This window comes from Caloranaerobacter ferrireducens, assembly GCF_001730685.1.
Lineage (GTDB): Bacteria > Bacillota > Clostridia > Tissierellales > Thermohalobacteraceae > Caloranaerobacter > Caloranaerobacter ferrireducens.
This window is the reverse complement of sequence record NZ_MDJR01000002.1, coordinates 115,343-230,685: the sequence shown is the minus strand read 5'-3', so window position 1 is coordinate 230,685 and position 115,343 is coordinate 115,343. Positions and strand designations below refer to the sequence as shown.

At 28.9% G+C, this 115,343-nt stretch carries 105 protein-coding genes and 1 pseudogene (1 of these 106 cut by a window edge); 24 read left to right on the top strand and 82 right to left on the bottom strand.

Going from position 1 to position 115,343, the window contains the following annotated elements; genetic code table 11:
* From BFN48_RS05700 to BFN48_RS05690, 3 genes are all read right to left on the bottom strand, one after another.
* A protein-coding gene (locus BFN48_RS05700; RefSeq protein ID WP_069649938.1) for an AAA family ATPase crosses the window boundary here: on the bottom strand, window positions 1-2,705 show its 5' portion. It extends 43 nt beyond the left edge of the window; the window shows 2,705 of its 2,748 coding nt (coding positions 1-2,705); it begins with the start codon at window positions 2,703-2,705; its stop codon lies beyond the left edge, outside the window.
* A complete protein-coding gene (locus BFN48_RS05695; RefSeq protein WP_069649937.1) occupies window positions 2,705-3,808 on the bottom strand; it encodes a metallophosphoesterase family protein in 1,104 nt (367 codons plus the stop codon). Before BFN48_RS05695 ends, BFN48_RS05700 begins: the two co-directional genes overlap by 1 nt.
* Window positions 3,809-3,883: 75 nt before the next feature.
* Complete coding sequence (locus BFN48_RS05690; protein WP_069649936.1) at window positions 3,884-4,282, bottom strand: (deoxy)nucleoside triphosphate pyrophosphohydrolase; 399 nt, start codon at window positions 4,280-4,282, stop codon at window positions 3,884-3,886.
* Between the two features lie 280 nt (window positions 4,283-4,562).
* On the opposite strand from BFN48_RS05690, the gene BFN48_RS05685 reads away from it, so the two are divergent.
* The 5 genes and pseudogenes from BFN48_RS05685 (at window position 4,563) to BFN48_RS05665 (ending at window position 6,755) form a co-directional block, all read left to right on the top strand.
* Window positions 4,563-4,886, top strand: a complete 324-nt coding sequence (locus BFN48_RS05685) for an ArsR/SmtB family transcription factor (RefSeq protein ID WP_069649935.1) — start codon at window positions 4,563-4,565, stop codon at window positions 4,884-4,886.
* Between the two features lie 36 nt (window positions 4,887-4,922).
* Window positions 4,923-5,870 (top strand): annotated as a pseudogene (locus BFN48_RS05680) (permease).
* A gap of 88 nt (window positions 5,871-5,958) precedes the next feature.
* Window positions 5,959-6,198, top strand: coding sequence for a thioredoxin family protein (locus tag BFN48_RS05675; RefSeq protein WP_069649934.1), 240 nt, complete (start codon window positions 5,959-5,961; stop codon window positions 6,196-6,198).
* 65 nt (window positions 6,199-6,263) lie between these two features.
* Complete coding sequence (locus tag BFN48_RS05670) at window positions 6,264-6,446, top strand: thioredoxin family protein (RefSeq protein ID WP_069649933.1); 183 nt, start codon at window positions 6,264-6,266, stop codon at window positions 6,444-6,446.
* Between the two features lie 105 nt (window positions 6,447-6,551).
* Entirely contained in the window at window positions 6,552-6,755 is a 204-nt protein-coding gene (locus BFN48_RS05665; RefSeq protein ID WP_069649932.1) for a thioredoxin family protein, read from the top strand.
* A gap of 39 nt (window positions 6,756-6,794) precedes the next feature.
* Here BFN48_RS05665 and BFN48_RS05660 read toward each other — a convergent pair whose 3' ends face one another.
* The 5 genes from BFN48_RS05660 to BFN48_RS05645 all read right to left on the bottom strand — a co-directional run bounded on the left by BFN48_RS05660 (window position 6,795) and on the right by BFN48_RS05645 (window position 11,863).
* Window positions 6,795-7,355, bottom strand: a complete 561-nt coding sequence (locus BFN48_RS05660) for a M28 family metallopeptidase (protein ID WP_176718828.1) — start codon at window positions 7,353-7,355, stop codon at window positions 6,795-6,797.
* A gap of 88 nt (window positions 7,356-7,443) precedes the next feature.
* The gene (locus BFN48_RS12220) at window positions 7,444-7,959 is read right to left on the bottom strand and encodes a hypothetical protein (protein WP_141706125.1); all 516 of its coding nucleotides are present in this window, start codon (window positions 7,957-7,959) and stop codon (window positions 7,444-7,446) included.
* Between the two features lie 162 nt (window positions 7,960-8,121).
* The gene (locus tag BFN48_RS05655) at window positions 8,122-8,964 is read right to left on the bottom strand and encodes an ABC transporter permease (RefSeq protein ID WP_069649931.1); all 843 of its coding nucleotides are present in this window, start codon (window positions 8,962-8,964) and stop codon (window positions 8,122-8,124) included.
* On the bottom strand, window positions 8,961-9,887 hold the full coding sequence (locus BFN48_RS05650; protein ID WP_069649930.1) for an ABC transporter ATP-binding protein: 927 nt from the start codon (window positions 9,885-9,887) through the stop codon (window positions 8,961-8,963). Before BFN48_RS05650 ends, BFN48_RS05655 begins: the two co-directional genes overlap by 4 nt.
* Window positions 9,887-11,863: a hypothetical protein gene (locus tag BFN48_RS05645; RefSeq protein WP_069649929.1), complete on the bottom strand. Its 1,977-nt coding sequence runs from the start codon at window positions 11,861-11,863 to the stop codon at window positions 9,887-9,889. Before BFN48_RS05645 ends, BFN48_RS05650 begins: the two co-directional genes overlap by 1 nt.
* A 175-nt stretch (window positions 11,864-12,038) precedes the next feature.
* Here BFN48_RS05645 and BFN48_RS12415 point away from each other — a divergent pair, with 175 nt between their 5' ends.
* Complete coding sequence (locus BFN48_RS12415; RefSeq protein ID WP_176718827.1) at window positions 12,039-12,179, top strand: hypothetical protein; 141 nt, start codon at window positions 12,039-12,041, stop codon at window positions 12,177-12,179.
* 48 nt (window positions 12,180-12,227) lie between these two features.
* Here the strand turns inward: BFN48_RS12415 and BFN48_RS05640 are convergent, their stop codons facing one another.
* From BFN48_RS05640 to BFN48_RS05600, 10 genes are all read right to left on the bottom strand, one after another.
* Entirely contained in the window at window positions 12,228-12,890 is a 663-nt protein-coding gene (locus BFN48_RS05640; RefSeq protein WP_069649928.1) for a TMEM165/GDT1 family protein, read from the bottom strand.
* Window positions 12,891-13,126: 236 nt separating this feature from the next.
* The gene (locus BFN48_RS05635) at window positions 13,127-13,669 is read right to left on the bottom strand and encodes a phosphatase PAP2 family protein (RefSeq protein ID WP_069649927.1); all 543 of its coding nucleotides are present in this window, start codon (window positions 13,667-13,669) and stop codon (window positions 13,127-13,129) included.
* A gap of 145 nt (window positions 13,670-13,814) precedes the next feature.
* Window positions 13,815-14,564, bottom strand: a complete 750-nt coding sequence (locus BFN48_RS05630; protein WP_069649926.1) for a peptidylprolyl isomerase — start codon at window positions 14,562-14,564, stop codon at window positions 13,815-13,817.
* A gap of 343 nt (window positions 14,565-14,907) precedes the next feature.
* A complete protein-coding gene (locus tag BFN48_RS05625; protein WP_069649925.1) occupies window positions 14,908-16,491 on the bottom strand; it encodes a DEAD/DEAH box helicase in 1,584 nt (527 codons plus the stop codon).
* 138 nt (window positions 16,492-16,629) lie between these two features.
* Window positions 16,630-18,354 carry a S8 family serine peptidase gene (locus BFN48_RS05620; RefSeq protein WP_069649924.1) on the bottom strand — a complete coding sequence of 575 codons (1,725 nt, stop codon included), beginning with the start codon at window positions 18,352-18,354 and terminating at the stop codon, window positions 16,630-16,632.
* 966 nt (window positions 18,355-19,320) lie between these two features.
* Complete coding sequence (locus tag BFN48_RS05615; RefSeq protein ID WP_069649923.1) at window positions 19,321-19,944, bottom strand: hypothetical protein; 624 nt, start codon at window positions 19,942-19,944, stop codon at window positions 19,321-19,323.
* 323 nt (window positions 19,945-20,267) lie between these two features.
* Complete coding sequence (locus BFN48_RS05610) at window positions 20,268-20,720, bottom strand: hypothetical protein (RefSeq protein ID WP_176718826.1); 453 nt, start codon at window positions 20,718-20,720, stop codon at window positions 20,268-20,270.
* A 337-nt stretch (window positions 20,721-21,057) separates the two neighbouring features.
* The gene (locus tag BFN48_RS05605) at window positions 21,058-21,384 is read right to left on the bottom strand and encodes a DUF1904 domain-containing protein (protein WP_069649921.1); all 327 of its coding nucleotides are present in this window, start codon (window positions 21,382-21,384) and stop codon (window positions 21,058-21,060) included.
* A gap of 123 nt (window positions 21,385-21,507) precedes the next feature.
* Complete coding sequence (locus tag BFN48_RS12410) at window positions 21,508-21,654, bottom strand: hypothetical protein (protein WP_176718825.1); 147 nt, start codon at window positions 21,652-21,654, stop codon at window positions 21,508-21,510.
* A gap of 482 nt (window positions 21,655-22,136) precedes the next feature.
* The gene (locus BFN48_RS05600; protein WP_069649920.1) at window positions 22,137-22,655 is read right to left on the bottom strand and encodes a hypothetical protein; all 519 of its coding nucleotides are present in this window, start codon (window positions 22,653-22,655) and stop codon (window positions 22,137-22,139) included.
* A 46-nt stretch (window positions 22,656-22,701) separates the two neighbouring features.
* On the opposite strand from BFN48_RS05600, the gene BFN48_RS05595 reads away from it, so the two are divergent.
* From BFN48_RS05595 to BFN48_RS05585, 3 genes are all read left to right on the top strand, one after another.
* On the top strand, window positions 22,702-23,262 hold the full coding sequence (locus BFN48_RS05595; protein ID WP_278287309.1) for an ABC transporter ATP-binding protein: 561 nt from the start codon (window positions 22,702-22,704) through the stop codon (window positions 23,260-23,262).
* Window positions 23,255-24,046, top strand: a complete 792-nt coding sequence (locus tag BFN48_RS05590; RefSeq protein ID WP_069649919.1) for an ABC transporter permease — start codon at window positions 23,255-23,257, stop codon at window positions 24,044-24,046. Before BFN48_RS05595 ends, BFN48_RS05590 begins: the two co-directional genes overlap by 8 nt.
* A gap of 288 nt (window positions 24,047-24,334) precedes the next feature.
* Window positions 24,335-24,595 (top strand): hypothetical protein, encoded by a 261-nt coding sequence (locus BFN48_RS05585; protein ID WP_069649918.1) that lies wholly within the window; start codon window positions 24,335-24,337, stop codon window positions 24,593-24,595.
* A gap of 62 nt (window positions 24,596-24,657) precedes the next feature.
* Here BFN48_RS05585 and BFN48_RS05580 read toward each other — a convergent pair whose 3' ends face one another.
* On the bottom strand, window positions 24,658-26,028 hold the full coding sequence (locus BFN48_RS05580) for an aldehyde dehydrogenase (protein WP_069649917.1): 1,371 nt from the start codon (window positions 26,026-26,028) through the stop codon (window positions 24,658-24,660).
* A 161-nt stretch (window positions 26,029-26,189) separates the two neighbouring features.
* On the opposite strand from BFN48_RS05580, the gene BFN48_RS05575 reads away from it, so the two are divergent.
* Window positions 26,190-28,160, top strand: coding sequence for a methyl-accepting chemotaxis protein (locus tag BFN48_RS05575; protein WP_069649916.1), 1,971 nt, complete (start codon window positions 26,190-26,192; stop codon window positions 28,158-28,160).
* A gap of 29 nt (window positions 28,161-28,189) precedes the next feature.
* Here BFN48_RS05575 and BFN48_RS05570 read toward each other — a convergent pair whose 3' ends face one another.
* From BFN48_RS05570 to BFN48_RS05535, 9 genes are all read right to left on the bottom strand, one after another.
* A complete protein-coding gene (locus BFN48_RS05570; RefSeq protein WP_069649915.1) occupies window positions 28,190-28,876 on the bottom strand; it encodes an anaerobic ribonucleoside-triphosphate reductase activating protein in 687 nt (228 codons plus the stop codon).
* Between the two features lie 96 nt (window positions 28,877-28,972).
* Window positions 28,973-31,108, bottom strand: a complete 2,136-nt coding sequence (locus BFN48_RS05565; RefSeq protein ID WP_069649914.1) for a ribonucleoside triphosphate reductase — start codon at window positions 31,106-31,108, stop codon at window positions 28,973-28,975.
* Between the two features lie 255 nt (window positions 31,109-31,363).
* Window positions 31,364-31,996: a TetR/AcrR family transcriptional regulator gene (locus tag BFN48_RS05560; RefSeq protein WP_069649913.1), complete on the bottom strand. Its 633-nt coding sequence runs from the start codon at window positions 31,994-31,996 to the stop codon at window positions 31,364-31,366.
* 4 nt (window positions 31,997-32,000) lie between these two features.
* The gene (locus BFN48_RS05555) at window positions 32,001-33,239 is read right to left on the bottom strand and encodes an efflux RND transporter periplasmic adaptor subunit (RefSeq protein ID WP_069649912.1); all 1,239 of its coding nucleotides are present in this window, start codon (window positions 33,237-33,239) and stop codon (window positions 32,001-32,003) included.
* Between the two features lie 13 nt (window positions 33,240-33,252).
* A complete protein-coding gene (locus BFN48_RS05550; RefSeq protein ID WP_069649911.1) occupies window positions 33,253-35,604 on the bottom strand; it encodes an ABC transporter permease in 2,352 nt (783 codons plus the stop codon).
* Window positions 35,604-36,314 carry an ABC transporter ATP-binding protein gene (locus tag BFN48_RS05545; protein ID WP_069649910.1) on the bottom strand — a complete coding sequence of 237 codons (711 nt, stop codon included), beginning with the start codon at window positions 36,312-36,314 and terminating at the stop codon, window positions 35,604-35,606. Before BFN48_RS05545 ends, BFN48_RS05550 begins: the two co-directional genes overlap by 1 nt.
* A gap of 157 nt (window positions 36,315-36,471) precedes the next feature.
* Window positions 36,472-37,497, bottom strand: coding sequence for a lysylphosphatidylglycerol synthase transmembrane domain-containing protein (locus tag BFN48_RS05540; protein ID WP_069649909.1), 1,026 nt, complete (start codon window positions 37,495-37,497; stop codon window positions 36,472-36,474).
* Between the two features lie 163 nt (window positions 37,498-37,660).
* A complete protein-coding gene (locus BFN48_RS12775; protein WP_278287308.1) occupies window positions 37,661-37,795 on the bottom strand; it encodes a hypothetical protein in 135 nt (44 codons plus the stop codon).
* 37 nt (window positions 37,796-37,832) lie between these two features.
* Entirely contained in the window at window positions 37,833-39,185 is a 1,353-nt protein-coding gene (locus tag BFN48_RS05535; RefSeq protein ID WP_083238817.1) for a tetratricopeptide repeat protein, read from the bottom strand.
* Window positions 39,186-39,461: 276 nt separating this feature from the next.
* Between BFN48_RS05535 and BFN48_RS05530 the strand changes: the two genes are divergently transcribed.
* Window positions 39,462-40,871 carry a peptidoglycan DD-metalloendopeptidase family protein gene (locus tag BFN48_RS05530; RefSeq protein WP_176718823.1) on the top strand — a complete coding sequence of 470 codons (1,410 nt, stop codon included), beginning with the start codon at window positions 39,462-39,464 and terminating at the stop codon, window positions 40,869-40,871.
* Between the two features lie 25 nt (window positions 40,872-40,896).
* Here the strand turns inward: BFN48_RS05530 and BFN48_RS05525 are convergent, their stop codons facing one another.
* Genes BFN48_RS05525 through BFN48_RS05515 form a run of 3 tightly spaced genes read right to left on the bottom strand, consistent with a single transcriptional unit; the run spans window position 40,897 to window position 43,837 of the window.
* Window positions 40,897-42,030, bottom strand: coding sequence for an ABC transporter permease (locus tag BFN48_RS05525; RefSeq protein WP_069649906.1), 1,134 nt, complete (start codon window positions 42,028-42,030; stop codon window positions 40,897-40,899).
* The gene (locus tag BFN48_RS05520) at window positions 42,027-42,830 is read right to left on the bottom strand and encodes an ABC transporter ATP-binding protein (protein ID WP_069649905.1); all 804 of its coding nucleotides are present in this window, start codon (window positions 42,828-42,830) and stop codon (window positions 42,027-42,029) included. The genes BFN48_RS05525 and BFN48_RS05520 overlap by 4 nt, the downstream gene beginning before the upstream one ends.
* Window positions 42,827-43,837 carry an HlyD family secretion protein gene (locus BFN48_RS05515; protein WP_069649904.1) on the bottom strand — a complete coding sequence of 337 codons (1,011 nt, stop codon included), beginning with the start codon at window positions 43,835-43,837 and terminating at the stop codon, window positions 42,827-42,829. The genes BFN48_RS05520 and BFN48_RS05515 overlap by 4 nt, the downstream gene beginning before the upstream one ends.
* A 231-nt stretch (window positions 43,838-44,068) precedes the next feature.
* On the opposite strand from BFN48_RS05515, the gene BFN48_RS05510 reads away from it, so the two are divergent.
* The 4 genes from BFN48_RS05510 to BFN48_RS05495 all read left to right on the top strand — a co-directional run bounded on the left by BFN48_RS05510 (window position 44,069) and on the right by BFN48_RS05495 (window position 49,811).
* Window positions 44,069-46,381 carry a glycoside hydrolase family 65 protein gene (locus tag BFN48_RS05510; protein WP_069649903.1) on the top strand — a complete coding sequence of 771 codons (2,313 nt, stop codon included), beginning with the start codon at window positions 44,069-44,071 and terminating at the stop codon, window positions 46,379-46,381.
* Window positions 46,382-46,383: 2 nt separating this feature from the next.
* Window positions 46,384-48,000, top strand: a complete 1,617-nt coding sequence (gene glgP, locus BFN48_RS05505; RefSeq protein WP_069649902.1) for an alpha-glucan family phosphorylase — start codon at window positions 46,384-46,386, stop codon at window positions 47,998-48,000.
* Window positions 48,001-48,304: 304 nt separating this feature from the next.
* The gene (locus BFN48_RS05500) at window positions 48,305-49,153 is read left to right on the top strand and encodes a diguanylate cyclase domain-containing protein (protein WP_069649901.1); all 849 of its coding nucleotides are present in this window, start codon (window positions 48,305-48,307) and stop codon (window positions 49,151-49,153) included.
* 49 nt (window positions 49,154-49,202) lie between these two features.
* Window positions 49,203-49,811 (top strand): histidine phosphatase family protein, encoded by a 609-nt coding sequence (locus BFN48_RS05495; RefSeq protein WP_069649900.1) that lies wholly within the window; start codon window positions 49,203-49,205, stop codon window positions 49,809-49,811.
* Window positions 49,812-49,890: 79 nt separating this feature from the next.
* On the opposite strand, the gene BFN48_RS05490 is transcribed toward BFN48_RS05495, so the two are convergent.
* The 3 genes from BFN48_RS05490 to BFN48_RS05480 all read right to left on the bottom strand — a co-directional run bounded on the left by BFN48_RS05490 (window position 49,891) and on the right by BFN48_RS05480 (window position 54,615).
* A complete protein-coding gene (locus BFN48_RS05490; protein WP_069649899.1) occupies window positions 49,891-50,271 on the bottom strand; it encodes a hypothetical protein in 381 nt (126 codons plus the stop codon).
* A 69-nt stretch (window positions 50,272-50,340) separates the two neighbouring features.
* Window positions 50,341-52,614: a glycoside hydrolase family 31 protein gene (locus BFN48_RS05485; RefSeq protein WP_069649898.1), complete on the bottom strand. Its 2,274-nt coding sequence runs from the start codon at window positions 52,612-52,614 to the stop codon at window positions 50,341-50,343.
* Window positions 52,615-52,653: 39 nt separating this feature from the next.
* The gene (locus BFN48_RS05480; protein WP_069649897.1) at window positions 52,654-54,615 is read right to left on the bottom strand and encodes an amylo-alpha-1,6-glucosidase; all 1,962 of its coding nucleotides are present in this window, start codon (window positions 54,613-54,615) and stop codon (window positions 52,654-52,656) included.
* A gap of 94 nt (window positions 54,616-54,709) precedes the next feature.
* Here BFN48_RS05480 and BFN48_RS05475 point away from each other — a divergent pair, with 94 nt between their 5' ends.
* On the top strand, window positions 54,710-56,218 hold the full coding sequence (locus BFN48_RS05475) for an alpha-amylase family glycosyl hydrolase (protein ID WP_069649896.1): 1,509 nt from the start codon (window positions 54,710-54,712) through the stop codon (window positions 56,216-56,218).
* A gap of 60 nt (window positions 56,219-56,278) precedes the next feature.
* Here BFN48_RS05475 and pulA read toward each other — a convergent pair whose 3' ends face one another.
* From pulA to BFN48_RS05395, 17 genes are all read right to left on the bottom strand, one after another.
* Window positions 56,279-59,194, bottom strand: a complete 2,916-nt coding sequence (gene pulA / locus BFN48_RS12100) for a type I pullulanase (RefSeq protein ID WP_176718822.1) — start codon at window positions 59,192-59,194, stop codon at window positions 56,279-56,281.
* 44 nt (window positions 59,195-59,238) lie between these two features.
* Window positions 59,239-60,243, bottom strand: coding sequence for a LacI family DNA-binding transcriptional regulator (locus BFN48_RS05465; RefSeq protein WP_069649895.1), 1,005 nt, complete (start codon window positions 60,241-60,243; stop codon window positions 59,239-59,241).
* Window positions 60,244-60,299: 56 nt separating this feature from the next.
* On the bottom strand, window positions 60,300-61,190 hold the full coding sequence (locus BFN48_RS05460; RefSeq protein ID WP_069649894.1) for a sugar ABC transporter permease: 891 nt from the start codon (window positions 61,188-61,190) through the stop codon (window positions 60,300-60,302).
* A complete protein-coding gene (locus BFN48_RS05455; protein ID WP_069649893.1) occupies window positions 61,190-62,470 on the bottom strand; it encodes a sugar ABC transporter permease in 1,281 nt (426 codons plus the stop codon). Before BFN48_RS05455 ends, BFN48_RS05460 begins: the two co-directional genes overlap by 1 nt.
* A 132-nt stretch (window positions 62,471-62,602) precedes the next feature.
* Window positions 62,603-63,880, bottom strand: coding sequence for a maltose ABC transporter substrate-binding protein (locus tag BFN48_RS05450; protein ID WP_069649892.1), 1,278 nt, complete (start codon window positions 63,878-63,880; stop codon window positions 62,603-62,605).
* Window positions 63,881-64,237: 357 nt separating this feature from the next.
* Window positions 64,238-66,373 carry an alpha-amylase family glycosyl hydrolase gene (locus BFN48_RS05445; protein WP_069649891.1) on the bottom strand — a complete coding sequence of 712 codons (2,136 nt, stop codon included), beginning with the start codon at window positions 66,371-66,373 and terminating at the stop codon, window positions 64,238-64,240.
* 349 nt (window positions 66,374-66,722) lie between these two features.
* Entirely contained in the window at window positions 66,723-68,456 is a 1,734-nt protein-coding gene (locus BFN48_RS05440; protein ID WP_069649890.1) for a glycoside hydrolase family 13 protein, read from the bottom strand.
* Window positions 68,457-68,583: 127 nt separating this feature from the next.
* Window positions 68,584-68,871 carry an ABC transporter permease gene (locus tag BFN48_RS05435; protein WP_278287310.1) on the bottom strand — a complete coding sequence of 96 codons (288 nt, stop codon included), beginning with the start codon at window positions 68,869-68,871 and terminating at the stop codon, window positions 68,584-68,586.
* A gap of 147 nt (window positions 68,872-69,018) precedes the next feature.
* Window positions 69,019-69,783 (bottom strand): hypothetical protein, encoded by a 765-nt coding sequence (locus tag BFN48_RS05430; protein WP_069649888.1) that lies wholly within the window; start codon window positions 69,781-69,783, stop codon window positions 69,019-69,021.
* The gene (locus tag BFN48_RS05425; RefSeq protein ID WP_069649887.1) at window positions 69,758-70,696 is read right to left on the bottom strand and encodes an ABC transporter ATP-binding protein; all 939 of its coding nucleotides are present in this window, start codon (window positions 70,694-70,696) and stop codon (window positions 69,758-69,760) included. Before BFN48_RS05425 ends, BFN48_RS05430 begins: the two co-directional genes overlap by 26 nt.
* Window positions 70,697-70,700: 4 nt before the next feature.
* Window positions 70,701-70,904 carry a PLDc N-terminal domain-containing protein gene (locus tag BFN48_RS05420; RefSeq protein ID WP_069649886.1) on the bottom strand — a complete coding sequence of 68 codons (204 nt, stop codon included), beginning with the start codon at window positions 70,902-70,904 and terminating at the stop codon, window positions 70,701-70,703.
* A 127-nt stretch (window positions 70,905-71,031) separates the two neighbouring features.
* The gene (locus BFN48_RS12405) at window positions 71,032-71,304 is read right to left on the bottom strand and encodes a zinc-ribbon domain-containing protein (protein WP_069649885.1); all 273 of its coding nucleotides are present in this window, start codon (window positions 71,302-71,304) and stop codon (window positions 71,032-71,034) included.
* Window positions 71,297-71,716 (bottom strand): hypothetical protein, encoded by a 420-nt coding sequence (locus BFN48_RS05410; RefSeq protein ID WP_069649884.1) that lies wholly within the window; start codon window positions 71,714-71,716, stop codon window positions 71,297-71,299. Before BFN48_RS05410 ends, BFN48_RS12405 begins: the two co-directional genes overlap by 8 nt.
* Entirely contained in the window at window positions 71,717-72,244 is a 528-nt protein-coding gene (gene sigY / locus BFN48_RS05405) for an RNA polymerase sigma factor SigY (RefSeq protein WP_069649883.1), read from the bottom strand. It abuts the gene before it with no gap.
* A 154-nt stretch (window positions 72,245-72,398) separates the two neighbouring features.
* Entirely contained in the window at window positions 72,399-72,815 is a 417-nt protein-coding gene (locus BFN48_RS05400) for a bacteriohemerythrin (RefSeq protein ID WP_069649882.1), read from the bottom strand.
* 104 nt (window positions 72,816-72,919) lie between these two features.
* Window positions 72,920-73,030, bottom strand: a complete 111-nt coding sequence (locus BFN48_RS12865) for an RCKP-type rubredoxin-like domain-containing protein (RefSeq protein ID WP_341419197.1) — start codon at window positions 73,028-73,030, stop codon at window positions 72,920-72,922.
* A gap of 118 nt (window positions 73,031-73,148) precedes the next feature.
* Window positions 73,149-74,888 carry an ABC transporter ATP-binding protein gene (locus BFN48_RS05395; protein WP_069649881.1) on the bottom strand — a complete coding sequence of 580 codons (1,740 nt, stop codon included), beginning with the start codon at window positions 74,886-74,888 and terminating at the stop codon, window positions 73,149-73,151.
* Between the two features lie 195 nt (window positions 74,889-75,083).
* Here BFN48_RS05395 and BFN48_RS05390 point away from each other — a divergent pair, with 195 nt between their 5' ends.
* Complete coding sequence (locus tag BFN48_RS05390; protein WP_069649880.1) at window positions 75,084-76,247, top strand: MFS transporter; 1,164 nt, start codon at window positions 75,084-75,086, stop codon at window positions 76,245-76,247.
* Window positions 76,248-76,301: 54 nt separating this feature from the next.
* Here BFN48_RS05390 and helD read toward each other — a convergent pair whose 3' ends face one another.
* The 3 genes from helD to BFN48_RS05375 all read right to left on the bottom strand — a co-directional run bounded on the left by helD (window position 76,302) and on the right by BFN48_RS05375 (window position 80,948).
* Window positions 76,302-78,602: an RNA polymerase recycling motor HelD gene (gene helD / locus BFN48_RS05385; protein ID WP_069649879.1), complete on the bottom strand. Its 2,301-nt coding sequence runs from the start codon at window positions 78,600-78,602 to the stop codon at window positions 76,302-76,304.
* 96 nt (window positions 78,603-78,698) lie between these two features.
* The gene (locus tag BFN48_RS05380) at window positions 78,699-80,639 is read right to left on the bottom strand and encodes a hypothetical protein (RefSeq protein ID WP_069649878.1); all 1,941 of its coding nucleotides are present in this window, start codon (window positions 80,637-80,639) and stop codon (window positions 78,699-78,701) included.
* A 102-nt stretch (window positions 80,640-80,741) separates the two neighbouring features.
* The gene (locus BFN48_RS05375; RefSeq protein WP_069649877.1) at window positions 80,742-80,948 is read right to left on the bottom strand and encodes a hypothetical protein; all 207 of its coding nucleotides are present in this window, start codon (window positions 80,946-80,948) and stop codon (window positions 80,742-80,744) included.
* Between the two features lie 165 nt (window positions 80,949-81,113).
* Between BFN48_RS05375 and BFN48_RS05370 the strand changes: the two genes are divergently transcribed.
* Window positions 81,114-81,461 carry a bactofilin family protein gene (locus tag BFN48_RS05370; RefSeq protein WP_176718821.1) on the top strand — a complete coding sequence of 116 codons (348 nt, stop codon included), beginning with the start codon at window positions 81,114-81,116 and terminating at the stop codon, window positions 81,459-81,461.
* A 102-nt stretch (window positions 81,462-81,563) separates the two neighbouring features.
* Here BFN48_RS05370 and BFN48_RS05365 read toward each other — a convergent pair whose 3' ends face one another.
* Both BFN48_RS05365 and BFN48_RS05360 read right to left on the bottom strand, forming a co-directional pair.
* Window positions 81,564-81,794, bottom strand: coding sequence for a hypothetical protein (locus BFN48_RS05365; protein ID WP_069649875.1), 231 nt, complete (start codon window positions 81,792-81,794; stop codon window positions 81,564-81,566).
* Between the two features lie 155 nt (window positions 81,795-81,949).
* Entirely contained in the window at window positions 81,950-82,240 is a 291-nt protein-coding gene (locus BFN48_RS05360; RefSeq protein ID WP_069649874.1) for a DUF4282 domain-containing protein, read from the bottom strand.
* Between the two features lie 661 nt (window positions 82,241-82,901).
* On the opposite strand from BFN48_RS05360, the gene BFN48_RS05355 reads away from it, so the two are divergent.
* The 3 genes from BFN48_RS05355 to BFN48_RS05345 all read left to right on the top strand — a co-directional run bounded on the left by BFN48_RS05355 (window position 82,902) and on the right by BFN48_RS05345 (window position 85,656).
* On the top strand, window positions 82,902-83,696 hold the full coding sequence (locus BFN48_RS05355; protein ID WP_069649873.1) for a methyl-accepting chemotaxis protein: 795 nt from the start codon (window positions 82,902-82,904) through the stop codon (window positions 83,694-83,696).
* A gap of 415 nt (window positions 83,697-84,111) precedes the next feature.
* Window positions 84,112-85,284, top strand: coding sequence for a cation:proton antiporter (locus tag BFN48_RS05350; protein WP_069649872.1), 1,173 nt, complete (start codon window positions 84,112-84,114; stop codon window positions 85,282-85,284).
* Between the two features lie 18 nt (window positions 85,285-85,302).
* Window positions 85,303-85,656: a P-II family nitrogen regulator gene (locus tag BFN48_RS05345; protein WP_069649871.1), complete on the top strand. Its 354-nt coding sequence runs from the start codon at window positions 85,303-85,305 to the stop codon at window positions 85,654-85,656.
* Window positions 85,657-85,693: 37 nt separating this feature from the next.
* Here BFN48_RS05345 and BFN48_RS05340 read toward each other — a convergent pair whose 3' ends face one another.
* Window positions 85,694-86,464 (bottom strand): helix-turn-helix domain-containing protein, encoded by a 771-nt coding sequence (locus BFN48_RS05340; RefSeq protein WP_069649870.1) that lies wholly within the window; start codon window positions 86,462-86,464, stop codon window positions 85,694-85,696.
* Window positions 86,465-86,669: 205 nt separating this feature from the next.
* On the opposite strand from BFN48_RS05340, the gene BFN48_RS05335 reads away from it, so the two are divergent.
* Window positions 86,670-87,548 (top strand): DMT family transporter, encoded by an 879-nt coding sequence (locus tag BFN48_RS05335; protein ID WP_069649869.1) that lies wholly within the window; start codon window positions 86,670-86,672, stop codon window positions 87,546-87,548.
* A gap of 226 nt (window positions 87,549-87,774) precedes the next feature.
* On the opposite strand, the gene BFN48_RS05330 is transcribed toward BFN48_RS05335, so the two are convergent.
* The 16 genes from BFN48_RS05330 to BFN48_RS05255 form a co-directional block, all read right to left on the bottom strand.
* Window positions 87,775-88,119 (bottom strand): DUF5320 domain-containing protein, encoded by a 345-nt coding sequence (locus BFN48_RS05330; RefSeq protein WP_069649868.1) that lies wholly within the window; start codon window positions 88,117-88,119, stop codon window positions 87,775-87,777.
* A 138-nt stretch (window positions 88,120-88,257) separates the two neighbouring features.
* The gene (locus BFN48_RS05325) at window positions 88,258-88,755 is read right to left on the bottom strand and encodes a DUF134 domain-containing protein (protein WP_069649867.1); all 498 of its coding nucleotides are present in this window, start codon (window positions 88,753-88,755) and stop codon (window positions 88,258-88,260) included.
* Window positions 88,756-88,863: 108 nt separating this feature from the next.
* A complete protein-coding gene (locus BFN48_RS05320) occupies window positions 88,864-89,511 on the bottom strand; it encodes an ABC-2 transporter permease (protein ID WP_069649866.1) in 648 nt (215 codons plus the stop codon).
* Entirely contained in the window at window positions 89,505-90,386 is an 882-nt protein-coding gene (locus BFN48_RS05315) for an ABC transporter ATP-binding protein (RefSeq protein ID WP_069649865.1), read from the bottom strand. The genes BFN48_RS05320 and BFN48_RS05315 overlap by 7 nt, the downstream gene beginning before the upstream one ends.
* Window positions 90,387-90,391: 5 nt before the next feature.
* Window positions 90,392-90,760: a GntR family transcriptional regulator gene (locus BFN48_RS05310; protein ID WP_069649864.1), complete on the bottom strand. Its 369-nt coding sequence runs from the start codon at window positions 90,758-90,760 to the stop codon at window positions 90,392-90,394.
* A gap of 186 nt (window positions 90,761-90,946) precedes the next feature.
* A complete protein-coding gene (locus tag BFN48_RS05305; RefSeq protein WP_069649863.1) occupies window positions 90,947-91,489 on the bottom strand; it encodes a GNAT family N-acetyltransferase in 543 nt (180 codons plus the stop codon).
* An 80-nt stretch (window positions 91,490-91,569) separates the two neighbouring features.
* Window positions 91,570-92,106: a GNAT family N-acetyltransferase gene (locus BFN48_RS05300; protein ID WP_069649862.1), complete on the bottom strand. Its 537-nt coding sequence runs from the start codon at window positions 92,104-92,106 to the stop codon at window positions 91,570-91,572.
* A 298-nt stretch (window positions 92,107-92,404) separates the two neighbouring features.
* Entirely contained in the window at window positions 92,405-94,297 is a 1,893-nt protein-coding gene (locus BFN48_RS05295; RefSeq protein WP_069649861.1) for a hypothetical protein, read from the bottom strand.
* 4 nt (window positions 94,298-94,301) lie between these two features.
* Complete coding sequence (locus BFN48_RS05290; RefSeq protein ID WP_069649860.1) at window positions 94,302-95,984, bottom strand: glycoside hydrolase family 13 protein; 1,683 nt, start codon at window positions 95,982-95,984, stop codon at window positions 94,302-94,304.
* 39 nt (window positions 95,985-96,023) lie between these two features.
* Window positions 96,024-96,941 (bottom strand): beta-1,2-mannobiose phosphorylase, encoded by a 918-nt coding sequence (locus BFN48_RS05285; protein ID WP_242863221.1) that lies wholly within the window; start codon window positions 96,939-96,941, stop codon window positions 96,024-96,026.
* A gap of 17 nt (window positions 96,942-96,958) precedes the next feature.
* Entirely contained in the window at window positions 96,959-98,302 is a 1,344-nt protein-coding gene (locus BFN48_RS05280; protein ID WP_069649859.1) for a glycosyltransferase family 4 protein, read from the bottom strand.
* A gap of 35 nt (window positions 98,303-98,337) precedes the next feature.
* Complete coding sequence (locus tag BFN48_RS05275) at window positions 98,338-99,426, bottom strand: ABC transporter ATP-binding protein (protein WP_069649858.1); 1,089 nt, start codon at window positions 99,424-99,426, stop codon at window positions 98,338-98,340.
* A 28-nt stretch (window positions 99,427-99,454) separates the two neighbouring features.
* The gene (locus tag BFN48_RS05270; RefSeq protein ID WP_069649857.1) at window positions 99,455-100,516 is read right to left on the bottom strand and encodes a carbohydrate ABC transporter permease; all 1,062 of its coding nucleotides are present in this window, start codon (window positions 100,514-100,516) and stop codon (window positions 99,455-99,457) included.
* Window positions 100,517-100,518: 2 nt separating this feature from the next.
* On the bottom strand, window positions 100,519-101,412 hold the full coding sequence (locus tag BFN48_RS05265) for a carbohydrate ABC transporter permease (protein ID WP_069649856.1): 894 nt from the start codon (window positions 101,410-101,412) through the stop codon (window positions 100,519-100,521).
* A 65-nt stretch (window positions 101,413-101,477) separates the two neighbouring features.
* Window positions 101,478-102,731, bottom strand: a complete 1,254-nt coding sequence (locus BFN48_RS05260; RefSeq protein ID WP_069649855.1) for an ABC transporter substrate-binding protein — start codon at window positions 102,729-102,731, stop codon at window positions 101,478-101,480.
* 142 nt (window positions 102,732-102,873) lie between these two features.
* Window positions 102,874-103,878, bottom strand: a complete 1,005-nt coding sequence (locus BFN48_RS05255) for a LacI family DNA-binding transcriptional regulator (RefSeq protein WP_069649854.1) — start codon at window positions 103,876-103,878, stop codon at window positions 102,874-102,876.
* A gap of 164 nt (window positions 103,879-104,042) precedes the next feature.
* Between BFN48_RS05255 and BFN48_RS05250 the strand changes: the two genes are divergently transcribed.
* The gene (locus tag BFN48_RS05250; protein ID WP_278287307.1) at window positions 104,043-104,738 is read left to right on the top strand and encodes a VanW family protein; all 696 of its coding nucleotides are present in this window, start codon (window positions 104,043-104,045) and stop codon (window positions 104,736-104,738) included.
* Between the two features lie 192 nt (window positions 104,739-104,930).
* Here BFN48_RS05250 and BFN48_RS12640 read toward each other — a convergent pair whose 3' ends face one another.
* Window positions 104,931-105,431, bottom strand: a complete 501-nt coding sequence (locus tag BFN48_RS12640; protein ID WP_242863220.1) for a cupin domain-containing protein — start codon at window positions 105,429-105,431, stop codon at window positions 104,931-104,933.
* 43 nt (window positions 105,432-105,474) lie between these two features.
* Window positions 105,475-106,089, bottom strand: coding sequence for an SIR2 family NAD-dependent protein deacylase (locus BFN48_RS05240; protein WP_069649853.1), 615 nt, complete (start codon window positions 106,087-106,089; stop codon window positions 105,475-105,477).
* A gap of 197 nt (window positions 106,090-106,286) precedes the next feature.
* Here BFN48_RS05240 and BFN48_RS05235 point away from each other — a divergent pair, with 197 nt between their 5' ends.
* On the top strand, window positions 106,287-106,496 hold the full coding sequence (locus tag BFN48_RS05235; protein WP_069649852.1) for a zinc ribbon domain-containing protein: 210 nt from the start codon (window positions 106,287-106,289) through the stop codon (window positions 106,494-106,496).
* Window positions 106,497-106,564: 68 nt separating this feature from the next.
* Here BFN48_RS05235 and BFN48_RS05230 read toward each other — a convergent pair whose 3' ends face one another.
* From BFN48_RS05230 to BFN48_RS05200, 7 genes are all read right to left on the bottom strand, one after another.
* Window positions 106,565-107,776: a methyl-accepting chemotaxis protein gene (locus BFN48_RS05230; RefSeq protein WP_069649851.1), complete on the bottom strand. Its 1,212-nt coding sequence runs from the start codon at window positions 107,774-107,776 to the stop codon at window positions 106,565-106,567.
* A 586-nt stretch (window positions 107,777-108,362) separates the two neighbouring features.
* Window positions 108,363-109,364 carry an ABC transporter permease gene (locus tag BFN48_RS05225; RefSeq protein ID WP_069649850.1) on the bottom strand — a complete coding sequence of 334 codons (1,002 nt, stop codon included), beginning with the start codon at window positions 109,362-109,364 and terminating at the stop codon, window positions 108,363-108,365.
* Between the two features lie 15 nt (window positions 109,365-109,379).
* On the bottom strand, window positions 109,380-110,435 hold the full coding sequence (locus BFN48_RS05220; protein ID WP_069649849.1) for an ABC transporter permease: 1,056 nt from the start codon (window positions 110,433-110,435) through the stop codon (window positions 109,380-109,382).
* The gene (locus tag BFN48_RS05215; RefSeq protein ID WP_069649848.1) at window positions 110,436-111,290 is read right to left on the bottom strand and encodes an ABC transporter ATP-binding protein; all 855 of its coding nucleotides are present in this window, start codon (window positions 111,288-111,290) and stop codon (window positions 110,436-110,438) included. It lies immediately after the preceding gene.
* A gap of 1 nt (window position 111,291) precedes the next feature.
* On the bottom strand, window positions 111,292-111,924 hold the full coding sequence (locus tag BFN48_RS05210) for a TetR/AcrR family transcriptional regulator (RefSeq protein ID WP_069649847.1): 633 nt from the start codon (window positions 111,922-111,924) through the stop codon (window positions 111,292-111,294).
* Between the two features lie 139 nt (window positions 111,925-112,063).
* On the bottom strand, window positions 112,064-113,260 hold the full coding sequence (locus BFN48_RS05205; protein WP_069649846.1) for an MFS transporter: 1,197 nt from the start codon (window positions 113,258-113,260) through the stop codon (window positions 112,064-112,066).
* 135 nt (window positions 113,261-113,395) lie between these two features.
* Complete coding sequence (locus BFN48_RS05200) at window positions 113,396-114,259, bottom strand: DegV family protein (protein WP_069649845.1); 864 nt, start codon at window positions 114,257-114,259, stop codon at window positions 113,396-113,398.
* Window positions 114,260-115,343 lie beyond the last annotated feature (1,084 nt).

Genomic DNA, 115,343 nt, shown 5'->3' with positions numbered 1-115,343 from the left:
AGAATATCCTTTTCTCTTGTATGACAAGTAAATAATATAATCTGTCTGTTTAAACTCTCATTAGCTAAAAATTTCAAAATATTTTTAAGCCTGTCATTATCATATTGTATAAAACAATCATCCAATATTAAAGGTAATCTTTTATCTCCTTTAATAATGTCTATTATACCAAACCTTATAGCAAAAAATAACTGATCTATAGTTCCACCACTTAAGCTTTCAATATCGACTAACTTTTTACTTATTGGATCAACTACCATTATATTAAGTTCTTCAGTTACTTTAACATCTCTATATCTGCCTTGAGTTACATTTGATATTATTTCTCCTACTTTTTTATTTAATTTAGGTGCAAAATCTTTATGTATTTCCCTAGATATCCTTTCAATAGTATTTCTAGCCAGTTCTAAAGCTTCAAGTTTTTCTTCATAATGTTTTTTAAGCTTCGTTTTTCTATCTATCTCTTCATCTATATCGACCATTGGTCTTACTGACAATGTTAATCCTTTTATTTTTTCTTCTAATCTAGCAGCTTGTTCCTTTTTAGCTGCTATTTGTTGTGTGATTACTTTTACATTTTCCTCTAACTTTTTAATATCCTTATTTTCTATTTTTGAAATATCAAAATCTAGATTTAGTTCTGCCTTTTTCTTTAAATATTGCAAGTTATTATCTCCTAAAACGCTATTTAATAGACTCTTTTTGCTTTCTAATTCCTGTGTAATTTTTTCAAATTCCGCTTTCTTTTCTAATGCAACCTTAAATTCTTCTATATCTTTAACTCTATTTTTTTCAAATTTTTCATTTAACTGTAAACTAAATTCTTTAATTCTATTTTTTAATTCATTTATCTCCTTATTCACTATCTTTATATCCTCATTTACTAAAAGAGAATGTTTCTTATATTCAAGATAATCTAGAAACTCTTTTTTCAGCTTTTTGATATTATCAAGATTTATTTCATAAGCAAAACCAATTTGAGAAAGGTATCTTTCTATAGTACTCCTCAATTTATCAATTTCTGATTCTAAAATTAACTTTTGTGACTTAAGTTCTTTAAGTAAATTTTCTTTGTCCTTAATTGATACTGCTTCCTTTGTACTATTTGATATTAACTTCTTTAAATCAATTTTATTGCTTAAGTTGTATTTATTTAATATATCCTGTATTTCCTTATCAATTATATTAATGCGGTATTCTCTTTCTTGCTCTCTCTTTTCTATGTCTACTATATTAGCTTTAACACTATTTAAATAACTGTTTAGCTCTTTATGTTTAATTAACGTAAATATAAGGAACATTAAAGGTATTAATAACGCTATAAAAAATATCGATTTTATATAAAAACCTAAAGGTAAAGATAGTAAAATACCCATTATCGAAAAAACTTTGTATGTTTTTAGTTTATTTAATTGCTTTTCTTTTTCCTCTAATCTTAATCTAAGAAATCCAAGTTTGCTATATTCACTATTGTATTTAATACTGCTTTTTTCATCTTCTAATTCCTCAACTCTATACAAATCTTCTTCTATTTCATCGATATTAGTAGCTTCTATTGCTTCTTTCATATTTGAGACGTCAAATATTTTATTATTAATCTCTATTAATTTTTCACGCTTGCCTTGTAAAACGAAAAAATCACTTAAAACATTATCAATTTCATCTATGTCTTTTACAGATGCGAAATTACTAAATTTATCAATTTTATCGCTTATATCATTGATAACTTCTATTAGCTTTTTCTTTTTATTATCCAATTTATTTAGACTAATATTTATTTCCTCTATACTATTTTTTAGCTTAACTGCTTCTGTAAAATCATCAGGATTTACTATACTGTAGTCTTTTAATCTCTTTATTTCTTCATTTAGCCTATTTATTTGTTCAATTAGCTTAACTGCATCATTGTATCTTTCTCTTGCTTTATATGTTTTTACTTTTTCAATATCATTTTCAAGCTCTTCTTTATTTGATATAAGTTTTTCAATCTCTTCTTTAATAGAATTTAACTGAATTTGATACTCTCTTATTTCTTCTAGAACACTTTCTGCTTTTCTTCTTTCTTTATATAATCTATCTAATTCTTCCATAAGCTTACCATAAGGCGATGTTTTTACTCTTGCTTTAGTTCCTATATCATTTATTTTTTTATCTAATTTATCAATTACTTTTTTGACTGAAATATCTTCATCAAGACTTCCACCTAAGTTTATAAGAGAATCCTTTATTTCTTTAGCTAAATACTTGTCTGTTTTATTCTGCATTTGCTTAATGCTTATAGTATTGTTGTAAACAACATTGTTTAGTCCAATATGTAATGATGCAGGAATATGGAGCCTTTTTACATTATCATACTCAAATAGATGAGTTAAGTCCTCGCCTGTTTCATCATCAAAAATTTTTACTTCTTCTTTACCTTTTAAAAAATTCCTTTCTACTCGATAAAGCACTCCATCACATGTATATTTCAAAATTCCATAAAACTCACTATCATCCCAAGGGAAGTACTTATTATAGTCTTCTGTATAATTTTTTCTCTTCGTATATGGCTTAAAGAAACCAAAAAACATACCTTCAATAAATTTATGGATAGTTGTTTTACCTGATTCATTTTTACCAAATACTATATTTATACCTTCAGTAAAAGTTATACTTTTATTTTTAAACTTTCCAAATGAATTTAGTATAAGCTCACGAATAATCATTAAATCTTCACCTTCTCATCAAGTAATGCTTCAAGTCCTACATATAGTGCCTCTTTAACTACTTTATTTTCTAATCCTTCTCTTTTCATACTTTCAATAAAATAACCAATAATATTATCCTTATTTTCTTTGTATATTCTATCAATATCATAATCTGGATTTGTTTTATCTATCATTTCCAAATAAAAAAATTCATCCTTTAGGCTCTCCTTTATCTCATATAAATCGATATTAATATGTCTATCTCTTACACCTTTTAATATTACTCTATACATATTCTTTTTTCTACTCTCTTTATCATCTATATCTATTATCTTATTCATTATTTCAGTCAAGCCCATAGTCTCTTTAATCTCTAAAGTTTTTATTTTAAAACTTCTTTTACTAAATGGAATAAACTTCATATCTACATTTTCTTTTGAAATAAATCCCTCAATTATTCCATGTTCTCCGGTTTCACCAAAATCTAAAGGCTCTGGACTGCCACAATAATAAATCACATTATCTATAATTTGTGGTTTGTGTATATGTCCTAATGCTATATAATCAAATCCTGACTTTATTAAAGATTCTTTATCCAAAGGTAAGTATTCGGAAGTTTTATTTAAAACATCGCCATGAATTAGTAAAATATTTATTAACTCTCTATTATCAACACTGAAATCTTTCAATAAGTTTTCTCTTATCTCTTTTTTATCCCAACTTAGTCCCCAGACTACTGTATTTAAATCTCTAAATTCAATTTTATCAATTTTTCCTGTGTCAAAGATATATACATTATCTGACCATTCAATCAATTTATATAATGACCTTTTCCCTAGAATATCATGGTTTCCTGCTGAAATTACAACTTTAGTATTCTTAATATCCTTAAATCTTAAATTTATTCTCTTAATGTCTCCTAGGCTGCAGTAATCTTCTTCAAACAAATCTCCAGCAATTAGTAATATATCTGTTTCTGTTTCTTTCGCTCTATCTATTATTTTATTAAATGTTTCCCATATTTCCATTCTTCGCTTCTGTGCATATTCTTTATCAAAACTAGCATTTTTAAATTCCATTCCTATATGTAGATCACCTGTGTGTATGCATCTTATTTTCAAATTAACACCTCCACAATAGAACATATATTCGTCAAAAGGTACCTCTTTTCCTGCATACAATGAAAAAACTTACCTTTAATTAGGTAAGCCCTTTAATAATAATTTTTCTAAAACTTTTTTATCAGCTTCAGAAAAATCATATTTCTCTAAATCTTTTATCTTAACCCACCTGAAATCATTACATTCTAATGTTTTTGGTGTGCCTTTAATATATCTTGCTAAATAGCATAGTAGTAAAATTTTTTTCTCATCATCTTTATGATAAACAACCTCAAAAATATCATCAACTTCAATAGTTATATCTAATTCTTCCTTTATCTCCCTTTTAAGTCCATCTTGGGGTATTTCATCATTTTCCAACTTACCACCTGGAAACTCCCACTTAAATTTCTCTTTACCTAAATTCCTTCTTTGAGCTATAAGTATTTCTTCTCCTTTTATTATTATACCAGCTGTTACAATTGTAATATCCATAGTCTCACCCTCACTTTTTTATCTATAATAACCACGAATCGTCATTTTATAATCCATAGGAAATTATATACCATATTAAATTGTGGATAATTTAAAATATAATTTCCGTTTATGGATTTCAACAAAATCTTCCTTAATTTATTTAAATCGAAGATTTTGTTCTCCTACTATATATATTAACTATTGCATTTTAATTTATCAAAGTATATAATTTAATTGAGTATATTAGAATTTTCTAATATTATAATTTGTTAAAAGTTTTAAGAAAGGTAGTGACAATATGAATGAGATTGTATTTAAGCTTACAGCCTCTTATTTAAAGGCACTCTCTCATCCTACAAGACTAAAGATACTTGATATTCTAAAAGAAGATGAATTATGCGTATGTAAAATTTTTGAAGCTTTAGACTTAGAACAATCGAATGTTTCACAACATTTAAGAATTTTAAAAGATCAAGGTATTTTAGTAAGTAGAAGAGATGGTTCAAAAATAATGTATAAAGTCAAAGATACAGAAGTCTTTGATATTATAAATAAAGTTAGAACAATATTAATAAGACAACTTAATGAAACACAGGAACATTTAAAGAAAGGAGGAATATAGTTGCTAAAATTTATAGCAAACACTATTACACCTTATGTGGTAAATTTCACTAACTGGCTACTAAGCAAATTAGGTGTAGCTTTAAGAGCTGGTGATTCTTTTGCTGATGCAGTAAATTTTTTCATATATGATAGCTTGAAAATTATAATTTTATTAAGCTTCATGATATTTGTTATATCTTTTATTAGAAGTTTTTTCCCACCAGAAAAAGTAAAGAAAGTTTTATCAAAATTTAATGGTGTTTGGGCACATATTATAGCTTCTGTATTAGGTGTATTATCTCCATTCTGAAGCTGCAGTACAGTTCCGATTTTTATCGGATTTGTGGAATCGGGTATTCCACTAGGTGTTACTTTTACTTTCTTAGTAACTTCACCTATTGTTAATGAAATAGCTTTAGGATTTTTATTTATTTCTTTTGGCGTTAAAATAGCTGCTCTTTATACAATAGCAGGCATGATTATAGGTGTAATAGCTGGTATAATTATTGAAAAATTACATTTAGAGCATTTAGTAGAAGAATACGTTTATCAAATTCACATGGGTGAATCTGAAATTGAAGAAATGAATTTTAAATCACGCGTAATTTTCTCATTAAATGCTGTAAAAGATATTGTTAAAAGAGTTTGGATTTTTATATTAATAGGTATTGGCATAGGAGCTGCTATACATGGCTATGCGCCTTCTGACTATTTGGTTAGATATGCAGGACCCAATAATCCATTTGCTGTATTTGTAGCTGTAGTTTTAGGAATACCTCTTTATTCAAACGCTGTTGGTACTATACCTATTGTTGAAGCACTTATAAATAAAGGAGTTGGAGTAGGTACAGCTCTATCCTTTATGATGTCTGTAGTTGCACTATCTTTACCAGAAATGATACTATTAAAGAAAGTTATAAAAACTAAATTAATTGCTATTTTTGTTGCGATTACAGGAGTTTCTATAATATTAGTAGGTTATTTGTTTAATATAATACTATAGGTACTAGCTACTGGCTACTCGTTGCTCGCTATTCGCTTTTCGAATACCGAACGACGAATGACGAATATCGAAAAATGGAGGTGACAATATGATTATAAAAATATTAGGTGCTGGCTGCAAAAATTGTGAAAAGCTATATAATTTAACTAATGAAGTAGTAAATGAATTAGGTATAGAAGCTGAAATAAAAAAGATTACTGAATTTAAAGATATCTTAAGCTATGGAATTATGAAAACTCCAGGACTTGTAATAAATGAAAAAGTCATAGTATCTGGTAGAGTACCATCTAAAAATGAAATTAAAGACTTTATACAAAAAAATTTATAGGAGGTATGAAAATGGATATTAAGATATTTGAAATGGTTTGTTGAGGTGGCAGTAAATTAGGGCCCATCGTTGATGCGGCATTAGATAAGCTAAATCTTGATTATGATTTTGATTTAATAAGCGACTTGCCTGAAATAGCTAAAGCTGGTGTTACTAACCCACCTGCTTTAATGATAAATGGCGAAATTAAAATTGAAGGTAAAATTCCTACTGTTGATGAAGTAGTTGAAGTACTTAAGAATATGTAGCATATTTAGCACTAGAGGACAAGAATAATCTTGTCCTTTTATAATAATCAAAGGGGGTATTTTATGGAAATAAAGATATTAGAATCCTTATGCTGAAGCACAAGCATGAGTAAACTTGCGCCCATCGTTGATGCGGTATTAAAAGAATTAAATATTGACTGTAAGATAGAAATTATCAGTAATTTAACTCAAATAGTCATGTTAGGAGTTACTCAATTACCTGCTATAATGATAAATGGTGAAATAAAGTTAGAAGGAAGATATCCATCATATACTGAAGTAAAGGAATTATTGGAAGCTTATAAGTAGGATTATACATAATATAAACAGGGTAAGATAGCAATAATCTTACCCTGTGATTTTTTTAAGTATTAAATTGATATAGTCAATAAAAAACTTTTCACAATAATCCATATGTTCTTTTTCAATTTTATCAATAGTATCTGTATGCCAATGATAATTTTCCATATTACCATACTCATCTTTGCCTAAGAAACTAATAGTATTAAATCCTTGATTCAGTACAGGAAGAGAATCAGTAGGCAATAACAGATTTTTAAATTTTTGTATATCATATAAATCTTTTAATTCATTCGCTATATATTTTAACTGCTTATTATACTCCTTAAATACTATCATCCCTTCCCCTTCTAGATAAGTAATTTTCCCACTACCTATATTGTCTATAACAATAAAATATGTATTATCTTTATCTAATTTGTCTTTATATTCTCTTAAGAAAGCTTTCATACCCTTTGAACCAACTTCTTCACAACCAGTCAATAAGAATATAAAATTAACATTTTTATAATCATTAAACTCTCCATTTTTAAAATGCTTGGCTAAAGCCATAGTTAAAACTGTTCCAGTTCCGTTATCATTCGCTCCATTTATATATCTACCAGTCACATTTGAATATATGAGAAAAATGATAGATAGTGAAGATAGAACAATCCCTATTGTATCTAAAACATAAATAGTTGGACTTACTATGAAATTACTGACAATAACAGAAACTATTATAAGTGCAAAACTTAAATATGAAAAATTGAAATACGTCTGTATATATTTGAAAATTAGGAGCAAACAATAAACTTCCTTTCTGTGTATCATAATGACCTGATATAACTATAGTCGGATTTCCTTTCTTGAACTCATCAAAAACAATTATATTCTGAGAATCATATTTAGGAAAGAAATTAATTTCTCTTAATGAACCTGTAACTTCTAAATAAATCATAAGTATAGGAAGGATTAAAAATATAGATAAATACAGTGGATTAACTTGTAATAATAACATTATCCCTGCTAAAACTATAAGAGCTCCAAACTGTATAGGAAATGTATACATACAATCCTTTGGTGACTTAAATCTTTGTAAAATAACATTTTTAAGCCCAAGTTTTCTCATTTCTTCATAAATATACTCTCCAGCTTTACTCTCATTATCAGAGCAACTACCACGATGTGGAATTTCACATAGTTTCTTTAAATAATCATAACTATACACCAATCGCATCCCCCTTTTATAATCCATAAGAAATTATATCTCTTATTAAATTATTGGTACTTTTGAATATAATTTCTGTAGTGGATTTCAATAAAATCTTCCTTATAATATTTTTTTAATCAAAAATTTTGTTCCATAACAATTACATTTTTTCTATTCGACAAGTTATTTATTAATCCTGCTCAATGGATTTATCTTTAATGAAGTAAGTATAATCAACAAAACAGAAATTACAATATCAAAAACTATGTTAATATATAATGGCATTAAAACCGACTTAGTAGAATTACCTAATAGACTTCCTATCATAAGCATTTTATTTCCTAATTGATAAGACAATATTGAACTTAGTCCTGAAAATGGGTTCGCATATAACAATATATTGAAAATAGTTTCAGAATTATAACCTATATCAAATATCTCGTAAAAAAATACTGTCAAAATTATAGTCCCTAATACTAAGAATAAAGTAATTAAGTAGCTTACTATAGTAGATGTCGCTACTTTTCTAAAATATGCAGAAGTAAACAAACCTATACTTCCGAATAAAATAGCTGTAACGACAAAAAATCCAAAAAGAGCTAAAATATTTCCCGGGGAAATTCCACCAAATAAAAATAATATACTTAACACAGGAAGTGAGACTAACAATAACAAAAATAATTGAACTAATGAAGCAGCCAACTTACCTATAACAATAGACAAACTTGATAATCTGGTACATAATAAAATATCAAATGTCTTTCTCTGTTTTTCTCCTGATATACTACTTGCTGTTGTAGCAGGCACTATAAAAGTTATTAAAATTAATTGTATTATTGTAATAATTATATAAATTTCTTTTAAAAGTTGAGGTCTAAAACCTCTATATATATTTCCATTAACAGCTTCGATAAAAGCAAAATACATAAAAAAACTTAAAATCACTAAATATAGTGTTATCAAAGCTGGTGTCTTCCAAGTTCGCATTTTAGTTTTAATTTCTTTTTTCAAAACAGGATTAATCATAGTTCTCCCCCTTTTGTCACCTTCATAAACACTTCTTCTAGATTCAATTCTTCCTGCTTAAATGAGATAACAGGTATATGTCTAGTAATAAGTTTTTTCAAAATTTCAGCCATATCTTTTTCATTACCGTTAAAAGTAACTTCTATTTCATTTCCTAAATTTTTTACTGAAGAAACTAAAGTTTCTTCTCTTAAAAAAGTAATTGCTTTATCTACAGCTTCTAAAACCTTTATCTTAATAGTTTTTCTTCCCTCTACCATATTCATTATTTCATCAAAAGTACCACTAATAACTATTTTCCCCTGTTCCATAATACAAAGACTTGTACATAACTCTGATAATTCAGGTAGTATATGTGAACTAATTATTATTGTCTTTCCTCTATTCTTCAATTCTTTTAAAATTTCTTTCATATGAACTCTAGCCCTAGGATCTAACCCTGAAGCTGGCTCATCTAATATCAAAAGCTTAGGATTATGAATAAGACTTCTTGCTAGACATAATCTCTGTTTCATACCCCTAGATAAATTATCAACATATTCATCTTTCTTATCAGTTAAATCCACAAGTTCTAGCATTTCATCTATTCTTTTGTTAATTTCTGATTTTTGTATTCCAGCTACATCACTATAAAATTCAAGATATTCTACAACTTTTAAATTATCATACACTCCAAAAAAATCTGGCATATATCCAATTTTACTTCTTGTTTCTCTTACATTCTCATATATACTTGTTCCATCAATATGAATGTCTCCTGAAGTAGGTTTTAGTAAAGTAGCTATCATTTTCAAAATAGTAGTTTTTCCAGCACCGTTAGGTCCAACAAATCCAAATATATCTCCCTGCTTTATCTCTAAAGAAATACTATCAACAGCTTTAATTTTCCCAAACTTTTTAGTTAAATTCTCTATTCTTAACATTATTTATTTCCCTCCTCTGATGAGAAATCGGGAAGCTTTACTTTTATTTGAGCAACTATCAAGTTTCTACTTATTATATCTGTATTTTTCTCATTAACACTTAAATTCTTATAGATATTATCTCTACTCCATGCAATTAAAAGCAATTTATTTTCTTCAGAAATATTATATTTTCTTTCAAAATATTCTTGCAAAATACTTCTTTTCACATAATTGTTTAATATATCTTCGTCTTCTACTCCTGTTTCAACAGGGAATAGTGAATCTAGTAATTTATAATAGCCTATATCATTTTTATAAATAGTACTAAAGCTATTCAAATCAATAGCAACTGTTTTAGTTTGGCCACCTTTTATATCGCCTAATTTAATAAATTTATTTGTACCATAAACTAAAACTGCATCCTCTAAAACATTTGAAGATAGGTTGCTAACTTCTCCTTTTATCTGTTTTTCAATCATATTTATATCAATTTTTATGAGTTTATCTGAATTTATATCCTTTCTTAAATTGAAAATCTCTACATCCCATATACCTCTATTATAAAAGGTAACATGTTTTGGATTATCTATATAGTTTTCAACAAATATTTCTTCATTTTTATAATTAGCAGCATTATATCTAAAAAAATTTCTTAAAGAGCTATAATCCACATCTTCATCTAAACTAACCTTTACATCTTCATTTTTAAAACTCATAATACCCATTAAAGTATTAACTTCAGCCAATCTTGTATTTGGTATAAGCTCAATAATCGATACGCTATTAACTATAGGTTGCTTAGAACTCGTAGTTGCACCTATTGAATAAATTAACACTAAGAAAACTAAAACTATCACAGGTATTGTAATAAAGCCTAACTCTCTTTTATCATACTTTTCAAGTAGAATGTAATTTATCGGTCCAACTAATAAAATAAAAAATAATAGTAAAATAAAAACAGCTTTAATAGAAGGTACCCTATTTTTTGGAATACGCTCAACTATATTACCAGACAAGGAAAACATCGGCGATCTTGCAATAAGTTTTTTTTCGCCAAATAATCCAAAATGTTCTCCTAAAGTCTTGCTAATAAACTCTACTTTATGATTCCAATTAATAAACGGACTTTTACCTAAATCAAAAGGTATAACATATATATGACCTCTTCCATACTCTTTATTAAATACAAAAAGTTTTTCTTTATTTTCTACTATGTTTTTATCTAAATAAATTTTCTTAGTATTGCTTTTTTTATCGCTTATATTTTCCATATTAACTAAGCCTAATTTTTTAAGACTCTTAAGAGTTTTATCAAAGTTTTCTCCAATTCCGACTAATAATATCCCGCCTTTTTTTACCCATTTATCTATCGTAAATATTTGTTTAGAATCCATCTTTGCTATATCAAAATTATTTATTACTATTACATCGAAAGTTTCTAATAAATAATCCTCCTCTGGAACATATCCATTCATATTCACAACATCAAAAAATGATTTGTTTGTTTCATTTTGTTCAATATAAGCGAAATTCAAATACTCTAGACTTTTAACATTTTCACTTAAGACTCCCATAGTTAAAGAGTAATGCTTTATAACTGCTGTATATACTCTATCTTGCCAAATAATATTTTCATTATTATCTACAATTCTAACCAATACATCTGAACTGTTATAATCAAATAATACACCTATTGTAACAGTTTTAGTTTGCCCTTTTAATATTTTAATCTCTTTTGTATAAGCTCTATATAGCTTTTTAGGCCCTTGTATTTCATCAATTAAAACCTGTATCTTACCATCTATATCTTTATAATTGTTTTTTATAGTTATATTAATTGGAACCGTTTTTTCCACCTTAATATATCTATTAAAGCCAATATTAATATCGACATTAAGCTCTGAATCAGCAAAAGATATATACGAACTAAATACTATATGTAATATCAAAACTAAAAATAAAACCTTTTTTATAATAAATTGCAATTTATTCATGCATCCCCCTCCAATCAAAGAAATAAATTTCACGCTAATATATTAAGCATATTATATCATTTATTATATGAGAGATGTTTACTAATTATTGGAATGGAAATAGTAACGTAATCAGAATTTCCTCATATTATATATTGAAAAGGATAGTAAATATCCAATATGAGGAGGTTTATATATGGAAAATACTAATATTTCTGTAGTAGAAAGCTCCAAGCCTAAAAGTCAATTCTTCTTTGGTGGAGGAGGCTTCTTCTTCATATTCTTCATTTTCTTCTTCTGTTTCCGTGGTTTCGGATGTATTTTAAATAAAAGATAAAAAAATTTGACTTAAAAAAATTTAGATTATTGAGGGACAAAACATCCCTCAATTTTTTCTTTTTCTCAAAGATTTTTTCAAAATCATATATGTACTAGTTGTTATTAGTAATAGAAATATCAAAACATTAGATAGAGTTATGAAATTTTTAGGTAATGTTGAATATAACTTTGATACTCCAAAGAACATGAAAATAGCTGCCGAAACTATTCTTAATGTAAATTCTGGAATTTTATCTCCTAATTTGCTACCAACATAAATTCCTAATACACTAGTTAAAACCATACCAGTTACTGTTCCTAGCAATATAAAAAGTGGATATCTTGCATCTATTGATAGAGTTATGGCTGTAAGCTGTGTCTTGTCTCCTAATTCGCCAATAAAAAATGCTAAAGCCACAGTTAAAACAGGACCAAACCTGCTCTTTTTACTACTTTCGTCTTCTTCATCTTCATCATATAAAGTCCATAATGCAAATCCTATAAATAAAAACCCTGCTAAAACTTGAATAAAATTTACTGGTATTATATTCGATAAATATGTACCTAATATTACTGCTAAACCATGGTTTAAAAATGAGCCTATGAACACGCCCAATAACACACTTTCAACACTAAATTGTGTAGCAAATGACATTGCTAAGATCTGTGTTTTATCACCCATCTCAGCCATAAAAATTAAAAACAAAGCCCTTATAAATTCTGTTATCATGTTCATTACCTCCTCATATATTTATTAATTGTACATTTGATATTTTTTATCCAAGAAAAAAGCGAAACTATTAGCTTAGTATAACTCCCAAAAGGAAATTTTACTAAGCTAAAAGTCTCGCTCCTTTAGAATAATTCTAAAGTAAATAGAACCAGGTATAATACCAGCATGTTGATTCTATTTGCGAATATTTCGCAGCTACTCCCTTTTAGCTAAAATTTAACTTTTCAACACAATTAAGAAAAGATAAACATATCTAAAAATACATTATTAGTTATCGCAAAAACTGTACCTATAACCATTCCAACCAAAACATCTGATGGATAATGTACTCCTATATAAACTCTAGATAAACCTACAACAAATGCTATAGCTATAAAAAACATTGTGAAAACTGAAAAATTCAATGCTAAAGTCACACATATCGAAAATATTGCTGTTGTATGCCCAGAAGGAAATGAATAATCAAAAAGTTTATTTTTAAAGGTATTAATCTTCTCTAGCTTAATAAAAGGTCTTTCTCTAGTAAATATTTTCTTCAAAAAATGCACTAAAATATGACTCGTACTAAGAGCAGCTATTGATTTGTAACCAACTATTTTCACTTCATCATTTCCAAAATATATTAAAATAAAGCAAGTTAATATAGTTGATATAGCGCCTCCTAAATTAGTTACTAAAGGTATAATCTTATCAAGAAAATTGCACTTTATTTTATCATTTATAATATAAAATAACTTTATATCTCCTCTATTAACAAAATTTATAACTTTATTCATTCAAACCATCCTCTAATTACAATATACTTAATTCTATTTTACAATAATCGACTAAAAAATACAATGAATAGCTTTTATATAATATTTATTACCCACTATTCTTCTTACTAAAAAAATATCTCTAGCATAAAGCTAGAGATATTTTTTAAAGATTTACTTTTACTTCATATATATTTCTTAACTCTTCAATTTTTTTGAAATAAACTTCATTTTGTTTAGCTGCAATTAACTGATTTTTGATTTGCTCTTTTACTTCTTCAAAAGGACTAATTTCTTCTTCTTTTTTATCTAATACTTCAATTATATGATAACCAAAACTAGTCTTTACTGGCTCACTCATTTGCCCTTTTTCTAGTTCAAATGAAGCATTTTCAAATTCTTTAACCATTTTACCTCTTGTAAAATATCCTAAATCCCCTCCATTTGCCTTTGAAGGGCACTTAGAATATTTTTTAGCTGCCTCTTCAAAATCTAAACCATTTTTTATTTCTTCTATTATTTCATTAGCTTCTCTTTCTGTATCTACAAGTATATGTCTAGCCCTAACTGATGCTAACTTTTTAAAATTCTCCTTATTATCGTTATAGAAAGAAATAAGCTCTTCTTCATTAATAGATATATTCTCTAATAATTTTCTAACTGCAAACTGTTTTAATAAGTTCTGTTTCATATATTCTAATTCTGATAGAAAATCTTCATTATTATCTAGTCCATTTTCCAAAGCATCTAAATAAATAAGTTCTTGATTAATAAGTTCATCTAATAGTCTTTTTCTTCCTTCTTCTGAGTAAAATTGCATTGCTCTTTGAGGTCCTAAATTTCTAAGAAGTAAATCTACATCCTTTTCTGTTATCTGTTTGCCATTTACAGTTGCTAAAACTTTATTTTCCTCCATTAATAAACTCTCCTTTGCGTTAAAATATACTGCTATAATAACACAAAAAATATGTCATGTCCAAAATTATTTTATTCACAAAAATATTTAATTAACATATTTTATATTAGGAAGTATTTACAACATAATATTTTTAGTTAAGGAGGTCGTTCAAATGGCTGAAGGCAAAAGCTTATTTGCACAAATAATGGATGGTCAAGGTACAGAATTGTTATTCTTCTTCCTACTATTAGTAGTTATTTTATGCAATTGCTACAATTACAGATGCTAATGTATAAACTATATTTCATATAAATTTTCCACTACAAAAAGAGCCTTTACAGGCTCTTTTTGTAGTGTTTATCTATCTTGAATTAGCAGGTTCAATATTTATCTTATTTCCCTTTATTTTATTATTTTTCATAATCATTAACACTTCTTTTGCATATTCCTTTGGTACTTCCACAAAAGTGTATCTGTCGAAAACATCGATTATTCCTATCAGTTTACCTGAAAGTCCTGTTTCACCAGCAATTGCACCTACAATATCCTTAGCTTTCACTTTATGCTTTCTACCCACATTTATAAATAATCTTACCATTCCTGGCTCAGCACCTGTATTCTCAAACTCATTGTCCAATTCAATTTCTTCTTTACTTTGTTCTCCCATAGCCATTTTAAGTAAAGCTGCTGCTATATCTATAGAAGTATAATCTTCGTCTAGTAATCTTTCAATATATTTAATATATCTAGTCATATGTCCTTCTTCTAAAACAGCTTTTACTTTTTCTAAGAACAAATTAGTTCTAATTTCTTCTACATCATTAATAGTAGGAATATCATGGCGCATAATCTTAGTTTTTGTATATTTCTGTATTTCCTTTAGTTTGTAAATTTCTTTGCCTACTACAAAGTTAAAAGCGCGACCTGTTCTTCCAGCACGTCCAGTCCTTCCTATTCTGTGTACATAATATTCTTCATCTCTTGGCAAGTCATAGTTGAATACAGCTTCAACATCATCAACATCAATACCTCTAGCTGCTACATCAGTTGCCACCAAAATCTCTATTGTACCATTTCTAAATTTAGACATTACTCTATCTCTTTGTGATTGCTTCATATCCCCATGAAGACCATCTGCAAAATAACCTCTTCCTTGAAGCTGTGAAACTAGTTCATCTACTCGCTTTTTCGTATTACAGAAAACCAAAGAAAGTTTAGGGTTATACATATCAATTAAGCGGGATAAAACTTCTAATTTTGTTTTCTCTTTCACTTCAAAATATATTTGTTCAATATTTGGAACTGTAAGCTGTTTATGCACCACTTTAACTAATTGTGGATTCTTTTGATATTTTTTTGTTAGCTCCAGAATAGGTTTTGGCATCGTAGCCGAAAACATTACTGTTTGCCTTTCTTTAGGTACTTCTTTTAGTATTGTCTCTATATCATCTCTAAATCCCATATCTAACATTTCATCTGCTTCATCTAGTATTACAATCTTGATATTATCCATTTTCAAAGTACGGCGACGCATATGATCCATAACACGACCAGGAGTACCAACTACAATATGTATGCCCTTTTTTAAAGCCTTTATTTGTCGTTCTATAGGCTGACCACCATAAATAGGTAATATTTTAATATTATTCTTATACTTTGAAAGTCTTCTTAATTCTTCTGAAACTTGTATAGCTAACTCTCTTGTTGGGCATAAAATTAAAGCTTGTAATTTCTTGTTTTCTGGATTTATCTTTTCTAAAACAGGAATTCCAAATGCTGCTGTTTTACCAGTACCAGTCTGAGCCTGCCCAATCACATCTTTTCCTTCCATTAATAGAGGAATAGCTTTTGCTTGAATTGGAGATGGCTCTTCAAAACCCATATCTTCAACTGCCCTTAATATTTCCTTTGATACCATTAAATCTTTAAATCCTATTTTTATCATACTTTACCTCACTCCATATTTAGTTAACTTAACTAGTATACACTTAGTATGTGCAAAAAGCAATCTTTTTTTCATTTTTAATCAAAAACCCTCTGATTTTTAAATCAGAGGGTTTTTATAACACAAGTTAATTTAATTTTACTGATCTTGTTTTAATACTAGGTTATATCCACCTGCACTTAAATCAAAGAAATAACTTCCACTACCTGAATATGAATACACTTTTATTTTATACGTACCTGTAGTTGAAGGTATAAAGTTAATATTCTCTTGTCTTTTTACTCCAGTTGAAGAAGCTACAGTATTTCCATTAGGATCATATAAGTAAACGTCAAAATCAGGTGTTCCTCCCCATAACCAATAATATGTCCAATCAGGCATAATCAAAGTTATAGCTATAGGATAGTTTGTATTATCTACTGTAAACTCCCAAATATCAGATGCTCCAGATCCTGATAAGCTTTCTGTTCCATACATGTAATCTGGTAATGGTATGTTATTTCCACTATAACCACCTGCTTGTTTTATAGCTTCATATCCATCAAGTCTACCGTTACCATATTCTATATCTTTTCCATATGGACCCCAATCATGAGCTGTAGAAGCTAAGATATCTTTAATTTGAGTAGGTGTTAAATTAGGATTTGCATCTAGCATCAAAGCTACTATTCCTGCTGTAAAAGGAGTTGCCATGCTTGTTCCACTATATGTTATATAACTATTTGTTGAATTTGCTTTTGGAGCTGTTATATTATATCCAGGTGCTGCAATATCTGGTTTTATCCTGTCATCAGCTGTAGGTCCTCTACTTGAAAAATCTGCTAGATTAAATCCATTTTCTCCAACATCTGCCATAGCTGCTACTGTAATAGCTTTTTCAGCTGCACCTGGTGACCCTATTGTATACTTATTAGGACCATCATTTCCTGCTGCTACTACTACAACAATACCATTATTGACTGCATTATTTACGGCTAATGAAGTTGAATCTGTACCATCAGAACTTCCACTTGTTCCCAAACTTAAATTGATTACATCTATACCATAAACATCTTTATTTGTAACACACCAATCTATAGCTGCTGTTACATCGCTCATCGAACCGCTACCTTGGCTATCTAAAACCTTAAGTCCTACTAAAGCAGCCCCTTTTGCAACACCTGTATAGTTAGGATTTCCATCTCCTTCACCAGCAATTATTCCAGCTACATGAGTACCATGACCATTGTCATCATAAGGTGATGGCTGGTTATTTACAAAATCTTTCCATCCTATTATCTTTCCGCCATCTAAATCAACATGATTTCCATCTATACCAGTATCAATCACTGCTACAACGACATCATTCTTAGTATAGTTATTTATATTTCCATCTCTATCTCCATTTACATAAAAATCATTTCTCGCTTTCTCTGCACCAAACCAATAATTTGCTGTATCCATAGAAGCTTTAACAGGTTCATCATATTCAATATGGTCAACTATATCTAACTTAGATAATTTATTAATTTGACCTTTTTTCAATTTCATAGCTATTGCAGGTATATTTTTATATTCATGTTTTGTTATATAATTACCTATTAGTTTCTTTACATTATTTTTTTTCTCAAAATTTAATTTTTCTTTGAATACAACTATAACTGGAATTTCTTCGCTGTCTGTAGCTTTATCCATTCTTTTAGATAAATTCTCGAATAGTTTATCTTGGTTAGAATCATAAATTCTAACAATCTCCTTTTGCTGTAATTTTACTTTTGGTTTTTCAACCTTGTCTTTTTCAGTAAATGCAAAGCCATAACTAGTAATTGAAATTAGCATAAGAATAAATAATAATATTGAAACTATCTTTTTATTTCTACTCATGCCTTTGATTCAAACTCCTTCCTTTTAATATTTAATACACTCTTTAAGTCATTCATTAATGTACATTGGAATCAACCCCCTTCATATAAAATAGTTGCATTTACTAGGAGGTTTAAACCATAGATAGTATATCGTTTAAAAATCGATTTCATATTAAACTTATTTACCTTCACATTAATACTATATATTTCAAAAATTGCATTTTATGATTCAATTTTATATTTATCTTCAAAATAGTATTTTAGTCCTATATTGCTTATCTTTTCCTGTCTAAATATAATTTTTAATCAATATAATCCATTATGATAACTCTGAACTTTATCACATTAACCTTCTAAGTATTTTATTCAGCTTTCTCCTAAAACAAGTGAATAAATTAACAAATAAGATGTAGAAATCTTTTGATAAATCCCATTAATCTCTATGGGTCTTTTAAGGACAAGTATTTAACAATGATAAATAAAATAGGAACTTATATAATAAAAAAACTCTTTGCAAATCTGGAAGCAAAGAGGATCATTTTGTAAATAATACTATTAAAAGTTTTTTAACTATCTTAAAATATCAGTCTTTTAAAGATATATCTATTTTTTATTTAATATAATTTTTCTGTCTAATTATAAACTCCTTTACTTCATCTACTGTTGGCATCGATAACAAAGCTCATTCTCTAGACGCTACAATTGCACCTGCTGCATTTGCAAAACGAAGAATTGATCTTAACTCTTCTATATTATATGTTAATCTTTCTAGTGTCTTAATTTGCTTTCTCTAATTATCTTTATACACTCTTCTGGATTATTCCATAAATGTAAACGCACATTCGGGTCAAGCTAATTATAGTGCCATTTTTTCTGCATATTCAATAGCTAGTATCATGTGTTAAAGCATTTAGATTTTCTCATAGTTTAGAACAAGTGTAGAATTGTTCAACAGTATATATATACTAGAATAATCCAAAACACTCTACTCCTCTAAAGTTTTGCCGAAGAAATATCTACGCCTGTATGCACTTTTATCATCTGTTACATCAATATAATATCCTTCAATATCAGCCTTGTAATCTGCTTTTCTCACTTCATTTTTTTCAATAATATATATTTTATCTGAGTGAGTTGCATCAATATCATATTTCCCAGTGGCATATATATCGTAGTATAATGAACTATTGTCATTTATTATTTTAGTTATATCGATGTTTTCAATGATATGAAAAAATTTTTTTGCATCTATTAATTGATCATACTGCAAACAAAGATTACCTTCTGAAGTATATATTTCATATTTATTACCTTTTTTAATTAAACTTATATGATAGATTTTATATTTGTCATTTATTTTATCAAAATCAATTAATTCATACTGTAAAAGAGTTATATAATAATCATTATTCAAAGTTAAAAATAAATTTTGTAGTTTAGTATTATCACTTAGTTTTAATCTTTTCTTTATATGATTATAATCTTCAACAAATTTTATGTCATTAAACTTAATTTGCCTAATATTCGCTTCTAAATTTTTTACCGTACAATTAGTTAAGATAAATATTGGTAATAACACTAACAGTAACTTAATTCTTTTATGTTGCACTTATTTTGCCCCCTTTAATAGAAAAATTAACCTTATTAAGGTTTTCAAATTCTATATTATGAACTATTGCTTGATTTTAACTTAATTTTATTTTTCTACCATAATAATAACTATTAAAATTAGTAAATAGTTCTATTAACATCAGTATATCTTCCAACAGCATCTTGCAACCATCGAAAATCGTGTTTTATATAATATTTTCTACTCTTGAATATACACCTAAATAAGAAATTATAATTTCTAATACTAGCCAATCGTCTAGGCTCTTCATCATGCACTATTACAGTAGTAATAAAGAAAAAGAACCGTTTTGTTTTTGAAAATTAATAGTTTTTCATTTTATTATCGAAATATTCTCTTGCATTTTCTACCAATTTTCCAAACAATTCCTTAGTTTCAGTTCTATTAATTGTTTTATAATTGTTTCTAATGAAAAGTTTATGTAATTCATCAAATATTTCGCTTTGTTTTTTCAAATATTCAACATCCACATTTGTCATTTTCTTTTGGTTTAAATTAAATTCATATATACTTTCAGCAACTAATCTCCAGTTGGATCCAGGGCGTAACTCTTTAATAAAACTATAAGTATTATCATTACTCATCAAAAAATCTATATATGATATTCCAATCAAACATAATTTAGAAGGTACTTTATCAGGCTTAAGAAAAGAACTTGTTAAATCAAGACTTTTCGTAAACATGTTATAAGTAATTGAACGTAATTCTTTTATTTGCATGTAATAATATATATTTAAAACCAATGAACTAATCATAATAAAAATAAGAAAAAAACTATTTTTTTCAACACAAATCCCCCTTAAATATGTTAATTCAGAATTTACAAATCCCTTTATCAAACTACAAATTCTATAATTAACATTTCTTTACTAATTTCAATTTTCCTTTGTCTAAAAGTCTCTATTATTATCGTACTTTATTTCAGGTTTTGTTTTTATCTATATATTCCTTGCTTATAAATATACTTTAAACCATTGAAAATACTATGCTATAGCTATTCTGATTCCAAAAAACAAAGAGTCGTCAATCACTAAGGGTTTTTGTATTATTAGAGATTGACGACTTTTTGTTGCATATGTTTTTCATTAGTTTTTAAAAATGTTGTCCGTTTTCATAGTATTTGTGCTTTGGTAAATCAGTAAATATTACACATACATCTTCATAACCAAATTTCTTCACTCTATCAGTTATTGCACTTGCTGCTCTATCCTGTACTTCTTGTCCTCTATCGAACCATAATACTTCAATAAAAGGATATCCTTTTGAAACTTCTCCATCAAAAATAAATGTACTATGTATATATTCCAATGTGAAATAATCCCTAGGACACTCTATAATATTTTGTAGATCATCTATCATCTCCTTGCTCACCTTTTTTAACTGATCTAATTCCATTCCTCTCACTCTTATATGTGGCATAAGCTCCCTTCCCTTCTATATATATTTGCACATATAAATTATACAATTATTTAGATCTTTTAAAACCTTTTATTTTTATACATCATTTCACAGAAAATAAAGTAATAGTTCCCATAATAAGTTTTATCTATTACCTTTATATGCCAACAACCCTCCTGCTATTAAACCTATACCTATTGCAAAAGTAAGTATTTGTGGGAATTTTAAGACATTAATCATAGAACTGACTGTAATACCTACGCCAATAATAGTTATTATTTTATAATCCATAGGAAATTATAAACTTCATTGAATTATAGATAAATTCAATATAATTTCCGTAATGGATTTCAACAAAATCTACCTTAATTTATAATTTATTTAATTTATTCGAAGATTTTGTTCTAATACTCAATTTTATTCATATATTTTAAACTCCTTTCATAACATCATTCCTTGGTCATTAAGTAGTCTGTTCCATAAAAACTATTTCCTTTGTAATCCCAGCCTATAAAAGCTTTTACTCCTTCGCCAATTGGAATAATCTCTGTGTACCCTGATGTTAAGACTGATTATAAATACAAATATGAAAACTATCTTTATTCCCCTCATCTCTACACCTCCAAAGAGGTTATCACTTCTTAAAAAAACTTTTAAATGTTTTGATTTATTTAGTTGTTTTTCATAGAAACAATGGGATGGTTCTATCGTTTCCTTTTTTTAGGTCTTATATAGTATATTTAAACTATTCTGTATAATACGAAATATTATAATTAATAGAAAAATTTATATACTTCAAAGGCTTGGTTTATAGTTTCCGATGGTATTGAAATAAGTTCATAAGTAGTAGGACCTATATGATAAAATACAAGAATTTTTTTAATTTCATTTCCGCTAGCATCAATAAATATTAAACCTGATTTAGTTGAGCCTTGACCTTTTAAAAAAATTTCTCCCTTATATACATTGTCATTTCCTAAGTATGCTTTATACACATATATGATGTTTTCAGATCTACCTTCATAAATTGATATTTTACCTTGAAAATATTTATGAAATTTTAATCCATCAATTATAGTATAAAAATTCCAATTGATATTTGCCTTTACATGTGTATATTCATTTATTTCATCTAAATTAATATTTAAAAATTCTTTATTAATAGTTGAATACCTTATTGCTTGAAATCGCTTATTAATATGAATTGGTTGAATATATAAATAAAAAAGAGTCATTATAATTAACAAAATAACTAGTGCAATTCTTAAAATCCACAATCTTCTATCTATCAAAATTTACCTCCTTTTAGAACTTTCTAAGTTATTAATGGTAAAAAAGTTGAAAAAGACAAATAAAGAAATAAGCTATATGTTTCAAAGAGACCATTTGTTTGAATGGAGAACCATTTTAGGTAATGCTTTAATTGGATTAGAAATACAGAAAAAAGTAAACAAAGAAACAAAAAAATATGTAGAAAAGCTCCTTGATACATATGGACTAGGAGATTTTAAACACCATTACCCAAGCCAGCTTTCAGGTGGCATGAGACAAAGAGCTGCTTTAATTAGGACATTGGCTGTAAAACCTGATATTCTCCTTTTAGATGAACCTTTCTCTGCTCTCGATTATCAAACTAGACTTGCTATTGCAGATGAAATAGGAACTATACTGAAAAAAGAAGAAAAAACTGCAATAATGGTTACGCATGATATAGCAGAAGCTATATCTATAGCAGACAGAGTTGTAGTATTATCTAAAAGACCAGCAACAATTAAAGATATAGTTAATATTGAATTAACCTGCCCAGATGGTATTAGAACACCTATGCGAAGTAGAGAAGCTCCTGAATTTAGGTACTACTTCAATAAAATATGGAAGGAGCTGGATATTCATGTCTAAAGAGCATGAAGAATATATCAAAAAACTTAAAAAGAGAAAAATGACTATTAAAATTACTCAAATTGCAATAATCATTGTTTGCATGGTTTTATGGGAGATTTCAGCCAGACTAGGATGGATAGATACATTCCTTACAAGTTATCCATCTGAAATCTGGAACTTGTTTATAAAGCTCTTGAAAAACGGTTCTCTATTTGAGCATATAGGAATTTCTGTTATGGAAAATGTATTTGGTTTTACTATCGGAACTATACTAGGTATTCTAGTAGCTATACTTCTATGGTGGTCAGATTTTATTTCAAAAGTATTAGACCCGTATCTTGTAGTATTAAATAGTTTACCTAAAACCGCATTAGCACCAATTTTAATACTTTGGGTTGGTGCTGGATATACTGGTATTATAGCAACTGCAATTGCTGTATCTATTATCATAACTATCATGAATGTGTATAACGGCTTTAAAGAAGTAGACGAAGATAAAATAAGAATGTTAAAAACCTTTGGCGCAACTAAATTTCAAATATTAAAAAAAGTCATAATACCTGCAAGTGTACCTACAATGATTAGTTCTTTAAAGATTAACATTGGTCTATCTTGGGTCGGAGTTATTGTTGGAGAATTCTTAGTATCAAAAGCAGGTATCGGCTATTTAATTGTATATGGTTTTCAAGTATTTAAATTAGATTTAGTAATGATAAATGTATTCATTTTAGCAATACTCGCTGCTGTAATGTATCAAGGAGTTGCGTTTATTGAAAATAAATTCATGAAATGGAAACAATAGATAATAAATCTAATTTATTTCTAATTTGCTGTAAATATTCAGTATATTTTTTTTCTATTGTGCAAAGAATAAATATAAAGATTTAGTTAAAAGTTATAAGTTATTCAAAAAAATAAAGGTCAGGAATAATCCTGACCTTATTAAATTCTTATAATCCATAGGAAATTATATACATTATTAAATTGTAGATAATTAAAATATAATTTCCGTAATGGATTTCATCAAAATCTTCTTTAATTTATTTTATCAAAAATTTTGTTCTTAATTTTAAAAGTTGAGGTGTGAAGTATGAAAAAAACAAAAAATAACAACTTACAAGCCCCTGAACCTGTTGAATTGAAAAATATAGCTGAAGTAAAAGAACAAATGGGGGCATTATACACTGATATAACACCAGAAGGATATACTAATATTACTAGTGGAGAAAATACAATGCCTTATACTCATACTTCTTCCACTATAAACGGTGACTTTTATATGAACTATCCAGAACTATTTAACTTTAACTACGAAATTTCTACTGTTCATCCATTTAGATATAAAAAATAACAAAATCTTCGATTTAAACAAATTATTAAGCATAAAAGCAACCAAAATTTGGTTGCTTTTAATTACTTTAATATCTTTCTTAATAAGTTAATCTTACCTTTATATGGTGGATATCTAAGAGGAATATCTATCAAATTAGATTTTTTTAAAACACTTTTTTTATGTGAAAAAGTATCAAAACTCGCTTTACCGTGATAGCTACCCATGCCACTATTACCAACACCACCAAAAGGAAGATAAGGTGTAGCAAGGTGCACTATAGTATCATTTATACACCCTCCACCAAAAGAAATCTCTTTTATTACACGTTCCTGCTTTTCTTTATCATTTGAAAAATAATATAAAGCTAAAGGCTTAGGATGTATATTAACAGTTTCTATTACTTCATCTAATTCTTCAAACACCAATAGAGGTAAAATAGGTCCAAATATCTCTTCCTGCATTACAGAATCTTCCCAAGTTACATTATCTATTATTGTCGGTGCAATATATAGTTTTTCTTCGTCAAAATCTCCACCATATAATATATCTCCATCTTTCAATAGATTTTTTAATCTATTAAAGTGCTTTATATTAATGATTCTTGTATAATCTTCACTTTTTAAAGGATTTTCTCCAAAAAATCCTTTTATAAACTTAACAGCACTCTTTATAAAATGGTTTTTTATATTCTTGTGAAGATATAGATAATCAGGAGCTACACAAGTCTGTCCAGCATTTAAAAACTTCCCCCATACAATTCTTTTTGCAGCTAAATCAATATCTGCATCTTCATCTACTATACATGGACTTTTTCCACCTAGTTCTAGTGTAACAGGTGTTAAATACTTTGAAGCAGCTTCCATTACAATTTTGCCTACATTAACACTACCTGTAAAGAAAATATAATCAAACTTTTCTTTAAGAAGAGCCTTATTTACCTCAATTCCCCCTTCAACTACAGCTATAAATTCTTCTTCAAAGTTTTCCGAAATAATTTTAGAAATTATTTTAGAAGTATAAGGAGCATACTCAGAAGGTTTTATAATAGAACAGTTTCCAGCAGAAATAGAACCTATAAGTGGAGCCATCACTAGTTGAAACGGATAGTTCCAAGGAGCAATAATCAAAGTTACGCCATAAGGTTCTGAATAAATGTAACTATTTGATATAAATTGAGTTATTGGAGTTTTTACCTTTTTAGGTTTAGCCCAAGATCTTAAATTTTTTATAACATATCTCATTTCATCTAATACAATTCCTATCTCTGTTTCGTACCCCTCAAAATCGGACTTTTTCAAATCCTCTTTTAAAGCCTTTAAAATCAGCCTTTCATTTTCTATTATTGCTCTTCTCAATACTTTTAACATATTAATTCTAAAATCTATATCTAAAGTAATACCTTTTCTAAAATATTCTCTCTGTTTATCAATTATTTTTTTTATTTCCTCCATACTAAACTCCCCTCATCTATAATAGAAAAACTTTCTATATTAATATACATATTACCCATAAAAAAGTAAATTAATCTTTTTCAAACCACTTGAAGGATTTACTAATATTTTGTCGAATATTTTTGATATTGTGTAACATTTGATATGTTAGGAGGATTAAATTGAAAAATCTAAAGCTAAAAACAAAACTTATTCTTGTAATTATCACACTAGTATTTTTATCTTCAGCAGCATCTGGATTAATTTCTTATTTTAATCAGAAAGATGTTATTTTACATGAGTTAGAAGATACTAGTAGTAATCTATCTAAAATTTTATCAAATCAAATTGAAACATTTCTATACGAAAAAATTAAATTATTAGAATCAATTTCTAACCTTGAGGGTATTACTTCTTTAGACAGAGACTCACAAACTAAAATATTAAAATCCATTCAAGCTAAGCAAAAAGACCTTTCTTTACTATTTGTAACCAATTTAAAAGGTTATCAAATAGCAAGGTCCGATGGTAAAACTATCTATTCAGATTTATCTAAACGTCAGTACATAAAAGATGTAAAAGAAAAAAAGAAAACAGTAATAAGTAATGTTTTGATTTCAAGCATCACTGGTAAACCTTCTATTGTAATAGCAACCCCTATTTTTGATAGTAACAACAATATAACAGCTATTTTAGGTGCTTTTGTAGATTTAAGTTCTATTGAAAAGTTTAGAAAAGAAATAACTATTGGTAAAACAGGTTTCGGTTTTGTTGTAGATTCTGAAGGTAAAATACTTGCTCATCCAAATAAAAATATAGTTGAAGAAAGGAAATCATATTCTGATATAGCTCCTGTAAAAGAAGTTCTTAAAAATAAAATCGGAACTACAACATATAAAATTGATGGTATAAAATACTATGGTTCATATAGACCTGTACCTATTCTTAATGGAGGAGTAATAGTTCAGCAACCTTATAAAGAAGCTTTTGCACCACTTAATAATGTCAGATTATTTACATTTATAACAACAATTATAATTATTTTAGCTGCATCAGCAATTGGATACGTATTTTCATTGAGTATAACAAAACCAATAGCAAAATTAGTCTTTTTTGCTAACAGATTATCTGAAGGAGATTTAACTCAAAATATAGATATAAAAAGCAAAGATGAAATAGGGAAACTAGCTTTTGCTTTTAAAGAAATGAATAATAACCTTAAAAATTTATTAAATAACATCAATATAGCTTCTGAAAAAGTTAATAAAGCAGCGTTAGATCTTTCAGAATCTTCATCTCAAGTCAGTGAAATATCAGATCAGATAGCTGTAGCAATTGATGAACTTGCTTCTGGTAGCAGCGAACAAGCTACTAGCATTGAAAATACATCTAATTCTGTTAATGAAATAGTAAAATCTATTGAAACTATTTCTGATAAATCAATAGAATCTGCTAAACTATCAAATGAATCCAAATTATTAGCTGACCGTGGAATTGAAATAATTAATAATCAAAATAGCAAACTTAAACAAAGTGCTGAATCAATTAGAAATGTTTCTAATTCAATAGAAAACCTAAATAAAAAATCTGAGAAAATTAGTCAGATAACAAATCTTATAAGCTCTATTTCAGAACAGACAAATTTACTAGCTTTAAATGCTTCTATAGAAGCAGCCAGAGCAGGCGAAGCAGGACGTGGATTCAGCGTCGTTGCCGATGAAATAAGAAAATTAGCAGAACAATCTCAAGATTCTGTTGAACAAATAAACAGTATATTAACAGATATGATCAATGACATAAAAAATGTTGTATCAGTTACAAGAGATACATTAGAAATTTTTAAAGAACAAGAAAGTCTTAGCCAAAATACAACTGATGCATTTTATCAAATTTCTGATTCTATAAATAGAATATTAAATCAGGTTAATGATATTGCTGAAGCTATTGAAAAGGTTAAAGATGAAACTAATAATATGGTAGATGAAATTCAAAGTATATCAGCTGTTTCAGAAGAATCAGCTGCAAGTGCTGAAGAAGTAGCAGCTTCAACTCAAGAGCAATCAGCTTCAGTTCAACAAATATCTGCTGCAGCACAAGAATTAGCTGAACTTTCTCTTAACCTTGAAGAAGAAGTAAGAAAATTTAAGTTTTAAAAAAAGAATGGCACAAAGCCATTCTTTTTTTAAAATCTTATTTTTACTTCATCAAATAAACCTTGTATCTTTTTTTCTATTTCCAATAACTCTTGCCTTGAATAAGATGTAAATCTTCCTTGTCCAGCTAATACTGTTTCTCTATCTTTAAAATTCTGGATAATATATCTTCTAGCCCCACTGATATTTTTTGAAATCTCTAAAATATCATCTTGAGCTAATAATTCTTTACATACAGTAGTCCTAAACTCATAATCAATGTTGCTATTTTTAAGCAATCTAATGCTTTCCTGTATTGAATTTATATCTACCATCACACCAGCCACACTACTATATTTAGATAAGGGAGCTTTAACATCCATCGCTATATAATCTATTAATCTTAAATCTAAAAGCTTTTCAATTACATTAGGATTAGTTCCATTTGTATCAAGTTTTACGAGATATCCTATATCCTTTACTTTTTTTATGAAACTTACTAATCCTTTCTGTAAAGTCGGTTCTCCACCAGATATACACACAGCATCTACCATTTTCTTTCTATTTTTTAAAAACTCTAATATATCTCTTTCTAAAATAAATTCTCCTTCGTTTTTAACAAGCGAAGAATTATGGCAAAATGGACATCTAAAATTGCATCCTCCTGTAAATAATACAGTACAAATTTTATCAGGGTAATCAATAAAAGAAGATTTTTGTAATCCTTTAAAATTCATAATAGCACCCTCTATAATTATCGTCATTGGTCGTTCGTCATTCGCTATTCGCCAAATTTAAAACGAAAAGCATAAACTTTCATAAAACTTTTCACATTATCCACCAATCGCAATTAAAGAATTATCATCTTTAACCCTATCGTTTAGTATACTATAATTCGCATCAAATTCTAATCTATCTTTATATTCCTCTTTTTTACCCTTATTCCATGACTGGACTGGACGGTGAAAACCAACAACCCTAGTCCATACCTCAGCTTCTTTTCCACATTCTGGACAGTTAAAATGTTCTCCACTTATATAACCATGTTCAGGACAAATACTATATGTCGGTGTTATTGTAAAATAAGGAATTTTGCTATTTTCAAACACTTTCTTTATTAAAGTCTTAACTACCTCAACACTCTCAATTTCTTCTCCTATAAAGCCATGAAAAACTGTTCCTCCAGTATATAAACTCTGTAATTTATCTTGTAATTCAACAGCTTCAAAAATATCTTTTGTATGACCTACAGGAAGTTGAGTTGAATTTGTATAATACGGCTCTTTATCTCCTTGAGTAAATATCTTTGGATAAAGCTTTTTATCCATTCTTGCAAATCTATATGATGCACTTTCAGCAGGCGAAGCTTCTAAATTCCATAAGCTTCCCGTTTCTTCCTGGAAAATTTGAATTACTTTATTCATAAATTCCATTATTTCAATTGCAAATTCATTTCCCTCTTCAGTAGTTATATCTTTACCCAATAAGTTTACACAAGCTTCATTCATTCCATTAAGCCCTATTGTACTAAAGTGATTTTTAAAATACTCCCCTTCTGCATCCTTAATACTCTGTAAATAGAATTTAGAATATGGATACAATCCAGCTTCCATATACCCTTCTAATACTTTTCTCTTTGTTTCGCATATCTCTTTGGCTAATTCCATAAGCTCTCTAACTCTTGTTTTGAATTCTTCCTTGTTATTTGATAAGTAACCTATTCTAGCCATATTTAATGTTACTACATTTATAGAACCTGTCAAAGGATTAGCTCCAAACAGCCCTCCACCTCTTCTTCTTAATTCACGGTTATCTAATCTAAGTCTACAACACATACTTCTAACATCTTCAGGCGACATTTCACTATTTATAAAATTAGCAAAATAAGGAGTACCAAACTTTCTAGTCATCTCCATAATTAAGTTTACAACCTCAGAGTCCCATGGAAAATCCTTTGTTATATTTATTGTAGGTATCGGGAAGCTGAAACTTCTTCCAGCACCGTCTCCTTCCATCATAACTTCGCAAAGCGCCTTATTAAACATATCCATTTCCTTTTGAAATTCTCCATAAGTTTTTTCCATGCGTTTACCACCAATTATAACAGGCATATTTTTAAGCATAGGATGAGGTGTAATATCTAAAGTTATATTAGTAAATGGCGTCTGAAAACCTACTCTAGTTGGTATATTTAAGTTGAAAACGAAACTCTGTACTATTTTTTTAACCTGTTCATAAGTTAATCCATCATAGTAGATAAATGGTGCAGCGTAAGTATCAAGCGAGCTCACAGCTTGTGCCCCAGCAGCCTCCCCCTGTAAAGTATACAGCCAGTTCACAATCTGTCCTAAAAATGATTGGAAATGTTTCGCAGGCTTAGACTCAATCTTTCCAGATGCACCTTTAAACCCATGAATCAATAGTGCTTCAAGATCCCAACCACAGCAATATGGAGCCAATAAACCTAAATCATGTATATGTAAATCTCCGTTAATATGAGCATCTCTTAATTCTTTTCTATAAATTTTATTAAGCCAATACTTCTTAGTTATAGATTCAACAATATGATTATTTAGCCCCTGTAAACTGAATCCCATATTTGCATTTTCATTAATTCTCCAGTCTTCTAAAGATACATATTCTTCAATCATCTTTTCCGCATCCATGAAAAGATTTTTAACATCTCTTAATTCTTCATGTTTTTTTCTGTATAATATGTACGCCTTAGCTGTTTTAGCATGCCCTTCTTCTATAAGCACTTTCTCAACAATATCTTGTATGTCCTCAACAGTAGGTATCCCAGCACCAAAAGCTTCTTCCAATATGTTAGCTGTCATCTCAGCTAATCTTCTTGCCTCTTCCCTATCATCTCCCCCTACAGCTTTTGCAGCAGCAAAAATTGCATTCTCAATTTTTTGAATGTCAAAATCAACAATGTTTCCGTTCCGTTTCTGAACTCGAGCTACCAAGTAATCAACCCCTTTATATTGTGGTGTATCCTTAATTAATACATATATATAGTATATATACATATACCATTTTAAAATAATAACTACTTTTTTTCAATCAGACTTTAAACTTAGATTTATAAATAAATAAAGTTAGTAAAACAGAACTATACTTTTCTTTATTTTTTTTAATCTATCCTTATATAATCATTTCGTCAAAAAATATACAAATCCCTAAGCAAAATTACTGCTTAGGGATTATCAAATTATAATTTCCTATGGATTATAAAAACCCAATTTCAAAATAGTTATATATTCTTCAAATTCAATCATCATCTTATTTATATCTTTTATAACTTCATCCTCTCTACCCTTATACATTACAGTAAATCTTTTTATAATACCCTCCAAGGTAAAGAGTAAAATTTCAATAGCTTTATTTATATCAATATCATTTCTAAATTTTCGAGTATCAATATTCTCCATAAGAATTTTCAAGTACTTATTATATTTTTGATAATATCTTACTTTAATTTCTTCTTCTAACTCTTCAGGAGGTGAAATAAAAACCTTCACTAAAAAATTATATACTACTGGATATTCGCTAGCAAACTTAATCTCCATCAAACTCCATTTTAGCACCCTGTCAAAAACATCTCCTGAATTCTCTTCCTTAATATACTCATCAAACTTTTTTTCTACATCATTTAGAACATAATCAAATACATAAAGAAATAATTTTTTCTTGCTTCCAAAATAGTGAAATAAAATACCTTTTGATATGCCAGCTCTTTCAACTATTTTATTTGTTGATGCCTTTTCATATCCATTTTTTGCAAATTCCTCAATGCAAATATTAATTATTTTTTCTTTCTTCTCTTTAGGTAATCTTTCAAATTTACTTGACAAGTTATTACTCCTTCCTAATTTGCTTTATCTTCGTCCCTTCTTTAATCTCCTTGTCTGGCGATAGTATTACTAAGTCACCTTCTTTTAAACCAGAAATAACTTCTACAACATCATCATTCTTAAGACCTAAATTAACCTTCCTTAGTTTCGCTGTATCCTCTTCAACTACATAAACATAATCTTCTCCCTCAAAGTCAAAAACTGCACTTTCTGGAACAACTATTACATTTTGTCTTTTATCTGCAACAAATTTTACATCTACCTCATATCCAACTTTTAAAGTTGGTATTTTTGTCAATAAATCTATATCAACCTTTACTCTTTTTTGTTCTATACCTAAATCAGATATTTTGCTAAATGCCTTTGGATATATCTTTTTTACTTTCCCAGATCCATTTATGTTAAGCTCATCACTATAAACAATAACCTGAGTATCTTTATTTATTTTATCTATTTCATCTACTAATACATCAGCCTGTAGATAAATATCCTCATTATCTCCTATCTCCAGTACAGGAGTCCCTATTTGCAAATAATCCCCTTCTTTAATATTCAAATCTAATATCATTCCATCAACTGGTGATTTAATAAAATAATCATCTCTTGTTCTATATAATTTATCTATTTGATATTCTAACTCTCTAATTTGAGCTAAATATTGTTCTTTAATATTGGAAGACACTCCTTTTTTTATTTGCTCCAGTTCATTTTCAGCTATTTGTAATGATTCTTTCTGTAAATTCAAATTATCAAGAGCAGTTTTATATTGGTCAAAGCTTATAGCACCACTTTCGTATAACTTTTTGCTATTCTCATAATTTCTCATAGCCTCATCTAGTAAAATTTTTGCTGAACGCACTCTAGCTTCAGCTTGATTTATTAGTTCCTTGTCTGGTTCCTTTACTGCCTCCTTATATGTTGCTTTTAAAGCTTCTAATCTAGCTTTTAAACTTTTAATTTCAAGTTCTATATTATCTGTGTTAATTATTACTAATATATCACCTTTTTTAACTCTATCTCCTACTTCGACCTTAATTTCATCAACATCACCCATTATTTTTGAATATATCATTCTATCACTCTCAGACTTAACTTGTGCTGTTTCATCAATATATTCAACAATATCACCTTTACTTACCTTATATACTTCTGCTTCTTTAGCCTTTCCTATAGAGTTAGCAATAACAAAAGCAGAAATAACTAATATAATTATTACACCTATTATTAAACCCTTTTTCTTCATTTTAGGACCCCCTCTATGAAATTCTATTTTTCAGTGCTTCAATAAAATCTAATCTATTAATTTTCCTTAGAGTAAATAATTGAGCTAATGTAACAAATAGCATTGTCAATAAAATAGCTCCTATATACGTCAATAATGAAGTTTGAACATCCATAGTATACATTTCTGTACTATATACTTCTTCTAACATCCTTATCATATACTGACCAATTGGCAATCCGATTATTATCCCCAAAATCGTCATAACCCTATTTTCTCGGGAAAGCATATTATAAATATCTCTTTTAGAAAATCCCATTACTCTAAGTGATGAAAACTCTAATCTTCTTTCATTAATACTCATTACCGTTGAATTATATACTATAGCAAAACCTAAAACTCCACCAAAAAGTGTCATTAAACTAACTGAATACATAGTTAAATCTAAAAACTGCTTAAAAACATCTTTCATATCTTGTAAAGATTGAATAGATGTAATATTACTCATATTCTCTAGCTTACTCTTTACATTATCATCAGAATTTAAATACACACCTGTTATCACATTATTATCTACCAATTTTTCTTCCATTTCATCTATATTCATGTATCCATTTATACCAAGTGATTGTTTTATTATGCCTGAAACACGCAAATATACATCTTCTTTGTCTGGAATAAAATTCTTTATTTTTACATTATCACCAACTTCTACTCCTAAATACTTAGCTAACCCTTCGGTCAGGAAAATACCTCTATCTTTTAAAGATATAACATCACCATCAATGTTAGTAAATTTATAAAATCTAGTATCTTTTTGAAGACCAATTATGTTTACAACTTTACTTTTATGCCCATATTCAATTTCAAACGGATATTCTATTTTAGGCTCAATATGATCTACATTTATAATGTTTTTTATATCTTTTATGACCTTTTTATTTAATGGCTTACTAAAACTTATATTATACTCCATTCTCTGGAATTCACCATAATGAGTACTAAACATTGATACAAAAGCATCTCTAGCACTCAAAGGTAGAAAAGTCACACTATATGTTAGAGCTATCCCTAGAGTTATAAAAATAAATCTTTTTTTATTTCTAAATATATTTCTTAATACCATTTTCCATGTAAATGTCAACCTACTCCATAGTACACTTACTCTATCAATGAAAATTCTACCTCCAGATTTCGGTGGCTCTGGTCTCATAGATTCTGCTGGAAGAATTTTTAAAACTTTTTTTCCTCCCCATAATCCTGCTATAATACAAAAAATCATCGAAAGAACAACAGCTGATACCATATATTTGTAATAAAAATTCATCTTAAGCATTGGTATATTAAAAAATTTAATATACATCTTTGCCATATACCCTGAAAGTATAGTTCCTAAAATAACACCAAATATAGCACCGATAAAACCTACTAGTAATGAATATTTTGTATAGTGTAATATTAACTGAATATTTGTATATCCAAGTGCCTTCAACACTCCTATTGATGTCCTTTCTGCTCTCACCATTCTTGACAGCATTACAGCCATAATTATTGCAGCTACTCCTAAAAATATTAAAGGAATTGTACTTGAGGATTGCCTTAAACCTTTAATTTCTTCAGAAACAGCCCAATTACTTAATTGTTCATCTTTTGTTATAATTCTTTTCACTCCATATTTATCTAGTTCATTCTCTATTTTTTTCTTTAAATTGTTTAAATTTACTCCCTTTTTTGCTTTTATTATTATTTCGTTATAATTCCCTCTAAAACCAAAACTATCTTGTGCAAATTCTTTAGTTACATACATCACTCCGAATTTTTTTGGTGAAGGTAAAAAGCTCTGCTCATTTTCCATTAGATAAATGTATTCTGGACTACTTACTACACCCTTTATAGATAAATTGTAAGTTTTGCCTGATATTTGTGGCTTTAGGATATCTCCTATTTTCATTTTTCTGGCATCTGCAAATTGTTTTATCACTAAGCAATCTTTATATTTGTTATCAATATTTTCTCCTCTCATCATATAAAGTGAATTAATACCATTAATTTCATCTGGTTTAGAAATTATTCTTACCTTAACTCTTTCATCTTTATCTCTTACTTTTATAGGTACATCAAAAACTATTCTACCTTCGACAAATTCAATGTCCTTCATCTTCTTTAGATTGTCAATAGCTTTTTCTGGTGCTTTAACTACTTGTACATATAGATCTGCAAAATTAGTTATGTCATAATAATAATTTATGGTACTTTCTAAATTTACTGCTGCCATGCTTAGAGCTGTATATACTGTAAGCCCAACAATAATAACTAAAGTTACAGCAATAAACTGCCCTTTTGAATTTTTAATACTTCTTAAAAGCTTTAAATTAAGTTTTTTCATTACCATTCAATCCTTTCAGGCTCAACTGGATTAGGATTAACTCTATTTTCTAAAATTCTTCCACTTCTCATCTTTATTACTCTATCTGCCATGTTGGCAATCGGTGAGTTGTGCGTTATAACTACAACTGTTTTTTTATAAATTTTATTAACTTTGTTTAATAGTGAAAGAATTGATATTCCTGTTTTAAAATCTAATGCTCCTGTTGGTTCATCACATAATAAAATTAATGGATTTTTAGCAACTGCTCTTGCAATTGCAACTCTTTGCTGTTCTCCTCCACTCATTTGAGATGGGAAATGATTTTTTCTATCTCCAAGACCTACATCTTCTAATATTTGATCAATATCTAAAGGTCTACTGCAGATTTCTGTAGCTAGTTCAACATTCTCTTTAGCAGTTAAATTAGACATTAAATTATAAAATTGGAATACAAAGCCTATTTTTTCTCTTCTGTACTCAGTTAACTGTTTTTCATTATAGCTAGTAATTTCTTCATCTCTTAAGAAAACTTTACCTTTTGTCGGCTTATCCATCCCACCTAGTATGTTTAATAAAGTACTCTTACCTGAACCACTCGGACCTAAAATTACTACAAATTCTCCCTCATAAATATCAAAAGATACATCCTGCAGGGCTTTTACTTGAACTTCACCCATTTGATAAAACTTACTCAAATTTCTTACTTTCATAATTATTTCATTATGCATTCTCTCACCCCTATCACTCCTTTGACCACCTGGTCAATTCATAACTATTTTACCATTTATTAACTATGTAGTCAATACTTTAATCTACAGTGAACGCAAGAGAAAATTTAAAATTGAAAATTAAAATAGTAAAAGCTGAAAGGTAACCCTTTCAGCTTTAATCAGAAAAAGCTCTATTGTTTTTTCTCTTTAAAAAATCCACTAAAGTAATTATTCCACTTATTGCTACATTCAAATAATATGTTATCATCCTCCATAAGAATATAGCATAAGGCAGCATAGCTGCTCCAAAGAATCCTTTAAAAAACAAATAAAATCCACCTTCAGAAGTTCCTACTCTACCAGGAGTAGGCATATATGAAACTGCAACATCTAATAGCGACTGTATTGAAATAATATCCAAAAGTGAAGCTTTATTAAATCCCATAGACAGATATATAAAGTAAGTTATACTAAAATATACGGTTATTTGAACAAGTGTAAGAAATGATATTTCTAGTGAAATTCTTTTATTTTCCTTAATCTTATCAATACCTATCATATATTCATTTAAGTGTTCTTCAAAACTAAGTACAATTTTTTCTAAATTTTTTATGATTTTAACTTTATGTAGTAAATATAGAACAATATTTATCAACTTCTTAGTAGTATTTTGATTAAAAAATAAAGTTATCAAAGCTATTGTTCCAAAAAGCCTTATAACAATACCTATTGCAAAAAAAGGTAATATCATTTTTAAATTCTTATAAATAAAACTTAACTTAATGATAAACATAAATACAGAAAATAATGTTACAACAATTTGAAATATAATAAATTTGACTAATAAAATAGATGTTGATATTCCAATAGGTATAGATTCATTAGCCATTACATAAATCTGTGCAGGCTGACCACCACTTGAAAATGGTGTAATATTATTATAGTACTGCCCAATCATAGTAAATTTTATTGATTTTAATAAACTTGATTTCGAATTAATCATTTTTGTTAAATAATATATTATCAATCCATCAATTACCCAATAAAAGACCATACATAACATACCTATTAAGAGATATATTTTATTTATTTTTAATAATAATAAAGGTATTTCCGTTATCCTATTTTCTCCCAATATTAAAGATATTGTAATTACTATTAAAATCGCTACCAAAAGATAGTTTAAGATTTGCCTTTTCATAGACTTCTCCTAACCTTTTAGTTTTTCATTTTATTACTAATTCCATTTTAAACCGTTTATAAATATTTTATTACTTTCTGAAAATATATACAACTTTTTTGCAATTATTTCTAATATTAGACTAAACTGTTGTATTTTACTCCATCTAAAAAACCCTCCAAAATCAATTCTGGAGAGTTCCTGTTTCTACAGACCATGGTTCAGGATCATCTAAATCACAATAGCCTATACTAGTTCCAATATTAATAATCAATGTTAATATGACTATAAGTAAAATAAGTAGCCTTTTTATTTTCATTAAAATCCCCCCTTCACCTCGTATTAACCTAACACTGTCAAGATTTACTAAATAAATCCCTTATCTTATATATATCTTTATCCACAAGATATTTGCATAATTTAACAATTAATACCTCTATTCCCTTTACTTCATCATTTTTATTGATAAATTTTACCATCTCATCTATTATACTTTTATCCTCTATACTTACTGAACTCACGATAAAAATATCTATCAGCTTACAGTATGTTTCTATTAATAAAGACATATCCCCTTTATTCTTTGCAATATCTGATAATTCCAATAAATACTTTTTTGCTTTACTATACTTGCCAACTTCAAATAATTTATCAATAAATGATTTAATAGTAGAAATTAAATATATACTATTTATTTCTTTTCTTATCCTTAAACTTTTCTCTAAAAACTCAATTGATTTATCAATATCTTTTAATTTATAATATACTTCACCCATATTATTATAAGCTGAAGCCATTTTCTCCAAATTATCATTTTTCTTAGATAAATCTAATAGCTGCTTATATATTTTAAGACCTTCTTCAAATCTTCCAATTTCAATATAAATATTCCCTTTTAGCAGCAGAACATCCATATAGTTGGAATTTTGTGAAATTTTAAATTCTGATACAAGCTTATCCAAACAATTTAAACTTTCTTCATACGATTTTATTTTATATAAAGCTAATGAATTGTTAAATAAAATACGTTTTCTGAGGCTCTTATCTAATACTTTAAAATCTTCCATAATAGATAAAGCATACTCATTCAAACTAATAACCCCTTCATAATCTCCTCTTTTTAATAAACATCTCCCTACCTTTGTGCAAACGTTAGCCAATTTTCTAAAATCATTTAATCTAAAATAATTGCCTATAGCCTTCATATAATAGAATTTGCTTTTATGATAATTTAACTTAGTAAAAAAATAATCCCCAGCTAAATCATAAATAGCTGCTTTTTTCGAAGGAATATCCCATTTTCTTAATAACTCTTCAGCTATATAAAGTTCTTTTAAAAACTCACTTGATGAATTTTTTATTTTAGTTTTTAAAATCTCTATAATCGTGTTTAACTTGTAAGAAACCTGCTTTTTTTCATCAGCTAAAAGATAATCTGCATCAACTTGATAGTCTAAGTTTTTTCTTTGTAATATCTTTCTTAAATTGTTAGCTAGAACTTTAGCAGTTTCATTACTCAGTTTAACCTTACCATTCTCTATATAACTAATCAAACTTCTGTCAATACCATCTCCTGCCAACTCTTTTTGATTGATCTTCAAAAACTTTCTTATTGCTTTAATCTTTTCATGGGTAGGTAAAATGGTATCTTCCAAAATGTACACTCTATCAATCCCCTCATAGTCAATAATTAAGACTTTATAATCCATAGGAAATTATATGCCTTGTTAATTTTCACTGATTTAAAATATAATTTCCGTAATGGATTTCAACAAAATCTTCCTTAATTTGTTTGAATCGAAGATTTTGTTCTATTATTGATTTACCCTAATTTGCAATTAACTAACTATTTTTCATTAGTCTATCATTTATATTTCTAAGTGTAAATAGTATTTAAACTTACTATCGACTTGTCCTTTAACTTACCAAAATTTTCTGATAAAATATAATTGGTAGCATATTATATGGGGGAGTGGAATAATGGTATGTTTTCTAAGTTATTTGCAAACAAAAGAAATATTCTAATAGCTTCTATTTTAACACTTTTATCTCTAATCTTAATATTTACCGTCATAGTCAAAAACAACAATAACTCTGTAACTGTTTCAGCAAATCAAAACATTACTGCTTACAAAGTTTCTATAAATAATATCGACATTGGATTTGTAAAAAATAAGGATATTATAAATAATTTAGTTAATAAAATAAAAGAAGAAATTGAACAGATAGATAATACTGAAATATACATTGATAATAACAAATTCTCTTTCACTGAAGTTGCTATAAATAATAATGAAATAACACCTTTAGACTTGCTCAAAAAAAGAATTATTGATAACTTAAAATACGAAGTAGAAAGCTACTGTATATCTATAAATGGTGAAAAAATAGTATATCTTAGCACTAAAGATGAAGCAAAAAAAATATTAGATGATATCAAATCAATGTACATACCTGATATAAGCAGTGATAAAATTGTACTTAATAGCGTCGAAATAATAGAAGATGTAAAAATTATTCCTGTAAAAATAAGTCCAGATAAAATACTAAGCTACGAAGACACTATTAAATACCTACTCAACGGTACAACTGAAGAGAAAATATACGAAGTTAAAAAGGGCGATAATCTATGGACAATAGCAAAAAACTATAAAATGTCAGTCAATGATATTGTCAAAGCTAACCCAGGTATAAATCCAGAACTAATACATATTGGAGATAAAATCAATCTAATTGTACCAAAACCTTTTTTAACTGTTATAGTTGATTATACTAAAACTTACGAAAAAAACATTCCGTATAAAGTAGTTGTAAAAAAAGACTCAAGTATTTATAGAAATATATACCTAGTTAAGAAAAGTGGTAAACTAGGAAAAAAAGAAATAACTGCAAAAATTATAACTGTAAATGGGCAAATTGATAGTAAAGAAATAATATCTGAAAAAGTATTAGAAGAACCAGAAGTAAAGATAATAGTTCAGGGTACTAAAAGATTACCAGAAGATAATTTATTAGTCGCATTCTTACCTGAGGGTAAAGGTATAGTTACTTCAAGATTTGGTATGAGATGGGGAAGGCATCATGATGGTATTGACGCCGGCGTTCCAGTTGGAACACCAGTATATGCAATAATGCCTGGTGTTGTTACTTATTCAGGCTGGAAATCTGGTTATGGGAAAATTGTAATAATAGACCACGAAAACGGATATGAAACATATTATGCACACAATAGCAAATTACTTGTTAAAAAAGGTGATAGAGTTGCCAGAAGACAAAAAATAGCATTATCAGGCAATACAGGTAGAAGCACTGGCCCCCACGTTCATTTTGAAATACATAAAGACGGTAAACTATTAGACCCATTAAAATATTTAAAAGGTTATTATGGTAAATAAAGGAAGGTTTTGAAACCTTCCTTTTTTAATCTAATTTCTTCTTAAATCTAAATGATGCAACAAGTAAAAGCAAAATACCCATTGCAGATAAAATAGACACTTCTCTCCATAAATAATCCATACCTATTCCCTTTAATATTATACCTCTTAAAATCTTTAAAAAGTACGTAAGCGGTATAAAATAGCCAATAAACTGAATTATCTTAGGCATAGCCTCTCTTGGAAAAACAAATCCCGATAATAACACGCTAGGTAATAAAAACAAAAAAGCCATTTGCATAGCTTGAAGCTGATTTTTAGCAACAGTAGATACAAGCATTCCAATAGCCAATGCACATATAACAAAACCAAATCCTAACGCAATCAATAGCAGTAAATTACCTCGTACAGGTACATTAAACCAATACGAACCAAAAAATAGTGCTATCAAGAATTCAGATGAACCAATAAGAATGTATGGTATCATCTTGCCTAATATTAATTCCCAAGATTTAACAGGAGTTACAATCAGCTGCTCTATAGTTCCTTTTTCCTTTTCTCTTACAAGTGCAAATGCAGTCAGCATTACTGTTATGTTTTGCATAATAAGTCCTATAAGTCCTGGAATGGTGAATTTTGGAGTCTCTAAATTTGGATTGTACCATACCCTAGTTCTCATATCTATTCCACCTAAAATCTGTGCAGTCATTCCTCTGAGCTTTGAATTTTTTTGCTGTATCTTAATGGAATAAATCTTAGAAATCAATAGACCGCTTTGAAGTGCTGTTCTAGCAACTGTAGGATCAGTTCCATCAATAATCAACTGTACTTGAGGACTTTTACCTCTTTTTAATTCTTTTGAAAAACCTGCTGATATGACTATTGCTGACTTAACATCTCCAGAATCAATTAGTCTTTCAATATCTTTAATACTATTTACATAAATATTAGGTTTAAAATAATTTGACTGTGCAAATTTCTCTATAAGTTCCCTACTTTCTTGGGTTTTATCTTGATCATATACTGCCATACTTATATCATCAACCTCAGTATTTACCGCATATCCAAAAATAAGCATAAACATAACAGGCATAACTAATGCAATTCCTAGGCTTGCTTTGTCTCTTTTTATATGTATAAACTCCTTCTTGACTATCGATAATAATCTATTTAGGCTCACTTTCTTTCACCCACTTCCCCACTGTGGATAAATCTCATTTCGTTAAAGGATGAATTTACTTTCTGCCCAGTTTCTTCTTCTACATAACTTATAAAAGCATCTTCTAAATTTTTAACATTTCTACTCTTTATAATTTCTTTTGGAGTACCAGTAGCTAATATTTTACCACTAAATATAAATGCTATTTCATCACAGCTTTCAGCTTCATCCATATAATGAGTTGTAACCAAAATTGTTATACCCTGCTCAGCTAATTTATAAATAAGTTCCCAGAATACTCTTCTTGAAACCGGATCAACTCCTGCAGTAGGCTCGTCCAGTATTAACAGCATTGGCTTGTGTATTAGTGCACACCCTAAAGCTAATCTCTGCTTCCAACCTCCTGAAAGATGTGCTGCCAATGTTTTTTCTTTACCTTCAAGTCCAGCCATCTTTATTAACTCTGCCATTCTCTCGTTCTTAACCTTCTTAGGTAATGAATAAATACTTGCATAAAAAGATAAATTCTCTAATACTGTAAGGTCTTCATATAAACTAAACCTTTGAGACATATATCCTATATTATGCTTTATTTTTTCAGATTCTTTATATATATCAAAACCTAAAACTTTACCTTCTCCACTAGATGGCGTTATAACTCCACAAAGCATTCTTATCGTTGTAGATTTTCCAGCTCCATTTGGACCTAACAGACCGTATATTTTTCCCTTTGGAATTTTTAAATCAATCTTATCTACAGCAGTAACACCTTTAAACTTTTTTGTTAAGTTCCTTGTCAATACTGCAAACTCTTCTGTCATTTCACGTCACCATCCAAATGAACATCTACAAGCATACCTGGCTTCAATTCAGAAAGCTTATCTATCAACTTAATCTTCACAGCAAAAACAAGTTCTTCTTTACTTTCTTTTGATTCAACATTCCTAGGTGTAAATTCTGCTTCTGGAGAAATATATACAACCTTACCTCTTATTTTCTTATCTTTATAATCTAATGTAAGCAGCACTTCTTGATTTAATGAAACTTTGTGAAGCTCCTTTTGAGGAACGTAAATCTTAACCCAAAGGTTGTTTAAATCAACAATTGTCGCTATATTACTACCTGCAGATACTAATTCTCCTTTATTATAATTTATTGTCTGTATAACTCCATCTACAGTTGAAACTACATCTCCTTTTGATATTTGATATTTTAAAAGCTCTATCTTTGCATTTATACTTTCAACCTTTGCTTTTGCTATATTTAATTCCTCTACAGTAGGTCCGTTCAATAATAATTCTAGCTGTGTCTTTGATTGTAAATATTTCTTTTCTAAACTCTGAACTTTTGTATATGAGCTATCTAATAAGGCCTTTGCATCCCTTACCTGCTGTTCTGATGCACCAGAATTTTTATAAAGGTCATTTATTTTGTTATAATTTTTGAGCCTATATTCATACTCATCCTTTGCACCTTCTAACAGTACTTTAACTTCTTCTAGACTAACTTCAGCTTTTCTTATTTCTTCACTTCTTGCTCCTGCTTTTATTTTATCAAGCTGTGCTTCTGCCATTTTCAATTCAGCTTCCACTTGCTTAAGCTGTAAACTTAAACTTTTTGTATCAACTTTAGCAATCAAGTCTCCTTCTTTTATTGATTCTCCTTCATGAACTAAAATATCATTTAAAACTCCACTTACTTCAGTACTTATATCTATTTCATCTCCCTCTATAAAACCTGTATATACAATCTCATTATTTTCTTGTATACTACAACCTATAAATAAAATTGCAAACAATATAGTAAATAATAAAAATCTTACTTTCATCTAACCCCCCCTAAAGCTATTATAATTTTAAGCAATTAGAAATTTTAAACTAAAATATTTCACATGATAATTATATTCCAAAATATATATTAGTCAAATTTAGCTAGTATTTTTTTCTAATAAATCTTAAAATTTTTTATTATATCTGATATAATTTAATTGAAGGATTTTTATTTTTTTGTTTGTTATGCAACCGTTTGCATTTGTATTTCGTAAAAGGCAGGTGAAATAATGAAACAGTATTTTAAAATTGATGAATGGAACATTATAGAAGAAAATCTACACCCAGAAGAAAACAGGATCTATGAAAGTGTAATGAGTCTTGGAAACGGTCATATGGGTATTAGAGGAAATTTCGAAGAAGATTATTCAGGTGATACTCTGCAAGGTACATATATAGCAGGAGTATATTATCCAGATAAAACTAAGGTAGGCTGGTGGAAAAACGGATATCCAGAATACTTTGCTAAAGTACTAAATGCTACAAACTTTATAGGTATAAAAGTATTAATAAATGGAGTAAATATTGATTTAGCTAAAATCAAAGTCAAAAACTTTAGTCGTATACTTAATATGAAAAATGGTTACCTCTTAAGAAGCTTTACAATAATAGATTCTGAAAATAGAGAAACTAAAATCGAAGTAAAAAGATTTTTAAGTATGTCTGAGTTAGAAATAGCAGCTATATCTTATAGTATCACTCCATTAAATCATGATGCTGAAATTACTTTAATCCCGTATCTTGATGGTGACGTCTCAAACGAAGATTCTAATTATAATGAAAAATTCTGGCTAGAAGTTAACAAATCTGTTGATGTGGGACAAGGCTTATTAACTATGAAAACAAAAAAACTAGATTTTCATGTAACTTGTGCAATGAAATACGATATAAAAGAAAATGGTAATGATACTAACAAAGAAATTGAACTTATAGACAAAGAAAAATACGTTGGAAATAAAGTATCTTTTACAGCTTCTAAAGGAAAAACTTATACATTGTATAAGTACATCTCAGTTACAACAAACCGAGATTATGATACTGAAAATATCGAATCTGAAGCAATTAAAAAAGTTAATAATGCATATTCAAAAGGATTTGATGTTCTATTAAATGAACATATCTTAGCTTGGGAACGTATTTGGAAAGAAAGTGATGTAGTAATCGAAGGTGATGTCAAAGCACAACAAGGGATTAGATTTAATATTTTTCAACTAAATCAGACTTATACTGGTCATGACCCAAGACTTAATATCGGACCAAAAGGTTTTACTGGTGAAAAGTATGGTGGCAGCACTTATTGGGACACAGAAGCCTTCTGTTTTCCATTCTACCTAAGTACTAGTGACCAAAGTATAGCTAGAAATTTACTTATATACAGATACAATCACTTAGAAAAAGCAAAAGAAAATGCTAGAAAGCTAGGCCTAAAAGGTGCTCTTTATCCTATGGTTACTATGAATGGAGAAGAATGTCATAATGAATGGGAAATAACCTTTGAAGAAATTCATAGAAATGCAGCTATATCATATGCAATATTTAATTATGTAAGATATACCGATGATAAACAATATCTTCTAGATTATGGATTTGAAGTATTAGTTGAAACAAGCAGATTCTGGGCTGATAGAGTTAATTATAACCCTAGAAAAGATAAATATATGATTTTAGGCGTTACAGGCCCTAACGAATACGAAAACAATGTAAATAATAACTGGTATACAAATACAATGGCTGCATGGAATTTAGAATATACTCTAGAGGTTATGAAGTATATAAAAAATGAGCATCCTGATAAATTTGAAGAATTAAAAAATAAACTTAAGTTACAAGAGGAAGAAATAGAAAAATGGCAAGATATAATAGATAAAATGTACTATCCATATGTAGAATCATTAGGAATATTTGAGCAGCAAGACGGTTACATGGACAAAGAACTTCTTAATGTTAAGGATATTCCAAAAGAAGAATTACCAATAAATAAACATTGGTCATGGGATAGAATACTACGTTCTTGTTTTATTAAACAGGCAGACGTAATACAAGGGTTATATTTCTTAAATGACAGGTTTGATTTAGAAACTAAGAAAAGAAATTTTGATTTCTATGAACCAAAAACTGTACATGAATCGTCATTATCACCATGTATATACTCAATTATAGCCAGTGAAATTGGATATGAAGAAAAAGCATATGAACTATATTTAAGAACAGCAAGGTTAGACTTAGACAACTATAACAAAGATACTGATGATGGACTTCATATAACAAGTATGTCTGGAAGTTGGCTAGCAATAGTCCATGGATTTGCTGGAATGAGAATTAAAGATGGAATACTTAGTTTTTCACCTTTCATTCCAAAAGCATGGAATAAATATTCATTTAAGATAATCTTTAGAGAGCATCTGCTTAAAGTAACTGTAGATAAAGAAATAATAACAATTGAACAAGAAGAAGGCAATGTGCTTACTTTAAGAGTATATGATGAAGAATATACTATACCATCTGATAGTAAAATAACGATTAATATTAAAAAGGGGGCTTAATTATGTTAAATAAAGAAAAATTACCTAAAGTTGCATACTTTTGTATGGAATACGGTTTAGATACTTCTTTGAGGACTTATGCAGGAGGATTGGGTATTTTAGCAGGTGATTATCTAAAAGGAGCCAAGGACCATGGATTTCCTATTGTTGGTATAGGTATAAAATGGAAGCAAGGATATACTGATCAAATGATTGGAGAAGATGGGCGTCCATATGATACATACCATAACTATGAATATGATTTTATGGAAGATACAGGAGTAAAAGTAACAGTTAAAATTCGTCAAAGAGATGTTGTATGCAAGGTTTGGAAAGTAGAAAACTTCGGAAATGCACCTCTTTACTTATTAGATACTGACCTTCCTGAAAATGAAGATGCTTGGATAACAGGTCAGCTTTATGGATGGTTTGGCGAAGAAAGAATAGCTCAAGAAATGGTATTAGGAATTGGTGGAGTTAGAGCCTTAAGAGCACTGGGTATTGATATTGACGTTTACCATTTTAACGAGGGTCATGCAGTTTTTGCTGGACTTGAGCTTATAAGAGAAAAAATGGAGAAAGGTATGTCTTTTGAAGATGCATTAAAAGCTTCTAGAGAAGAAATAGTATTTACAACACATACTCCAGTAATTCAAGGAAATGAGTCTCATTATTTAGACAGATTAATGTATATGGGTGCTAATAATGGCTTAACTTTAGAGCAGATGGTTAGAATTGGTGGAGCTCCTTTCAATATGACTGTTGCTGCTTTAAGAATTTCACGCATTTCAAATGCAGTAGCACAGCTTCACTGTCAAACTGCAAACAAAATGTGGGATCATATAGACGATAGGTCAGAAATTATAGGTATAACAAATGCAATACACCTTCCAACTTGGGTAGATGAAAGAATGATTGGTGCTGCAGAAAATAGCGGAGATCTTTGGGAAATCCATATGGACAATAAAAGAAAATTAATTGAATTTATAGAAGAGAGAAATGGAGTTAAGCTTGATGCAGATAAATTACTTATAGGTTTCTCAAGACGTGCAGCTCCTTATAAGCGCAGTAACTTCATATTTACTGATGAAAATGTAATTTCTCCACTTTTAGAAGAAGGCAAAATACAGATAGTTTTCTCAGGAAAAGCACATCCACTAGATGATACAGGAAAGAAAATAGTAGAAAACATTGTTAAAATGACAAAGAAATATCCTAACTCTGTTGTATTCTTAGAAAATTATGATATGACTATAGGTAAAATGCTGACTAAAGGTTCAGATGTTTGGTTAAACAACCCTAGAAGACCAAAAGAAGCTAGTGGTACTTCTGGTATGAAAGCAGCAATGAACGGTGTATTGAATTTAAGTATTTTAGATGGATGGTGGCCTGAAGCTTGTAATCATGGCGTAAACGGATGGCAGTTTGGTGACGGTTTTGAAAGTGAAGATGAAGCTAAGCTAGATGCTCATGACTTAAAAGCTCTATATAAAGTTCTATTAGAAGAAGTTATTCCTACTTATTATAACAATCGTGAAAAATGGATAGAAATGATGAGAAATAGTATTCTTAGTACAAAAGATAAGTTTGCAGTTAAGAGAATGCTTGAAGAATATTATGAAAAAATGTACATTAAATAGAAAAGGCGGCTTTGCCGCCTTTTCTATTTAGGATATATTTCTATTTAGGATATAAAGGAATAGTTTTTTTATAATCCATAGAAAATTATAAACCTTATTGAATTGTGGATAATTCAAAATATAATTTCCGTAATAGACATAAATGGACATAGGCAAAATCTTCCTAAATCTATTTAAATCGAAGATTTTGTTCTATCATTTAACTTAATCAATTGTCAAGCAAATTTAACTCTAGAAAAAATGTCATACATTAAAACAAACTTAATTATATAATAATATTAAAGTATCTTGTAGGGGGGGTATAATGATTGAAAAGCAAATAATTGAAAGAATTCAAAATGCAATAGACTATATAGAAGAGCATCTATATGAAAAAATTGAAATAGAAGATATTGCTAAAATAGCCTATATGTCTCTATCTTCTTTTTATATTGTTTTCTCGAATGTTCTTGGTACTACAGTTAAAGACTATATAAGAAAACGTCGCCTATCATTATCTGCATATGACTTAGTAAAATCAAATATGAGTATTTTAGATATAGCTTTAAAATACCAATATTGTACTTATGAATCCTATTCTAGAGCATTTAAAAAGTTATTTGGTGTTTCTCCAAAAAAATATAGAAATAAAAATCTATATACTAATGTTTTTCCTAGAGTTAATTTAACATATCAAAATTTGAGTGGGGGGATTAATATGATTAACAAAGAAATGAATAGAGATATTATAATTAATAAAATTAGTTCAATTAATAGCGGTTTTATATTAGATATTGATCATTTTCAACAGATTAATGAAAAGTATGGCTATAATATAGGAGATAAGGTTCTTATAGAAGTCCCTGAAAGAATTAAAACTGTTTTAAATAATTATGAATTAGATGTCGATGTAACTCGTATAAATGTTGATGAATTTGTAGTAATTATAAAAGATAAATCTAAAGATTTTATAGAGAAAATATCTTCTGAAATAATAAATATTATGACTAAAGAATTTGTATTTGATGAAGTAACACTAAGTGTTACAGTAAGTATAGGTATTTCAAAGTTTACTGTTGATTGTAATGATGAAGAAGTTATTAATAGTGTTAAAAAAGCTATGATACTCGCTAAAAAAAGTGGAAGAAATCAGTACAAGCTATTAAACTATTAGAATAACATCTAATATAGTTTGTGATGATAAGAATCAAGGGGGAAATAAAGTGAAAATATACATAACAAGACATGGTGAAACAGAATGGAATAAACTAGGTAAAATGCAAGGATGGAAAGATTCTAATCTTACTATAAAAGGAATTGAAGATGCTAAAAAATTAGGAAAAAGTTTAGCTCATATTGAATTTGATAAGATTTATTGTAGCCCTTTACGCAGAGCAATTGATACTGCAAATTATATTAAAGGTGATAGAAATACAGAAATAATAATAACTGAATCATTAAAAGAAATGGGTTTCGGTTTATGGGAAGGGATGGAATATTCGAAAATAAGCGAATCATATCCTACACAACATTTTAATTTTTGGAATAAACCACATTTGTATGAACCTATTGATGGTGAAAGCTTTGATGTATTATTTGATAGAGTACAAAAAGTATTAAATAACATAATTAATTATAGTAATTATGGTGATAATATTTTAATTGTAACTCATGCTGTAGTTATTAAAGCTATCTACGCAATTATTAGAAATCATTCACTAGAAAACTTTTGGAGTCCTCCTTTTATTCATGGGACATGCTTAACTATACTTGAGATAAAAGATAATGAAATACAAATTTCTTTAGAAGCCGATATTTCTCATTTAGAATAACTTGATACAATGGGATAGATACAAAAAGACGGTTCTATTGTTTCCTTAAGGATACATTAGAACCGTCCTCTTATTTCCATTAATATCCGTATCTTGGTCCTGGATAACCATAATAAGGATGTCTTCTACCTCTTAATAATTCATTTAATAATATAATAAATATTAAATCTTTAAATAATCTTCTCCTACCATAGTGTCTTCTATTAGCTGAAGCCCTCCCATTCTCCAATGGGTCCTTATCTATTTCTGGATATATTTTTATCATCTCTTCATATACTTCATCAACCATTATTCTTACTTCATCTTCATCAGGATAAGGGTATGAATATGGATTTTGGTACGGATAAGGATATACTCCATAATTATATGGATAATGTCTGTATATACACTCTCTAACCTTTGGCAATACTTCATGATATATTTCTGGATATTCATACATATATGAATAATTATAATACATAATAAACCCCCTCTCTATCCAATTTAACTTTAATAACATCATATGTTAGAGAGGGGTTTTTTGATTATGTTACTTAATAATCTTTACATCTATATTCAGTTCATCAATGTCTATTATATTTTGGTTATTTAATTCTAGTTCATTCCCATTCATAATAACTTTGCTATTTAAATCTAAACCTAAAATTCTAAGTTTCATTTTAGGAATTTTGTATCCATTCTTTATAACTTCTGATGTTATTGAAGCTTCTTTTTCACTATTTTTCATAATAAACTTTATCTCTGCATAATTGCCTTTTTCATAATCAAAGCTAATTCCATCATCTAAGTATAGTGTATATTCACCATCTTGCCCTAAATAGCAGTTAATAATTATTTCCTGATCTTTTTCTCCTACATATTGCATTATATTATCCGTAGGAATAATAGCTCCTGCCTTTATAAATATAGGCATTGAGTCTATTGGAACTTCTTTAATAATATATCTCCCGCCTTCAAACTTTTCTAAAGTCCAATAATCATACCAGATACCTTCAGGAAGATAAACCATTCTAACCCTTGTATACGGTCTTGTTATTGGGCAAATTAGTATATTCTCTCCAAATAAAAATTGATCATTTATGTTATATGTTTCTTCATCATCTTGATAATGATAAAATAATGGTCTAATAGCTGGGTGTCCATTTATTGAGCTTTCTCTCATTAAATTATACAGATATGTTATAAAATTATACCTAAGCTTAATAAACTTTCTTGTATTTTCTAAGACTTCTTCTCCAAAACACCAAGGTTCTTGATTAATAGACCCTTTAACGCTATGGTTTCTAAATAGTGGCGTAAATGCTCCTAATTGTGTCCAGCGAGTTAAAAGTTCACCATTACTATCTCCAATAAAACCACCTACATCTGCTCCTATAAATGAATATCCACTCAAACCTAGATTTATAAACATAGGCATACTTGTTTCTAAATGTTCCCAAATGCTTGTATTGTCTCCTGTCCATAGTGCTGCATATCTTTGAGTTCCCGCAAAAGCAGCCCTAGTTAACACAAATGGTCTTACATTAGGATTAATACTTCTTACTCCTTCATAAGTAGCTACAGCTTCAAGCATACCATATAAATTATGAATTTCTGCATGACTCTTCTCTTCGCCTTGGTCATTTAAATGCATCGTATCTTCTGGAACAACTTTAGATTCTGTAGTAAAGTCAGCAGGTTCATTCATATCATTCCAAAAACCTTCTACACCATCTTCTATTAGTCCCCTATGAAGTTCTCCCCACCATTTTCTAACCTTTTCTCTTAGAAAATCAGGAAATACAGCTTTACCAGGCCATACTTCACCTATATAAACTTCACCATTCTTATCTTTTATATAAAAATCATTTTCTTTGCCCTGTTCATATACCCAGTATCCATCTTCAACTTTAACACCTGGATCTATTATAACAACAAGCTTAAAGCCCATATCTTTAAGCTCTGATACCATATCTTTAAATTCAAAGAACTTATCAGAATCTACTGTAAAAACTTTATAATCCTTCATATAATCAATATCTAAATAAAGCACGTCACAAGGTATATTTTCTTTTCTCATTCTTCTAGCAACTTCCATTAACTCTTCTCTATTTTCATAACTCCATCTGCACTGCTGATATCCTAAAAAGTCTTTTCTTGGTAGAGGCATTCTACCTGTTAGATAAGTATATGCTTTAACAACCTCTGATACTTTTTCATTGTATATAAAATAATAGTCTAAATATCCTCCTTGCGCACTAAACTTTAATACATTATCTTTAGTTTTACCTAAATCGAAATAAGTTCTATAACTATTGTCAAAATAAATACCATAGCATAAACTCTTACTTAATCCAATATAAAAAGGTATAGACGTGTGGTATTCCTTAATAGTTGCATTATGAACTGGAGATACCCCCATAACATCAGTATTCCAGTTTGAAGTTTCAGTTCCTTTTTTATTTAACCAGCCATATTTCTCTCCTAGTCCATAAAACCCTTTTTCCCAAAGAATTTCCTTTTCAATTTTAATTTCTTCTAAATCCACATTTATATCTCTGTTAAGCAATTCTCCATTTTTATTAAATATACTTATTTGTAGATTTTCTTTATCAATTTCTATTATAAGACTTTTAGTCTTAATTATATTACCTTCTTGATTGTGCTTAATATCTTTAGGTTTAACTACAACAGCAGGAGTAGATACTGGTATTTCTCCATCCTTACTATATGCAAAGCGTACAATATTATCATCATAAAAAATAATATTTAAAAATCCCTTTCTTGCTTCAATTATATAACCATATTCTGTTTTTTTAATCATAATCTCCCTCCTTAGTGCTTTACAATATTCTTCGTTTGTTTAGAAGTTTTCATCTAAGACTACTTCCACATAAGTTCTTAAAACTTCGCCAACTGACCAAGCCTGAGCTGGGCATCCCTTTGGATAGTGAGGTTCATCCCCGTCAAATATTTCAGATATGCTGCCAATACATGCATCTTTCATATGATAATAAAACTCTTCAAGCATATACTTTGCATTAAGCTTGCTTTCTTTAGAATTGTTATTTACTTTTACATAGGCTTCAACAAAAGGACCAATTAACCAAGCCCATACAGTGCCCTGATGATATGCACCATCTCTCTTTAAAACATCGCCTCCATATTTCCCTATATATTCTTTATGTCTTCTGGATAAACTCCTTAAACCGTATGGAGTATACAGTTCTTCATATACTTTCTCTACTATTAACTTCTCCTTTTCTCTATTAAGAATTGAAAATGGCAGACTCACAGCTAATATTTGATTTGGTCTAAGCATGTCCACAGGCTTCCCATTCTGTATCACATCATACAAGTATTTACCTTTATCGTTCCAAAACTTTTCACCAAAACTTTTCTTAGTCTTTTCTGCTAATTCCCCATATTGGCTGCCATTGTAACCTAGTTTGTTTGATATTTCTTCTATAATTTTTAATGCATTATACCAAAGGGCATTAATTTCAACTGCCTTTCCATGTCTCGGAGTAACCACCCAATCCCCAACTTTAACATCCATCCAAGTTAATTGTGTACCTTCATCTCCAGCAGACAAAAGTCCATCATCGTCCATATAAATATTGTTTATTGTACCTTTAATATGATGCCTTATTATACTTTCAAGATGTGGATATATCATTTCTTTGATAGTTTTTAAATCATTAGTATATTCAAGATATTTATATACCGCATAGAAGAACCACAGTGTTCCATCTGCTGTATTATATAGAGGTGGAGTATTCTCATCTGGAAACATATTCGGTATTATTCCATCCTTAATATACCTTGTAAAAGTTAATAAAATATCTTTAGCATCATCGAATCTCTTGGTAGTTAAAGTAAATCCAGTAAAAGCTATCATTGTATCTCTTCCCCAGTCTGTAAACCAAGGATATCCTGCAATTATTGTCTTAGTTTTTGTAGATGCTCTTTTGACTATAAAATTATCACTTGCCAGTACTAAATTCTTCAAAAAAGGATGTGAATATCCTGCTTTATTTATTAGTTCTGTACGTCTTTTCTTTTCGTTTTCTATTATTTCTTCAGATGTATATTCAACACTATCCTCTATAGTAGCTAAAAAAGTTATAGTATACTTTTTATAAGGTTCCATTTCATAAGAAAAAACTCCTGGTATAAAATGAAAATCAATACTTTCAAGTCCTCTATCTCTTTCATTTTTATAAAACATAGGTAGAGACCAATCCTCATTTACCTCATATTTACAATTTGAATTTATTTTTAAGTTTAAACCTGTACTTTCTTCAGTTAATTTTAATGTTCCGTTTTCATAGCTTTGATTATATTTAAAACTACCTATTTTACTAATATCATGATGGTCTCTAAAATTTACATATGGAGTAAACGTCATTCTTACCTTTTTACTGCCAGTATTAACTCTGTATACAATAGCTACAGTATTTTTCCCATACTCCATTGCCAATTCCTTACTTATAGTAATGTCGTTAACTCCATAAATAAACTTTGGTATAGGATAATTGCTAAATCTTCTTAGTCGTAAATAACCATCATCAATTTTTCCAATAAACTGATTAGCAAATAATTTGTATTTTTTTTCCTCTATTTCCAAAGTCTCGTCTATTTTTGACAGTAATAAATATCTCTTTATTGGAGGTATTAAAGAAACATTAAGCAAACCATGATATTTTCTGATATTTGCTCCAATTATAGTAGATGAACAAAAGCTTCCAAGACCATTTGTAACTAAATATTCTTTCTGTATTCCTTCATCAAAAGTTCTCCAATTTGAATATCCTAGTTCCAACCCCTCACCCCCTAAAAAATATTATAACATAATTTATGCAAACGGTTGCATTTATTTTATAAATATAATAAAATATTGTCAAGGGGGTTTTTTTATGTCTAAAAAATTAATAATATTCCTTATAATATTTACTTTAATTTTATCTGCAGGCTGTCAGAGTCAAAATAGTAGTACAAATGATACAATACAGCAAATAAAAAATGAAAAAGAAGATACAAAAATTGATAGTTCAAATGAAATTAAATACAAAGTACAAAATAATGGTGGTACTTTTTCTTCAAAGGATACAATATACTTTATAATGACTGATCGTTTTTATGATGGAAACAAAGAAAATAATAGTTTCCCTGATGTAAATAAGAATAATCCAAAGGCATATCACGGTGGCGATTTAAGAGGAATTATAGAAAAATTAGATTACATAAAATCACTAGGTGTAACTGCTATTTGGATAACTCCTGTTTTTAAAAATGAATATGGTGGATATCACGGATACTGGATTACTGATTTTTATAAAGTCGATCCACATTTAGGTACATTAAACGATTTAAAAGAACTCGTTCAAGAAGCACACAAAAGAGATATTAAGATAATACTTGATTATGTAGTAAATCATACAGGGTATAAATCTCCATGGTTAAAAGATGAAAAGTACAAAGATTGGTTCCATCCAAAAAAGAATATTTCTAATTGGAAAGATCAGAAGCAGCTTGAAGAAGGCTGGATATTCGGTTTACCTGACCTAAACCAAGATAATCCTGAGGTTAAAAAATATTTTATAGATAATGCTATATGGTGGATTGAACAAACAGGAATAGATGGAATGAGACTTGATACAGTTAAACACGTACCTAAAAGTTTTTGGAATGAGTTTGCTTATAAAATCAAATCAAAATATCCAAACTTTTTCCTACTAGGAGAAGTTTGGCATGATAATCCTAGATATTTAGAACAATATCATGAAGTAGGAATAGATTCTTTGACAAATTATCCGCTTTATATGGGGCTTCGTAAAACCTTTACTAGATTCGGAAAAGCTAACTCTTTAGTTAATGCTATAAAAAGGCAATCAGCTTTTACAAACCCTGAATTAAATGGAATTTTTGTAGATAATCACGATAACAGAAGATTAGTAACTGAGGCAAAAGAGTACGGAGAAGCTTATTTAAAACAGGCTTTAACTTTTATAATGACATATCCAGGAATACCTATTATATACTATGGTACAGAAATTGCTATGCAAGGTGGAGATGACCCCGATAATAGAAGGGATATGGAATGGGATAAGACTGATAACTCAGAAATGCTAAGCTATTTTAAGAAGTTAACAGCTCTTAGAAATTCAAATGAAGCTCTTTATAATGGAGAATTTGAATTGTTAGATTACGATAGTTATTTCCTTTCTTATATAAGAAAAAAAGGTGATAGTAAATTCATTATAATTTACAATCTGCAAACTAAAGAAAAGGATGTGAACGTTAATTTAAAAGACAATAATTCTACTTATACAAATGTTTTAAATAATAAAACTTACCATAGTGAAAATGGCAGTTTAAATATTACTTTAAAGCCTTTAGAAGTAATTATACTTACTTCTAATTAAAATCTAATCCCTTCTTAAACATATATAAATGAAAAGCAGCCGATTTCGGCTGCTTTTTAGTTAGTTTTTATATAGAATGTAAGTAGATAATGGTGCTACTTTTACATTTTCAACAGCTTTATTTACTCCATTAACTCCCTCTATATTTACCTCTTTTTCATTAGCTATGATATTCCACTCTCCTTCTAGTGGAAGTTTGATTTCTATCTCTTCTTTATTTGCATTATGGATAATTAAAATATTTTTAAAGTCACCTTTATATGGAGAAGTTAATAAATATGCAACTGAATTCTTAGGAGCTTCAATAAACTTTAGATACTTTTTCACTTCCTCTGCCTTATCTAGTGTCATTACTTTTTGACTCTTTCTTAATGCGATTAAGCCTTTAATATATTCATAAGTCTCCTTATACTTATCTTTATTGCTCCAATCTATTTTATTAATCTCATCGCCTGCTTTGTAGCTGTTGTGGTTACCATGTTTTGTTCTTAATATTTCAGTACCACCTTGTATAAAAGGTATACCCTGTGATGTTAAAACTATTGATAATGCTAATCTATTCATCTTTTCTCTTTCTTCAGAAGTAGCGTTTGGATTACTCTTCTCAAACTTGTCAAACAAACATAAATTATCGTGAGAACTTACATAGTTTATAGTTTCACTAGGCTCTTTTGTAAACCCTTTTATTCTACTACTGTAATCAATCATTCCTACTATTCCTTTTTTTATTTCATTTTCTAATCCTAATCCACCATTTACAAAACCAATTCCTTCTCCATCATTGTCACCTTTTATTGCATTTCTAAAATCGTCATTAAATACTGCTATACCCATTCCCTTCTGCTTACCTTTTCTCAACTGTTTAGTTGGGGATAATGCTGAGGAACCACCAGTCCAAGGTTCTCCATAAATTAATATATTCGGATTAATTTCTCTTAACTCTTTTTCTACTTCCTTCATAGTATCAATATCATGTAAAGCCATTAAGTCAAATCTAAAACCGTCTATTTTATATTCAGTAGCCCAGAATTTAACTGAATCTATTATAAACTTTCTCATCATAGGCTTTTCTGATGCTGTTTCATTTCCACATCCTGAACCATTTGTATATTTGCCAGAGGAATCTGTTCTATAGTAATATTTAGGCACAAGTATATCAAAAGGAGAATTTCCAGTTGTATAGGTATGGTTAAATACAACATCCATTACTACTCTTATGCCGTTTTCATGCAATGCTTTAACCATTTCTTTGAATTCCTTTATCCTCACAGTTCCATCATAAGGATTTGTAGAGTAAGAACCTTCAGGTACGTTATATAAATAAGGGTCATATCCCCAATTATACTGTCCTTCTTTAGTTTCATCTACACTAGCAAAATCATATACAGGCAGTAAGTGTATATGAGTAATGCCCATTTCTTTTAAATGATCAAGTCCTGTAATCTCTCCATTTGGTCCTCTTATTCCTTTTTCAGTAAAGGCTAAATATTTTCCTTTATGCTTTATTCCAGAATCTTTATCTACAGAAAAATCTCTGACATGCATTTCATATATAACTGCTTCAGTTGGTTTAATAGGTTCTGGAATTTTGTGATCATCCCAACCTTCAGGATTTATAGAAGCAAAATCTACTATCATTCCCATTTTCCCATTTACAGTAGCTCCCTTAGCATAAGGGTCTGGAGTTTCCTTTTCTACTCCATTAATAGTTACTCTATAATTGTAATATTTATTCTTGTAATCCCCGTTTAGTTTAAGCTCCCAAACACCTTTTTTACCTTTTGACATTGGATATATTTTACCTGTATTGTCTTTATAGTCATCATAAATAACTACCTTCATGCTCTCTGCAACAGGTGACCAGACTTTAAAAACTGTATAGTCTTTTGTATATGTAGCACCTAAGTCATTTCCATTGTATATAAATTCTTCACTCTCTAGTACTTTTCTCATTTCCACATTCCTTTCCTTAAAGTCTTTATGATATACAATAATATTTTCTGAAAGGTCTACATCATCTTTTAATAATATTTTAAATATCTTTGCTGATTTTCCTAGATATTTATCTAAAATAAACTTGTCTTTATACTTAAATGTAATATCTTTTTTTAATGCCACAGTAAAAGTAAAATTCTGTCCGTATTCAATACCAGTTTCTTTCCCAATATCAGCTATCAATTCATAAATGTTAAAAGTATCATTAAATTTCATTTCAAATTTTTTATCTATACTGTAACCATTAAAATCCCCTATAACATATACTTTTTCATCTTTTTTAGGTGTATAACCTATTATGTCTGGTGAATAAATAAACCTAACTTTAGTATCATTCATAACAGTTTCAAAACCTTGTTTTTTTGAATTTTTTCTTTTAACTTTTAATGCTGTAACTTCTTTAATATCTAATTCCTTATTTTCACTCTTTACAGTAAACCCTTCATTATTTTTTCCTGTCAATTCTATAAAGTTAGTAAGCTCAACTACTATTTCATTTTTACTGTCTAAAAATGCACTTAATATTTTAGGTCTTGTACTTGCCTCTTCTTTGTTATAATAAATCTTTTCTACACCCTCTAACATCCAAACTTCTGTTACATCTCCTTTAAGTTCAATAAATCTATCCATATTAATATCTTTCTTTTCCCAGTTACCCAATCTTGGAATTACTCCAACTTTTTTAAGTCTTTCATTAAACTGTACTTCTACAATCTTTCCAAATTCGTCCTCACCAGTAAAATGATATGCCTTCCCCTCTCTTCCATAAGGCCATATCCAAAAGCTCCAATTATCATAGTCTCCATTATATCTGTGATAATGAATTATTAATTTTGAACCTTTATTTTGTTCACTTTTCATATCTTCAACTGCAGTTTCATTTTCTATGTCTTTATTTATATCTTTTGAAGTTTGATTAACACACCCTACAAATACCTGCATTAACATAATTATTATTAAAAATAAACTAATTTTTTTCATCATATCCCCCCAAAAATATACAAAATAAACCCTACAAAGTAGGGTTATAGAGTCGATTCTCTCTCTATCAATTCTGTGTCAATTATATAATGATTCGTTTCAATATTTTCATTTTCAAGTTTTCCAATCAAAAGTTTTGCTGCATAATAACCCAACTTTTCAGCTTTAATGTCTACTGAAGTAAGCTTTGGTTGCTGATATTCAGCTAAAGGCGTATTATTGAAACCAACAACTGCTATTTTACTTGTTGATTTTTCTTTTATAGCCTTTAAAACACCAAAAGCAATCAAGTCATCTGTTGTAACAACAGCAGAAGGCTCTTTATAATCTAAAATCTCCATCATAGTTTCGTAACCTCTTATTTCTGTAAAATCAACTTCCTCATAAATAAGTTTTTCATCAACAGAAATTCCATGTACCTTTAACGCTCTTAAATATCCATCTAATCTGTCTTTAGTAACGTTAAGAGTATGAGGTCCACCAATAAAAGCTATGTCTCTATGTCCTTTATTAATTAAATAATTAACAACGTCATACATGGCTTTAAAGTTGTCATTATCTACCCACAATATTCCATCTGATTTTTCTGGTCTACCAACTACAACAAACGGATATTTTTCATTTTCCTTTAAATACTCAATACATCTGTCGTCTTCTCTTGCAGTCAAAAGAATTATACCATCAACCCATTTGCTATAAATATAGTTTTTAATGAAGTCTATTTCTTCATTTTCATTATTGCTATAAGTATACATTATATAGTAGCCTTTCTTTTGAGCATAGACACTTATACCCCTCATTACTTGAACAAAAAATGGGTTTATAAATAAATCTTCTTCAGCATTTGGTAATATTAATCCTAAAGTTTTTGTTGATTTATTGGCTAAACTTCTTGCAATAGCATTAGGATGATAATTTAATTTTTTCATTGCTTCAAATACTTTTTTCTTTGTTTCATCACTTATCTTAGGATGATCAGCAATTACCCTAGAAACTGTCGATGGAGATACATTTGCCAATTTTGCAACATCTTTTATTGTAACAGGCATACTATTCACTTCCTCTATAAAATTATAATTAGATAATTAATATTCCTAATATTATATTACCCTTTTGTAGCACCTGCTGAAAGTCCTTCTACTATATGTTTTTGGAAATAAGTATACAATATTGTAATAGGTACAGCTACAAGAATTGCACCTGCTGCAAAAAGTGTATAATGATTTTGCTGTCTTTCAGCAATCCAAGCAAATAAACCCATTGCAAGTGTTTTCTTGTCTGCACTTCTTAATATTAACTGTGGAAATATAAAATCAAACCAAGGGCCAATAAAATTCTGTAATGCCACAAAAACTAAAATTGGTTTTGCTAATGGTAAAATAATTTTAGTTAATATAGCTAGATTTGTAGCTCCATCAATTTTAGCTGCTTCATCTAAACTTCGAGGAATAGCATCTAAATAACCCTTTACCAGCCAAGTATTAAAAGGTATCTGTCCTGTTGCATAAACTATAATTAACCCCATATGAGTATTTATTAAATTAAGCTTGGTTAATAATGCATATATAGCTGTCATAGCTAAAATAGATGGAAACATCTGTAATATTAATATAACCATCATACCTTGTTTTCTACCTCTAAATCTAAAACGAGAAAAAGCAAAAGCTGATAAAGTTGTAATAACTAAAGAAACAATCATATTTATTGTAGCAATCTTTAACGTATTCATAAACCAAATAGGGTAATCTGTTTCTGTAAATAATTTAATATAATGTTTTACAGTAGGATTCTTAGGTATCAATGTAGAACTGAAAATACTAGTACCAGGATTAAAAGAAGAACCTACTATCCATATTACTGGTGAAAGTACTAAAAAAGCTATTAATAACAATAATGAATATAGTAAAAAATATCTAATTAGTTTTCTTGAACTATTTTTTCTCTTATTAGGTAGTTTTGGTTTAATATTAGAATTTTCATATTTTACACTTTCCATTATATCATGTCCTCCTCTTTGAAGGATTTAGTTCTCCTAAAGCTATATATTGCAATACTTGCAACGAATATAAACAATAGTAATGTAACCGCAGCAGCCATGCCGAATTGTCTCTTTTCTAAAGTCATTTTATAAATCCAAGATATCAAAATATCTGTTGAACCTGCATATTTATAGTTAGCATTAACTGGATTACCACTGGTTAAAAGATAAATCATACCAAAGTTATTAAAGTTATGAGCAAAAGTCATAATTAACAATGGAGCTGTTTGAAAAAGTACCATAGGAACAGTTATTTTATAAAATTGCTGCCACTTTGTTGCTCCATCTATATCTGCAGCTTCATATAAAGATTTATCTATATTAGTTAAAACTCCAGACATTAAAGCCATCCAATAAGGTGCACCTGTCCAGCAGTAAACTAATATAACCATAATTTTAGCTAACATATGATCTGTTAAAAAAGGAATTTTTTCACTTATAACCCCTGTATTTAATAATACAGTATTAACAGGACCTGGTCCCATAAAAACTAATCTAAATATAAGTAACGAAATAAATGCAGGTATTGCATAAGGCAAAATAAATAATGATCTCCAAAACTTTTTGAATTTAACTCCTTTAGCATTAGTCAATAATGCTAGTCCTAATCCAGCAAAATAATTCAAAGCTGTTGTAATAATAGCCCAAAGAATAGTCCAAATACCAACAGCCCAAATAGTACCTGACCACTCTTCCATTTTAAATAATTTAATAAAATTTTTAAATCCTATCCAATCTACTAAATTACCTGGAGGTAAATGATATGGACCTGAATAATTAGTAAAAGCAATCAATATTGTAAACAAAATCGGTAAAAAAGTAAAAAATAGTATTAAAGCAGCAGAAGGTGCTAATAAAATATGTGGGAAATAATTATTCCAAATATATTTAAGATATTCACTAGGTTTAAATGGATTAATACCTTTCTCTATTTTTTCCCTTACATGTTTAGCATCTCTGATATTATAGATATAAATTAAACCTACTACAATTAATAAAATCAATGTTAATATACCATTTAACATAAGATTAATAGAATGATCACCATTTATACCTCTAGTTTCACCTAAAGTAATTAGACCCCAAATTGAATGATATACAACTCCATTAAAGATATTAAGCAAAGTAACTATTTCAATCATTGCAAAAAATATCGCTTTAATCCAATCTCTATTATATAACTGCCCTGCACCCATAAATAGTGCAGAATAAATAGCAGCCTTTTTAGACTTCTTCATCTTTCCCCTCCTTATTGATATTGCTAGTTAATTTTACATATTCTATAACAGTTCAAAAGATGTTTTAGTGCTATAAGGAAATTTAGTCACTTGCAAACATGCAAGTGACTAAATTTATTAACAACCTAAATTCTATTCTTGCTCAGCAATTGCGTTTCTTATTGTTTCAGCAGCATTCTTAAGTCCTTCTTCTACTGAAACTTCTTCATTCCATATCGCTCCATAAGCAGCTCCCATTGGTTCCCAGAATAAGCCTATTTGTGGAATAGAAGGCATTGGTATTGCATCTGCTGCTTGAGCTAAAAATGCTGCTGCATCTGGATCATTTTTAATAATATCACTATTAGCTGCAGCCTTAGTAGTAGGAATTTGACCTGTAACTTCATATCTTCTAATTAAGTTTTCTTCTGTAGTATAGAAATTAGCAAATAATTGAGCAGCATTTGGATATTTAGTATATGCACTTACAAATAACGCTCTAACGCCTGAAAATGGAACAGACTTGCTACCATCTGTAAGTTTAGGTAATTTAGCTATACCATAATTTATACCTGATTCCCTAATTTCTGCTAATGCCCAAGGTCCATTTATTATAGCTCCAATCTTTCCTTCCTTAAATAATCCCATCATAGGTTGATAATCAGCATCACCAGCAGGAATTGGTAAGATTTCTTTTAGTTTCATCATTTCTTTTACACCTTTGATAGCACCCTCTGAATCTATACCTACATCATTCTTATTAGTTCCACCATTACCAAATACATATCCGCCGCCACCAGCTAAAAATGCTTGAGAGAAATAAGCGTTGTCAACATCCCACATAAGAGCATACTTATTTTCATTCACATTAGTAAATTTCTTCCCAAATTCAATAATTTCATTATAAGACTTTGGTGGCTCTGGGAAAATGTCTTTGTTATAATATAAAGCATAAGTCTCTATTGCTCTTGGATAACCATATACTACACCATCAAATGAAACAGCATCAACTGCTGATTTTAACATTTCTTTATTTATTCTATCTGCAAAAGCGTTTGGCAATACTAAACCAGCCATAACTAATTCACCTGTATGATCATGTGGAGCACCAAATACATCTGCTCCTATACCAGCTGGTCCATCTTGCAATAACCTTTCTTTTGCTTTAGTATGGTCAACTTCCTCTACTGTAACTGGTACACCATATTTCTCTGTAAATTTAGCTGCTATCTCCTTCATAAACTCTTGTTCTACACCAGGACTATCCCAAACAACTAATTTCGCACCTGGCTCAGGAGTTAATTCTTTTGAAGAATTCTCTTGGCTTGTCTCATTTTGATTATTATTTTGTACTGGCTCTTCTTTAGCGCCACATCCTACTAGTGAAAACACTAGTACAGCAATAAGTAAGAAGCTTAGAAATTTTTTCATGTAAATCCCCCTTCTTTGAATATGAATAATTATGTTAGTTTTATGGTTGCTAATCTCTGCAACCGTTTGCACAATTTAATTATAAACCTTTTTCACAAATATGTCAAACTATTTTTAATCTTCTGAGGAAATAAGAATTCTAGCTGAATGCTTAGGTACATTAACGTGTAAAGCTTTATCTGATTTAAAAATACCACCTGTTAAACCATCAATGTACATGCCCTTAATATTTAATATTATATTCTAATTGTTGTAACACCTAAATCTAATCAATAGATATAGGTTAAGAAAAACGTATGAACTTTATCAAATCCATATGTGCATTGCATCAGAAGTTAATATATAATAACCAATTTATCAATATTGCCAATTTACTATAATATCACCTGTTTCACTTACAGGAGTAGTCTCAATATGGTTAAATCCACTTTCCCACGTAATACTACCATCTAAATTTTTTTTAATAAACTTAAACTCTATAAGTTTACCTTTAGGTACACTCACCACATAAAACCAATCAGGATATTCTGGACATAACATAGGTCCTATTGCTTTAGATGTATCCCAATTTCCAAGTTCATAAATGTTTCCTACCAAGTAAATTGCTTCCCCCCATTGAGTATTTGGTGCATTCTTTACTTTGAACACAACAGCTGCCTGATCACCAGAGAGTATTTGATAATCATATGTGTTACTCGACTTGCCAGAGGCATTTACAACTTTAATCGATTGAATACCAGCATCACAACTCGGTACCGTAAAAACAATCTTAGTATCAGACCAACTACTAACCGTTGCTTCTACTGTTCCTACATATACCTTTCCAGCAATAGAGCCGAACCCTTGACCCCAAATAGTAACCTTATTACCACTACGTCCCATAATAGGATCTACTGAACCTATCTGTGGTGAAGAAATTGTTCCTTTCTTGAAACTCCATACACTAACTGATTCGCCATTTAATATAAATGTTTCTACTAACCTATCACTATCACCATCTTTTACCACAATAGAATTCCCATTCTGTAACCCATTTAATATATCATCATAACTTCCAGCAGGTAAGCTCGTATACAAACCACTAATCGTTACTGGTGATGTGGATTTATTAATCGCTACTAATACTACATCATCAAAAAACTGACGTTCATAAATAAAGACTTCATCATTAATCCAGCGCTCACGTGTCGTACCATAAGACACAGCTGGATTATCCTTGCGAAGTTGAGATAATGTCTTAATTATACGAAAAGCATTCGATGTCGTATCAAAAGAATCCATCATCGGTCTATTATAAGGATCATATCCACCACTTGTATTGTTATACAAATACTGCTCAGTTCCATAGTAAATTGTTGGAATACCTCGGTTAGTAAGAATAAAAGCAAGGGCTTGATGTAATCGATTATAATCACCATTTATAGATAGAAAACGTGGCATATCATGATTATCTATGAAAGTAACAAGATTTTCTTTATATTTATATTCGGAATCTGTACGGCTTAATGCTTCATTAAGCTCATACATACTATGATTATAGCCAAAAACATTTCTGATAGCAGTATTTAAGTCGAAATCCAAAATTGTAATGCCACTCTCATTGGCATAGCGTACTTTTTCATCATGTGTTGTACCACTGCCTGTATCACCGTACCACTCACTAACTAGAAATACTCCTTTATTCGCATATAATTCGTCAGCAAGATTCTTCTGAAATCCCTGGTTAAAATGTTTCACCGCATCTATACGAATCCCATCAACTCCGAACTCAAGGAATTTTTTTGCTGCATCAATCAAATAACATGCAATAGTTTCATTCTCTTGTGATAAGTCGCTCAATGAAAATCCCTCAGGATCTGTGAAATTCATATACTGAGCCTCATAACGATCATCCCAATTTTGGATATCTCCATTATGACGAAAATAGCCCTTATCACTATCATCAAAGTAATTCCCCATATATACTCCATTATTATATATAGCACCACCTTCAGCAAAACTCGGATCATTTAGCTTAATAGGCGTAGTATGATTAGGTACAAAATCTACTATTACTTTCATCCCATTTTGGTGCGCTATAGCAACTAATTGCTCAAAAGTTTCCCACGTACCGAAATGTTCTTCAATACGCATAAAATCACGTGTCCAGTATCCATGATATCCTGTATTATAACTAGTTGCAAAAGTATTTAGATTATCGTTAACTGGAGAAATCCAAAGTGTTGTAACACCTAATTCTTTTAAATAAGGAATTTTTTGAATTATACCTTGCAAATCTCCCCCCCAATACATTTTCCACTTAGTCCTACTAGAATCGTACAATCCAGGCGATTCAAAAGGATTGTTATTAGATGGATCTCCATCATAAAATCGATCAACTATAATCTGGTAAATCACATCAGTTTTAAAACTAAAATCATCTATTGCGTATGCTTGTTCGTATGAAATAATTGAAATAACTAACATAGTCATTAATGTCAAAAATAAAGCCATCTTGTAATAAAACGTTTTTACCCCATAAATACTTAATTCTCCTTTCTTTTTTAAATTAATATTTAATCAATATAAGTTATAATTCAAAAAACAGATTTAGTATTTAAAAATTCATTAATACATTTTTTTACATAGCGTAATCCTATTATTCTTAATTTATAGAAGAATAATCATAAATAAGTTTATATATTGCATATTTCAGAATTAGAAATTATGCTATTATTGATTTTTATTAATATACTAATTAGATTTTTGTTTTTGAATAAAAAAATAAATAATTTATTTTGCAAAGTCGTTTTGCAACCGTTTGCATTGTTATATAGTATCTGCTTAATATGTCAAACTATTCTTAATCTTCTGAGGAAATAAGAATTCTAGCTGAATGCTTAGGTACATTAACATGTAAATCTTTATCTGATTTAAAAATATCACCTGTTAAACCATCAATGTACATGCCCTTAGTATCTAATATTACTTTTTTATCATAATTATGATTATTAATTAAAATAAATATTTTTTCATTTTCATACTCCCTAATAAATCCTATTATTTCTTCTATATTATCAATCCATTTAAAATTTCCTCTTCTTAACGCTTTGTACTGTTTTCTCAATTTGATTAGTTTTTTATAGTAATTAAATAGTTCCAAGTTCCAATTTTCTTTATTCCAATCCATTGTTCTTCTGCAATCAGGATCATGTCCACCTTCCATACCAATTTCAGTTCCATAATATATACAAGGTGTCCCAACATAAGTTAATAAAAATGTAGCTGCCATCATCAATTTGTTTGTATCTTTATTACACTCCGTTAAAAATCTTGAAGTGTCGTGGCTTTCTATTAAATTAAGCATAGCTTCATTAACTTGCTCAGTATTTCGCATTCTAATTTTATTAATTAATTCTTTAAACTGGCTATCTGAAATATTTTCATAGGCAAAATACTTAAGCAAAGCTCTCATAACAGGATAATTCATTACTGCATCAAACTGATCACCTTTTAACCAAGGATAAGCATCAAGCCAAAGCTCCCCTACTATATAAGCATCCTCTTTAGCCTCTTTCACAGTCTTTCTAAACTCTCTCCAAAACGCATGACTCACTTCATCAGAAACATCCAGTCTCCAACCATCAATGTCTGCTTCCTCAATCCAATACCTAGCAACTTTCAATAAATACTCTCTTACTTCTGGATTATCTGTATTTAGTTTGGGCATATGATATACAAAAGCAAATGTATCATAACTTGGAGGGTCAATTTCTATTGGCCATTTGCGTATATGAAACCAATCATAGTAAGGTGATTCTTTACCTTTTTCAATAACATCCTGAAATGGCTCAAAGAAATAACCACAATGATTGAACACTGCATCTAAAATGACTCTAATGCCTCTTTCATGGCATTTAGATACTAGTTCCTTCAAAGTCTGCAAATCCCCAAAATGAGGGTCTATTTTAAAATAATCCTTAGTATCGTATTTATGATTAGTCGGTGATTCAAATATTGGAGTAAGATAGATACCATTAATACCTAATTCCTCTAAATAATCAAGCTTTTCAATAATTCCCCTCAAGTCTCCACCATAAAAACTATTTGAAGTAGGTAACTCTCCCCACTTTGTTAAATTTTCTGGGTCATTTGATGTATCACCATTAAAAAATCTTTCAGGGAATATTTGATAGAATACTGTGTCTTTAACCCATTCTGGTACTTTATGAATATCTTCTTTATTCATATATGGATATTGGAAAAAATGTAGATACACTTCTTTTTCATCAATATCTTTTATAAGTCCCCATTCAGTAAAATAAAATTCACCCTCGTCTCCTTCTATTTTGAAATAATATGCTAGTCTTTTATTTTTAGGACTAACCTCTGCTGTAAAATAATCATAAAGGTCATCAGAGCCTGTTAGTTCCATGACTAACTCCTGTCTTTTATCCCACTGATACTTGTCTCCATATATCAAGACAGCCTTCTTTATATCTCCTTTTGCAGCTCTTAACCTTATATGGATAACGTTTTCATCGTATGCATAACAAAAATTACTTTTTGGCTTGTGATAGATTGCTTGTAAATTCATATTTCACCTCTTAGCAGAAACTTATTATAGAGTAAAAATTGTCGAAATTCGTGCAACCGTTTGCATTATCATTATATCACTTCGCTACTCCAGTGTCAATATAACCTTATCACAATATTAAACCCCGCTATAAATAGCGAGTTTTTTCATTATCTAAAGGCCTCATACATCCGCCTAGCATTGCAGTACTAGTAAGTATTATAGGTGTAATAGCTGATAGTTGAGCATGTGTTTTGACTACACCTGATAAAAACAGTCCTAAAGATGTAATTGCAAATACATATAATAATGCAATTAATATTATCCCTGAAATTTCCCCCCATTCGACATTAAATAAATACTTACCTCCAAAAATTAATATAAAAAGCTGCAAAAGCCCGATAATATAAGCTGCTATCATACTTCCACCCAATATAGATGCTTTTGAAAAATGTCATCATGCTCCCCCTATCCGCCCTTTTTAACAAAATCTTCAATCATGCACAGAATTACTTTATATATTTCGTTAAAATTAATTTTTAATTCTATAAAAACTAAAAATCTCCTCTTTTACTGTTAAAATTTATATAACTTTAACTTTCTTCATTCTATAAGACGCTGCTAAATTTAATACTATAACATACATTAGAGTACAAAATATATTGACCCAAATAGAAGAATTAAAAATAAAATCTATTTCTTTGGCTTTTTGTAATAAATAGTAAGGCAAATACTCATTTATAAAAGTTATATTAGATAATAACGGCATAAAAAATATTAATATCAAAGCTGATAATCCTGCTCCAATTCCACTTTTAAAAATGCTACTCATAAATATAATAAGCGAAATATTAAACATATAATAAATAGAAAACATCAATGTAACTTTCAAAATTTGAAAAAATGTCACTGGCTCATCAGTAAATAATATTTCAGAATAATAGTGATTAATTATAAATCCTGCAAAAACTAAAAACATTACAACTGCAGTATAATGAACAGTCTTTGCTAACACTATTCCTAAACTAGAAACACCTTTCGAATAAGGAAAAACTAATGTTTTACCTTTAACTTCTTCTGCTAAAGTTCCCATTATAGTTAAAGCTAGAACTATATTAGATATCTGAAACAAATCTTTCATATAATTCTGCATAGCACTTTTCTGTGTTATTTTCATTACTTGGCTCAAATCAATTGGTATCTGATTTTTTAAAATAACAGGAAGAATTTTAAGTATTAGAGGGTCTAGTACAGCAAAAAAAATAAAACCAACAGTAAGAACAATATATTTATAGTTTCGGACTCCTTCAAATATTTCTTTCTTAAGATACGCTTGAAAAGTCTTCATTCTTCTTCACCACCCTCATAAATATATCTTCTAAATTATTTTTTCTTATACTATAAGATAAAACAGAACAATCTGTTTCTGCTATTATTTTTAATAAACCCCTTTTAGCTATATTACTATCATGTACATATACAGTCATCCTGTTTTCATCTACAATTACATCACTAATCCATTTATAACTTAAAAGCTTATTACGCAAATCTATACATGATTTTTCAAATTGTATATCAAATACTGGCAAGATATATTTCTTCATCAAAATATCAAGTTCAGCTTCAAGAGCTATTTTGCCTTCATTCAAAATCCCAATTTTATCACATACCCTCTCAACATCATTTAAAATATGTGTAGAAATAAACACTGTTATATTCATTTCTTTTAAATTTTTTATTATATCTAACATATCTTTACGACCTTCAGGATCTAATGCAGATGCTGGCTCATCTAAAAAAAGAACTTTTGGATGATTATAAACTGCTACAGCTATTCCTAATCTTTGACGCATCCCCCTTGAATATCCTTTAATCCTTCTTTTTGCTGCATCTTTAAGCTTTACTAACTCTAATAGTTCTTCTGTCCTATTTTTTATAATTGCTTTATCATAACCGCATATTTCTCCAATAAAATTTAAATACTCTCTAGCATTCATATAATTATAAAACCTTGGTTCTTCAGGCAAATATCCTATCTTTCTCATTATTTCATTTCTATATTTTTTCATATCCATACCACTAATTTCTACTTCTCCCGCATCATAATTAAGCAGTCCTGCGAGTATATTCATAGTAGTTGATTTCCCTGCTCCATTACGACCTAAGAATCCATAAATTTCTCCTTCTTTTACTTCAAAATTAATACCTTTAAGAACTTCGTGAACACCATAGCTTTTAAACAAATTCCTTACTATAATCATTAAACTACCTCCTTCTCCCAAATAGCAAGAAAGAAACTGGCCCAAATATGTTAATAAATATAACTATTAAAATCCATATAAATTTTGATAAATTTCTTACCCCTTCTCTAACAATTTTAATTACACAGAAAATCTTTAATCCTAAATCTGCAATAATAATCGGTGCAAACAATTTTAAAATTTCTAATGTTGTCAGATTTTCAAACATAACTATTCCCCTTTCTTTTTTCTTTATTATTTTATTTGTCACTTCATTAATTAAACGAATAAGTGTTAAAAAAGTTCAATATAAATATTATTTTTTAAAACAAAAAACCGGCTTTAAAAGCCAGCTTTCATACAACTTTATTTCCACAATAAGGACAATAAATAGAGTTTCTCACTATTCTTTTTCCACATTCTTTACACTTTTTACTCTTTAATATTAATCTTGTTACTAACAAATAAACTATTAAACTACTTGGTATATTTAATAAACCAAAAAGACCCCAGAGCCACTTGTTTTCTCCTCTTCTAGATGCATCATAAAATATCCAGCTTGCTTGTATTAACAGTAATATTGCAATTAATATCCACATCAATAGATTAGTCCTACTTACTTCAATCATTGTACCCCTCCCTGATATACCTTTTCCTAATAATTATAGGAAGTAATAGCGGAATTATCATATAAGTAGTCATTTGAAAGTATAGTATCTCACTCAAATAACCTTTTATTGCAAATAAAGTTATAATACTCATTATAATAGAACTAAAAATAATAAATACAATTAAACTTTTTATATTTTTTCTTCTTTCTTTAATATTATCTGCTTGTTCAAAAGCTTTAGATATCTGCATATAATCTACAGGTATTATATCAATATCTTTTAATCCTAATTTTATATGTTCTAACTCTTCCCAATATTTACTGCATTTCTCGCAATTATTAAGATGTAATCTCAATTCGTCATATAACTCCTTTTCTTTATAAAATATGTCTACTAAATCTTGCTGATATTTAATACATTTTTCAGACATCTATCTTCCTCCCTTCATCTGATGTCTGATTTTTTCAATACAATAATGCAGTCTTGAACGAACAGTACCAGGTGAGCATTTCATAATCTGAGCAATCTCATCATAGCTATATCCATAATAATGTTTTAAAATAAACACCATTCGTTTTTCTTCAGGAAGCTCTTTTAGTAACAGCTTTAATCTATCAAAATCTGTTTTAACTATAACAGATTCTTCTAAACTCATTACATCAACTGCTCTCATTTGTTCCCCTCTATATATTACTTTCTTATTCTTCCTTAATATATCTCTATAAACATTAGTAGCTATAGTAATAAGCCAAGTTGAAAATTTACCTTTCAATTTATATTTTTTTATATTCAAAATTACTTTTAGCATGGTCTCCTGTGTTATATCGTCCGCTAATGATTCATCTAATGTTAATTTAAGTAGGTAACCCTTCAGCACAGAATAGTTGTTCTTAAGTAACTGTTCTAATGCTTTCTTATCACCTTTCTTAGCTAATATTACTAGTTTCCTTTCCTCCACAAATACCCCCCTTCCTCTCAATTATATAACGTATATCTAAGCAAAAAGTTCATATATATTAGAACAAAATCTATGAAAAAAATAGCTCATACCGAGCTATTTTCCATTTATTTCTATTAATTTTAGTGATGATAAACTGCAAATACTTCTGACTTTAGATACCTTTACTAGCAAAAAACTCAGCATACTTCATATCTGTTTTTAATATGTGATTTGATATCCAGTCGACCAAAAATGTAACTAAATGCATAGATATTTCTTTTTGTTCCTCATCAATATCTTTAGACATAACCTTCTCCACTTCCATGAAAAAAGCTTTATGTTCTGATATATGCTTAAAAAACTCTCTTGGTGGATAGCCATATTTTTGCATAAGCTCTTCTTCATGTTTGAAATGATACTTTGCATATTCTGCCATTTCAGACATAACTTCCATAATATCATCATATCTATCTATTTCATCATCTAGCTTAATCAAATCATATAATCTGTTGCCTATTTCAAAAAGTTTCTTATGTTCTTCATCAAAAATATTTACTTTAGTTGAAAATTCTTCTTTCCATTTAAACATCTAAACCAACACCTTCTTTTCAAGAAAATTATCATAAGTTATCTATATGTATTATTTCTTTATCAGCCTAGTACAAAAAGCGGCAAACGCCGCTTCAGACTGTTTTACTTCTCTTTTTCAAACTTTTCTTTAGGCGCACCACATTTTAGACAAGTTTTAGGTCTGCATCTGCCTTCTTTAGTTTCCCCACAAACTGTACATTTCCAAACAGCCATTTTTATCCCCCTTTCCTCTATTCTCCATACTCTAAACAATGATCATAATAATCTACTTATTAATGTACAAATCTTTTAATTAAATACCCGAGATTTTTTCTTTTAAACATTAAATATTCTAAGCAACCTCATCTGGTATAAAACCTTTAAATTGAGCCTTATAAAGTCTAGCATACAGACCGTCTTTCTTGATTAACTCTTCATGCTTTCCTCTTTCCTGAATCCCTTTATCAGTTAATACTACAATCTCATCTGCATTTTTTACAGTAGACAACCTATGTGCAATAACAAGAGTTGTTCTGTCTTTTGACAACCTTTCTAAAGCTTTTTGAATAATAATCTCTGTTTCGTTGTCTAATGCAGATGTTGCCTCATCAAGAATAAGTATAGGTGGATTTTTCAAAAATACTCTAGCTATTGATATTCTTTGTTTTTGACCTCCTGAAAGTTTTATACCCTTTTCACCTATATATGTATCATATCCATTTGGCAAACTCATGATAAAATCATGAATATTAGCATTTTTAGCAGCTTCAACTACTTCTTCAAAACTAGCATCTGGTCTACCGTATAAAATATTTTCCTTTATAGTACCTGTAAATAGAAACACATTCTGCTGAACTAATCCTATATTTCGTCTTAAAGATTTAATTGAAATATCTTTAATATTAATTCCGTCTAATAAAATTTCTCCTGAATCAACTTCATAAAATCTAGGTATTAAATGACATAAAGTAGTCTTACCTGCTCCTGAAGGCCCAACTAGTGCTAATGTCTTACCAGCTTCAATAGTTAAATTAATATCTGATAAAACTTTATCCTTTTTGTCATTGTAGCTAAACGAAATATTTTTTAGCTCAATTTTACCTTTAACATTATCTAGATCAATAGCTCCTTCTTTATCAACAATATTTGGCTTTATACTCAAAATTTCCATAAACCTCTCAAAACCAGTCATACCTGCTTGATATTGCTGAGTGAATTGAGTAAGCCTTCTGATAGGCTGCATAAAGAAATTTACATAAAGAAGGTATGCAAATAAATCTCCAGTATTAATTATCTTATTGTATAAAAATATCCCTCCAACACTCACAACTACAACGTTCAACATATTCAATAGAAAATGTATACCTGTAAAAAATTCAGCCATAGATTTGAAAGCAAACTCTCTCGATTCCTTAAATTCTCTATTGCCTATACTGAATTTTTCCATTTCATATTCTTCATTTGTAAAAGATTTTGCGACTCTTATCCCTGAAATACTGTTTTCCAACTGAGCATTTACATTAGCTATCTTTTTCCTTACATTTCTAAATGACTCTGTCATTTTCTTTCTCTTTGTAATAGCAAACCATATCATAGCAGGTACGAAAATAAATATTATTAATGTAAGTCTCCAATCTATAGTCATAAGTATAATGAAAGAACCTAAAAGCATTATTATTGATAAAAATAAATCTTCAGGTCCATGATGAGCCAATTCCGATATTTCATTTAAATCATTTACAATTCTAGACATTATGTATCCTGTCTTTGTATTATCAAAAAAACTTATATCTAATGTTTGAAGATGAGCAAATAAATCTCTTCTCATGTCATGTTCCATTCTAGTACCAACCACATGCCCCCAATAATCAACTACATAATTAAAAATAGCTCTAAAAACATACAAAACTACTAATACTATTGTAAAAATATATAGCGTCCGTATCTTACCGTTTGGTATTATGTCATTAATTATTTGTCTTGTCATCATAGGGAATACTAGGTCTAAAATCGCAATAAAAAAAGCACACACCATATCTAAGATAAATAATTTCATATGAGGTCTATAGTAAGAAATAAATTTTTTAATCATGCTCCCCCTCCTATCAATTATCGTCATTGGTCGTTCGGCATTCGTTAAGGGTTTTCAAGTATTATAGAATATTAATTTCTGTATGTCAATCAAATTAAATGCAAAATACTAAAATTTCTGAATATTAATTTAAGCCTTTACTTTTAGATAAGTTTAAAAGATAATAGTCTTAATAAATATTTTGGGGGTGGTATTTTGAATTTATATTTAACACTACTCGTAGTATTTTTTATACAATTTGTTATATCTTTTGAATCGAGCTTTATTAGCCCTATTGTCCCTTATCTCGCAGATTACTTTAGTATTAGGGAAAGTAGCGTAATATACCTTAACTTAGGTTTCTCAACAATAGGTCTGTTTTCACCGTTATTCGGTATGGCAGCAGATAAATATGGTAAAAAGAATGCTATTGTATTTGCAATACTAACTTTTTTATCAGGTACAGTTATAACTGGATGGTCACCATCCCCTGTAATATTTGGTTTAGGTAGAATGTTAATAGGAATAGGTAATATTACTTTGACTACAACTTTACTTTCATACATAAGTGACTTTATTCCTTACGAAAATAGAGGAAAAGGTGCTGGTATTTTAAGAATTGCATTTGCTATTGCTATTCTTTTAAGCCCAATATACAGCACTAATATGGTTAAATATTTCAACATACATTATCTATATTGGTCTGTTTCTATATTATCTATTATGATATTGTTTATATCTATAAAACTACCTAAAGACCATGATGAACATATTTCATGTTCTTCTGATCTTAATTTCAAAGAAGTTATTTCTATCACTAAAAAACCTATAACTATTAAATTTTTAATAATTCAATTTTTACTAATTCTTGCACCAATATTTATGTTTAGTTATCTTTCTATTTGGTTAAAGCATAATTTCAACTTAAATCAATCCTACATTGGTTATGTTTTTACCTTAACTGCTTTGGGAACTGTAATAGGAGTTACTATAGCAGCCATACTAAGCGATAAAATAGGAAAAATGAAATACGGCATATTAAGCTTTATTTTAATGACTTTAGTTTTAGCACCACTGCCTTACATTAAATCAATATACCTGGTTATTCCATTAACCTTTCTTTATGCATTAGGACTAGATGGCGGCTGGTCAGCATTTCAAGCTATATGCTCTGAAATATATCCAAATAGACGAACTGTATTTATGACACTATTATATTTTGTTATTTCTGTATGTGCATTATTGCTTACTATTATTGGTCCATCACTATTTGAATTAGGTGGATATAAGTTAGTTATAGGTATTGGAACTATAAGCAACATACTTTCTATAATCTTACTTATCGATGTATCAAAGGATAAAAATTTTAATATAAAATAAATAACAGAGAACAGAGTCTATGATTTCTGTTCTCTGTTTACTATTAAATCTTTTTTATTCTTTATTGCAGAATTCTTCAGATATATTTTCAATTAATGCTGATGGTTTGTCTTTATAATATATATACAGTTCATGCAGAGGTCTTGTTATTGAAACATATAAAAGCTTTATATGAATCTCATTATTTGGATAAGATTTTTCTGAACAATCATGAACAAAAACTGCATCAAATTCTAATCCTTTAGCTAAATATGTTGGAATTACAACCACACCGCTTTCATAAGTAATATCTTTATCAGTAATCAAATGTAAATCTGTAATTTTATATTTTTTAAGACTTTCAAAAACTTCCTTACTTTCCTTATTTGTCTTACATATTACTGCTATTGACTTATACCCCTTATCTTTTAGTCCTTCTACTCTTTTCGCTATATCTTCAATAATTTCATCTTCACTATTCTTTCTTATTATATAAGGTTTATCTCCTGATCTTAAAACTGGCTCTGCTAAAGTAATATCTTCCTTTTTCCAATTTTTTATTACTTCATTAGCAAAATTCATAATCTCCATAGTAGAACGGTAGCACTTCCTTATTGTTAAATATTTAGTTAAATCTTCATCAAATACTTCTTTTATTAAATCACGCCAGCTGTCGATTCCTTTATATGAATGTATTCCCTGAGATAAATCTCCTACTATTGTAAAAGAATCCCCTATATTTAACTTCCTTAAAATATACATCTGTAACTGGCTGTAATCCTGTGCTTCGTCTACTATAATGTGACTAAATTTACCCTTTAATTCTAAACCTAGCAGTTTCATTTTCAGATACAATATAGCTGGTAAATCTTCTCTTTCTATTTCATCATTTTCAAAAATTTCTTTGCAGTAATTAATTATAAACTCAAGTTTTTCGTCCTCTATTTTTCCATTAGAATACTTCTTCATTACATCAAAATCTGTAATAATACTTTTATACAGCTCATCTATATCAATTTTTTGCCATATAGAAAAGTATTTATTTATAGAGCTTTGAACAGCTTTTTTAATTTCATTTATTTTTTTATCCCTTTCATCATATATCTTGATAAGCTCTTGTCTTATTTCTTCTTCACTTAAATCCGATTTCTTTATCATATTTGCTAATTTTTCATAATCTTCATTAATACTTTCTGTAATTTTCTCTATTCTTTCATCTATATTAGCTTTTATATATTTTTTTATTCTTTCTACTCTAGGTATGATAGGTAAATAGCTAAAGTCCTTATCAAACATTTCTTTTACTTCTTCGTATGAGTAAATCTCATAATCTAAAACCTTAAGACTTACTTCAGGAACGAAACCTTTAGTCATGTCTCTTATATATTTATCTAAAATCTTCTTAAACATCATAGAGCCTTTAAACCAAGATGTATATTTAATATTTTCGTAGTATTCCTCATTTCTGCCACTATTTTCTATTAATTTAATAAGCTTATCTTCAACCGATTTCAAATTATATCTCTTGTTAAGCAATTTCATTGCTAAATCCTCATAAGTAGCCTGATTTATTTCTTCAACACCCAAATCTGGAAGTACATCTGAAATGTAGTCTAAAAATAGATTGTTAGGAACGATAATTAAGATATTTTCTGGAGTAAATACATCCTGATAGGTATACATAAGGTAGGCAATCCTATGTAAAACTATTGTAGTCTTACCACTACCCGCAACCCCTTGTACTATCAAGGTTACATCTTTATCAGCTCTTATTATGTCATTCTGTTCACTCTGTATAGTCGTAACTATATCCTTCAGCCTATTGTCCTTTTTTTGCCATAACGCCTGTTGCAAAAATTCATCCATTGGAGTAAGTCCCTTATCAAAGATATTTATAAGCTTTTTATTTTCAATTTCATATTGTCTCTTTAACTCTAATTCTCCGATTATTAGACCATCTGGTGCTGTATACATCACATCTCCTAGTTCCCCACTGTAATAAAGACTAGCTATCGGTGCTCTCCAGTCAACTACTAATCTTTTTTCATCTCCCCTTCTTACAACACTAGTTTTGCCTATATAAAAAGTTTCGAATTCGTCCTTACCTAATTCTCTAAAATCAATCCGTCCAAAGTATGGTTTATGCTGAGCTCTTATCAATTGCCTATATTTCCTTCTATTAGCATCTTGTATCGTAGTTTTTACTACCATTTCATCACTATAATTACCACCAATCGATTTTTTCAGCTTATTAATCGATTCATCCATCTTTTTAATTTCTTTTTCTAAATGCATTATCTCATCAGATATGCAATCACAGGTAGTATTTAAATATTTATTTTCTTTCTCATAATCTGGATGCTTGTTTGCTAACATATTATCCCTCCCATCTCCGTAAAGTGCAGTAAAGTAATTTTATATGAAAACAGTAAAAAAATAAAGTATATATGAAAAAATTTTAAGGGCATTGCACTAGAGCAATGCCCTTAATTTTGTATTATGTAAACTAATTAAAATAGCAATGAGATATGTATTCATATATACAAAAGATATTATACCTGTATCATTTATAAAAACTGAAATAATAGAACTAATAAATATTACATAAATGCATTTACCAACCTCTGAATTTCTTAAATCTCTTATGTAAATATTCTTATCTTTATATAATCTGTAAATATAATAAAGCTGACTTAAAGAAATAATACTCCAAGGTGGAATTAAAACCATTATAGTAAGCTGCTTAATTTTATTTATTATTGCATCAAATAATTCAACAAATCCAACCACCTCTATTCTTGATAACAGCTTTCCTATATGATTTAGACTATATCCATTGAACTGTATTATAAAATTTGATAAAAGAAATATAAAGCCAATAAATATCAATAAGATAATATTTTTGTTATTCTTATCACAATAAAACATTTCATATATCAAAATCAAAAATAGCAAAATAGAAGTTATATAGCCGCCAAAATTAACCCCATATTTCCCAGACAGAGCCAATATTATTAATGGAAAATACACTATAAGAAACAATGAAAGAACTATTCTATCTTTTACCTTTTCTCTTAAACTAAAATACACTATTATTGAGGTTGCTAATAAAACGCCCATAATTTCATTGTTTAGTCCATAAAATCTTCCACCAGCTACTATATTGTTATATCCTATAAACGAGTCGTATATTATTTTTTTGTTTAAAAAAACTCCATAAAGAATAAGTATATTTGTAAAAATAGATATATTATATACAGCATTTTCTTTTTTAATTAATAAAAATGATAATAAAAATGAAGACAATAAAACTATTATGCAATATATGATAATACTCCTATGTATTTTAAAGAATCCAAACAAAAGAGAAAAAAATATAATTGAAAGTATCGTATTCATCAAAAACTTGCATGTTTGCTTCTTTAACTTCTTGCTAAATATCACAAATAGCTGCAACGCTATAATTATTCCATGAAAAATGTATTTTATTATATTCAAATTAAGAAATTCATTTAAATAGTTTTTGCATTCTACAATCGGATTACCTTTAGGTATAACCTTTAAACTATCACCAATAAATCTATCTGTTGATATGCCAAACAGGCTTGCTACATGAGGAAAAATATCTAAACTTGCTATTACTCCTTCTCTCCTTGTAGTATTACTTTTTAGTATTCCTTCTGCTCCTTCAGGTGTTATACAAATAACTGGAACTAAAGTAGTGTTCCACTTTATATTTATATCTCCTGATATGGTCTTAGGAAATATAATTATGTGATATTTCATCTTTTCAATATATTTTTTTAATAGCTTAATTCTTTCTTCCTTATTATTTAATTCATATGAAAGTATAAGTATATCTTCCTTTTCTAATATCTCTCTTGACTTATCACTAAGCCACTCTTCTTCATAAACAACCTTATTCTCACCATACTCAATGTATCCGTTTATATTGGTAGCAATAAGTGAAGAAGAATCATTACCAATATATCCAACTTTAATACCCCTTTTGCTAAAAAAGTCACCAAATGTAGAAATTTCCCGAGAAAAAGCTAAATATTTTTTCTTTAAATCTCTAATTATATCTTCAAATCCATTTATATATAAACTACCGTCTTCATTTTTTCTTATTCCTTTATATAAACCTAACCTTACTTTAACTCTTCTACCTGTTGCAATAGTCAGAAAGTAGCTTTCTCTATCCTTTGATCTATAAAAATATCCTGTTTTTGTATTCATAAGCCCTACTGCTTTATTAGTATTTTGAGTAATTTTTTCGACCAAATCAAAATCTAATTCATCTAATATTATCATTATTAATTTAGGCCTATTTTCTGCTAATACTAAGTTGTTATAAAACAAAATGAAAATTAGTAATAAAAGTATAGTTATTAAAAGCTTTTTTGTCTTCATATATACACCCTTTTAAATTAGTCATTGGTCTTTCGTCATTAGCTATTCGTTAAATTTAAAAGCGAAATGCGAAAAACATTAGTTTACAAGATTTTTACATTATCAATATATAATATAGTTTATTATAGAAAAAATCCCTACAATAATTGAAAGTATCCCTAAAAACAGTTTGATTTCATAATAACTATCATAAACAAAATCCTTTTTTATTATAAACACTCTATCTTTAACAAGTTTTTTTATATCATATCTTTCCTCTATTATCAGAAATACTCCAAGAAATATAAATAATATTCCTTTATATAGCAAGAAACCACCCCTATGTCTATATACGGATATCTATATTGTAGTCTTATTTTAGGTTTGATATACAAGTTAGAACTTCTGTCCTATACAAAATCAGTATTAAAGACTCATTATTTTTTATTGTATATATGATAAAATCATACAAACACTTAAATGGAGGGAATACCAATGAAAAACTCCAGTAATTCTATGAATCTAATCATTGAAAAGAATGCATATTTCAAGGGTACAATTAATGCAAATGGGAATATTAAAATCGGTGGTATTTTTAAAGGCAAAATATATTCAGATAATAATGTTTATATCAGTTCAACTGCAGAAATTATTGGTGATATTGAAGCTAAAAATGTATATGTTAGTGGAAAAGTCAACGGCAACATATTGGCAAATGGAAAAGTACACTTTACTTCAACAAGCTGTTTTGAAGGTAATATAACAGCTAGAAGATTTGTTGTTGACAAAGGAGCTATTATTTCAGGAGTTTGGAAAAATCTAAAAACTAGCCTAGCATCATAAAATGTAGCTTAATAATATCTTTTGTTTGTCATATAGTTCCCTCTTCTTAATATATAAAGCTAGTTTACCATTCAAAAAGATTTAAAGACGGCAAAGCCGTCTTTAATCTTTTTTATCTTCATCTTTTTCTTGTTCTATTTTGTACTCAATCTCGTATCTTATAAATTTAGCAAGTATCAAACCATAAGTAAGAGACACAAGAAGCCATATACTTATTGTATTATGCCAATTAATAAAAATGCAAATAGCTGCAGCTATCATGACTAAATAATTTATTGCATAAAAAATAATTAGTGATTTTTTTGAAAATAAACATAATCTTTTCCCCTTCAAAAAACATCCCCCATTTTATCATTTTTGAGATTAGAAGCTAGATACCTTTTATATAGATTATATGAGATTAAAATTTTTTTGATACTAATGTTAATTAAATAAAGGCAGGTATCCTAAAGAAACCTGCCCTAATTATTTACAAAGAAACTAAATTTTTAAGGTTTATCTTTTTGTACTGTATTTTCTGCAATAATCGATAGCTTTTCATATATTTTGAATAATACAATATATAACTCACAAGCGAGCCTAACTACTAATGGACCTAATATTAATGTAATAAGTCCTGTAAAAAACATACCACTTGAGTGTAATGAAAGACTTGCGAATATAGTTCCTAATGCACTGAACACTGCTATTATTACGCCTAAATAATATATATAAGTAATTACTTTAGGCATAATAAGCTTATCAAATTTTAGAAAATCTTTGAATTCAAACTTATTCATACTTTCCCACCTCCCTCCTTGTAAATAATATTCCGTTTCCTTTATATGTATTCTGCAAAAATATCTTTTGAACAAAATCTTCAATTTAAATTAAAATAAAGGAAATTTTACCTGCAACCATCAAAAAAACATCTACTATTTTATTATTTTTCACTATTATCCCACAGCTAAATATCTTTATATAGGATAATCTAATTGATTCTAATTTGAGTTAATAAAGGGATTAGTATGCTTTATAGGTATGCTAGTGACAGACTTGATTACCTTATGAAGGGCATAAATGATGAAATGTTTCAATTCCACACTGGTACGATTAAAATCCATACAACATCACTAAAAATAAAAATCTACCATAATTAACCTTTTTATTGTAAATATTATATCACGAATTTATGCGAGTTTGAAGTAGTTTTTGATTGTCGATCCTCAGGTATTTTTGCATCACCGAGGGTCGACAAACTATTTTTTCTCCATTATATAACTCATCGCTATACTATTATTTTCTCCTATTCCACAATTAATATCAACTTTAATATTATCTCAACACCCCGAACTAATATATAATATCATAATTTACTTAGAAATTTTTTCTAATTTAAAAGGATTTTGCATATATATTGTAGAATAATACCATTTGTGCAAATTAGAAGGAGGGATTGGAGTGAAAATTGCAATAGTTGGTGCTGGAAATGGTGGAACAGCTATTCTAAAGTCACTAGCAAAAATCGAAGAAATAAGTATCGAAATAATTATTGATACCAATTTAAATGCACCTGGTATTTTATTGGCTAAAGAATTAGGTATAAGATTTTCTGATTCAATAGATGATATAAACTGCAATATTTTAGATATGGTTATTGAAGCAACTGGTGTTGAAAAAGTATCAATGCTTTTAAATGAAAAGTTTGGTGGCAGTTGTAAAATAATAGATTCAGAAGGTGCATATCTTATAATGACACTGGTAGAAAGAGAAGTAAAAACTTTAGAAAAGCTAAATTCACAAATGTCAGTGATTGCTGATACTTCTTCAGTAGTTCAAAGACAATTAGAAGACATAACATCTTCAGTAAAAAGTATACATAATGTTAGCGAAAACTTATTAAATACAGCTGAAGTATCAAGTAAGTACATAGAAGAAAGTGATAAAATTGTAAGTTATGTTAATAAAATAGCTCAGCAAATCAAAATTCTAGGTCTAAATGCAAATATTGAAGCGGCAAGGGCAGGAGAACACGGAAGAGGTTTCTCCGTTGTAGCTAATGAAATCCAAAAACTTGCCAATAGCAGTGAAACTTTTGCTAAAGAAATAAATGAAATGCTAGTTAAATTAGCTAATGAAATAAGGAAAATTAATGTAGAAATAGATAATCTTAAAAAACTTTCACAAATTCAATTAGACGCTTCAGAAACTGTAAGTGTAGCTGTTGAAAGGCTTAAATCTGAAACTACTATATAAATTATAACAAAATCTTCGATTTAAATAAATTAAGGTAGATTTTGTTGAAATCCATTACGGAAATTATATTCAAATTTATCCACAAATTAATGTAGTTTATAATTTCCTATAGATTATAAGATGTGACCTCTGGTCACATTTTGATTTTTTCCTCAACTTTAATAGCAATACCTAGAATAAAATAGTATAGGTATTACATACCTAGTTAATACTAAATAATCGCCTTATATCAAAATATTTTATAAATTACTGCCTTTTTTGAGGTTTTACTAATTAATATATTAGGAGTACTATAATGTGTGGGCCTAAAATGCACTACTTTACAAAGTGCGTTTTTTATGTTCTATTTATTGGATATATTTATTAATTTTGGTTTTATTTGTTATATAAATCATATCAAAAGAGGTGGTTGTTTATGAATCCTTTTATGAGTCTAGGTATTGCACTAGTTTTAGGTATATTATTTGGACAACTAATGAACAGATATAAAATTCCTGCTGTTGCTGGATATATAATAGCAGGACTTATAGTTGGAAAGTCTGGCTTGAACATTGTAAATAGTGAAATGATAGAAAAGTTGTCTTTTTTAAGCGACCTCGCATTAGGTATAATCGCATTTAACATAGGAAGCGAACTGAAAATACCTGTAATTAAAAAACTAGGCAAACCAATTTTTATAATAGCTGCTTATGAATCAATGGGAGCATTTATACTTGTAACTTCAGTAATGCTTTTATTAAAACAAGATATCGGTACGGCGTTAATATTAGGAGCAGTATCTTCAGCAACTGCACCAGCTGCAACAGTTATGGTATTAAAAGAATACAATGCAAAAGGTCCTTTAACAAGTACTCTTTTAGGTGTAGTAGCAGTTGATGATGCAATATGTCTGATGATTTATGCAATAGCTTCTTCAATTGCAAAAGTATTTATAAAACATGAAGTTGTTACAATTTATAAAGTTTTAGTTCATCCAATTGCAGAAATAGTCTTATCATTACTAGCAGGTTGTATTGCAGGTATACTTCTAGCTTATCTAATTAAGATATCTAAAAAAGAAAATGAAATGTTGCCATTTACAACAGGGGTTATCATATTACTTGTAGGAGTTGCTTTAAAATTCAATCTATCTCCATTATTATCAGCAATGACACTTGGTGTTATGGTTGCTAATGTTTCTTCTAATAGCAGAAGAGCATTCTCTGCAATCGAAAAGTTTTCACCACCTATAATTGCAGCATTCTTTACACTTGCTGGTTCAAGACTTGATATTGCTTTATTGCCACACATAGGTTTAATCGGTCTAGCATATCTTGTATTCAGAATCTTAGGAAAAGTATTAGGTGCTTCAATTGGTGGTATGATATCAAAAGCTCCTCATAGTGTAAGAAAATATCTAGGTTTTGGACTTTTATCTCAGGTAGGAGTAGCAGTAGGTTTGGCAATTGTAGTAAGCAGAGAGTTTCCTGGAACTCAACTAGGTTCGCTAGTAATTACAATACTCCTAGCTACAACAATTATTACAGAAATTATAGGACCAATTGCAACCAAAAATGCTATAATAAAAGCTAAGGAATGTAATGTCTAATCAAAGGAGGTATTGAGGTTGTACGCTTTATTTGCTGTTATAAATGAAATTTGCAAGCTTGATGCAATTTTAGAAAGATTTTTCGAAATAGGAGTAGGTGCTACTGTAATCGATAGTGTTGGTATGGGAAAAGTACTTCTTCAACATAACGTAGAAGTTCCTATTTTCTCAAGTATTAGAAGAATGATAGAAGGCAATAGACCTTACAACAAAACTGTGATAAGTGTTATCAGAGATAAAGAAAAATTAAGAAAAGCAATAGATGCTATAAATGAAGAATTAGATTATATAAATAATCCAGGAATAGGTTTCGTATTTGTTGTTCCTGTATCAGAATGTTACGGTTTCGGTATAGAAAAAAATAAGGCATAAAAAACATGAAAAACAGGGAATTAAAGTCCCTGTTTTTTTAACTAGCTATAAAGCTGTTTATTTTATTTGATAGTTCTAATAATTTGTCATTTATATTACTTATTTTTTGTATAATACTATTAGCCATTTCATATTGTCCTAATTTATAGAACATAAGAGCCTTACGATATTTAATATCTTCCATTCTCGAATTATCTATCTCTTTACTTTTAACTAACATGCTTTCTGCTAAGTTTAAGTAAATTAACCCTTCAGTAAAATTACCTTCGTTATATAAAATTATTCCGATATATTTATATACATCAGAGATAGATATATAATCTTCTAATTTAGAATAATAAACTACTGACTCTAAAAATAATGTAGTAGCACAACTAAAATGGCTTCTTAACAGTTCATTTTTCGCTTTTAAAAATAATGCTTTAGCTTTATATTCATCTAAATCATACTTAGTTGACAATAGTATAACGTTATACAAGCTTGAATTTATTTCATAAATACTTATATTGTTTCTTGATTCAACATATGTAATCCACTCTAAACACTTGTCCTTAGCCATATCTTTTTCAGTTTTCAGAAACAAAGAAGCACTTACATTTATATCAATGCCTTTTTGTTTAGCTAACTTGTTAATCTTATCTGAAAGATAAATCGCATTAATTATATTTATTTTCCTTTTATCATTTTCAAACATAGAAATATAATTTTTAGAAAACTTCTCCCCAGCCAATTCTTCTTGCTTAACATCCAAGATTTTTCTAATTCTCTTCAATCTCTGTCCCGGACTTAACAATTCTATATCTTTCATTTAATCACTCCCCCAAAACAGTACGTTATACAATCGTCATATATTATTTTATCATAATTTTCAAAATTTTGCTGTTATTTTTTGTCGGATTATTTGCTTTTTTCTGACTTTTGTAATAATACTGATAAAATTTTTCATCTTAAATACTATTATAGTTGTGATATAATGTTTAAGACAGTGAGAATTTACTTCTGGAGTGATGTAAATGGAGAGATTGTTAACGACAGAAAAAGATAATGCAAAATATATAGCTTATTTAGAACTAATATTTGTCTCATTTATGTGGGCAGTTAGTACAATTCTTTTAAAAATGTATATAGATAAAATACCTCCGTTCCATTTATTATTAGGAAGGTTTTTTATTGCTTCATTAACTTTATTTCTATTCTCTACTAAAAAAGTTTTAAAAATAGAAAAAGAAGATTTGAAAATAGGCTCTATTTTAGGTCTTTTAATTTTCGCTGTGTATGCTTTATATATATTAGGGCTAGAACGTACAAGTGCTTCAAAGTCTGGTTTCTTAGCAGCATTGTCTGTATTATTTATACCAATATTTGAATCTTTTATAAAGAAACGTATGCCTACATTTTGGACTATCATTTGTGTATTATCTTCTATATTTGGACTTTATTTAATATCGGGCATGAATGGCGGCAATTTGAATTTTGGCGATATACTTGTTATAGGCTGTGCCTTTGTCTACACTATTTATATTATCATACTAGATAAATACGGCGCTGATAAGGATAATCACATTCTTTCATTTATACAATTACTAATTGTTACAATATCTAGTCTGTTTTTCAGTATTTTTTCTGAAGGTCTTAATATCACTATATTAATAGAAAATATTATTGTAATTATTGTAATAGGTGTATTAGGTACAGGTTTAACTATGTACCTACAAACTAAAGCTCAAAAAGTTGCAAGTCCTGAAAGTGTAGGGATTATCCTTTTAGGAGAGCCCTTATTTACATTAATTCTTGCATTTATCTTTCTTCATGAAACAATTTTACTAAGGGGCCTCATTGGAAGTGGACTTATAATAATATCTTTAGTTATAGCTATTATTAAAAAGATATAACAAAATCTTCGATTAAATAAATTATAAATTAAGGTAGATTTTGTTGAAATCCATTACGGAAATTATATTGAATTTATCCACAATTCAATGTAGTTTATAACGACTCTAGCATGTAAACATGCCAGACAAAGCTTCAATAAAATCAGCATTAAATTTTTAAAATATAAGATTTTATTATAATTTCCTATGGATTATAACAACTTAAAGAAGCCTAAGGCTAAAAACCTTAGGCTTCTTCTTTTCCGTCAAGTTCTTTTAATCTTTTTTCTAAGCTGTCTAATTGATCTTTAAGAAATTTTATTTCTTCATTTATATATCCTTTTAGTTCTTCTTTTGATGGTGCATCATAAGCAAAAGCTCTCCATCCAAAACCTCTTCCAAAACCTCTTCCGAATCCTATTCCGAATCCTCTTCTGCAACCTCTACCTAATCCTCTGCCAAATCCTCTACCGTAACCTCTTCCGTATCCTGCATTTACATATCCTGGAGCATCATAACCTGCACAATAACCCATTTTTCTTCCAGTCATTGGTCCTGCTCCCATTGGACCTGTTCTATCCCCTCTTGGCATTTTAAGCCCTCCTTTAATTATTATTAGCATATGCTCATTTCTAATTTTATTATAATTCTGTTTTGGGCATATGTCAATAACTTTTTTGAAAAAAAACTCTGTATTAATAATTAATACAGAGTCAAATTTATGACAAAATTATTCATTGTCAATTTCACATCTTCTATGTCTTCTTAAGCCTCTTCCTCTACCTCTACATCTATTTTGACAAAAACTTCTTCTAGGTTTATCTGCGCAATAAACATCTTTTGAACCACATTCAGGACACTTTATTTCATTTTCATGAATATCTTCTACTCTATTTTCCCATCTTGTCCCACATTCACTACAAACAAATACACATATATTCTGTGTATAGTTTCCTCCTCTTATCCTTATAGCTTTTCCATTAACCAAGCTATCTGCTATTTTCATCTTAGCTTCATTATAAATTCTTTGAAAGGTTTGTCTTGAAACCTCCATCCTCTTAGCACATGTTTCTTGATCTAACCCTTCTAAATCTTTAAGTCTTATAGCTTCTAATTCTTCAACTTTAAGAATATTTTCTTCTAATTCACAATTAGCTACATTTACTGGTACAAAATATTCGTGCTCTGGCAGGTTTTCAATTCTTCTCCATTTAATAGGTCTCGGCATTTAACTACCTCCTACTTTAATGTTTATACTATTTATTATATTACTATTAGTTATAAAATAAAAGTTCTTTTATATAGAACAAAAGCTTCCCTTGCATTTAGGGAAACTTTACACAACCTTACTGTTTTTAAATACTTTAATACTCAACAGCATAATTAACAAATAAGTCAGTAAAGCATATATCAATAAAATATAGCCATTGGTATTTTTGAAAAATCTCTCAATTGCTAAAATAGTATTGCTTAAATAAACATTTTTATGAAATAGAAATGCCACTTGAGCTAGGACTACTGTAAAAGCAAAGAAAACTACAATAAAAGCATTAGCTTTTTCAGCTCCGAATTTGTATGCAATAGCATAAAATATACCAACAAAAATCATACCTGCAGTAACACTTCCAATTGAAAAAGCAAATATTTTTGAATCTAAATAAATACTTTTTGTTAATATTGAAATAGTGCAAATTGAAATTATCAAACCAAACAATGCAAATATAGCAGTTATAATAAATTTGCTGACAACAATTTTATAATATTTAATTGGCATTGATTTAATCAAAGAATACCCTTTATTCTTCTGTTCATAAATTTCATTTTTTATAGAAAGTCCTAAAGGAAATATCATAGCAAATATTCCAGTGCCAACCAAATCACCTGTAAAAATATGAACGGCTACTATAAATCCCACTAGCATTAACAAATATAATAGTAGTAATTTCCTACTTTGATATATATCTTTAATTATAATATTTAGCATATTTTCCCCTCCTTTACATATGAAACTAAAATATCGTCTAATGTAGCACTTTCAAATTTTATACCATTACTTTCTTTATTTTCTCCAAGCTCTTTTAGTATTCCGCTATAATTATTAGTAATCCCAGTAATACCAAATATGTTTTCCTGTACAACCATAAGATGTTTTTTTATATTGTCATTAATATGTTCCTTACTTATATGAACCTTTTTCCAATTTGAAAGTATCTTTTCTTTTTCATCTGATAGTACTATTTTCCCATCAATCATATAAGTTACATAATCTGCTATTTTATCTATATCCTCGGTTATATGTGATGAAATTAAAATAGATTTTTTCTCATCCTGAATAACATCTAACAATACATTTAAAATATCTCTTCTTACAACTGGGTCTAATCCTGAAGTAGGTTCATCTAAAATGAGTAATTCTGGATTATGTGATAAAACTAGTGCTAATGCTAGTTTTACTTTCATTCCTTTCGATAATTCCTTTATTTTCTTAGTCTTAGATATATCGAATCTTTCTAGTAAGCTGTAAAATTTCTCACTTTCCCAATTTTTATAGTATCTTGATACAAATTTTTCTGTCCAGCTAACAGTCATATCTTCATAAAAATATTGTTCCTCTCCAATATAGCCAATTCTGCTCTTTATTTCTTCTTCATGTATCTTATTATCCAATCCAAACACCTTTATTTCTCCACCATCAGATTTAATCATATTCATAATTAGCTTTATGGTTGTAGATTTTCCTGCCCCATTTGGACCTATCAATCCCATAATATATCCTCTAGGTAATTCTAAAGATATATCTTTTAATGTAAATTGCTTGTATTTTTTTCTTAGATTTTTTATCTCTAAAATATTTTCCATAAATATCATCCCTCCAATTCTTTTAAAATGTTAATAATATCATCAATCTTAATTCCGTATTTTTCTGCATCTTCTGTAATACTTTTGAGCTTTGCCTCTATTTCTTTCAGTTTTTCATCCTTTAGTCTTTCTTTGCTGATACTTGCTACAAAAGAGCCTAATCCCGGTCTTGTTATAATATACCCTTCATTTTCTAAGTCGCTATATGCTCTTTTAATGGTTATAACACTTGTTTTTAACTCTTTTGCTAAACCTCTAATTGAAGGTAGTGCTTCTCCCTCTTTTAGTTGACCAGAAGCAATAGCATTTTTTATTTGATCTTTTATCTGTTTATATAACGGGTCCGGATTAGTATGAGAAATAAATATATACATATTCTTGCTCCCTTCACTGTATATATTGTTTATATACAGTATATAATATATTCACACATAAGTCAATATATAACCTTATTTTATTTTTTCTATAAATTTACAAAAAAAATCTGGCTTACTGCCAGATTTATCGTCTATTCTTAAAATATTCTTCTCTAAGTATCTCCATAACAATTACATCTTTTATTATTTACAACTATTATTGAACTCTTCTCTAGTTAATTCAAAATACTTAACATCAATTCGAAAAATCGTCATATCCTTTTTGTATTTTAAACCTATTTTCTTCAAAACATTAATTGAAGCAATATTCTTAATTTTAGCCAGTCCAATAATTTTCTCAAAGTTTAATTGTTCAAATCCAAATCTTAGGGATGAATACGCAGCCTCAGTAGCATATCCTCTTCCCCACATATCTTTAGAAATTCCGTACAACACCTCAACTTCATCAAGCTCTTCAATCTTGTTTAATCCACAATATCCAATTAAATTGCCACTTTCTTTATTTATAACTCCCCAAACGCCATAGTTATTTTCATTCCAACTCAATTGAATTCTATCTAACCATCTCTTTGCTTCCTCATAAGTATATCCCTCTCCTTTAGGTAACTGTTTACCTATTTCATCATCGCCAACTATGCTTGCAAAAGTCTCAAAATCATCATTTTTAAGCTTTCTTAAAATTAACCTCTCAGTTTCAACTTCATTATTTTTTCTAATCTTAAACATTTTAAAAATCTCCTTTCAGTAAATGTAAAAACTGTACTAAAAACTATACTATATACCATATATAAACATTATTTCTCAACTTATTTATTCTTAAAATATTCTTCTCTAAGTATCCCCATAACAATTACATCTTGATATTTACCATTTCTAAAAATTATCTGTCTTAGTCTACCTTCTTCAATAAAACCACACTTTTTATATGATTTTATTGCTCTTTCATTGAACGCAAATACATCAAGCTGAACTTTATTAACATTAATCTGATTAAATATAAAATCTAATAGAACATTCATTGCATCTGTTCCGTAGCCTTTGCCTCTATAATCTTTATGACCGATAAATATACCTACTACAGCTACTCCATTTTTCAAATCAAGCCTATTTATTCCACAGCCACCAATGTATAATCCTTCATCTAAAGTTTCTATAGCAAAATTATATGTATCCTTATTTTCCATTTGACTTTCATACCATTTCTTTTCCCTATCTAATGTCAAAGGATAAGGTATACTTGTATAAAGATTAAGAATAACTTCTGGATCATTCATATATTCGGTAGCTTTAGGTAAATCTTCTTCTGTAATACCCCTTAGTCTTACTTTTTGACCTATCAACATAATTCCCACCCCTTTTTAAAAAAATACCTATTGTACAATCAAGTACAATAGGCGTTTTTTGATATTTCTATATATACTACTATAATTGGTTTTATATGTCAATATTTTTTATAATCCATAGGAAATTATATACCTTATCAAATTATAGATAATTTATAATATAATTTCCGTTTATGGATATAGGCAAAATCAATCTTATAATTTATTATCGAAGATTTTGTTCTTTTTTTGATTGGCAAACAAAATAGAGAAGAATACAGAGATTACTCCTGTACTCTTCTCTATTTTAAAGGGGGATTTAATTAACCTTGCAATCTTTAACTATTTCCCAAGCAATATCCTTATAATCACTTGTTTTCTTATTAGCTAAAATATCATAATATATATTCCAAGCTTCTTTGTCTTCATTATACTGCCTCAAATAATATCCTGATTCAATTTTTTCATATACCTTAGGCATCCTATTAACAATATTATCTAAAAATATTTTTGCATCTCTTTCATTTTCTTTGGCTAGTTCATAAGCCTTAAATAATGCTCTAAAGCATGTAATAGTGTATGGTATTTGGGTTATAAAACAACCTGTAAAAGGATAAATAGCCTTTTTAATTCTATCAAAATCCTTAAGTATGTCATTAGCATAATGACTAAATAACATGATTCTCTCATAATCACCTACATGCTTAGGAATCTCAAATTCTTTTAAATCTTCACATAAAAAAGTTTCTTTGTCATGTCTCATAATAAAATGGTCTTGATGGTAGCACCTTAAATACATTCCATCTTTCTCATCGTATAAAGTAGAAATAATATAAGCTTGATCTTCAGCTCTTGTTATAAACCTTGGAGTAAAAGGTCTAAATTTATTTAAATCTTCTACTAAAATACCATTCATCCCACCTGTTACATGAAATCTCATTATGCACTCTTCTGATGTTTTATATAATGTACCCATTTCTGCAATTGTAGATATATATTGTGGTCTATGACTATTAAAAATATACTGGTCTAAAGTATAGTGTTCAGATGGCTTTTTTACATCTGGTTCATATATTGACTTATCAAAGTCTTTATCATTTACTAAAGCTCCAGCTACCATTCCCAATTTTACTGTATTTCCACTTTTATCTTTACCTATTGCTCCCCATCTACTATTCTTTAACTTCTCAAATGAAAAACTTCCAGTTTCTTTGTAAATACGTTTTTGTGGAAAGACCTGATCTAAATCTATTTTATAAGTAGCAATAATGTTTTCATCTATTAACACATTCCATAAAGAAGCAATAGCTTTTAAAAAAGAATAATGTCTTCCATAATTTCCATCTACACCAAAGGTTGAATATAGGCTTTTAATTTTATCACTATCTTTTCCTAATATAGGTTCAAAGATTTCTTTGATAATTTTTTTAGTATCATCTTCCGTAAATATGTAAATATTAAGTGAACTTAAATCTAAATTTTTTAACTTTGACTTAATATATTCTTTCGCAATTTTTTTAATTGAAGGATGAGTACAAGATACACATAAAACTACGTTTAACTTTTCTTCCGTTTCAATTTTAACTGCTTTATTTAAATTAGATAAACCATATATTATTTCATTAGATGAATCTTCAATATCTAAAGGAATTGGATGGTCAAACCAGTATTCCTGTTCTTCCTGCTTATCAAGTTTATCAGCAAATTCCTTTGGCAGTTTATTGAAATCTTTAGGCATCGTTAATAATATGTTAGAAGTAAATAGTATCTGCTTAAATGGATTTTTTATTGCATTATCATTGAACTTTATTATCTGAACTCTTCTTGAATCTCTAATATTTTTAATAGTTTCTTCATCTATATCTAGTGTGTTTTCAGGAAAAAACCAACTACTTATCTCTTTTTTCTTATCCTTAACAGTTTCCAATCTATCAAATCTACTTTCCCAGTTACTACAATTCCTTTCCAATTCATTAGATACCTTATCAAAAACTTTTTCAAAATATTTTATATACCTTCTAAAATCTTCTTTTCTGCCTAATTCTATTAATATTTTTTTAGCTTCTTCTTTGTATTTTTCATTTGGTAAAAATAACATAGATAATATGAATTTTTTTATATCACTTTGCTCTTTATTAATGTTTTCAAATTCATTTTCTCCTAATAAATTCTCTGCTAAGATGTTTATTAGATTATTCACTACTTCCCCCATTTTGTCACGCTCCAAACTCATATACTCTTGCTTCAAATGGTTTTAATTCTATGCTTTCTATATTCCATTCATTAACTTCATAGTTACTAATCAAAAGCTTAAAATCATCTATTTCTCCTATTTCTCTTGAAAGATTTATTTCTATATCCTTATCTGAGAAATTTGTAATAACTAGCACTTTCTTTTTATTCAACTCTCTAAAATAAGCAAAAATGTTTGGATCATCTTCAAATATCAACCTAAAATCCCCGTTTAACAATACTTCATTACTCTTACGCAGCTTTATCATACTCTTATAATAGTTTAATATTGAATTACTATCATTTAGAGATTTTCGCACATTTATTTCTTTATAATTTGGATTTGGTTTTATCCAAGGCTTACCCTTTGTAAAACCAGCATTTTCACTATCATCCCACTGCATTGGAGTACGTGCATTATCACGACTCAATTCCCAAATATCTTGCATTACGTTCTTTAAATTCTCTCCACCTTCTAAATATCTTTCCCTGTACATATTATGAGTTCTTATATCTTTATAATCCTCTATATTCTCAAATCTAACATTTGTCATCCCAATTTCTTCACCTTGATATATTATAGGTGTTCCTTTTAAAGTAAATAAAACTGTTGCCAACATCTTAGCTGATTCAACTCTGTACTTTTTATCATTACCGTAGTGTGAAACTGGTCTAGGAGCATCATGACTTCCAAAAAATAATGCGTTCCATAATTTTCCGTCCATTGCTGTCTGCCACTTTGCTAAACTCTTTTTAAACTCTAATGCATTAAATGGCAATTTCTTGTTATTTGGCCCTCTGTCGATATCAATATGTTCAAACTGAAGAAAAAGATTTAATTCTCCTCTATCTTCTCCTGTGTATAAATATGCCTGCTTAGGTGTAACTCCAGAAGTCTGACCCATAGCTAATTTATCTTCATATTTTGACAATACCTCTCTATTCATTTCCTTTAAGTAATCGTGAACCTTAGGATAATTTTCATAATATTCTTCACAAGGTAGATATTTTCTTTTGTCTCCTTCTTTCCTCTCTACGTCGGGTAATCCTGGAGCTTTAGCTATCTTGTTTATTACATCCATCCTAAATCCATCTACACCCTTATTAAACCAAAAACGCATAATATTATATACCTCTTGACGTACCTTTGGATTTTCCCAATTTAAATCAGGCTGCTTAGATGAATAAAGATGTAAATAATATTCTTCTGTATTGTCATCATAAGTCCAAACAGAACCACCTAACTTTGTTGAGAGCCAATTATTCGGTTCTTGACCATCTTTGCCTGGTCTCCAGATATAATAATTTCTATATGGATTATCTTTAGATTTTCTTGATTCAATAAACCATTTGTGTTCATCAGAAGTATGATTAGCTACCAATTCCATTATTAATTTCATATCTCTTTTATGCATTTCTTCAATTAGCTCTTCTATATCTTCCATACTTCCAAGTTCATCCCAGATATCGTAATAATCACTCACATCATATCCGCTGTCATTATTAGGTGAAGGATATACAGGACAAAGCCAAATTGCATCTACACCCAAATCTTTTAAGTAATCCAATTTAGATATAATCCCCTGTATATCTCCTATACCGTCTCCATTGCTATCTTTGAAACTTCTTGGAAATATTTCATATATAATAGCATTTTTCCACCACATTTAAACATTCTCCATTCTGATTTTTTAATCTCATCTAACTTATACAGCCAGTTCAAACAGTTTCATTACATCAGACATTTTAGCCCTAGCAACTCCTGTTACTGTATCTGCTCCTCCATAATATACTAGTAGTTCATCATCTATAATAGCCTGACCGCAGCTAAATACTACATTAGGAACATATCCATTAATCTCCCAATCTAGCTCAGGTTCTAAAATAGGCTTATCTTGTCTGTATATAACTTTTGAAGGATCTTCTAAATCTAATAGCATAATACCTAATGAATAACGTCTTTCTTTACTCACACCATGATATATTAAAACCCAACCCTTTTCTGTTTTAAATGGTGGTCCAGCCAATCCTATTTTTAAGCTTTCCCACTCATTTTCTTCTTTAACTTCAGCTAAAATTTTATGATCTGTCCAAGTTTTTAAATCATCTGAATAAGCAATCCAAATATGTGGTGCCCTTCTATGAATTAAAACATACTTCCCATTTATTTTCTCTGGAAACAAGGAAGCATCTTTATTTGGTTCATCTAATAATACTCCATGTCTTTCCCAATCAATCAAGTTTTTACTTGTAGCCATACATATTCTAAAATCGCCATCAAATCTCCCACCAAAGCCTGTATACAGCATGTAATATGTGTCATCAATTTTTACAATTCGAGGATCTTCTACACCTCTTTGCTCCTGCCCTTCAATTGGTCCTAATATCGGCTTTTCTAACCTGTTAAAATTAATTCCATCTGTGCTAACAGCATATCCAAAATAGTTCATGTAGTCAGAACAAACTCTACCATTTGAGTTTTTGTCAGTAGCTCTGTATATCATATGAACTAATCCATTATCTTTTATAGCGCCCACATTGTATACTGCTGCTTTTTCCCACTCATGATGCTGTTTTGGCTCTAAAATAGGTTTATCTGATACCCGCTTCAGCTTAAGTATCATAGAAACTACTCCTTTCTTTAGAATAATGTCCTTAATATTTTTTCAAGAGCTTCTAAAGAATAGTGTTCTTTACCTAATTTGAAATTTTCATGGACTGCTTTTTCTCTAAAGTCTTTATCAGTTAGATATTTTATAGTTTCAGCAGCAGCCTTTTCTAAAATATCATCACTAACTTTAACTAATCCATTCTCTAAAGTCTCATATTTATCTCCTAAACTAATATAATTAAATCCTTTATCCTTAATATCAGCTAAGAAAACACTATATTCAAAAACTACCATAGGCTTCTTAGCAAATAGACCTTCTAAGAATTGATTGCCCCATCCTTCATAAATACTTGGATAAGTAATAATATCAGCTTTCACATATGCATCCCATAGAGAATAAACTTTCCTACCATCTTTTATGTGTCTTGAATGGTCAACTAAGTCAGGTCTAATTATAACTTTAACACCTTTCTTATTGGCATGTTCTTTTAATTTTTCTACATATCCTTCTGACCCTTCGTGTAGTCCTACCATTACCAATACATATTCACTATCTTCTTTAAAAACTCTACCATCGTAAAGTGTCTTGCCAATCATCTTTTCTTTATTTTCAGGTTTATTCAATTCTGCAATTAAATCTATTGCAAGTTCAATAGCTTTTCTATCAACAACTCGTGTTGCCTGTAACATAAAAATTTCATTTTCTTTAAGCCCTACAGCTTGTCTGAAATCTTTATTGTATTCATCTTCCTCCCATAATGGAGCATTAAAATCAAATACATTAGGTACAACTGTAGAGTCTAAGCCCTTTTTTTCTTTAAGATCTTTTTGAGCTGGAGTATTGATTACCGCATGCTTCATATTTTCTATTTTAGGAGGGAAGTATTCATCCTGTAAACCTTCTACATATTTACAAGTAGGATGAGAATAAAGTTCTCTTTCCCAATAGAAGTCATGATGATGATTTACACATTTCACACCTGTTTTTTCAATTGCTCTTTTAAATGCTAATGCAGTCGATAATCCTCTTCCTAGTGAAAAAATATTATTTGGTACTAATACATCTATCTTATAATCTTTAATAAATTTGATTAATTTATCTTCAATTTTTTTACTTAAAGCTTCAACTGAATCTTTTAACTCTTCTTCTGTTTTATAATCTTTTAGTTCAACATAAGCATTTCGTTCTATTTTTAAATCTTCAGGTAATCGTATATGCATTTCTTCAATTATATACGCATCAGCAGTTCCTTCACTACCAGCTAACATATATACTTTATGTCCCATTCTTTCTAATACTTTTTTCCATTTATCCATTTCTAAAGATACGCCATCTGTTTCTCCTACTCGATAGTGACACAATGCTATATTCATCTGTTTTTCTCCTTTCTTTACTCAAATAGCAATTACTACTTGATTCTTCTTTCTGTTTCTGGGTCAAAGAATAAATATTTTCCTTCTGCTATTGATAAATGTAATTTGTCTCCTGGTTTCACATCAAATATTTCTGTAGACATAATCTTTGTTACTTTTCCAGAAATCTTAGTAACAATTATTGTATGAGAACCCTGTGGCTCAACAAAATCTACTTTTATACTAAATAAGCTGTTTGATTCATCAGTAATTACAAAGTTTTCAGGTCTAACACCTAAAACAACTTTCTTTCCTATATATTTCTCTAATTTTTTACTAATCTCGCCTTTTATAGCCAAACTAAACTGCTCGTGTTTAGCTACAATTCCTTCTTCAGTATTGTCTATTACAACGTCAATAAAATTAGTAGGTGGTGTACCAATAAAGTTAGCAACAAACATAGTTTCACTATCATGATAAACTTCATTTGGAGTTCCTATTTGTTCAATCTCACCATCACGCATAATCACTATACGATCTGCTAAACTCATTGCTTCTGACTGGTCATGTGTAACAAAAATAGTAGTTGCATTAGTCTTATTGTGTATTTCTTTTAAGTCTGTTCTCATTGATACTCTAAGTTTCGCATCTAAGTTTGATAGAGGCTCGTCCATTAAGAAAAGCTTAGGTTTTACAGCTATTGCTCTTGCCACAGCTACACGTTGACGTTGGCCTCCTGATAATTGTGATGGATATCTGTCTAAATACTGTGTAATATCAGCCATACCAGCAACTTCGTAGACTATTTTCTTTATTTCTTCTTTAGGCATTTTTTTAAGTTTTAATGCAAATGCTATATTTTCATAAACAGTCATATGCGGCCACACTGCATAATTTTGAAAAATCATACTTACGTTTCTTTTTCTCGGTGGTAAATAGGTTATATCTTTTCCTTCCATTAAAATTTGTCCATTTGTTACATTTTCTAACCCAGAAATCATTCTCATTGTAGTAGTCTTACCACATCCTGAAGGTCCTAGTAAAACTAAGAATTCTCCTTTTTCAATTTTTAAGTTTATATCTTTAACGGCAACAACACCTTTTTGATATTCCTTTCTTAAATTAATCAGCTCTAAGAAAGCCATAATAACCCTCCTGTTCTCATTATTAGTACTATACTTTAACTCCGCCCCACATTTGGTTGATGTATTTTCTAATAAATAGAGTAAATACTACTGCTGGAAATGCCATTGTAAGTGCCCCTGCAGCTGTAAGATTAATTTTACCTGTTGAACCTATCAATGCTTTATAAACAACAACTGCGAATGTTGGCTTTGATTGGGTTAAAATCAATGCTGAAACTGTATCATTCCATGCTCCGATAAAAGCATACATTGAACTAGCAGCCAAGCCCGGAAAAGCTAATGGTAGCGTAATTTTAAAGAATGTCTGCAATTTATTTGCTCCAAAAACTTGTGCTGCTTCTTCTAGCTCTATACCTATACCCATAAAAATACTCGCAGTAATCCAGGCAGTTAATCCTATTGAACCTACTGAATAGACTAAAGAAAGTCCTACAGGTCTATCATAGAAACCATATTTAGCCAGTAAAATAACCATAGGTAAAGCTATAGTTACAGCTGGGAACATTCTAACGAATAATATACCGAATCTTAACTGTTCCTTACCTTTAAAACTAAATCTTGCAAATGCATAACCTGCCATACCACCTAATGTAAGAGAAATTAATATTGTTACTAACGCAGTTTGTATACTTCGGATAAGTGCCGCTTTTGCATTACCTGTAACTTTAAAGAAAGTTTTATAGTTATGCCATAAGCTTTTTCTCATAGTAAAGTGAACTTTTTCAATATCTCCATTGTCTAATTGACTTAGTATCTCCTTTAATTTTTCTGGAGATGTATAGATAGATAATTCTCTTCTAAAATAAGTACTCATTTTTTCAAATTTGTTTGTATCTAATATTGACTCATACTCTCCTGTACTTGGTTCATATATGCTTATTAAATAGCCTTTTTCACTCTTCTCTGCAACAAATTCGCTTTTCAAAGAAGGTAATATAGGTAAAGGAAATTGATAAGCTTCTCTAGATGATAAAAAAGAAAGCGATGTTAAAAAGAATATAGGTGTTAAAATAAAGAATAATATAGTTGCTATTAGTATTAAAAAAGTTGTTTTTTGGATCAATTTTTTAACACTTCTATTAACCGGCATACTTACACCTCTTTACTTTCTGAATTTCTTGATACTTTCAGATAAATTAATGCAGCACTTGAAACAATAATTGCCACTATAATCGAATTTGTAGATGCTAATTGGAAGCTGTTTGGCAGTGATGATACCTGATCTCCATAGTATACAACACGTTCCATTAATGTTGGTACTCTGTTAAATCCATAAATCATAACAACAATCAACCAAATTTGTATCGCTGATATCAATCTTAAGACAACAGCAGTTACAATAGTCGGTTTTAATATTGGAAGTGTAATCTTTCTTAATACTGTAAATGCATTACCACCAAATACATATCCGGCTTCCTTCATTTCTTTAGGGAAATTTTGCAATCCTGCTAATAAAATAATCATAACCGATGGTATTACCTGCCAAGCATCTATTAATATTATTAATAATAATCTCTTCCATCCTTCAGCAGTCATAAAATATATTTTTCCGCTTTCAGTAATCAACCCTAAGTGTATTAGTAAACTATTAACCCATCCATTTGTCGTTAAACCAGTCTGCCATATTGCACCAACAGCGACTGGTGGTAAAGCCATAGGAATCATAGCAATAAACAATAAGACACCTGAACCTTTAAATTTTCTGTTGATTAATAAAGCTAGCATTAAAGCCACTACAAACTCTATTGTTACAGAAACGCCTGCTATTACAGCTGTATTTATAAAGCCCTCTCTGAATAATGGATCTGATAATGCTAATTTATAGTTCTGAAGGGTTAATCCACCTTCTACTCCAGTAAAACTTCTTATTAATGAAGTTAAAACAGGTCTTAGCCAAAATAATATATAATACAACATCGATGGAACAACTAAAATATACGGCAACCATTTGTTCAAGCTTCTATTTCTACTTTGTAAATCTTCCATCTTTTCACCCCTTTACAAAAATACACATTGGATGCTAAACATCCAATGTGTACTTTATTGAAATATTATTTTTTCAAAGCGTCTAATTGAGCTTGTTTAGCATCTAGATATTCTTGAGTTATCTTCTTATCTCCATTTATAGCTTCTACAAAGATATCGTCGAATATTTGTTTAACTGCTCCCCAATCTTTATATTCATGAGCAGGTACTCCTGAAGGTACTCCTTTTTCAAGAACCATTAAAGCCTTCTTAATTACTTCGTCTTCAGCTCCATCACCTAATTGCTCAATAGCTTCTTTAACAGGTGGTATAAATCCACCAGTTCCTAAAGCTATCTTAGTTTGAATGTCTGGTCTAGTTAAATACTCAAGGAATTTAACTGCCTCTTCATAATTCTTAGAACCTTTAACTATAGCATATCCACTAACCCCTGCAACAGTACCGATTCCCTTAGGTCCTGATGGTGCTGGAGCCACTATATACTTAGTTTCGTTAGAAGCATAAACAGTACCTACACGAGCATTGTGGAATACACATAACCAACCTTCTTCACGCTTCATTGGGTCAACACTTGATTCTACATTAGCAACTGTTGGTATAAATCCTTTTGCATCTCCAATTTTCTCCCATATTTTCCATGCTTTCATAGCTTCAGGAGAATTTATATCTGGGAATCCAGCTCCGTAAGATAATGCTGATGCACCAAACATATAAATCCATGATTTTTGTGGAATACCTGTAATAACTACTTTTCCTTCACCTTCACCTTTAGCTATATTTACAGCCCACTTAGCATAATCTTCCCAAGTTAAGTGGTCAATATCTACACCTTCTGGTTTATACTTTAGAGCCTTCTTATTAATAAGTGTTAAGTATACATCTGCACCTACTGGTAAGAAATATTGCTTACCATCTTTATGTGTTGAGCTTTTGAAAGTTTCAAAGAAAGTACGGTCTTTCCATGATTTTACTACGTCTGTTAAGTCCATAACATAACCAGCTCTTGTCCAATCTGGCATTTTACCACTGTGAGCAGTTATGATATCTGTAGTTATATTTCCAGATTCTTGCTGAACTTTAATTGCATCAAAAATTTCATCATCTGTAGCTATTGAAAATTCGATATCAATATTATTAGCTTCTTCATATGGTTTGATTATTTCATTGATAATGAATTCCTTTTCCTCTGGTGCAGACCATAATCTTGATGTGAAAACTAATTTTTTCTTCTCTGGTGTAGCAGTTTCTTTAGTAGCACATCCCGCCAAAGCCGTAGACATAAGCAGTACTACTAACATTAATGAAATAACTTTTTTCATAAAAATTTCCCCCTTCTTTATATTTGATGTATTTTTATCTCGACTCCCTACATAGGAAGCCAAATAATATGAACCAAAAAAACAAAAGTTTTTACCAATCGTTTTGTCGCACGTTGTCATTCATGCTTGAAAAAAACTCTCTTTAAGTTGATTCTCGAATTATTAATTTAGGTTCTATTAAAACCCTTTTTGTTATCTTTGCTTTATTATTCATTAACTCCATCAAAATGTTTACTGAATGGTAGCCGAATTCTTTCTTGGGCTGGTCAATGGTAGTTAATGATGGATAAATATATTCGCACAAAGGTATATTATCAATCCCTAAAACTGCTATATCTTTAGGTATTGATAAATTACTTTCTTTAATAGCTCTATAAACTCCTATTGCTCTTTCATCTCCAGATACAAAAAATGCATCTGGTTTATTAGTTTGAATAATCTCTTTGGCGTTTTCATAAGCACTCTGAATATTTGAAACATCATAAACAATATTAAATTCAATATCACTATAATTACTACATATTTCTTTGAAACCATTAGTTCTCTCATTGTTAACAATAAAATCTCTACTTCCAAGCATAAAACATATCTTTTTATATCCATTCTCTATTAAGTACTTACCACCTATAAAACCAGCTTTATAGTTATCCAAATCTACATAACTTGTATCATCGTAATTTATATCTTTCCCGACAATTACAAAAGGAATATCGTTTTCTCTTAAATATTTAATTCTGATATCGTTTTCCATGTTGTCAAAAATTATAGCTCCATCTGCCATACCACTTCTTAAAAGATAAAAACCATCTGTATCGTCATCTAAACAGCCTTCACCAGAAGATGGTGAAATAACTATCTTATAACCTTTCTCTTTGGAGTACTTAATAATTTCCTGTACGATTTCGTTATGCCATATACTCCAATATCCTCCACTATGTTTATCAATAAAGACTATTATAGTATTAGTCTGTTTTTTTCTTAACCCTTTTGCAAGAATATTCACTTGATATCCCTGCTCTTTTATAATCTTTAATACTTTTTGTCTAGTTTCTTCCTTAACCTCATTACTATTATTTATTACCCTTGATACTGTTTTTACAGATACTCCAGCTAATTTAGCAATATCAGCCATAGTTACATTTCTCATGGTCATCCCTCTTTTATGACAACGTTATCAATAGTAATTATAATTTATTTTTTCTGAAAATTCAAGAGGTTTGTTTATAATCCGTAGGAAATTATATTTTTTGACACAAATATCTATTACTGGTATAATATTACTAATTATTTGATATTTCTGGGGGACTTTAAATGAAACCAATTAAAAGATCGGCTCTTAGAATTTTTTTAGGTAAAAATTATTATAAAACTAAAAGATATTTCGAATGGTATTTTAGCAATAAAAAATATGCTAAAACCTTAGATACCACAAAATTACCTTATTTAATATTTAAACACCAAACTCCTTTACTTAGAAAACTTAAAAATGTTGATATGTGGTTGCAGTATAATAAAATTACTAATCTTAAAATTGCAACAAAAAAAATTAACGGAATAGTAATTAAACCTGGAGAAACATTTTCATATTGGAAATTAATTGGTAAACCAACTAAAAGAAAGGGATATGTAAAAGGCATGAACCTTTTTTATGGAAGTTTCCGTCCTGAAATAGGTGGAGGGCTTTGCCAATTATCAAACTTGATTTACTGGATAACCTTACATACCCCTTTGACTGTCACAGAAAGATATAGACATAGTTTTGATGTTTTTCCTGATGTAAATAGAACACAACCTTTTGGTAGTGGAGCTACTTGTGTGTATAATTATAGAGATTTACAGATATATAATGGCACTAACGAAAATTTTCAGTTGATAGTCTATTTGACAGACAAGCATTTAGTTGGCGAATGGAGAGCAGAAAAGCCTATAACTAAAAGATATGAAGTTTATGAAAAAAGCATTGGATTACACATGAATATTGGGGAGGTTATATACGCCATAATATAATTCACAGACGCATATATAATCTGTTTGGAGAACTTTTAGAAGATGAATATATAACTGAAAACCATGCAATTATGATGTATCAACCTCTTTTAGAAGAAAGTGTGTTATAAGAAAGACGGCTCTTTTCTACCACATTAAAGAACCGCCCTTTGTTTTATCTTTATCTCAATTATAATCCGAACTGAAAGATATTTATATTTCAAAATTAAACGTGTAAACCTTTCTAATCTTTTTCCTCACTTCCCATGTACACTTTAATCCTTTTGGAAAAGAAACTAACATATTATCCGTTATATGTACGGTTTGTTCTGGAGTAGTTACAATAACATCTCCTTCAAAAACATAAGCCGTCTCCTGCTCATCATATTCCCAATCAAAAGTACTAGGTTCACATTCCCAATGACTCCATGAATCAATACCTAACTTTTTAGCTTCTTCAAGACTAATTTTTTTAATTTTAATTGATTCCATATTGTAATCCTCCTTCTTTCTTTCCATCTTTATTTTTAAATACTCTGGAGTTATATAACCCAATCCCAACCTTGTAAAATCACTTATTGCTTCATCTTCCTCTCCTTTATCATACACAGCTATTCTTAGCCAAATTTCTTTTCTTCCATCCTTATTAGTAACTAAGCTAAATCTTTCAATATCTTTACTTTCTTCAATAGTAATATAATCCCTCTTAGCCATAGTTATATCCTCCAGTATATAATTTTATATTAAAATAAGCTTCTTATTTAAATTTTGTTTTCATAATTTTCGCCAAAAACTTAGGCACCAATTCCTCTGCTCTCTCATTTATTATTTCTACTTTTATCCCTGCATTTTTTGCCCTATAAACTAAATCATTTGCAGTCGAAGTATAAAATGAAGTACCTACAACTAACAATATATCAGCTGAACCGATAATAGCAATAGCATTAAAATAATTTGGAATCATATCTCCATATAATACTACATTAGGATTCAATAAGCTTTTACAATTCTTACAATAAATCGAATTATAAATAACATCAAAATCAAATTCACTATTACATTGGTTGCAAAAAACCGTCTCAAGATTTCCGTGAATCTCTAATACATCTTTACTTCCTGCTTTTTTATGAAGTGAGTCTATATTCATAGTTACTACTGGAATATTGTATTTAGCTAAAACTATATGTGCTTCATTTGGTTTAGCATTTCTTACAGTATCTTTAAATTTTTTAAGTATCTCATAAAACTTAATAGGGTAATTTTCAAAATAACTCCTACTTAATTTTTGTCTTAAATCACCTAATTCTTCAAAAGTAGGTATTCCACTAGCTTTAGATATACCAGCTCCTGTAAATGCAACTATTTTACTCATAACTTCTCACCTTTTTAAAACTTTCTTGACTCTTAATATTTCTAGATTTAAGCATAATTTCCTTTATCTAAAAATGTCGACATTTGTTTTTTATTCCTAAGAAAAAATCTAATTCTTGAAGGAATATTTTTCAATTGATAGAAATAACTAATAATACGTGATATGTCTTTAATATTAATTGTGAAGGAGGTAAACATATGGAATCTAATTGGAAATGTCCAAAATGCTCAAATACATCATATGAAACCGATCAATTTCAAGCAACTGGCGGGACATTCGCTAAATTATTTGACATTCAAAACAAAAAATTTACTACTGTAACTTGCACAAGATGTAGATATACAGAAATCTATAAAGCTGATACAAGTGAATTATCCAATATATTCGATTTCTTAATAGGTTCTTAATAGATTAAAAGGCTGACAGAAATAACTGTCAGCCAAAATTTTATAAAAATCCTACTTTTTTACCTTACTCATTCATATTGAACTACTTCTTTTAGACTTATAGACTTCTTCTCTATTTCTTTACTAGTTTTTTCTAAATCATCTACAAGCGGCATCTCTTTATTTATCAGATAATTTATATTCTTAACATTTTCAATCATATAATTATTATTCTGTTCTAGTATGTTAATTTCTCTTGAAGCAACATTTTGCTTTTTATTCTGTTCATCTGTCAGTTGCATTATATTATTCATCTTACTGTAAACATCTTCTGTCAAGAAAAAATTATGTTTCATATAATTATCTATGTTTGCAACAGTATCTATAATTTCTTTTATCATATCTCTTTGTTTATCTAAAACATTTTTTATTGTTTTCCCTCTCTCTTCCATATCCAATGCCAAATTTTCAATCATTTTACTAGTTTCATTCGTCTTGCTAGCCAATTTACTTATTTCACTCGCAATAACTTCAAATCCTTTGCCAGCCGCTCCCAATCTCGATGCTTCCATAGCAGAATTCAAAGCTAACATGCCAATCTGTCGACCTATGCCATTTATTTCTTCTAATAAATCATTAATAATTTTTACTTTATCTAGAAAATCATTAATTTCTCCGTTATTGAAGTAAATATTATCTTTTATTTGTATTGTTAAATCGTTTAAAACACAAACAGAGTCTACCGTTTCTTTCATATTAGATTTCATATTTTCAATTGTTTCATAAGTATTATCTATATTTTGGTTTATAGATTTTGTTGTAATATCAATCTCTTTTATTAATTTAAATAATTGATTTATTTTCTCAATATTATTCTGTATATCTGATATGATTTTTTCAGATATTTCAAAAGTACTCATCATATTATTTTTACTTTTTGCTGCACTTTTAGACAATATTTTTGAAATAGTCAGCAGTTCTTTAACAATTTTCTCTGTTTCATTTAATATCATGCTCATTTTTTCTTTAGATGCTCTATCCTTTATTGCATTTTGTAAATCTAAATTTATTTGTTCCGTCTTAGCTTTGCTGATTCCTCCAAACAAAGAAAAAATCCCTAAAAATAAAGGTGCAGTATCAATCATATATAATAATTTATTATTGTTATGAATCCATAGTAAATTAGTAATACTAAAAGGCTTTTGATTTAAAAATAATTCAAAAACAATTGCTCCAATAGGAAAACATAATCCAAACAAAACTCCTATAGCAACATATTTAAAAATTATACTTTTCTTCAATTTATCCTCCGTTGACTTATATGTAAGTCAACGGCTTACACCTCCTTTTTTGCATATTAATGTACTTTTTTAAAAAAATCGCCCCTCCTTTTTTCTTCTTGTGAAATAATCTCTATTTTCACAATAACAAATCCCCTTTGTTCTTACATCTACTTTAAGGGGATATTTTGAAATTTAATTATATTTTGACTCTTGAGAAAATTTACAATTTCTCTTCTTTCACCAAATAATTACATGATATTTAATTATTTAAAATATTAAAATATAGCATAAAAATTTTATATCTTTTTCATATAAGAAAAACTTTCCATCCCCCTTCTTATACCTTACTATTATATTCTGCATATGTCAATAACGCTAGAACCATCTATATTAATATCCATATTTGTTATATCTAGAAAAATCAATTTAATAAAAAAAGAGATATCACACTTGATACCTCTTTTGCATTTAATTATTTAATGATTTCAAATTTTTTCTTAAGTTTAAAAATATCTTGTTCATTATTAAATATTATACTTATATAAACTCATTATCAGATATTATATTTTGTAATAAACTAATTAAGAATTCTAAGCAACAATATTTATACCAATCCTTTTCTTATCTTATTTTTTAATAATCCAAATATAAAAGAAACTGTTCCTATTATCCAAGCAACATATATGCCTAATTTAGCCCAAGTAATTGTATTTAGAAGTATACCTTTAAACCCAGTATAGAACCAGTATGGTGGAGCCCAGTATAAAAAGAATTGCTTATCCTTAGGTAATAATATTGCACCAATTATAATTAACGAAATAAGAAAGTTTATAATTTTCATATTTGTCATTCCTACCATCTGATTGCTACTAATAACTCCTATCAGGAACCCTGTAATTATGCCTATTAAAGAACTTGTAATAATCAATACAAATACCATCAAATTATTTATACTATTTAACCAACCTAAAATCCAAAGCATTATATATGCTTGAATTACTGGCAATATTATTCCTGTAATGCTTTTTCCTATAATAAATTCTATCTTTTTCATTGGTGTAACGTTTAAAGCCATTAATGTATTACTCTCTTTCTCTTCTATAATATTAAAACCTATAATAACTCCAGATACTAATATTGCCATTAGCAACAGAAATATCGTACCATAAGTAGCTAATGGAGAAGTTTTAGTACCAATATCACTTATAATATAGTTTAAATTACTCTTTCTGTTTACAAGTAGACTCCTAATTATCATTTTAGAAATCTCAACCGAATCATGAGTTTCATTTCCTTCAAGTATTAATTGATATCCACCGTCTTTCCCTAGTGTTATGCCAGTTATATCATCTATATTTTTTACTCTTTCCTTTATATCTTCAACAGAAGAGTAAACTTCAACTTTTCCGTATTTATCAAATACTTCTATTACTTCTTTTCCTACCCTTTCATCAATTGCAAATTGTAAAGATGCAGATTGAGCACTCGGTATAAAAAACTTAAAGCCAATAGTCAATAATATAGGTGCTATTAACATATATACTAAAATCGAATCCCTTAAGCTATTAGATATGTCTCTCTTAAATATAGATAAAATCCTTCTCATAACTAATTCCCCCCTTTATTCCTTAATTAAACTGCGTTTATACGCAAATACTGATAAGAAATAGGTTATAGCTCCTAAAAATACGTAATATAGCATAGTAGAATAAATAATTTGTGTGTTGCCTGTCGGGAAAATAGTTTCTCTTATCGCAAATAGTAATGGATATGTTGGTAATATTTTTATATATGTTGGAGCAAAACTTGGCATGAAATACGAAATGAAAGGTAAAGTTATAAACAACATTAATATAATTATCCATATCATTGCTTGAGATATATTCTTAAAAAAGCTTGCTAATATCAAACCTAGTGATGTTCCAAAAATACTTCCTAAAGTAACTAATATTATTAAATTTAAAAAGTCTACTTTAAATCCTACTACTAGAACTGTACTCATAATTGTTGATATTAATCCTAAAATAAGCATTAAGGTTATTTTTGAAGCGAGATATTCATATAAAGTACCTGGTGAAACAACATATGCTCTAATCGTTCCTTCTTCTTTTTCCATGAAGATAAGTGCTACTACTAAGAAAAATCCTAATAATACTGGTTCAGACAGTATAAATACAGGTAGCGCATTTTTATTTATAGGTATTTTTTCTATATTAGTTCCTTTTCTAAGTACTAAAGTTTCAATCTTTACATCTCCACTAATTTTTTTATTTATATTATCCTCTATTGCTAATATTAATGAATTGATTACTTCTTTGTTTTCATACCCCTGCATAATAAACTCTATTCCTGGTTTGCCTTCTATCTCTTTAACAATCATTCCAATACTATTTTTATTTTTCTTCATTTTAGCAATTACTTCTTCTCTTGACTTAACTGCATAAACAGAATCATGTTCATCTCCAGCTTGTGTCATCATGTCCTGTAGGACATTTTTGATATCTCCTTTGTATTCTATATGATAATAAACGGCAGGCTTTATTGAGATTTCGCTTGGTATAAGAAAATTTATTACACCTACATATATTAATGCTGTTACTATGACTATTAAGAAATAAAAGTTTCTAAATCCTGTAATTATATCCTTTTTTAAAAGACCTAAATATCTTTTAAACATCTACTTCAACCCCCTGCCTGTTACCTTTATAAATATCTCTTCCAATGTAGCTTCTTGTGAATGCATAGTTTCTATCTTCCCATCATTTATAAGTTTGTTTAATTTCTCCTTATCTTTATCATCTATCATTGATAGACTTTCTCTTCTTAACTCACCATTTTCTCTATATTCTACCTTGACAAGCTTTTCGCCATACTTAAGCTTTAAATTTCTAGGTGAATCAATGAGTACTATTTCCCCTTCATTTATGAATGCTACTCTATCACATAATTCATCTGCTATATGCATGTTATGAGTTGTCAAGAAAATTGTAACTCCTTCTTTCTTTTTCTTCTTGATTATTTCTTTTATCTCATTAGCTGTAGTAGGATCTAATCCTGATGTAGGCTCATCTAAAAACCACATCTTAGGCTTATTTATTAACGATCTTGCAAAAACTAATCTTTGCATCATACCTTTTGAATAATTACCAGCTCTCTTATCAGCTGCATCTTCTAGTCCAACCATTCTTAAAAGTTTCATAGTATCTTCTGTTTCTACACTGAACATTTTTCTGTAAAATTCCAAGTTCTCAAAACCTGTTAATTTTTTGTATACATTAGGCTGTTCAAAAGATACTCCTATAAGGTTAAATAATTTTTCTGTTGGTTTTCTAATGTCAATTCCTGCAATTGAGGCTTCGCCTTTTTGCATAGGAAGTATTCCTATAAGTATCTTCTGTGTAGTAGATTTACCAGCCCCATTTGGGCCAAGAAATCCGAATATTTCTCCCTTTTCAATCTCAAAGTTGATTCCTTTAACAGCGTAGTTTTCATCATTTGTGTAAGAAAAATATAAATCCTTTACTCTTAACATCTTAATTTTCCCCCTTTTTATTCTTAATTCCATATGCTATAACATATAGCATTTTGTCAACCAAATCCATAATCTCAGAATTATCATTAATTCTAACTTCTTTAACGAAATATTCTCCTATCGATATACTTATAGTAGTCAATATTTGTGCCACCAAATCTACATCTATAGATGGGTCAATATCACCTTTCTGAATACCTCTTAATAACATACCTTTAAAAATTTCTTTGCCCTTTGGTATGCTATCTCCAAATATCTCTTCTTTCAAACTTGCATCCGTATTTTTTACAAAATGATTTGCTATTTGTGCAAATTTAGGATTATCTTTCGAAAATTTAACACCAGCAATATACATTTGACGTATCATCTCAAAAAAATCAAGTTCCTTTTTGACTTTTAAAATTTGATTAATATATTTTTCTTTTTCTTCGCCAACTAATTCTAAAATGTATTTATATAAATCTTTTTTATCCTCAAAGTATTGATAAAAACTCCCCTTAGCTATTCCTGAATTTTCAACTATTCTGTTTATACTTGCCTTATCATATGGATATTTGGCAAACTCATCGATAGCAGCTTCGATTATTCTTTGTCTTTTATCTTCAGGTAGATTAAAGAAAGTTTTCTTTGGCAATAGTCTCACTCCTTATACAACTATGTTATGTTATGACTGCAAAGTCATATGACTTGTTAGTCATATTGTATTATAAATTTTTTCCAGTGTCAATAAAAAGAAAAAATGACCAGTCTGGTCATTTTTCGTTTTTGGAAAACTAAATACTGCTTTTCTCTGCTTGTTTTACTCCTAGTCTTTTATTCATATATCTCATAACCATCAATACTAACACGAACATTATTCCAGCTAATATTAAATGTGTAGTAAATATATCTGTCGAATCCTTTAATATACCCATGAATGGCAAAGTTACAGCTACGGCAATATTTGTTATTAAACTTTGAAAAGAAAGTATTGTAGCTCTTTTGTCTGACGGTATATGTTTGTTTAAATATTTAGTTGTAACTGGTCTGTAAAGTCCTCTAGCCATTTGCTGCAGCAATATCGCTAATACACCTACCCATACTCTTATAACTCCTAGTAAAGCAAATGATACTATTATAAGAAATGCCATAAATGATAAAGTTCTAGGTTTAGTTTTTTCCATTATTAAATGACACCTTTTAGAAGTTATTGCAGCCACAATGTTGAAAATAAAAAATATTATACCAAAGTACTCAACAGGTATTTTTACACTCTCCATATAGGGTTGAAAATACCAAAACCCAGCTCTATAAAATATAAAGAAAATCATTGAAAATAGCATTATTGCTTTAATTTTCTCATGTCTTGCAATATATATTCCACTCTCTTTAATCTGTTTCAAATAATTGCTTCCATATTTGCCCTTTTTCCCTTCTATTGAAGGCTCAATAAAATTCAAAGTAATAATCACAGTTATAAATATAAATCCAATAGAAATATAGAGCGGTAAAAAAATATTTACTTTGTACACAAATCCCGCAATAATAGAACCTACAGCTTGAGCATATAAAGCCAATGACCTTGCATAACCTTCTATACTTTGGAACTCTCTTTCTCTCCCTATCGATTTTAATGAATCATATATTAAAGCAGTATCTGCTCCAGATTTCAATGTAGCTCCTAAACTAAAGGTTATTTCAGCCAACATAAAAGTTAGAAACTTGGTTCCTAATATATATATCAGAAGACTAGTTGCCCATAATATTGCTCCTATGAGCATACTAACCTTTCTTCCAAATTTATCTGCAAAAGCTCCTGTAGGCACTTCAAATATAACTACTGAAATAGCTGCTACAGATTGCAACAACATAATTTCTGTAAAAGATAACCCTTTTGCAGTAAGGAATAATACTATTATAGGTCCTAATATTAAAAGGTCCGCAAATATAGAGTATATGTAGTATGTCTTTATGTTTCTTGTTATACCCATTCCCCCACCTCCATATAAATGTAAAGTTTAGAAAAATTTTGATTATTAAGTCAGTATGTTATCACAAAAATATGCTTTTGTAAATATTAAAATTTTTTCTGAACACATAAAAAAGCTACTGAATAAACAGTAGCTTTACATTGGTGGTTTTTCATTTAAGAAGAATACTGATAAAGTCCCAGGTCCTGAATGCGCCCCAATAGCACATCCAACTATATTTACAATAAATTCTTTACAACCAAATCTTTCTCTTATCATATCTTCAAGTTTTTTAGCTCCTTCTAAATCATCACCATGATTTATACCTATAACCTGATTAGATAAATCCACTCCTCTTTCTTCCATTATTTCAATCATTCTTTTTAATACTTTTTTTCTACCTCTAACCTTCTCAATAGGAACTAATTTTCCATCTTCTACATCCAAAATAGGTTTAATATTTAATAAACTACCTACAAATGCAGCTGTACGACTTACTCTACCGCCTCTATATAAATACTCCAAATCGTCTACAGTAAAAACATGTTCCATATGCTGTGAATAAAAGTTAATTGCGTTAATTATTTCTTCTTTTGACTTACCTTCCTTAGCCATTTGTGCAGCTTTATATACCACTAAACCAAAACCTACAGAAGCACATTTTGTGTCGATTACTTCTAAATCAAAATCTGGATATTCCTCTAACACTTCATTCTTTGCCATTAAAGCCGATTGATATGTACCTGATAAGCCAGATGAAAAAGCAACATAAATTACACTTTCATTTTTGTTTGCGTACTCTAAGAAAACTTCTTTGAAAGTAGCTGGAGGAATTTGTGCTGTCTTATAGACTTTACCATTTCTCATATTATTATATAAATCCACTGGGTTAAGTGTTTCGCCGTCTAAATATTCTATATTTTCTAAATAAACTAGTATAGGTATTACACGAATATTATATTCATCTATGATATTTTTAGGTAAATCACATGCACTATCAGTAATTATCCTAACCGTCATTAAATCACCCCTTCTATTTTTAGTTTTATTATATTATATAGTTTCCAAACTTTAAAGTAATTTCTTAATTGTTGTCTTTTATTCAATCTTATTTTAATACATTATCCTTAAAGTTTTGTATTTATTAGGATTTTCTGAAAAATAATTAGTTTGAATTTTTATACCTTATATAAGTTAGTGTTTTCTATTTTATAGTTTTATTACAATATTTTAACATTGATCGTGCTATGTTTCGACATATTTCTTATAGATTAGCTGTTAATATTTTATATGAAGTACATGTGCTTCATATTTATTTCTAATCTATTTAAACTGCTAAAATATTTGGGAAAAAATTGAAAGAATAAAGAAAGACTCTATTGGTATAATATCTATTTACACATATGAATAGAACAAAATCTTCGATTTAAATAAATTATAAGGAAGATTTTGCCTGTATCCATAAATGGAAATTATATTTTAAATTATCCATAATTCAATAAGGTTTTATAAATTCCTATGGATTATAAAAATAATCATAAATAATTTTGAGGATTTGGTTTGCAAGTGAACAAAAATTTTACTTATAATAGCAATCGTTATAATAAGTATTGGGGTTATATATACCTTTAATAATTTTTTGAAAAATCATTAAATTATAGTAAATTCGATTCTGTGTCAAACTATATTATAAAAGGATTAAAAAAAGAATATCCTCTATCATATATCGGAAAACCAACAATAACAGTTTACCCTGGAGATGATGAATTAAATAAACATTGAGTTGATACTGCTTTTAATGCTCTTAATGATAATACAGCTTTTCTAAAACAAAAATCAATTTATATACTAAATCAAGAAAAAAATATTGCAACAAAAGTTGTTGTTAGCTATAAACCTAATATAAGAAAAAAATATTATTTGACTGTTAATCGAATTTATTCTACCCCCATAGATTATAAAGAATTAAATGTAAAACTTTCTCCTACTTTCAGCAATTCTATTACTACAAACGGGTTATTTATTCAAGTTACTACAATTTGTATAAATCAAGCAAATATAAACAGAGAATTTGAAAAAAATATGATAAGAATGAATACCAACA

Bases quoted from the DNA above. Each gene is read 5' to 3' on its own strand.
- BFN48_RS05295 (WP_069649861.1), bottom strand. From the start codon at position 94,297: ATGGGGGAAGTAGTGAATAATCTAATAAACATCTTAGCAGAGAATTTA.
- BFN48_RS05330 (WP_069649868.1), bottom strand. From the start codon at position 88,119: ATGCCAAGAGGGGATAGAACAGGTCCAATGGGAGCAGGACCAATGACT.
- BFN48_RS05280 (WP_069649859.1), bottom strand. From the start codon at position 98,302: ATGAATATAGCATTGTGTCACTATCGAGTAGGAGAAACAGATGGCGTA.
- BFN48_RS12775 (WP_278287308.1), bottom strand. From the start codon at position 37,795: ATGAAAATAAAAAGGCTACTTATTTTACTTATAGTCATATTAACATTG.
- BFN48_RS05250 (WP_278287307.1), top strand. From the start codon at position 104,043: ATGAAACCAATTAAAAGATCGGCTCTTAGAATTTTTTTAGGTAAAAAT.
- BFN48_RS05675 (WP_069649934.1), top strand. From the start codon at position 5,959: ATGATTATAAAAATATTAGGTGCTGGCTGCAAAAATTGTGAAAAGCTA.
- BFN48_RS05300 (WP_069649862.1), bottom strand. From the start codon at position 92,106: ATGTTGATAGGTCAAAAAGTAAGACTAAGGGGTATTACAGAAGAAGAT.
- BFN48_RS05350 (WP_069649872.1), top strand. From the start codon at position 84,112: ATGAATCCTTTTATGAGTCTAGGTATTGCACTAGTTTTAGGTATATTA.
- BFN48_RS05605 (WP_069649921.1), bottom strand. From the start codon at position 21,384: ATGCCACATATAAGAGTGAGAGGAATGGAATTAGATCAGTTAAAAAAG.
- BFN48_RS05310 (WP_069649864.1), bottom strand. From the start codon at position 90,760: ATGTATATATTTATTTCTCATACTAATCCGGACCCGTTATATAAACAG.
- BFN48_RS05685 (WP_069649935.1), top strand. From the start codon at position 4,563: ATGAATGAGATTGTATTTAAGCTTACAGCCTCTTATTTAAAGGCACTC.
- glgP (WP_069649902.1), top strand. From the start codon at position 46,384: ATGTTAAATAAAGAAAAATTACCTAAAGTTGCATACTTTTGTATGGAA.
- BFN48_RS12405 (WP_069649885.1), bottom strand. From the start codon at position 71,304: ATGATTGAAGTAAGTAGGACTAATCTATTGATGTGGATATTAATTGCA.
- BFN48_RS05420 (WP_069649886.1), bottom strand. From the start codon at position 70,904: ATGTTTGAAAATCTGACAACATTAGAAATTTTAAAATTGTTTGCACCG.
- BFN48_RS05455 (WP_069649893.1), bottom strand. From the start codon at position 62,470: ATGAAGAAGTCTAAAAAGGCTGCTATTTATTCTGCACTATTTATGGGT.
- BFN48_RS05645 (WP_069649929.1), bottom strand. From the start codon at position 11,863: ATGAATAAATTGCAATTTATTATAAAAAAGGTTTTATTTTTAGTTTTG.
- BFN48_RS05400 (WP_069649882.1), bottom strand. From the start codon at position 72,815: ATGTTTAAATGGAAAGAAGAATTTTCAACTAAAGTAAATATTTTTGAT.
- BFN48_RS05270 (WP_069649857.1), bottom strand. From the start codon at position 100,516: ATGCCGGTTAATAGAAGTGTTAAAAAATTGATCCAAAAAACAACTTTT.
- BFN48_RS05305 (WP_069649863.1), bottom strand. From the start codon at position 91,489: ATGTTTAAGATTAGAAAAAATAATGAAGTTGAAACTGAGAGGTTAATT.
- BFN48_RS05225 (WP_069649850.1), bottom strand. From the start codon at position 109,364: ATGAGAAGGATTTTATCTATATTTAAGAGAGACATATCTAATAGCTTA.
- BFN48_RS05200 (WP_069649845.1), bottom strand. From the start codon at position 114,259: ATGACGGTTAGGATAATTACTGATAGTGCATGTGATTTACCTAAAAAT.
- BFN48_RS05430 (WP_069649888.1), bottom strand. From the start codon at position 69,783: ATGAAGACTTTTCAAGCGTATCTTAAGAAAGAAATATTTGAAGGAGTC.
- BFN48_RS05515 (WP_069649904.1), bottom strand. From the start codon at position 43,837: ATGAAAGTAAGATTTTTATTATTTACTATATTGTTTGCAATTTTATTT.
- BFN48_RS05260 (WP_069649855.1), bottom strand. From the start codon at position 102,731: ATGAAAAAAGTTATTTCATTAATGTTAGTAGTACTGCTTATGTCTACG.
- BFN48_RS05335 (WP_069649869.1), top strand. From the start codon at position 86,670: ATGGAGAGATTGTTAACGACAGAAAAAGATAATGCAAAATATATAGCT.
- BFN48_RS05590 (WP_069649919.1), top strand. From the start codon at position 23,255: ATGTCTAAAGAGCATGAAGAATATATCAAAAAACTTAAAAAGAGAAAA.
- BFN48_RS12410 (WP_176718825.1), bottom strand. From the start codon at position 21,654: ATGGATTATAAAATAATAACTATTATTGGCGTAGGTATTACAGTCAGT.
- BFN48_RS05460 (WP_069649894.1), bottom strand. From the start codon at position 61,190: ATGGAAAGTGTAAAATATGAAAATTCTAATATTAAACCAAAACTACCT.
- BFN48_RS05440 (WP_069649890.1), bottom strand. From the start codon at position 68,456: ATGAATTTACAAGCAATCTATCACAAGCCAAAAAGTAATTTTTGTTAT.
- BFN48_RS05425 (WP_069649887.1), bottom strand. From the start codon at position 70,696: ATGATTATAGTAAGGAATTTGTTTAAAAGCTATGGTGTTCACGAAGTT.
- BFN48_RS05475 (WP_069649896.1), top strand. From the start codon at position 54,710: ATGTCTAAAAAATTAATAATATTCCTTATAATATTTACTTTAATTTTA.
- BFN48_RS05520 (WP_069649905.1), bottom strand. From the start codon at position 42,830: ATGACAGAAGAGTTTGCAGTATTGACAAGGAACTTAACAAAAAAGTTT.
- BFN48_RS05530 (WP_176718823.1), top strand. From the start codon at position 39,462: ATGTTTTCTAAGTTATTTGCAAACAAAAGAAATATTCTAATAGCTTCT.
- BFN48_RS05215 (WP_069649848.1), bottom strand. From the start codon at position 111,290: ATGTTAAGAGTAAAGGATTTATATTTTTCTTACACAAATGATGAAAAC.
- BFN48_RS05395 (WP_069649881.1), bottom strand. From the start codon at position 74,888: ATGATTAAAAAATTTATTTCTTACTATAGACCTCATATGAAATTATTT.
- BFN48_RS05620 (WP_069649924.1), bottom strand. From the start codon at position 18,354: ATGAGTAGAAATAAAAAGATAGTTTCAATATTATTATTTATTCTTATG.
- BFN48_RS05550 (WP_069649911.1), bottom strand. From the start codon at position 35,604: ATGAAAAAACTTAATTTAAAGCTTTTAAGAAGTATTAAAAATTCAAAA.
- BFN48_RS05320 (WP_069649866.1), bottom strand. From the start codon at position 89,511: ATGCTAAATATTATAATTAAAGATATATATCAAAGTAGGAAATTACTA.
- BFN48_RS05540 (WP_069649909.1), bottom strand. From the start codon at position 37,497: ATGAAAAGGCAAATCTTAAACTATCTTTTGGTAGCGATTTTAATAGTA.
- BFN48_RS05490 (WP_069649899.1), bottom strand. From the start codon at position 50,271: ATGTATTATAATTATTCATATATGTATGAATATCCAGAAATATATCAT.
- BFN48_RS05655 (WP_069649931.1), bottom strand. From the start codon at position 8,964: ATGATTAATCCTGTTTTGAAAAAAGAAATTAAAACTAAAATGCGAACT.
- BFN48_RS05340 (WP_069649870.1), bottom strand. From the start codon at position 86,464: ATGAAAGATATAGAATTGTTAAGTCCGGGACAGAGATTGAAGAGAATT.
- BFN48_RS05510 (WP_069649903.1), top strand. From the start codon at position 44,069: ATGAAACAGTATTTTAAAATTGATGAATGGAACATTATAGAAGAAAAT.
- BFN48_RS05690 (WP_069649936.1), bottom strand. From the start codon at position 4,282: ATGGATATTACAATTGTAACAGCTGGTATAATAATAAAAGGAGAAGAA.
- BFN48_RS05485 (WP_069649898.1), bottom strand. From the start codon at position 52,614: ATGATTAAAAAAACAGAATATGGTTATATAATTGAAGCAAGAAAGGGA.
- BFN48_RS05640 (WP_069649928.1), bottom strand. From the start codon at position 12,890: ATGATAACAGAATTTATAAGGGCTTTGTTTTTAATTTTTATGGCTGAG.
- BFN48_RS05275 (WP_069649858.1), bottom strand. From the start codon at position 99,426: ATGGCTTTCTTAGAGCTGATTAATTTAAGAAAGGAATATCAAAAAGGT.
- BFN48_RS05410 (WP_069649884.1), bottom strand. From the start codon at position 71,716: ATGTCTGAAAAATGTATTAAATATCAGCAAGATTTAGTAGACATATTT.
- BFN48_RS05290 (WP_069649860.1), bottom strand. From the start codon at position 95,984: ATGTGGTGGAAAAATGCTATTATATATGAAATATTTCCAAGAAGTTTC.
- BFN48_RS05500 (WP_069649901.1), top strand. From the start codon at position 48,305: ATGATTGAAAAGCAAATAATTGAAAGAATTCAAAATGCAATAGACTAT.
- BFN48_RS05570 (WP_069649915.1), bottom strand. From the start codon at position 28,876: ATGAATTTTAAAGGATTACAAAAATCTTCTTTTATTGATTACCCTGAT.
- BFN48_RS05445 (WP_069649891.1), bottom strand. From the start codon at position 66,373: ATGGCTTTATTTTTGACATTAATGACTATGTTAGTTATTTCAATTATT.
- BFN48_RS05220 (WP_069649849.1), bottom strand. From the start codon at position 110,435: ATGTTTAAAAGATATTTAGGTCTTTTAAAAAAGGATATAATTACAGGA.
- BFN48_RS05580 (WP_069649917.1), bottom strand. From the start codon at position 26,028: ATGGAGGAAATAAAAAAAATAATTGATAAACAGAGAGAATATTTTAGA.
- pulA (WP_176718822.1), bottom strand. From the start codon at position 59,194: ATGAAAAAAATTAGTTTATTTTTAATAATAATTATGTTAATGCAGGTA.
- BFN48_RS05545 (WP_069649910.1), bottom strand. From the start codon at position 36,314: ATGCATAATGAAATAATTATGAAAGTAAGAAATTTGAGTAAGTTTTAT.
- BFN48_RS05635 (WP_069649927.1), bottom strand. From the start codon at position 13,669: ATGAATAAAGTTATAAATTTTGTTAATAGAGGAGATATAAAGTTATTT.
- BFN48_RS05630 (WP_069649926.1), bottom strand. From the start codon at position 14,564: ATGGAGGAAAATAAAGTTTTAGCAACTGTAAATGGCAAACAGATAACA.
- BFN48_RS05205 (WP_069649846.1), bottom strand. From the start codon at position 113,260: ATGGGTATAACAAGAAACATAAAGACATACTACATATACTCTATATTT.
- BFN48_RS05235 (WP_069649852.1), top strand. From the start codon at position 106,287: ATGGAATCTAATTGGAAATGTCCAAAATGCTCAAATACATCATATGAA.
- BFN48_RS05315 (WP_069649865.1), bottom strand. From the start codon at position 90,386: ATGGAAAATATTTTAGAGATAAAAAATCTAAGAAAAAAATACAAGCAA.
- BFN48_RS05585 (WP_069649918.1), top strand. From the start codon at position 24,335: ATGAAAAAAACAAAAAATAACAACTTACAAGCCCCTGAACCTGTTGAA.
- BFN48_RS05325 (WP_069649867.1), bottom strand. From the start codon at position 88,755: ATGCCGAGACCTATTAAATGGAGAAGAATTGAAAACCTGCCAGAGCAC.
- BFN48_RS12640 (WP_242863220.1), bottom strand. From the start codon at position 105,431: ATGGCTAAGAGGGATTATATTACTATTGAAGAAAGTAAAGATATTGAA.
- BFN48_RS05555 (WP_069649912.1), bottom strand. From the start codon at position 33,239: ATGAAGAAAAAGGGTTTAATAATAGGTGTAATAATTATATTAGTTATT.
- helD (WP_069649879.1), bottom strand. From the start codon at position 78,602: ATGTTAGCAAACAAGCATCCAGATTATGAGAAAGAAAATAAATATTTA.
- BFN48_RS05285 (WP_242863221.1), bottom strand. From the start codon at position 96,941: ATGATACTTAAGCTGAAGCGGGTATCAGATAAACCTATTTTAGAGCCA.
- BFN48_RS05255 (WP_069649854.1), bottom strand. From the start codon at position 103,878: ATGAGAAATGTAACTATGGCTGATATTGCTAAATTAGCTGGAGTATCT.
- BFN48_RS05360 (WP_069649874.1), bottom strand. From the start codon at position 82,240: ATGAATAAGTTTGAATTCAAAGATTTTCTAAAATTTGATAAGCTTATT.
- BFN48_RS05610 (WP_176718826.1), bottom strand. From the start codon at position 20,720: ATGATTAGTTCATTGGTTTTAAATATATATTATTACATGCAAATAAAA.
- BFN48_RS12415 (WP_176718827.1), top strand. From the start codon at position 12,039: ATGGAAAATACTAATATTTCTGTAGTAGAAAGCTCCAAGCCTAAAAGT.
- BFN48_RS05665 (WP_069649932.1), top strand. From the start codon at position 6,552: ATGAGTAAACTTGCGCCCATCGTTGATGCGGTATTAAAAGAATTAAAT.
- BFN48_RS05370 (WP_176718821.1), top strand. From the start codon at position 81,114: ATGAAAAACTCCAGTAATTCTATGAATCTAATCATTGAAAAGAATGCA.
- BFN48_RS05265 (WP_069649856.1), bottom strand. From the start codon at position 101,412: ATGGAAGATTTACAAAGTAGAAATAGAAGCTTGAACAAATGGTTGCCG.
- BFN48_RS05450 (WP_069649892.1), bottom strand. From the start codon at position 63,880: ATGAAAAAATTTCTAAGCTTCTTACTTATTGCTGTACTAGTGTTTTCA.
- BFN48_RS05625 (WP_069649925.1), bottom strand. From the start codon at position 16,491: ATGATAAAAATAGGATTTAAAGATTTAATGGTATCAAAGGAAATATTA.
- BFN48_RS12865 (WP_341419197.1), bottom strand. From the start codon at position 73,030: ATGGCTGTTTGGAAATGTACAGTTTGTGGGGAAACTAAAGAAGGCAGA.
- BFN48_RS05650 (WP_069649930.1), bottom strand. From the start codon at position 9,887: ATGTTAAGAATAGAGAATTTAACTAAAAAGTTTGGGAAAATTAAAGCT.
- BFN48_RS05535 (WP_083238817.1), bottom strand. From the start codon at position 39,185: ATGGATTATAAAGTCTTAATTATTGACTATGAGGGGATTGATAGAGTG.
- BFN48_RS05240 (WP_069649853.1), bottom strand. From the start codon at position 106,089: ATGAGTAAAATAGTTGCATTTACAGGAGCTGGTATATCTAAAGCTAGT.
- BFN48_RS05380 (WP_069649878.1), bottom strand. From the start codon at position 80,639: ATGAAGACAAAAAAGCTTTTAATAACTATACTTTTATTACTAATTTTC.
- BFN48_RS05465 (WP_069649895.1), bottom strand. From the start codon at position 60,243: ATGCCTGTTACAATAAAAGATGTTGCAAAATTGGCAAATGTATCTCCA.